Raw genomic sequence first — 110,749 nt, 5'->3', positions numbered from 1 at the left:
GACGCCGCCGCCGACCTGCGCCTCTCGGCCGCCATGGCGCAGGCCGCCGCCCAGCGGCTCCTCGACCTGGGCGTCGAGGCCAGCCGCGTGGGCATGGCCGGGCGCGGCTCCACCAGCCCCCGCCTCCCCAGCTTCACCGCCCGCGGCCGCGCCGCCAACCGCCGCGTCGAGGTGGTTGCGCCACGCTGACCGACGCTTGACATCCCACCCGCCGGTGGCGTGTCTGGAGCGACCCCGACCCCGACCCCGACCCCGTGCCCGCCGACCCGCCACCCACCTCGCCGCTCTTCGCCCTGCCGGATCCGGCGGGGCTGGGGCCGCTGACGCACCTGGCGGTGGTGGCGCTGGCGATCCTCACCATCCTGGGGCTGGCGGTGGGCGACGTGCTCACCGGCACCGAGGCCAGCTTCACGCTGCTCTACCTGGCCCCCATCGCCTTCGCGACCTGGTTCGTGGGGCTGCGCACCGGCATCGCGCTCTCGCTGGTGGCGGCCGTGGCCTCCACCGCCGCCGACCTGGTGGTCCGCCAGGGCGTGCCCAGCCCGGGCGCGCTGCTGGCCTGGAACCTGGTGGTCCAGCTGGGCGTCTACCTGGCGCTGGTGCTGCTGCTGGCCGGCTTCCGGGCCCGCCTGGAGGTGGAGCAGCAGCTGGCCCGCACCGACCCGCTCACCGAGGTGGCCAACCGGCGCGCCTTCATCGAGGCGGCCGAGCTCGAGCTGGAGCGGGCCCGCCGCAGCGCCCGCCCGCTCACCCTGGCGTACCTGGACTGCGACGGCTTCAAGCGCATCAACGACCAGCTGGGACACGCCGAGGGCGACGCCCTGCTGGTGGCGGTGGCCCAGACCCTGCGCGGCTCGACCCGCGCGGTGGACGCGGTGGCGCGCCTGGGCGGCGACGAGTTCGGCCTGCTGCTGCCCGAGACCGACGGCCCCACCGCCCAGGCGCTGCTGGGGCGCCTGCGCACCGCGCTGCAGGCCGTCATGGACCAGAACGGCTGGCCGGTCGGGTTCTCCACCGGGGCCGCCACCTACCTCGAGCCGGCCGGGTCGGTGGACGAGATGATGGCGCGCGCCGACGAGCTCATGTACGAAGCCAAGCGGACCGCCGCTGGCTCGATGCGGTTCGAGGTGATCGGCGGTCCACCACAGGCTCCGGTGGGGCCGGCCCTCACCCCCTCCCCTGGCCCATATGGCGGCGCCTGATGCGCTTCTTCGCGACCTGCTCCCGCGGCACCGACGGCGCGCTGCGCGCCGAGCTGGCCGCCCTGAAGCTGCCCGCCGTCCGGGGGGGGCGCGGCGGCGTCCACTTCGAGGGGCAGCTGCACCACGGGGCCAAGGCCTGCCTGCACACCCGCACCGGCATGCGGGTGCTGCTGGAGCTGGCCACCTTCCCGGTGACCGGCCCCGAGGACCTGTACGAGGGCGCGCGCACGGTGGACTGGTCGCTCTGGCTCACCGAGAAGACCACCCTAGCGGTGGAGACCACCGGCTCCACCGAGGGGCTGACCCACTCCGGCTTCGCCGCGCTCAAGGTCAAGGACGCGGTGGTGGACGTGCTGCGCGAGAAGCTGGGCGCCCGGCCGGACGTGGACACCAAGGACCCGGACGTCCCCATCGTGCTGCACCTCGAGCCCGGGCAGGCCACCCTGTCGCTGGACCTGGCCGGCGCGCCGCTGCACAAGCGCGGCTGGCGCACCACCACCACGGTGGCGCCGCTCAAGGAGACGCTGGCCGCGGCGGTGCTGCTGCTGGGCCGCATCGAGCCCGACGAGCCCTTCGTGGACCCGCTGTGCGGCTCGGGCACCCTGCCCATCGAGCAGGCGCTGCGGGCCCGCCACATCGCCCCCGGGCTGGACCGGGCCTTCGCCTTCCAGCGCTGGCCCTGCTACCGCAGCGAGCTGCAGTCGCGCTGGGACAAGCTGAAGGCCCAGGCCCGCGCCGAGGTGCTGCCGACGGCGCCGGCGCCCATCCTGGCGGTGGACCTGCACCCCAAGGCCATCGACGCCTGCCGGCGCAACGCCCACCTGGCCGGCGTCTCGGCCGACCTGATCATCGAGCAGGGCGACGCGCGCGACCTGGCCCCCCGCTTCGCCCCCGGCATGCTCTGCATGAACCCGCCCTACGGCGAGCGGCTCATGGACGAGGAGGGCGCCAGCGGCGACCGCGCCGCGGCCCGCACCAAGGAGCGCAAGCTGGAGGGCTTCTACCGCGGGCTGGCCGAGATGCTGGAGCGGCACGAGGGCTGGAGCGCGGTGCTGCTGTCGGGCAACCCCATCCTGCAGAAGGTGATGGGCCGGAAGCCCGAGATCGACCACCGGCTCTGGAACGGCCCGCTCGAGATCCACCTGCTGCGCTACCGGCTGTGAGGGCCGGCCGGGCGGCCGCTCAGCCCGCTCAGCCCTGCCCCGGCGGCGGGGTCGGCCTCGCCTCCGCCAGCCGCTCGGCGCAGTCGCCGCACAGCCCGTGGGTGAACTGGGTCTCGGCCCGCTCCTGCAGGTAGCGGTCGATGGGCTGCCAGTGCTGCTGCTCGTCCTTGATCCGCTTGCACCAGGCGCAGATGGGCAGGAGGCCAGAGAGGCTGTGGCCCAGCCGGCGCTGCATCTCCTCGTACCCCGCCACCAGCTCGGCCACCTCGCGGGGGGCCTGGCGCCCCACCGGCAGGGGCTCGGGCCGCGCGCCGTCCAGGAAGGCCCCCACCGCCGCCTGCAGCCTGGTGAGGGGCCGCGTCAGCCGGCCGGCCAGGACCACCGCCAGCGCCAGCGCCGCCACCAGCCCGGCGGCCAGCGTGACGGTCATGGTCAGCACGAACCGGTCGGTGGCGCGCCGCACGTCGGCCACCCGCTGGCGGGCCACCACGTGCCACCCGCGGCCGGTGGTGGTCACCGCGATGCGCGACGGCACGCCGCGCTCCAGGTACTCGGCCACCCCCTGGGCGGCCCCCTGGAGGGCGAGGCCGAGCGGCCCGCCGGCCACCGCGTCGAGCGGCCGCTGCCCCGAGCCCGGCGTGGCGAACGCCACCCGGTCGGCCGGATCGAGCACGATCACGTCCACCGGGCTCACGGTGGCCACCTCGCCGGACAGCGGGAAGCCACGCAGGTCGAGCGAGCCCTCCACGATGCCCACCCGGCGCCCGCCGATGGTGACGGGGGCGCTGATGGCCACGATGGGGTCGCTGCCGAAGCCGCGCCCCTCGAAGACCTCGGAGACGTAGGGCTGGCCGGTCTCCATGGCGTGGCGGAAGTAGGGCCGATCGTCGAGCGGGCGCGGCGAGACCCGCAGCTGCCAGCGCTCGGTCTCGTTCATGGGGTGCCCGGCCAGCATCAGGCCGGCCTGGTCCGCCGCCAGCATGGTGATGAACCCGGGGTAGAGGGCGTGGAACCCGGCCACCAGCGGCTGGGCCGTGGCGGTCTCCAGGTGGCCGGTCGACTCGACCGCCAGGGCGAGGCTGCGCACCGCCGAGACGTGCGCCGCCAGGTAGGCCTCCACCTGGACGGCCGCGCTGGCGCTGATGGTGGTCAGGCCGCGGACCGACCCGAGCTCTTCCCGGGCGGCCAGGAGCCGCACGCCCACCACCGCGGCCACCAGCAGCGGCAGCCCCACCGCCAGCGCCAGGGTCAGCGACAGCTGGGTGCGCAGGCTGCGCCGGCGCGGCGGCGGGCCGGAGGGCGGCGGGCCGGAGGGCGGCGGGCCGGAGGGCGGCGGCGGCGCCTCGGCCGCCTGCCCTGCAGGGGAGGTGGTCACGGGCGGACGGTGCCACGCCGGCGGGGAGCGCCACAAGGACCGACCCTGGATGACACCGGGCGGCGGCGTGAGGGCCGGCCGGATCCGGCGGCGCCGGGTGCGGGCCGGGGGCGCGCTCGCGTACACTCGCCCGCCGTGACCTCCCGCTACATCCACGGCACCGATCCCGTCGAGCAGGCCCGCCTGTCGCTGCTCAACGACCTCCTCAACGCGGCCTGCCTGGGCGCGGTGGCGCCTCGGCCGGGCGAGGCGCTGCTCGACGTGGGCGCCGGCCTCGGCCAGCTCACCCGGGCCCTGGCCCGGGCCACCGGCGGGCGCGCCGTCGGGGTGGAGCGGAGCGAGGCGCAGCGGGAGCGGGCGCTGGCCCTGGCGGCCGCGGCCGGCGAGCAGGACCTGCTGGACCTGCGGGCCGGCGACGCGCTGGCGCTGCCGCTGGCGGACGACGAGTGGGGCACCTTCGATCTCGTCCACGCCCGCTTCCTGCTGGAGCACGTCCCGGCGCCGGCGCAGGTGGTGGCGCAGATGGTCCGGGCGGCCCGCCCCGGCGGCCGCATCGTCCTGATGGACGACGACCACTCGCTGATGCGGCTGGCACCGGCGCCGGCCCGCTTCGAGGCGGTCTGGGCGGCCTTCTGCCGGAGCTACGACCGGAACGGCAACGACCCGTACGTCGGCCGGCGGCTGGTGCAGCTGCTGGCGGGCGCCGGCGCCGCGCCGCGCCGCGCCACCTGGATCCCCTACGCCGCCTGCGCCGCCGAGCCGGCCTTCGCGGGGCTGGTCGCCAACCTGGCCGGCAACCTGGCCGGCGCCCGCGACGCCATCGCGGCCGGCGGCGCGGTGTCGCTGGCCGACGTGGACGAGGTGGTGGCCGACCTGGCCCGCTTCGCCCGCCGGCCCGACGCCTCGCTGGGCTACGCCTTCCCGTGGGCCGAGGGGGTGCGCGTCACGGGGTGAGCGGCGCCCGCCCGGCCCCGGGGCGATATCGGTCCAGTCGACTGGACTGCGCCGCGGAGGGAGGGCGCCGGGTGCTGCCTCATGGAACGACCGGCGCCGCGTCGAAGTTCCCGGCGCGGTGAGCCTGGTCACCTCGGAGGGGTCGGGGTCGGGCCCGGGGTCAGGGTCGGGGTCGGGGCCGGGGTCCACTGCGCCAGCAGCTTCTTCGCCCTGGCCAGGTGCCCCTTGGGCCGCACCGCCTCCGGCAGCCCCTCGCCGTGCAGGATGGCGGCCTCGAGCGCCTGCAGCGCCTCCGGCTCCCGCCCGAGCGCCTTCAGCGCCTGGGCCTCCACGGTCATGATCCGCACCTTGCGCGGCCCCTCGGCCAGCGGCACGGCCAGCCGCGCCGCGGCCAGCGCCTCGTCGGCCAGCCCGGCCTCCAGGGCGCAGACCGCCACGTAGCTCTGCGCGAAGTACTCGCGCGGCAGCGCCGCCGCCGAGGCGCGCAGCGCCGGCAGGGCCCGCGCCGGCTCGCCGAGCGCCATCGCCGCCGAGAGCCGGCCGCCGTCGAGGGCCGAGCGGGCCAGGGGGTCCCTGGTCCTCCTCGACTGGTCCTCCACGAAGGCCAGCCACTCGCGGGCCGCCCGCCGTGCCCCCGGCTCGTCGCCCTGCGCCTGGCGCGCCTGGTGGAGCAGGCCGAACAGCCCGAGCCGGTCGTCGGCCAGCACGCCCTTCTGGCCGAGCGCCAGGCGGACCTGCGGCTCCAGCGCCCGGATGGCGGGCTCCCTGGACCCCTCCGGCTCGATCTCGAGCGCGCAGCCCAGCCCGGCGCCGGCCACCCTGGCGAAGGAGGAGCCGTGGGGCAGCCTGGGCAGGAGCTCGCCCGCCGCGCCCGCGCAGGCCTGCGGGTCGCCGGCCAGGGAGAGCGCCTGCACCAGGGCGTCGGCCGTCCGGGCCCGCTCGCTCCAGGCCGGGCCGCCGGCCGTCAGCGCCTCGGAGAAGGCCTGGGCCGCCTCGGCGTGGCGCCGCCCGGCCGCCGAGGCCGCGCCGCGCGCCGCGGCCTCGGCGGCCGCGCCGGCCTGCTCCTTGCGGAAGGTCCGCTCGGCGTCACCCAGCAGCGCCGAGAGCTCGGGCGCCGTGGCCGCGCCCATCCAGCGCAGCAGCACCTGCTCGGTGGCCGGGTCGATGACGTAGACGGTCGGCCAGGCCTCGATGGGGAACCGCTCCACGAAGGCGAAGTTGACCGGCTTCTCGGTGTCGAGGTCGAGCCAGGCGAACCGCCCGGCCAGCTTCACCAGGCGCGCGTCGGTGAAGACGCTGGCCCGCATGAAGCGACAGCTGGGTCACCAGGGGGCCCAGACGTCCACCACCAGGGGGACGTTCCGGGCGCGTGCGTCGGCCAGGGCCTTGGCGTAGTCGTCGGCCACGAAGGGGAGGCGCCCGGCGGCGGCCGCGGCCGGCAGGGCCAGGGCGAGCGCGAGGGCGGCGGCGAGGGAGCGCATGGTCCCCCTTCTAACCACGTCCGAGCGCCCGGCGCACCTCGGCGAAGGCCGCCTCGTCGAGCCACAGCTCCACCGCGCCGTCCGGCAGGAGGAGCCGCGCCGGCGTGCGCCCCACCCCGCCGCGCGGCGGCGGCGGCACCAGCCCGGTGATGGCGGCGCCCGGCACCGCCAGCGCGGCCCGCCCGGCCCGCCGCGCCGCCTCCACCCCGGCGGCGTCGAGCGGCTGGGCCAGCTGGTGCCTGAGCCGCACCGGCCTGGACAGCCAGTAGACCGCCTGCAGCGCCGCCGCCCCCCACATCGCCGCCTGGCTCTGCCACTGCACCACGTTCACCGCCAGCAGCAGCAGCGAGGCCACCAGCGCCCCCACCGCCAGCCGGTCCAGCAGCGCCTCGCCCGCGGTGGGGCGCAGCACCACCACCTCGGCCGGCGAGACGTAGAGCTGACCCTTGACGGCGCTGCGCTCCACCACCCGGCCGTCGGCGGTGGCCAGCAGCGCCAGCACCTGGCCGAGGGCCGCGGGGTCGGAGGGGGGGCGGGTGGTCATGCTGGTCTCCCGTGGGTGCCGGCCACTCAGCCGCGCCGCTTCAGCGAGAGCCCCATGGTGAAGCGGGCCACCGCCTCGTCGCCGTACTTCTCGGGCACGGTGGCGGTCACCTGCACCGGGAGCGTGACCCGCTCGCCGCTGGCGTCGGCCTGCCGCACCGCCGCGGCCACCGCGTAGCCGTCGTCGCAGGTGAAGAGGGTGTCGCCGTCGGCGCGCTTGAGGAACTCGGCCTTGAGGTCGGCGAACACCAGGCTCACCCGCTTGTGCTTCTCCCAGATGAGCCGCGCCGCCGGCAGCCCGCCGGCCAGGTCGGCCCCGGCGCAGAGCGCGCCGAAGTACATCGAGCCCACGTGGTTCCTCGAGCGCCAGCCGAAGGGGATGGTGACGGCGCACCCCTTCTCGTCGAGCCGCTGCACCCGCGGCCCGAGGAAGAGCAGCACCGGGATCTTGAGCCCCAGCAGGCGGACGGCGGCGGTCTCCTTGAGCAGCATGTGGGGTCTCCGATCGCGGGGCGGGGGCGGCGGGTGTCCTAGCCGGCCGCCGACGGCGGCGCAGGGCGGTAGTGCCGGGCCACCTGCCGGAAGGCGAGGGCGGCGGCCAGCATGAGCGTGGCGAAGAAGGCGAAGTAGGCGGCGCCGGACAGCTTGACGAACTGGACCAGGAAGGTGAGCAGGTTGCCCAGGAACACCGTGAGGAACCAGATCGACATGATGGTGGAGCGCATCGAGCGGGGCGCCTGCGTGTAGCTGAACTCCAGGCCGGTCACCGAGACCAGCACCTCGGCGGCGGTGAGGAGCAGGTACTGCGGGACCTGCCAGGCCAGGTGCGGCGGGCGGCCGGCGTCCACCAGGTACTGGACCACCGCGGCGGCCACGAAGGAGCCCACCGCCAGGAACATGCCGGCGGCCATCTTGGCGAGCGGCGCCAGCGCCACCCCGCGCCGCTGCAGCGCCGGGAAGATCCCCCAGGTGAAGAGCGGGATGAGCGCCAGCACCAGGAAGGGGTTGAGGGCCTGCAGCTGGACGGCGTCGAGCTTCACGCCCGGCAGCCCCACCGCGTCGAGCGAGCTGCCCAGCTGCCTGCCTTGCAGCACCCAGGACGAGCCGGTCTGGTCGAAGAGCGCCCAGAAGACGGTGACCGCGGCGAAGACGCCCACCACCCGGAGGACCGCCTTGGCCCCCTCCACCGCGTCGGCCGGATGCAGCGCCCGGGCCGGGTCGAGCCAGTGCTCGCCGGGGCGGGCCGTGCCGAGCCTCCGCAGCGCCGCCCCGACCACCCGGAGGAAGCCGTGCGGCTTGGGGCCGGAGGGCGGCGCCCGCACGTAGTGCCGGGTGCCGGCCCAGAAGAGCCAGGTGGCCACCGCCATGAGCGCGCCCGGGACGGCGAAGGCCACGGCCGGCCCGTAGGCCCGCAGCGTCCAGGGGATGAGCAGGTTCGCAGAGGCCGAGCCGAGGTTGATGACCCAGTAGAACCAGCCGTAGACCCGCTCCAGCAGCAGCCGCTGCTCGGGGCGGAACTGGTCGCCGACGAAGGCCGAGACGCAGGGCTTGATGCCGCCCGAGCCGCAGGCGATGAGCCCGAGCCCCACCAGCAGCCCGGTGCGCGAGTCCCACAGCGCCAGGGTGGCGTGGCCGCCCACGTAGAAGAGCGAGACCCACAGGATGACCGGGTAGCGCCCGAAGTACCGGTCGGCCAGCCAGCCGCCCACCAGCGGCGTCAGGTAGGTCAGCATCATGAACGCGTGGTACCAGGCCTTGGCCTCGTCGTCCGGGAAGAGCAGGAAGCCGGTCATGTAGACGACCAGCACGCTCCGCATGCCGTAGAACGAGAAGCGCTCGCAGGCCTCGTTCCCCACGATGTACTTGACCTGCGGTGGAGCGCGCCGGTCGGCGGTCGCGGACATGGACCCGGACTCTCGCATGGGGCGGCCGGCTTGGGGTGGGTCGAACGGTGCGCTGCCGCGACCGCCGCGCGCCCCGGCGGTAGAGTGGTGGGGCATGCCCGAACCCCACGCCACCGCGCTGCTCCTCACGGCCGCGGGGCTGCTGGTCGCCACCGGGGTGCTGGTGAGCCGGACCTCCGGCCGGCTCGGGGTGCCGGCCGCCCTGCTCTTCCTGGCGGTCGGCATGCTGGCCGGCTCGGAGGGGCTGGGCCGCATCACCTTCGAGGACTACGCCCTCACCTTCCGGCTGGGCACGGTGGCGCTGGTCCTGATCCTCTTCGACGGCGGCCTCAACACCCCGTGGTCGAGCGTGCGGCGGGCCTTCGCCCCGGCGGCGGCGCTGGCCACCGCGGGCGTGCTCGGCACCGCGGCGCTGGCCGCCCTGGGCGCCTGGTGGCTCGGCCTGCCGCCGCCGCTGGCGCTGCTCTTCGGGGCGGTGGTCTCGTCCACCGACGCCGCCTCGGTCTTCTCGGTGCTGCGCGGCGGCGGGGTGGAGCTCAGGCGGCGGGTCGGCACGGTGCTGGAGCTGGAGTCCGGGCTCAACGACCCGATGGCGGTGATCCTCACGCTGGCCTTCACCGCCCTCTCGGTGGGCGGCCAGGCGCCCGGCTGGCGCCTCGGGCTGGAGGCGCTGCTGCAGCTGGCGGTCGGCCTGGGCGGCGGCGTGGGGCTGGGGTACCTGGGCCGCTGGCTGCTGGTGCGGGCCCGCCTCTCGGCGGCGGGCCTCTACCCGGTGCTGACGCTGGCGCTGGCGCTGGTGGCCTTCGGGCTCCCCTCGCTGCTGTGGGGCTCCGGCTTCCTGGCGGTCTACGCCGCCGCGGTGGTGATGGGGAACGGACCGCTCCCCTACCTGACCGGGCTGCGCCGCGTGCACGACGCCCTGGCCTGGTTCAGCCAGGTGGCCATGTTCCTCCTGCTGGGCCTGCTGGCCTTCCCCAGCCGCCTGGCGGCGCAGTGGTCCACCGGGGTGGAGCTGGCGCTGCTGCTGGTCTTCGTGGCCCGGCCGCTGGTGGTGGCCGCCTGCCTGGCCCCCTTCGGCTTCGCCTGGCGCGAGGTGCTCTTCATCGGCTGGGTCGGCCTGCGCGGCGCGGTGCCCATCATCCTGGCCACCTTCCCGGTGCTGGCCGGGGTGCCCGGCGCCACCGGCGTCTTCGACCTGGTCTTCTTCGTGGTGCTGGTCTCCACCGCGCTGCAGGGCTCCACCGCCGGCTGGCTGGCCACCCGCCTCGGCCTGGAGCGGGCCGGCCCGCCCGCGCCGCGGGCCACCCTGGAGATCGTCTCCACCCGCGACCTCTCGGGCCAGGTGCTGACCTACTTCGTGGAGGCGGCCAGCGCGGTGGCCGGCAGCCGCATCGCCGACCTGCCCTTCCCGGAGAACGCCGCCGTCATGCTGGTGCTGCGCGGGCGCCAGCTGGTGGCGGCGCGGGGGCGCACCGTGCTCCAGCCCGGCGACCACGTCTACGTCTTCGCCGCGCCGGAGGACGTGCCGCTGGTGCGGCTCCTCTTCGGGCGCGAGGAGGAGCGGTGAGGCGTGGGTCGGGCTAGGCGCCGCCCTTGAGCGCCGCCAGCGCCAGCAGCACCCAGCCCACGATGAAGGCCACGCCGCCGAAGGGGGTCACGATCCCCAGCCAGCGCACCCCGGTCACCGCCAGCAGGTAGAGCGAGCCGCTGAAGAGGACGGTGCCGAGCAGCAGGAGCCAGCCGCCCGCGGCGGCGCGCCCGCCCAGGTGCGGGGCCGCCAGCGCCGCCGCCAGCATGCCCAGGGCGTGGAAGAGCTGGTAGCGGGCCCCGGTCTCGAAGACGGCCAGCAGGTCGGGGCCGAGCCGGGCCTTGAGGCCGTGCGCGGCGAAGGCGCCCGCGCCCACGCCCAGGGCGGCGGAGAGGGCGCCGGCGGCGAAGAGGAGTCGATCCATGGGGTGGCCAAGGTAGCGCCGCGGCGGGCGACGCGCACGCCGAAGATTGCTATCGTGCCCCGCCATGCCCGCCCCCGACGTCGCCCTGCGCGCCGAGCTGCTCGAGCGGACCCAGTGGGCCCACGAGTTCTCCTTCCTGGAGATCGAGACGCTGGCCGAGTACCTCCAGTCCCGCCAGGTGAAGAAGGGGCTGCTGGTCTTCCGCGAGGGCGACCGCGACGGCACGCTCTTCGTCATCGCCGAGGGCAAGGTCGGCATCATCAAGTCCGGGGCCAAGAAGCAGGACCACCCCATCGCCACCATCGGCATGGGCCACACCCTGGGGGAGATGGCGCTCATCGACGGCCAGCCGCGCTCGGCCGGCGCGGTGGCGGTGGAGGACCTGATCCTGCTGGCCATCTCCCGGGCCGACCTCGACCGGCTCTCCAACGAGCACCCCCGCCTGGCGGTGAAGCTGGTGCTGAAGGTGGCCAAGCTCCTGTCGCAGCGGCTCCGCCAGACCACCAGCAACCTGGCCGACCGCCTGGGCTGACTGGACCCCGGCGGGACCCCGCCGGCCGCCCCGCCCCGCCCCGCCCCGACCTGGCCGTGCGCCGCGCCGGTCGCCGCCGCAAGGTTCCCGCATGTCCGACCCCACCCCGCTGGTCGAGCGGCGCTGCCAGGCCTGCCGGGGCGGCCTGCCCCGCCTCTCCCCCGAAGCCCTGGCCCTCGGCCTCCGGCAGCTGCCGGGCTGGAGCGTGGGCCAGCAGGGCACCCGGCTGGCGCGCACCTTCACCTTCCGTGACTTCGCCGCGGCCATGTCCTTCGTGGTGGCGCTGGCGGCGGTGGCCGAGCGTGAGGATCACCACCCGGACTTCGCGGTCCACTGGAACACGGTGGAGGTGACCCTCTGGACCCACGACGCCGGCGGCCTCACCGAGAACGACCTGGTGCTGGCGGCGCTGGTGAGCGCGCGCCCGGAGGCCCAGGCCGCCCCGGCTGAATAGGGCGGCGGGCCCCTCCGTCCCTCCTGCGAGAGGGAAACACCACCGGAGGACCACATGACGACCTTCAGCCGCCTCATCGCCGCCGCCACCCTGATCAGCGCCACCACCTTCGCCCCGTCGCTGGCCGCCGCCGACGGGCGGCAGGACGGATCCAGCCGCCGCGACCAGGCCGGCCAGCGGTTCGAGGACCGCGACCAGCGCCGCGACGACGACCGCGTCGACGACCGCCGCGACGACCGCCGCGACGGCCGGCCGGTGGCGGCCCACGTGCACGACCGCAGCTGCGGCCACGACCCCCGCCTGCTCCCGCCCGCCCCGGCGCCCGCCTGGGACACCCGCGACGACCTGCGCTGGAACGGGCGCAGCTGGGTGCAGGCCGGCTGGAGCCGGCGCGACGCCCGGGAGCGGGTCGCCCAGGCCCGCTTCGTCCGGGTGGAGCTGCGCCAGCTCGACCAGGAGCGCGCCGCCTACCACGCCCGCTTCGCCTTCCACCCGCGCAAGCTGGCCCGCTTCGACGCCCGCTACTTCGACCGCCGCGCCTCCCTGGAGCGCCGCCTGCAGACCCTGACCTGGTACGCCTCGCGGTAGCGGCGCCTCGCCGCGGCAGCCACGGTCCGCAGTTCCGCCGCCCCGCCCGCGGCGCCGGCCGCTCCGGACGCGCCGGCGCCCACGGCGGGGCGGCTCCGTCTCGGCGCCGGGCGGGTCGGTCCGGGCCACGCCGGGCCGCCGCCCCCGGCCGGTCAGGGCGCGGGCGCCGGCGAGAGGCGCACCACCCGCCCCGGCAGCACCGCCGCGTAGACGTCGCCGTCCGGCCCCACCCGCAGCGACACCGGGGCGCCGCCGGAGATCCGGTGCACCTCGCGCCGCGAGCCCGCCACCACCCCGGTGCGGGCCGCGTCCACGTCCAGCGTCCAGAGCCGGCCGTTGGCGTTGTCGGCGAAGAGGTAGCGGCCCCGCCAGGGCGCGGGCCAGCGCGGGCCAGGCAGGAAGACGCCCCCGGTGATGGAGGTGCAGTCGCCGTCCACGCCGCCGGCGGCCGCCCCGTGGCGGCAGGTGTAGGCCGGCTCGACGCAGTCCCCGGCGTCCGGCGTGGTCTCGCGGCACTTCGAGCGGGGCCAGCCCGCCGCCCCCTCGCGCCAGGGCCAGCCGTGGTGGCGCCCGGCCTCGACCAGCGTGACCTCCTCGTAGGTCACCTCCCCCACGTCGCCCACCCAGAGCCGCCCGCCGTCCGGGTCGAAGGCCAGGCGCCACGGGTTGCGGAACCCCCAGGCGTAGATCTCGCGGCGCGGCGCGGCCAGCCCGGCCGGCGCGTCGCCGCAGCCGGCCCCGCAGGCGGTGGCGGCGGCCACCGAGGCCAGCGGGTTGCCGGCCGGGACGGCGCCGTCGAGCGCCACCCGCAGGATCTTGCCGTTGGCGTTGCCGAGGCAGGTCGCGAAGTGGTTGGTGGGCGTGGCCGGCGGCTCGGGTGGGCGGCCGCTGTTGCAGCCGGTGTCCCCCACCCCGACGTAGAGCAGGCCGTCCGGCCCGACGGCCAGGCCGCCGCCATCGTGGTTGGCGGGCCCGCGCAGGCCGGAGAGCAGCACCGCGCGGGCGGCCAGGTCGAGCGTCCCCGCGGCGGTGAGCGGCACCGAGACCACCCGGTGGCGGTCGAGGTCGGTACCGCCGTCGGCGTCGGCCAGCGAGAGGTAGAAGACCAGGCGCCGGGTGGTCTCGAAGGCCGGGTCCACCACCACGCCGAGCAGCCCCTTCTCGCTGCGCGCGTCCACCCGGAAGGTGCCGGCCGTGGTGAGCGCGCCGTCGGCGCCGCGCAGCCGCACGGCGCCGGTCTTCTCCACCAGCACCAGCCGGCCGTCGGGCAGGAAGGCGAGGTCGGTGACGGGGCCGAGCCCGGTGACGAGGTCGGTGGCGACCACCGCGGTGCCGGGGGGCGGAGGGGGGGCGGCGTCGGCGCCGGGGCCGCAGCCGAGCAGGAGGAGGGCCAGGCCCAGCGGGCGGTGGAGGCGCATCGGACGGATCTCCCGGCCCCGCCGCGCCGCGGCCAGCGCCGGACGGGGCGGGCCCCGGCGGAGCCGCGCCGTCCAGGCCCTCGCGGCGCCGGGACGCTGGCGGCCCCCCCGCTCCAGGGTTAGAAGGGGCGCGTGGCTCGCCCGCTCTCCTTCCTGCTCTTCTTCGCCGTGGCGCTCGCCGTCCTGGGCGGCATGCACGGCTACCTGTGGCTCCGGCTGGTGCGCGACACCGGGCTGCCCGAGCCCTGGCGCCGCCTCGCCACCTGGGCGCTGGTGCTGGCGGCGCTGCTGGTGCCGGCCGGCATGTTCGCGGCGCGGCTGGCCGGGCAGCACATCAGCAGGGTCCTCCCGCTGGCCGCCTTCGTCTGGATGGGGCTCTCCTTCCTGATCTTCGCCGCCCTGCTGGTGGCCGACGCCGGGCGGCTGCTGGCCTGGGGCGCCACCCAGCTGGGCGACTGGGTGCGGAACGCGCCGGACGCGCCGCCGGATCCGGCCCGGCGCCAGCTGCTGGCCCGGGCGGTGGCGGGCGGGGCGCTGGTGGCGGCGGGCGCCGCCGGGGCGGCCTCCCTGCGCAGCGCCGCCGGCCCGGCGGTGATCGAGGAGGTGCCGGTGCGGCTGGCCCGGCTGCCACGAGCGCTCTCCGGCTTCACCCTGGCGCAGGTCACCGACCTGCACGTCGGCCCCACCATCCGCGAGCGGGAGGTGCGCCGCGTGGTGGAGCAGGTCAACGGGCTCCGGCCCGACGCGGTGGTCATCACCGGCGACCTGGTGGACGGCAGCACGCGCGAGCTCGGGCCCATCGTGGCCGAGCTGGGCCGGCTGTCGGCGCGCCACGGCGTCTACTTCGTCACCGGCAACCACGAGTACTACTCGGGCGTCGAGGCCTGGGCGGACTTCCTGGCCGGGCTGGGCGTCCGCGTGCTCCGCAACCAGCGGGTGGCCCTGGGCGACGGGGCGCCCGGCGGCGCCACCTTCGACCTGGCCGGGGTGAACGACTGGAGCGCCGGACCGGCCGGCACGCCGCACGGCATGGACCTCCCGCGGGCGCTCGCGGGGCGGGATCCGGAGCGCAGCCTGGTGCTGCTGGCGCACCAGCCGCGCGGGGTGGACGAGGCGGTGCGGCAGGGCGTGGAGCTGCAGGTCTCCGGGCACACCCACGGCGGCCAGCTCTTCCCGTGGAACTTCGCGGTGCGCGCCGCCTTCCCCTACGTGAAGGGGCTCTACCGGGCCCAGGGCGCCCCCGAGGGGCAGGTCTACGTGTCGCGCGGCACCGGCTACTGGGGGCCGCCCATGCGGCTCGGATCGCCGCCGGAGATCACCCGGCTGGTGCTGACGTCGTAGGCTGGGAGCGGGGGCGACGACATGGTGGTGGACCTGATGGGCGGCGCCGACCGGGCGCGGGCGCGAGCCTTCGTCGAGGCGCAGGGCCTGCGCTTCGAGGAGCCGCTCGACGACCTCATGGGCGCCTTCGAGGACGGGGCGCTGGTGGCCACCGGCGCGCGGACCGGCGACGTGCTGAAGCTCATCGCCCTCGATCCGGCCCACCAGGGGGCCGGCCTGCTGGGCGAGGTGGTGGGCGCGCTGGTGACGCGCGGCCTGGCCGCCGGCCACCAGGGGCTCTTCGTCTTCACCAGGCCGGAGCACGCCCAGAGCTTCGAGGCCCTCACCTTCTCGCTGCTGGCCAGCCACGCCACGGTGGCGCTGCTGGAGTACGGGCGGCGCTTCGAGGCCTGGCTGGCGGCCTGCGGCCCGCTGCGGCGCCCGCCCGCGCCGGGCGGCGCCGGCGCGGTGGTGATGAACTGCAACCCCTTCACCCTGGGCCACCAGTGGCTGGTGGAGCAGGCGGCGGCGCGGGTGGAGACGCTCTACCTCTTCGTGGTCCGGGAGGATCGCTCGGCCTTCCCGTTCGAGGTGCGCGACCGGCTGGTGCGGGCCGGGACCCGCCACCTGCCGAACGTGGTGGTGCTCGACACCTCCCGCTACGCGGTGAGCGCGCTCACCTTCCCCTCCTACTTCCTCGCCAAGGGCGCGCCGGTGGAGGCCATCCAGCTGGAGCTGGACCTGGCCCTCTTCGGGCAGCGCGTCGCCCCGGCCTTCGGGGTGACCCGCCGCTTCTTCGGCAGCGAGCCCACCTGCCCGACCACACGCGCCTACAACGGCGCCATGCTGCGCCTGCTGCCGGTCTACGGGGTCGAGCCGGTCGAGCTGCCGCGGCTGGAGGCGGGCGGCGGCCCCATCAGCGCCTCCACCGTCCGGGCGGCGCTGCTGCGCGGCGACGACGCGGCGCTGAAGGTCCTCGTACCCGGGACCACCCTGGCCTATCTTCGGTCGCCCGAGGGGCGCGCCCTGGCGGCGCGGCTCGGGCACACGCAGGGGAGCACGGGATGAACATCACGAAGAAGGCGCAGGCCGGCACCATGCAGTCGAGCGACCTGATGGTGGCGCTCGAGCCGGCCGAGGCGCTCACGGTGGAGATCGAGTCCACCGTCAAGAAGCAGTTCGAGCACCTCATCCGCCAGGTGGCGGACGGGGTGCTGGCCGCCCACGGCGTCACCGCCGGGCGGGTCCGCATCACCGACCGCGGGGCGCTCGACTACGCCATCCAGGCGCGGCTCGAGACGGCGCTGCGTCGCGCCTCGGAGGGGTAGGGCGATGGACGGCTACTGGTTCAAGCAGGTGGAGCAGGGGCGGCGCTTCGTCCTCAAGATCAAGCCGGGCGAGCCGCTGCAGCAGCGGCTGCTGGAGTTCGCCCGGGCCGTCGAGCTGCGCCACGCGGTGGTGGTCTCGGCGGTGGGGTCCATCCAGGACCTGGAGTTCCGCGGCATCAAGGCCGGCGCCCGGCTGCCCATGACCCCGGCGCGCATGCACCTGCACCTGGTGGAGGGGCCGCTCGAGCTCCTGGGGCTGACCGGAAACATCCTGCCGGACGAGCAGGGCCAGCTCGACTGCCACCTGCACGTCATGGCGGCCCGCTCCTCCGGCGACGTGCTGGGCGGGCACCTCTTCTCGGCGCGCGTCTTCGCCACCTGCGAGGTGGTGCTCTCCGAGCTCAACGCCGAGGGGCTGGAGCGCCACCTGTCGCGCACCGGCGGCGTGCCCACCGTCTTCATCGAGGAGGGCTGACCATGGGCTCCCTGCACCACCGCGAGGCCTCGCTGGGCCACCTGAAGCGGGACCCGGCCGTCGCGGGCGCCTCCCGGCTGCGCCGCTCGCTCCTCTACGTGCCGGGCAACATGCCCAGCATGCTGCAGAACATCCCCATCTTCGCCGCCGACGCGGTCATCATCGACCTCGAGGACGCCGTGCCGCTCGGCGAGAAGGACGCGGCCCGCCGCCTGGTGCGGCGCTTCCTGGAGACCTACCTCGACCGGCGCCAGGAGGTGCTGGTGCGCATCAACCCGCTCGACACCACCTGGGGCGCCCAGGACCTGGCCGAGGTGCTGCCGGCGCTGCCCGACGGCATCCGCCTGCCCAAGGCCGACACGCCCGAGATCGTGGAGCGGCTCGACACCCTGCTGACCGAGCACGAGGAGGCGCTGGGGCTGGAGGTGGGGCGCTTCCGGGTGCTGCCCTCCATCGAGAGCGCGCTCGGGGTCATCAACTGCATCGACATCGCCGCCACCTCGCCCCGCATCCTGGGGCTGGCCTTCGGAGCCGAGGACTACACCGCGTCGATGGAGATCGAGCGCTCCAAGGGCGGCGAGGAGCTCTTCAACGCCCGCTCCCGCGTGGTCTGGGCCGCCAAGGCGGCCGGGGTGCAGGCCATCGACAGCATCTTCGCCGACGTCAAGGACATGGACGGCTTCCGGCGCGAGACCGAGCTGGTCAAGGCGCTCGGCTACACCGGCAAGTCGCTGGTCAACCCGCGGCAGATCGAGGCGGTGCACGAGGTGTTCGCGCCCAAGGCCGAGGAGATCGAGTACGCCCTGGCGGTGGTCGACGCCATCCAGCGGGCCCGCCAGATGGGCACCGGCGTCATCTCGCTGGGGGGCAAGATGGTGGACGCGCCGGTGGTGAAGCGCGCCATGCGGGTGCTGCGCACGGCGCACGCCCAGGGGCTGGTGGACACGGCCCCGGACGAGGCGGTGCTGCATGGCTAGGAACGCGCTGGGCCGCGAGCTGCCGGCCACCTTCGACGGCAAGGTGGTGGTCCCCTACCGCGATCCGTGGTCGGTGCGGCCCACCGGCGACCGGGCCACCCGGGCGCTGAAGCGGGTGGACCCGGGCCAGTCGAAGGTCTGCCAGAACCTGCAGGAGGCCATCGAGCGCTGCGGCCTGCGAGACGGCATGACCATCGCCACGCACCACCACCTGCGCAACGGCGACTTCCTGCTCAACCACGTGGTCCGCATGATCGACCACATGGGGCTCAAGGACATCACCATCGCCTCGTCGTCGGTCCACCCGGTGCACGCCGAGCTGATCCCGCTCATCCGCGAGGGCGTCGTCGGCCGGCTGGAGTGCGGCGTCAACGGGCTCATCGGCGAGCTCTGCTCCAAGGGCGAGCTGCGCTGCCCCATCACGGTGCGCTCCCACGGCGGGCGGGTCCGCTCCATCGTCACCGGGCAGGTGCCCATCGACGTGGCCTTCATCGCCGCCCCCTGCTGCGACGAGTACGGCAACATGAGCGGGGCGCTCGGCCCCTCGGCCTTCGGCAGCCTGGGCTACGCCCACACCGACGCGGAGTACGCCCGCCACGTCATCGCCGTCACCGACAACCTGGTCCCCTTCCCCGCCACCCCCATCTCCATCGGCCAGGCCAGCGTGGACTGGGTGGTCAGGATGGAGCGGCTGGGCGATCCCAAGAAGATCGTCTCCACCACCACCCGCGTCACCACCGACCCGGTGGGCCTGCAGATCGCCCGCTACGCCACCCAGGTGATCGAGGCCTCCGGCTACCTGCGCGACGGCTTCGCCTTCCAGACCGGCTCGGGCGGCACCTCGCTGGCGGTGGCCGAGAACGTCCGCAACCTGATGCGGCGCCAGAAGATCAAGGGCAGCTTCGGCTGCGGCGGCATCACCGGCTACTTCGTCGACATGCTGGAGGAGGGGCTCTTCCAGGCGCTCTTCGACGTGCAGTGCTTCGACCTCAACGCCGTCGAGTCGATCCGGAGGAACCGCAACCACCTCGAGATCAGCGCCGACACCTACGCCAACCCCTTCAACTCGGGCGCCGTGGTCAACAAGCTCGACGTGGTGATCCTGGGGGCCACCGAGGTGGACGTGGACTTCAACGTCAACGCCAACACCGAGTCCAACGGCTACCTGCTGCACAACACCGGCGGCCACAGCGACACCGCCGCCGGGGCCAAGCTGGCCATCATCGTGGCCCCCTCCATGCGCGGGCGGCTCCCCATCGTGCGCGACGCCGTCACCACCATCACCACCCCGGGCGCCACGGTGGGCGCGGTGGTCACCGAGCGCGGCATCGCGGTGAACGACCGCTACCCCGAGCTGAAGGCCGAGCTCCTGCGCCGCCAGGCGCCGGTCAAGGACATCCGCCAGCTGCAGCGCGAGATCCAGGCGGTCACCGGGGCGCCCCGCCCGCTCGAGTTCGAGGACGAGGTGGTGGCGCTCATCGAGTACCGCGACGGCACCATCATCGACGCGGTCCGGCGGGTGAGGGGCTGACCGTGGCGGGCCAGGCGGGCCCCGGCGCGGCGCTGCTGGCGGCCCGCGACGCGCGGCAGGCGCTGCTGGCGGCGCACCGCCCTCCCGCCGGGGAGGTGCTGGTGGCGGTGGCGCTCAACGTCCCCGGGCCGGAGAAGGAGCCGCCGGGCGCGCTCGAGCTGCAGGCCTGGGCCCTGGCCCAGCTGGCGGGCGCCCTGCCCGGCGCGCGGCCGGTCCACTCCGGCGGCGACGCGCTCGGCCCCTTCGCCCTGCTGGCCGTGCCGGGCCAGGCCGCGGCGGTGAAGCGGGCCTGCCTCGACGTGGAGGAGCGGCGCCCGGCGGCGCGGCTGGTGGACCTGGACGTGTACGACCCCGCCGGGCGGCAGCTGGACCGGGCCGCCCTCGGCCTGGCGCCGCGCGCCTGCCTGCTGTGCCCCGCCCCGGCCGTGGAGTGCATCCGGCTGGGGCGCCACCCGCTGCCGGAGGTGCTCGACCGTGTCCGAGGCCTGCTCGGCGAGGCCTGATCCGGCCGCCGGGCTGGCGCGGCTGGCCGGCGCGCTCGAGTGGGGCCTGCGCCACGAGCTCTGGCTCACGCCCAAGCCCGGCCTGGTGGACCGCCGCGACGCCGGGTCCCACCCGGACCTGACCTTCGAGCTGATGGAGCGCTCGGTGACGCTGGTGGGCGGCTACCTGCGCGCGGTGGCGGCCTCGCTGGCGGGCGGCGAGCCGCTCGACGCGCAGGTGGCGCTCGGGCGGGCGGCCGAGGCGCGCATGCTGGCCGCCATGGGCGCCAACACCCACCGCGGCGCCATCTTCCTGGGCGGACTCACCCTGGTGGCGCGCCACCGCGCCGGGCCCAGCCAGCCCGCCCGGCCAGGCGAGCCGGGCGGGGCGCCGGGGACCGAGGAGGCGGCCCTGCGCGCCGCCATGGGCGAGGCGGCCCGCGCCCTCCAGCAGGAGCACCGGGCGCCGCGGAGCCACGGCGAGGCGGCCAGGCGCGCCTTCGGCGTGGGGGGCGTGCTCGGCGAGGCGCGGGCCGGGCTCCCCTCGGTCTTCACGGCGGCGCTGCCGGCCTGGCGCGCCGCCCGGGCGCGCGGCCGCGACCAGGAGACCGCCGCCTTCGCGGCGCTGGCGGCCCTCATGCTGGTGGTGGAGGACACCACCGCGCTCCACCGCGGCGGCGCGGCCGGCCTGGCGCGGCTGCGCCGCGACGGCCGGGAGCTCTCGCGCCGCCTCGAGGCCGGCCAGGACCACCTGGTCTTCCTGGCCGAGGCCAACGTGGCCTGGCGGGCCGCGCGGCTCACCATGGGCGGGGTGGCGGACCTCCTGGGCGTGGCGCTGGGGTTGCTGGTGGAGACCGGGGAGCTTGGGGCGCACCCCACCCGGACGCGTGCCCCCGATCCCGGCCGGCGCTAGGAAGGGGCGGTCCTCCAGGAGAACAGCCCATGCCCACCGTGAAGTCCTACGCCGCCCTCGCCGCCGGTTCCCCCCTCGTGCCCCACGACCTCTCGCGCCGCGAGCCGGGGGCGCGCGACGTGGTGCTGGACGTCCTCTTCTGCGGCGTCTGCCACTCCGACATCCACCAGGCCCGGGACGAGTGGGGCAACGGCACCTTCCCCATGGTGCCGGGCCACGAGATCGTCGGCCGGGTCACCCGGGTGGGCGCCCAGGTGACCGGCTTCAGGCCGGGCGACCTGGCCGGGGTGGGCTGCCTGGTGGACTCCTGCCGCACCTGCCCGAGCTGCCAGCGGGACCTGGAGCAGTTCTGCCAGCAGGGCGCGGCCTGGTCCTACAACTCCACCGAGATGGACCGGAAGACGCCCACCTACGGGGGCTACTCCAGGTCCTACGTCTGCGACGAGGCCTTCACCCTCAAGATCTCGCCGGCGCTCGACCTCGCCGGCGCCGCGCCGCTGCTCTGCGCCGGCATCACCACCTGGTCGCCGCTGCGCCACTGGAAGGTCGGGAAGGGCACCCGCGTCGGCGTGGTGGGGCTCGGCGGCCTCGGCCACATGGCGGTCAAGCTCGGCGCCGCGCTGGGCGCCGAGGTGACCATGCTCTCCACCTCCAAGGCCAAGGAGGCCGACGCCCGCCGCCTCGGCGCCCACGAGTTCGGCCTCACCTCCGACCGGTCCACCTTCAAGCGGCTGGCCGGGCGCTTCGACGTCATCATCGACACCATCTCGGCGCCGCACGACTACAACGCCTACCTCGGCATGGTGGCGGTGGACGGCGCCATGGTGCTGCTGGGCGTGCCGCCCGCGCCCACCCCGGTGCACGCCTTCTCGCTCATCCCGGGGCGCAAGAGCCTGGCCGGGTCGCTGGTCGGCGGCATCCGGGAGACCCAGGAGATGCTCGACTTCTGCGCCGAGCGGAAGATCGTGGCCGACGTGGAGGTCATCCCGATGGCCGGGATCAACGAGGCCTACGAGCGGATGATGAAGGGCGACGTGCGGTACCGGTTCTCCATCGACCTGGCCACGCTGTAGGGGCGCCGGCCGGGTGGCGTGGCGCGGAGCGACGCCCGGCCGCACCCGCGGGCGTGACGCCGGGCGGCGCACCCCTTCGGAGGTGATCGGCTCGAGGGGCGGCGATCCGCTTGCGGCCTCCCATCCGCCACGTCATGACGAAGGTGATGTGGACCTGGCTCGCCGGCTACGCGGTGATGACCGCCCTGCTCCTCGGGTGGCGGGTGCTCCTGGTCACCGGCGGCCGGTCGCGGGCCCGGGTGACCCGCAAGGCCGGGGCCGCCACGCTGCGGCCGCCGCGCGGGCGCAACTTCATGTTCGCCGGCCTGGCGCTGGCGCCGACCCTGGTGCTGCTGGGGGTGCTCTTCAAGATCGGGCGGGGTCGGGGCGAGGGTGACCTCGGCCTGGCGCTGGCCTTCACGCTGCTGGCCTTCGGCGGCTGGCTGGTGCTGTGGCTCATGGCCGCCGAGTTCCGCCAGCACCTCACGGTGGACGCCGCCACCATCGAGCGGGTCTTCGTGATCACCACGCTCAAGGTGAAGTGGTCGGAGGTGGAGCGGATCACCTGGAACCCGGCCTCGCACTGGTTCTTCATCGTGGCCGCCGGCGCCTGGCTCTGGGTGCCGGTGGAGTTCGACGGCATCGCCGACTTCGCCGAGCTGGCGCTGGGCAGCCTGCCGCCGGCCGTGCTGCAGCAGTCGCACGAGGTGCGCCACGAGCTGGAGGCGCTGGCCCGCATCCCGGCCCCGCCGCCCTCGCCTCGGGGCTGAGCGCGGCGGCGACCACCCCTCCCCGAGCCGGAGCCCCCCCTGGACCTGCCCCTGCGCCACCTCGCCCTCGCCGCCCTGCTCCTCGCCGCCTGGCCCGCCGCCGCGCACGTGCGGCTGGTGACGCCGGCCTCCCGCTATGGCGACGAGATGAAGTTCGGCCCCTGCGGGCGCCTCGGCGGGGCCCGCACCCTCACGCCGACCACCTTCGCTCCCGGCCAGGTGATCACGGTCACCTTCGACGAGTTCATCAACCACCCGGGGTTCTACCGCATCGCCTTCGACCCCGCGGGCCATGACGACCTGGCCCCGCCCAGCTACGACGCCGCCAGCCTGGCCTGGACCAGCCCGGCCGGCGTCCAGGTCCTGGCCGATCGGATCCCCGACGCCGCGGTCGGCCTGACCCACGGCGAGGTGGTGGTCACGCTGCCCGAGGTCGAGTGCGACGGCTGCACGCTCCAGCTCATCCAGGTGATGACCGACAAGCCGCCCTTCGACGGGGGCGACGACCTCTACTACCAGTGCGCCGACCTGGTGCTCGCCCGCACCCCCGGCGTCGACCCTCCGCCAGCGCCGGTGGCGCCCGAGCCAGCCGGAGGGTGTGCCAGCGGCGGCGGCGGCGGGGTCCTGGCCCTCCTGGGCCTCCTGGCCCTGGTCGGGGCGCACCAGGCGCGCAGGCGCGACGCCCAGCCGAGGGTCGGGTAGGTCCCGCCAGGGAGGACCGTCTCCCCTCCCCTCTCGCGCCTCGCCTGGAGCGCCTCGCCGGAGGCCGTGGTGAGGCCCTCCAGCCGCCGGCCACCTTCCGACCCTCGGAGCGGGGGCCAGGCCCGGGGTCGGGGGCCGCCCTCGACCGCCCCAGCGCCACGGACTACCCTCCGGCCGCCCCTTCGAGAGGAACGCTCCATGCGCCGTCCCGCCGTCCTGGTCCTCGCCGCCGTCCTCCTGGCCGCCCTGGGGGTCACGCTCTGGCTGGTCCGCGAGCTTCGCACCGCCGCCGACTCCAGCGACGTGGCGCTCGTCCCGCCCTCGCAGCGGCAGGCCCCGCCCGCCCTCGCGCCGGAGGGCGCCGCCGACCACCTGCCCAGCCGGGCCACCGCCACCCCGGGCGCCCCAGGGCGCGTCGAGGGCCTGGTGGCCGACCCGGCCGGCGTGCCGCTGGCCGGCGTCCGCGTGGCGCTCTCGTCGCGCGCCGACGGCGCGCTGGGGCTGCCCCCGGTGGAGGTCCGCTCCGGGTTCGACGGGCGCTACGCCTTCGACGGCGTCGAGCCCGGCCGCGCCGTGCTGCTGGCGGCGCAGGACGGCGTGGCGCTCGGCACCTCCCGCGCCGTGCAGGTGGCGGCGGGACGGCCTGCCCAGGTCGACCTGGCGCTGTCCGCGCCGGGCACGCTCTCGGGCCGCGTCTCCGACGCCAGCGGTCCCACCGTGGTGGTGGTGGTCCCGCTGCACGCCGGCCCCGGCGCCGGGCAGGTGGCGCGCGCCCCGGTGGCCCCCGATGGCGCCTACTCGCTCGCGCTGCCCGCCGGGCAGTACCGCGTGCACGCCGCCCCCGCCAGCTCCCCGCGGCTCGACCTGCGGGTGGCCCCGGCCTTCGCCGCGGTGGCGGCCGCCCGCATCACGCGGCTCGACCTGGTGGCCAGCCCGGCCACGGCCGAGGCGGGCGTGGCGGTGAAGGTGCTGGAGCCGGGGGGCGCGCCGTCCGGGGGCGCGGCGGTCACCGTCTCGCGCGCCGGCGAGGCGCGGGTGGCCTTCGCCGCCAGCACCGGCGAGGACGGCGTGCTGGTGCTGGCCAGCCAGATGGGCATGGCCGGGCAGCCGGTCACGCTGGCGGCGCGCAACGGCGGCCGCACCGGCACCTTCACCGGCTCCCTGCCGGCCAGCGGCGAGGTGGTGGTGCCGCTCGCCCCGGGGGGCGCGGTGGAGGGCCGGCTCAGCGGCGGCGGGCCGGTGGGCGCCTTCACCCTCACCGTCTCCACCGAGCCCTCGCCGGGCGGCTGGCGCATCGTCGAGGCGCAGCGCCTGGTCGGCGACCGCTTCGATCTGGGCGACCTCCCGCCCGAGGTGGTCCGCCTCGCGGTCCGCACCGAGGACGGCCGCGCCGGCCAGCTGGAGGTGCGGCTCTCGCCCGGCCAGGTGGCCCAGGCCACCGTGGTGCTGCGCCCGGTGGCTCCCACCCAGGCCCCGCCAGCCCGCTGACGGCCCGGCCCGGCCCGGTTAGGGGAAGGCGTCATGTCCCTCCCAGTCTTCGGCAAGGCCCACGAGGCCCAGGCCACCTCGCAGGGCTTCACCTGGTTCGTCTACGGCTCCTCGCTCGACCGCGCCGCGTTCGCCGAGTGGGCCAGCTCCCACGGCTACGCCGTGCCGCCCTTCACCGGGGCGGTGCCGGCCCGCCTGGCAGGCTACCGCCTGGCCTTCGACGTGGTGTCGCGCCACTGGGGCGGGGCGGTGGCCAGCCTGGCCGAGGCGCCGGGCGACTGGGTGGAGGGGCTGGCGGTGCCGCTGGCGGGCGCGGCGCGCGGCCTGGTGGAGCACAAGGAGGGGGCCGTGTCGGGCCTCTACACCGGGTTCCAGGTGTCGCTCACCCCGGTGGCCGGGGGCGCGGCGCTGCCGGCGGAGGCCTTCCGCGCCGCCGAGGGCCGCCGCCTGCCCGCCGAGGCGCCGCCGTCGGCCGCCTACCTGGACGTGATGCTCAGGGGCGCCCGGGCCAGCGGCCTCTCAGCCGAGTGGGTGGCGCGGCTGGTCCGGCTCTCGCCCCCGACCTAGCGCCCACACCGGTCGGGGCTGGCGGCCGGCCCGACCCATCGGCATCATCGCCGCGTGAGCCGGGCGCCGCGCCGACCAACCCATCCCACGCCGGCGGCGGCCCCGGTCCTCCTGGCCCTGGCGCTCGTCCTCTCGGCCCTGCCCGGCCCCGTGGCCGCCCAGGCGCCGCTGGCGCCGGCCCCCGGACCGCCCAGCGCCGTGCCCGAGCCCGAGCCGACGCCGGTGCCCGCCCCCCGCCCCGTCAGCGACGACGAGGAGGACGACCCGTCGCTCTACCAGGGCTGGGCCACTCCCGCCGAGGCGGAGCCGCCGCCGGCCCGCCAGCCCATCACCCTGCTTCTCGACCTGGGCGCGTACTACTCCAGCGCCGGCCTCTACCTGCCCCTCGGCGGCGCCGCTCCGCCTGCCGAGGGCGAGCGCGGCGAGGTGGAGATCTACGCCTCGCTCCTCTCGCGGGCGCTGGTGCCGCGCGTGCTGGTGCTGGAGGCCAGCGTCAACCCGGCGCCCTGCCTGGGCCTGCTGGCCCGCCGCTGGGACGCGGGGTACCAGGCGGCCCAGGTGAACGGCGACTTCAACCTGCTGCGGGCCCTCACCGCCGGCTTCGAGGAGCCCTTCGCCCTGTCGCTCTTCCTGGGCAACGTGGCCGACTTCTCGGTGAAGGGGCGCGGCGACGTGCGCGGCCGCGGCTACCTCGGCCTGGTGGCCTCGGGCGGCCTGGGCCACATCAAGGACAACCGGCTGGTCGACGACCAGTGGCTCGAGCTGGAGGTGAAGCTCAAGGGCGACCGGAGCTCCGAGGTGAAGCAGCTCTCCTGGAGCTTCCGGGCCGGCGTGAAGCTGCACTCCAACCAGCTGGTCACCGACCTGGCCTTCTTCGGGGTGCGGCGCAGCCGGGTGGACTACCAGGCGGAGTCGCTGCTGGTCGCCAACTCGGGCCTGGAGTACCGCTTCGACCTGGGGCTCGACGGCACGCCGCTGCGCCACTTCCTCCTGGTGGACAAGAAGTGGCCGCTCGGCAGCGGCCGGCTGGCGCTGGTCTTCGGCGTGGGCGTCCTGTGGGAGTCGGGCGCCGCCTACACCGGGGCGCTGGCCGAGCGGCGCGGCGAGGCCCTCCAGCTCCTCCTCCGCCCCAACCTGGTCTTCTAGCCTGGCCCGCCGCCGCGCCCGCCAGGGGGCGCTCAGGGGGCCAGCGCCGCCGCGATCCCCGGCAGCCGCTCGACCGCGCTGCCCTGGGCGAAGAAGCCGCGGCGGCTGCGCCAGGCCAGCTCGGCGAACGGGTTCTCCTCCGGGTTCACGTCCACCAGGGCGGCGCCGCGCCGCCAGCAGAGCTCGCCGATCTGCATGGGCAGGTTGGTGGCGCCGCTGGTGCCCACCACCAGGAGCAGGTCGGCCGCGCCGGCGGCGCGCAGCGCCGACTGCATCGAGTAGTTCTCCTCGTCGTAGCACTCGTCGAACCAGAGCACGTGCGGCCTGAGCCAGCCGCCGCAGCGCGGGCAGGTCAGGCGCGCCCGGTCGGCGAGGGAGAGCGGCGCGGTGGCGTCGCGCGGCCCCAGGTCCGGCTGGTCGAGGCGGGGCTGGCCGCACTCGCCGGCGCAGCGCACCCAGGCCGCGTCGCCGTGGATGGTGAAGACCCGCCGGGAGCCGGCGCGCCGGTGCAGCCCGTCGATGTTCTGGGTCACCAGCGTGAAGCGGTCCCCCAGCGCCGCCTCCAGCGCCACCAGCGCCCGGTGGCCGGCGTTGGGCTGGGCCTCGCGGCACAGGCCGAAGCGGTGGAGGTACCAGCGCCACACCTCGTCCGGCCGCCGGTCGAACATCTCCCGGGTCGCCATCTCCTGCGGCATGTAGTTCCGCGAGCCGACCACCCAGTAGCCCTCGCTGCCGCGGAAGGTGGGGATGCCGCTCTCGGCCGAGATGCCCGCCCCGGTGAGCGCCAGCACCCGGCCGCGCGCCGCCCGCACCTCGCCGAGGAGCTCCGCCAGCTTCGGTTCCATGGCGCGAGTATGGCCGGTCCCGGGGCCGGCGCTACCCCTGCAGGTCGCCGCGGGAGGCGGGCCGGCGGCGCCCCGTCACGGCGGCCAGCAGCGCCGTCAGCCCCAGCCCGGCGCACATGGCCAGGGCCGGGCGGAGCATCACGGTGTACTGCGGCCACTTGGTGGGCCAGACGAGCAGGAAGACCAGCCCCACCGCCGCCCAGGCCACCAGCACCGGGCGGCGCGCCAGGGCCGCCGGCGCGGAGAGGACCGCCGCCACCAGGATGAGCCGGTCCTGGAAGGCCAGCGGGAAGACCCCCGGGTGCCACTCGGCCGGCTTGGCCTGCGTCAGCCAGGCGAGCGGCTGCCACCAGGGCAGGCCGGCCTTCCGCACGTGGTCGTTCACCGCGTAGCCGAAGTGGTAGGTCACCGAGTTCCAGAGCCGGTCCACCGGGTGGACCCACAGGTACGGGTCGGCCGCCACGAAGACCGCCAGCCCGACCAGCGCGTAGGCCAGCCGCAGCCCGGGCCGCGCGCGGGTGTGGTGCACCAGGAACGGCAGGATGGTGAGCCCCGCCACCAGGCCGAAGGGGTACTTGGAGGCGGTGGCCAGGGCCAGCATCGCCGCCGAGAGCAGGAGCGGCAGCGGCGCCGGCGCCGCCACCCTGGGGAGCAGGCCGCTCGGCTCGCGGCCGCGCAGCGAGCGCTCGAAGAGGAGCACCGCCAGCAGGGCGAAGAGCCCGGCCAGGCCCTCCAGGTAGGCCTGCGCGGTGAACTTGGCGTGGTAGGTGTCGAAGGCCAGCCAGAGGCCGCCCGGCACCGACACCAGCGCGGTCAGCCCGACCTGCAGCACCCCGGCCACCGCCGAGAGCGTCCGGGTGACGAGGTAGGCGGGCCGCGCCTCCGGCGGCATGGGCTTGCCGACCTCCACCCGCTGCCAGTCGGGCTCGGGCGCGCCGCTCAGGCGCAGCACCACGCCGTACAGCACCTTCACCAGCGGCGGATGCTCGGGGTTCTGCAGCACCTCCGTCAGCTCGCCCCACCGCCCGGGCTCCAGCCGCTCGGCGTAGCGGTGGCCCAGCCGGATGTAGTCGTACTCGTCGAAGTCGGGAGGGAGGTCGCGCACCGCCCCGGCGCGGATCCAGGCCGCCGCGGCCATGACCAGCAGCACGGCCAGCAGGGCGGCGCCGGGGCGCGAGGGGCGAGGTGCGTTCATGCGGGCGGCCCTTCCACCGTCCGCCAGGCCCGGGCGGGTGATGCGGGATCCGGGGCGGCGGCCATACCCGCACGCCTAGCGCGATCCGCGCGCCAGGGCCAGCTTCCGGCCGGCGCCGAGGGTCCCCGGCGGGCCCGGACGACCCCAGGCCGGCTGGCACGCGGTCGCCGCCCCGGTTACCCTCCCGGCATGTCGAGCGCCGTCACCGAGGGGATCCGCGTCGAGGTGAAGAGCGACTACCGGGCCGACCGGTCGGAGCCGCAGCGGCGGCGCTGGCTCTTCACCTACACCGTCACCATCTCCAACCAGGGGGACGCGCCGGCGCAGCTCCAGACGCGCCACTGGATCATCCTGGACGGCAACGGCCACCGCGAGGACGTGCAGGGCGACGGCGTGGTGGGGCACCAGCCGCGGCTCGAGCCCGGGCAGGCGTTCGAGTACACCAGCTTCTGCGTGCTGCAGACCAGCCACGGCTCGATGCGCGGCAGCTACCAGATGGTGCGCGACGACGGCGCCCGGTTCGACGCGGAGATCGCGCCCTTCCCGCTGGTGGTGCCCGGGCTGGTCAACTGACCGCGGCGCCCGGCGGGCGGCGCGGCGGCCGCCTCACCAGTACTTCTCCACGTGGACCTGGCCGGGCACGGTCTTCTCGTGCAGCCGGAACCCCTCGCCCCCCAGGATGGCCTGCATCCCCTCGGTCATGGCCGGGCTGCCGCACAGGAAGACGTGGGTGTCGGCGGCGGTGGGCTTGAAGCCCCAGGCCTTCTCCAGCGCGCCGCCGGTCCAGAGCGACTGCACGTGGCCGGTGGCGCCCGCCCAGGGCGTCGGCTCCTCGGACGGCCGGCTCACGATGGGCAGGAAGGCGAACTCCGGGATGAGCCGCTGCATGGTGCGCAGCTCGGCCGAGTAGCCGATGTCCCAGCTGTGGCGGGCGCCCACCAGCACCGCCACCCGCCGCGTGCCGCCGGCCTGCAGCCGGGTCCGCAGCATCGACATGTACGGCGCCAGGCCGGTGCCGGTGGCCACCAGCACCAGGTGCTGGTCCTCCGGCACCTCGGCCAGGGTGAAGAGGCCGGTGAACCTGGGTCCGACCCAGAGCCGTGCGCCGGGCTGGAGGGCGAAGAGGCGCGGGGTCAGCTCGCCGGAGCGGACCAGCGTGACGAAGAGCTCGAGGTGGTGGCCGGGCAGCGAGGGCGAGGCGATGGAGTAGGCGCGGCGGATCAGCTTGTCCGGGTCGATGCCCGGGGCCGGTGGATCGGCCGGGTCGGAGAGCGGCGTGCGGGGCGCGCTGGCCGGCAGCCCCACCACCGCGAACTGGCCGGGCTCGAAGGCCGGCAGGTCCCACTGGTCCGGGGCGACGCGCAGCACCATGAGGCCCGAGGCCACGTCGATGCGCTGGCTGACGATGGCGTTGAGTGCTGGCTGGGCCACGGGCTTCCTCCTGGCAGGCGGTACCCCAGTCTGACCGCCGCGCTGCGTCGTCGGCCACGGTCCCGGAGAGGGCGGATCGTCACGCCGCGAGGGCGCGCCGGCGCCGTGGCACGTCGTCGCACCGTCCGGATCCGGCGGGATCCGGTGCCTGGGGGCCACGCCACCGGCCAGGGACGGGACGGCACGCCGGGCGCCGCGCAGCGTCACCTCGTCGGCGCGAACGGGGTTTCCGAAGCCCGCTCGCCCGCTCAGCCCCTGGAGAGCTCGTCGAGCAGCTCCGCCTCGGAGACCAGCTTCTTCCGGAGCAGCAGCCGGAGGAGCGCAGCCGCCAGGCGAGCCGGCCTGACGGGCGAGGCGGGGTCCTCGACGCCGGCCGCCAGGTGCTCCAGGGCGTCCAGGATGGCCACGTCCTTCGCCGAGAGCTCGCGGATGGGCACCCGCCCCTCCACCATCTCCTCCTCGGCGAGGGACTCGAGGGTGAGCGCCTCGCCCTCCTCGAGCGGCGTCGGCGTCAGCTCCTCCACCGGCTCCCCGGGCGAGAAGCCACCCCGCGGGATGGCGCCGAGGAGCGCATCGCGGGCGGCGTCGAGCGCCGCCTGGGCGGGGCGCACGCCGGCGGGTGGGACCGGGGAGGGCTGGAGGAGCGGCGCGGCGGGCTCCGGCGACGGGGCCGGGGCGGCGGGCTGCGCCGGGCGCGGGGCGGCCGGAGCGGCGCCCGGCACCACCTGGTGGAGGCCGGAGGGCGCAGGCGACGCGACGCGCGGCGCGGCGGGGGCGCCGGGCACCGTGGCGTGCTGGCCGGACGGCGCGGGGCGTGGCGCCGCGGCCGCCGGGGCGCCCGGCACCACCGGGTGGAGGCCGGAGGGCGCAGGCGGCGCGACGCGCGGCGCGGCAGGGGCGCCGGGCACCGTGGCGTGCAGGCCGGACGGCGCGGCGGGGGCGCCGCCAGGTGGCCGCGCCACGGGGACGGCGGTGGTGGGAGGGCGGCCGACCACGGGCGGCACGGCGCCGGGCGGCTGGGGCGCCGCGGCGCGGGCCGGCGCCACCGCGGGGGCGGCCGAGGGCACCGCCGGCGAGGGCGGGCGGACCGCCTGGCGCGGCGCCGCCGGCGCCGCGGAGGCGACCGGCGGCGGCGGCACGGGGCGCGCCGAGGCCCGGTGCGCCGGCTCGAGCATGGCCCGCATGTCCTCGGTGGAGCCGCCCTCGAAGGGCTCGGTCAGCGCCAGCCCCTCCCCGGTGTTCTCCAGGTCGAGCGCGATGGACGCGGGCGCCTTGTCGTCGGCGCCGTAGTGGAAGCGGATGGCCTCGGCGATCTCCCGATCGCCCCCGATGGCCACCTTGATGCGCCGCCCGGTGCGGAAGCGCAGCTCGTCGGTGACCGAGAGGTTGGTCGGGTCGGACATCGCCACGGTGAGGGTGGCCGTGTCGGCCGCCATGGGGAAGCAGTTGGTGCGCTGCGCCAGCTCGAGCGGCACCAGCTTGAGCGCCTGCGCCAGCGCGTAGGCCTCCAGGTCGGCGAGCCGCGCCACCTCGAAGCCCGACTTGCGGGCCAGCGTCTCCACCAGCACGGCCTCGGAGATCATCTTCAGGTCCAGCAGGGCCTGGCCCAGCCGGCCACCCCAGCGCCGCTGGTGGCCGAGCGCGCTCTGCAGCATGGCGTCGTCGATGACGCCGGCCTCGATCAGGAGCTCGCCGATGCGCTTCTTGGGGGACATGCCCTGCGGACGATACTGCCGGCCACCAGCCCGGTCGAGTCGCCGGCCGCCGGCCCCACCCGCCGGGGGGGGCCGGGGCTCGATATCGGCGCCCGCCGACCCACACCCTGGGTCCAGATACGGACGGAGCGTCTCCGCCGGCGGCGCGCCGGCCCGCCGCGGACGCTCAGAGGCCGGCCCCCCCGCCGCGCCCCCCCGCCCCGCCCCCCCCCCCCCCCCCCCCCCCCCCCCGGCCCCCCCCCCCCGCGGGGGGGCGCCACCCCGGCCGCGCCCCCCCCCCCCCCCCCCCGCCCCCGCCCCGGGGGGGTTTCTCCCCCCCCCCTCGCTCCGCCTCGGCCCGGGTGGCGATGGCCAGGCGGGTCAGCCCGAGCGTGCGCGCCAGGTTCATCACCCCCACCACCTTGCCGTGCGCCACGCCCTCGTCGGCCTGCACCAGCAGCACCGTGTCGGCGCTGCGGGCGTGCGCCTCGGTCAGCAGGGCGCGCAGCTCGGCCTCGTCCACCACCTTGCCGCCGCTCACCACGCGGCCGTCCGCCAGGATGGCCACCGACAGGTCGCGCGGCGCGCCGGCGTCGCCCTTGCCGGTGCGCGGCAGCGAGACCTTGAAGCCCCCCTTCTCCACCGCCTGCTCGGCGATGGCGGTGGTGGTCACCATGAAGATGATGAGCAGCACCAGGAAGATGTCGGTGAGCGGCGTGATGTTGATGTCGGCGAAGAGGCCGCCCTCGCCGTCCGCCTCCTCGCCGCTCGGCCCGCCCAGCGCCACGCTCAGCCCTCCCCGGCGCTGCTGCGGCCGGCCGGCGGCGCGGCGCGCAGGGTGGGCAGGAGCTCCTTGACCAGCTCCAGGTACTCCTCGGTGAGGAGGCGGAGCTGCAGGGTGAGCCGCTGGGTCCAGGTGTTGAGCGCGTTGAAGAGCACCACCGCCAGCACCGCCACCGCGATGCCGGCCGCGGTGGTGATGAGCGCCTCGGAGATGCCGGCCGCCACCACCGCGAAGCCACCCTGCCCGGTGGCCGCCATCTGCTGGAAGGCGGCCATGATGCCCACCACGGTGCCGAACAGGCCGACGAAGGGGGCGGTGGCGCCGATGGTGGCCAGCACCCACAGCCCGCGGCGCAGCCGGAGCACGGTGCGCTGCCGCTCCCGCTCCACCGCCGCCGCCAGCTTCTCGTAGCCCGGCTCCGGCGCGGGCCGGCCGGCCAGCGGGGTGGCGCGCGGCGCCAGCGCCACCAGCGCCGCCAGGAAGACGTCGGCCGCCGCCGAGGGGGAGCGCTCGCACTGGGCGCGGGCGTCGTCCAGATCGCCGCGGAAGAGGGCCCGGCCGACCGCGTCGGCCAGGGCGCGGGCCCGGTCGCCGAAGGCCCACAGGGCGAAGGCCCGCTCGATGGCGGCGGCCACCGCCAGCACCGAGCAGGCGGCGATGACCCAGAGCGAGACGCTGGTCTTGAGCAGGCTGGCGAGGTTCTGGTCCACGGTGGCTCCGGGCGCGGGGCGTGATCCTTCAGGGGGCGGTGGCGTCGAGGTCCACGACGCGCGCGCCGTCGGGCGGGGCGAGGCGGAAGAGGGCGGGGTCGAGGGGCGCGTTCACCTCCAGCGACTTCCAGCGCAGGGTCAGGGCGGTGCGCTGCAGCGGGGCGCGGGCCGCCAGCTGGGTCGGCAGGGCGGCCCCGCCGAGGGGCCGGTGGCCGGTGAGGTCGAGCTCCAGCGACACCGCGCCCAGGCGGCTCAGGCGCGCCCGCAGCACCGCCGCGCCGGCGCCCACGTCGAGCCGCTGGGCCTCGTCGCCGCGCTTGAGCGTCAGCCGCAGCGCCCCGTCCACCGGCGAGGCGTCCAGCGGGAGGCCGTCCAGGACGGGCGCCGACCCGCACAGCACGGTCACCAGGTCGGCCGGCGGCAGCGCCACCGGCACCAGGCGCGCCACGTTGGCGGCGCTGGCGGCGCCCCGGTAGAGGACCCGCTCGCGGGCGTCGTAGAGGAAGAGCTCGGGGCCGTCCACGGCCAGCACCGAGAGGACGTTGCCGAAGAAGTCGTGGCTCTCGACGCGCAGCCGCCCCGGCTTCTCGGCCGCCAGGAACTGGTCCACCCCGCCGCTGCCCTGCGGCCCCTCCACCACCACGCGGGCCTCGCCCTGCACCGTCTGGACGCGCGCCTGGGCGGCGCGCACCTCCGCCAGCAGCGCCGCCGGGTCGAGCGGCAGCTCCGGCGGCGGCGGGCGCAGCCGGGGCAGGCAGGCGGAGAGGAGGAGCAGCCCGAGCGCCAGGGCGGCGGCCCCGGGCGGGCGCCGGGCCGGGGTGGCGGCGCGGCCGGGTCGCGCCGGACGCCGGCCCTGGCTCACGCCTTCCCCAGCGCCTGGGTCAGGTCGGCGAGCAGGTCGTCGCGGTCCTCCAGCCCCACCGACAGCCTGAGCAGCCCGCGGTCGATGCCCTGCGCGGCCAGCTCGGCCGGCGTGGCGTTGCGGTGGGAGGAGATGACCGGGATCGACGCCAGGCTCTCCACGCCGCCCAGCGAGGAGGCGCGCGCCACGATGCGGAGCGCGTCGTGCACCCGGGCGCAGGCCTGGTAGCCGCCCTTCACCGAGAGCGAGAGGACGCCGCCGCCGCCGCGCAGCAGGCGGCGCGCCAGGGCGTGGTCCGGGTGGGAGGCCAGGAAGGGGTAGTGCACCCGCTCCACCGCGGGGTGGCGCTCCAGCGCCTCGGCCAGGGAGAGGGCGGTGGCGTTCTGCCGCTCCACCCGCACCTCCAGGGTCTTCATGCCGCGGATGAGGTCGTAGGCCACCGCCGGATCCATGTTCCCGCCGGCCGTCCGGCGCACCTCGAAGACCGGCGCCAGCACCCGCCTATTCCCCGCCACCACGCCGGCCAGGTGGTCGCAGTGGCCGTTCAGGTACTTGGTGGCGCTGTGCAGCACCAGGTCCACGCCGAGCAGCGCCGGCCGCAGGTTGATGGGGGTGGCGAAGGTGGCGTCGAGCAGCGAGAGGATGCCGCGCGCCCGGCAGGCGGCCGCCACCGCCCCCACGTCCACCACCCGCATGGTCGGGTTGGTGGGGGTCTCGAAGAGCAGCACCTTCACGTTGGAGGGGGCGGTGCGGGCCGCCTCGGCCAGCTCGGAGAGCGGGGCCTCCAGCACCTGGACGCCGAAGCGCGCGAGCAGGGTGCGGGCCAGGCGGGTGGTCTGGCCGTAGATGGTGTCGGCCACCAGCAGGGCGTCACCGGCCGAGAGGTGGCCCACCAGCGCCGCGTGGATGGCGGCCATGCCGGAGGCGAAGCAGCAGGCCAGCTCGGTCCCCTCCAGCAGCGCCACCTTCCGCTCGGCGGCCAGGACGGTGGGGTTCTCCAGCCGCGAGTAGAGCCACTTCCCCTCCGGCGCGTCGAGGTAGGCGGCGGCGTCCGCGGCCGTGTCGAAGCGGTAGGTGGTGGTCTGGTAGACCGGGGTGTTGACGGAGGGGACGCACAGCACCTGGTCCTCGCCGCCGTGCACCGCCAGGGTGCCCAGCTTGTCGCTCGCCATGTGGATCGCTCCGGCGACCGGCCCGTGGGCGCCGGCGCGTCAGGGGCTTAGAACAGGCTGGCCCGCTTGTCGAGGAGCGCCCGGGCGCGCCGCTGCGCCAGCAGGAGCTCCGGCGCGCGGTCCGGATCGGCCTGCGGCACGCCGGCCAGCACCTCGGCGAGCAGCCGGTCGAAGGCCGCCCCGTCCTGCAGCAGCACCGTCAGCGTGGCGGCCTCCGCCACGCGGCGCCAGGGCTCGTCGCCGAAGCGCGCCGCGGCCCGCTCGAAGTGGGCGCGCGCCCCGGCCGCCCCGCCGCCCGCCGCCACCGGGAGCATGGCCTGCCAGGCGCCCAGGGCGCGCAGCGGCCCGCCGCGCTCCACCTGCTCGTCGAGCGCGGCGGCGCGGGCCATGAGCGCCAGCGCGTGGTCCTTCACCGCCAGCACGGCGGCGTGGCCGGTGGCCTGCGCCACCCCCATGCGGCCGAGCGCCAGCCAGTAGAGCGGCTCGGCGCCGGCCGGCCCGATCAGGCCGACCGCCTCGGCGGGTGCGGTCCCGGAGCGGAGGGCCTCGGCGAAGGCCGGGGCGGCCAGGGCCAGGGCGCGCTCGGCGGCGCGCGAGGAGGCCTCGTGGGCCTCGCGGGCCTCGGCGGGAGCGGCGGCGGCCAGGGCCCGGAAGCCCTCGGCGCGGGCCAGGCGGAGCTCGAGGGTGGCGTCCGCCGGGCGCGCCGCGGCCGCCCGGCGGTAGGCGGCCAGCCCGGCGGCCAGCTGCGCGGGCTCGGCGCGACCCGGCCAGGCGGCGTCGCCCTCCGCCAGCGCGACGGCGGCGGGATCCGGCGCCTGCGGAGGGGTCCGCCCGGCGCCCGGCGGGGCGCAGGCGGCCAGCGCGAGCGCCGCGGCCAGGAGCAGGACCGCGCCGCGCCAGGCCCCCCGGGAGGGGAGCGCGCTGGTCGCCGGGTGGGTCCGGGACACGGCTACTTCTTCTTCCCGCCGGCCTTCTTCGTGGTGGGCCGGCTGGCCCTGGGCGGCGCCTTGGCCGGCTTCTTCGGCGGCGGCTTCCTGGTGGCCGCGGCCGGCCTGGCCGGCGCCTGGCGAGCGGCGACCTTGGCCGGTCGCGGGGGCGCCTTGGCCGGCGACCCCTTCTTCGGCGGGGCGGATGGCTTCGGCGGGGCGGCCTTCTGCGCGGCCGGCCTGGCGGGGGGGACCTTGGCCGCGGTCGGCGCCGGCCTGGCGGGCGGCGCCGGGGGCCTCGGCGGCACGGCCGGGCGGGCCTGGGGCGGCGGGACCAGCCGGAGGGCGGAGGCCTGGCCCGGCGCCTTGGGGGGCGCGGGCGGCGGGGGCGCCGCCAGGGGACGGGCCGGCTGCATGGGGCGGGGCGGGACCACCGGGCGCGGCGGCTGGGCGCGCGACAGGCGGGCCAGCCGGGCCTCCTCCTCCTCCAGCGTGGTCACCAGCGGCGGCTGGCCAGCGCGCTGCCGCGCCTCGTCCTCGGCCGAGTAGTAGAGCTGGAAGGTGGCCAGGCCACGCGTCACCAGCTCGCCGCGCTGGTTCTCGGCCCACACCTCGATGTCGATGCCGTAGGCGCCGCCCGGCTCGAAGCGCCGGTCGGAGACCCGGCCGCGCACCGTCAGCACGTCGTTGGGCCAGACGATCTTGACGAAGCGGCTCTGGAAGCGGCGCAGCCGCGCGCCCCGCACCCAGTCGGTGGCCAGCTCGCCCAGGAAGCCCATGCCCAGCATCCCGGGCGCGAAGGCGCTGGGGAAGCCGGCGGTCCTGGCGTGCGGCTCGTCGATGTAGAGCGGGTTCCAGTCCTGCGCCGCCCCGACGTAGCGCGCGACCTGCAGCCGGTCCACCGGCGGCTTCACCAGCGGCGGCAGCTCGTCGCCGACCTTGACCGCCTCGAAGTAGAGCTGGCGTGCCGTGATGGTCATCTGATCGTTACCCCCGCCGCAGGATGAAGGTGGCGCGCGCCTTGAAGACCAGTCCGCCCTTCTCGTCCCGGCCCTCGTCCTCGATCACCAGGACGTCCATGGGCCCGCTGGCCCCGGCGCGCTCCTGCACGTCCGCCACCCGGCTCTTCACGGTGAGGCGGTCGCCCGCCACGATGGGGCGCAGGTACTCGAAGGACTGGTCGCCGTGCAGCATGGAGCGGGTGCCCAGGTCGAGCGAGTGGCGGAAGCGATCGTTCCACCCGAGCGTCACCGCGAAGGTGGGCGGGGCCACCAGGCTGGCGTGGCCCGCGGCGCGGGCCGCCGCCTCGTCGAGCGCCAGCGGGTTGGGGTCGCCGAGGGCCTCGGCGAAGCGCCGGATGGCCCCCTTCTCCACCTCCACCACGGCGGGCTCGCTCTCGCGGCCGATGAGCGTCTTGTCGAGCATGTGGTTCCCCAGGCCCCTAGCGTCCGGCCGGCAGGTCGAGCACCGAGACCAGGCCGCGGCGCTCGGTCACGGCCAGCGCCGCGTGGATGACTGCGTTGACGGTGGCCGCCTCGCCCGGGATGCCCCCGGGCACCACCGCGCGCAGCGGCGGGTCGGCGTCCAGCTCCACCTCGTCGCGCGGGTGGTCCACGCCGAGGGCGAAGATCAGCTCGAGGCGCACCACCTCGCGCCCCTCGGAGAAGGCGCGCGCCACCTGCTGCATCCCGGCCACCTGGCCCACCTGGACGCCGTGGGCGGCCTCCTCGGCCAGCAGCGGCGAGAGCTCCTCCTCCACCTCGTCCACCTCGAGGCCGCAGCCGGCCGCGGCCAGCGCCGCCGACTCGGCCAGGCCGACGTGGCCCACCTCGCCCCGCTCGTCGGCCAGCTGGAAGGCGGCCTCGCTCAGGCCCACGCCCGCCTTCTTGCGCAGGGCGTCGCGGCGCGAGGCGAGGTCCACCACCCGCAGGCCGCGCACGTGGCGCACCTCGCCCATCACCTGGGCCAGGAAGGCCGGGAGCCGGTCCAGCGCGAAGCCCGGGTTCACGCCGGTGCCCACCACCGCCACGTCGTGCTTCTCGCAGAGCGCGTCGAGCGCCTCGGCGGCGGCCTCGTGGTTGAGCCACGGCCAGGCCAGCTCCTCGCAGGTGGAGACCACCGAGCAGCCCGCGCGGACCGCCTGCTGGATCTGGGGCAGCGCCTTCTCGAAGGAGGAGGTGGTCGCCATGATGGCGACGCCGCCCTTGGCCATCAGGAGCGCGGCGGCGGCGTCCGACCCGACCGAGAGCCCTTTCGCCGGCGCTCCGAGCAGGGCGTCGAGCGGGCGGCCGGCGATCCCGGCGCCGCTGTCCACCGCGCCGACCAGATCGAGGTCAGGGTGGGCGAGGACGCGGCGGGTGATGGCCCGGCCGACCTCGCCGAGCCCCAGGACCACGACAGGAATGCCACCGTCAGCCACGCGCCCTCCGGAGGGGCCTTCGAAAATGCCGATTCTTCCGGGATCTCCGAAGGTTCACGCGCCTTTATAGGTCAGGGCGGAAACCCCCATCAAGAACTCGCGGTGGGACGACCCGGCGGGACCGGAGGCCCCCCCCGGCCGATGCCAGCCGATATCGGATGGCCGTCGTAGCGGCCAACCGACCGACATGTTTGATGTTTATGCCACCTGCGGACCGCGCGTCAGCCCGGGATCAGCGCTTCCAGGTATTTTCGCGTCGCCGGGGTGGACCAGTCGATGTCGCCCACCACCAGCGCCACGATCCGACCATCCCGGTCCACGATGTAGGTCTCCGGGAACTTCACGTCCTCCGGCCGGCACGCCCCTCGACCGCCGCAGTAGTAGCCGCGGGTCACGTCGCCGGCGCCGGGCTCGAGCGCCACGACCACGTCCTTCGGCAGGCCTCGGTACGGCGGCGCCGCGAAGAACTTCGCCACCGCGTCCGGCGCCTCGTCGACCGAGACGGCCACCAGCCGGAACTTGCCCGGGTGGGCGCGCGCCAGGTCCTGGCCCAGCTTCACCATGCTGGGCATCTCCTTGGCGCAGGGCGGGCACCAGGTGGCCCAGAAGTTCACCATCACCACCTGCCCCCTGGCCGCGGCGAGCGAGAAGCGCCCGCCGTCAGCGGTGGGCAGCTCGATGGATGGGGCCAGGACCGGCACCGGCGCGGTGACCAGCTCGTTGTAGGGGATGTCAGGGGGCGGCGGCGGGCCGGCCGGCGCGGGGGCGGCGCGCGGCGCGGCGGCTGGCGTTGGCGGCGCGGAGGCGAGCCGGCGGGAGCGCTCGGTGACGTCCCAGGCCTTCCAGGCCAGGGCGGCGACGAGCGCGGCGGCGGCGAAGGCCGCCAGGGCGAGGAGCGGCCGCGGGCCGCGCCTGGAGGGGTCGGAAGGGGCCATGGCGGCGGGTATAGCGCACCTCCGGCCGGCGTGACGACCTTGCCGCCACCTGCCATCCGCGCCACACTCGGCGGCCGATGCGCGGCCTGATGGGCAGCTTCGCGGTCCTCCCGCTCCCCGACCTGCTCGACCTGCTCGGCCGGCGGCGGCTCGATGGCTCGCTCACCTGCGAGCGCGGCACGGTGCGCAAGACCCTCCACCTCAGCGCTGGCGCCGCGGTGGGCGCCGCCTCCAACGACCCGCGCGAGTACCTCGGGCAGCTCCTCATCAACTTCGGCCACCTCTCCGAGGAGCAGCTCCAGAAGGCCTTCCAGACCCAGGAGGAGACCAAGGTCCGCCTCGGCAAGGTGCTCACCATGGTCGGGCTGGTGACGGCCGAGACGGTCAAGGAGGTCCTGGCCATCAAGATCCGCGAGACCATCCTGGACGTCTTCCTGTGGGACTCGGGGCTGTTCTCCTTCGACGACGGGCAGCACCTCCCGGTGGACGAGCTGGACGCCGTGGTGCCGCTGACCGACGTCCTCCGCGAGGCCGAGTTCCGGACCACCGCCTGGAACGCCTTCCGCGGCGAGTTCCCCACCGGCGCCGCCGCGCTGGTGGTGGAGGAGGCCCGCGTGCCGAAGGCCCTGGGGGCCGACACGCTGGACGGGCGGCTGCTGGCGCTGGCCCGCGAGGGCAAGAGCATCGACGAGATCGGCCTGGCGCTGCACGCCACCGACTTCCACCTCTACCAGCGCCTCTACTCCCTGGCGCGGCAGGGGCTGCTGCGGGCGGCGCCGGCCCGACCCGGCCCGGCGGAGCTCGCCGAGGGGGAGGTGGCCGCGGCGGCCGACCTGCTGGACCAGGCCCGGGACCTGCTGGCGGACGGGCTGACCGGTGACGCCGAGCTCCTGGCGGCGCGGGCGGTGGTGATGTCGCCGGGGTCGGAGCAGGCGCGGGCGGTGCTGGCGGAGGCCGAGGCCCGGCTGCTCGATCGGCTGCGCGCCGAGCTGGTCGACGCGCCGCGGGTGCCGGTGCTGCTGGTGAAGGCCGCCGACATCGCCCAGCTCCGGCTCTCCAGCCCGGACAAGTACCTGCTGAGCCGCTGCGACGGACAGCGAACGGTCCGGCAGATCATGTTGATCGCACCGCTCAAGGAGCTGGAGGTCCTGAAGGCGCTGCGACGCTTCGCCGACGGCGAGGTGGTGCGGCTGCGCGACGCGGCGGGGTGAGGCGGCAGGCCGGGGCCGACGGCGCCCCGGCGGTGGCCAGGGCCCGACCCCGGGTCGGGCCTCAGCGCCCGCGGCGAGCCAGCCGCACCGGCCCGGCCGACCGGGCCACCTGCGCCACCTGGTCGGCGAAGTAGGCGACCAGGGCCTCGCGGGCCACCCACGGGGCTCGCACCCGCCAGAGCGGTCCGTTCACGATCACCGTGGCCACCACCACCCGCGGCTCGTCGGCCGGCGCGAAGCCGACGAACCAGCTGTGATCGCGGAAGGGGGAGCGCTCGTTGAGGGAGCCGGTCTTGCCCGCCACGGCCACGCCTCGCAGCTCGCGGGGCGGCCGGGCGAAGACCCGGGTGGCGGTGCCGCGCCGCACCGTCTCGCGCATCATGGCGGCCAGCTGCTCGGCCACGCGCTCGTCGATGACGCGGATGGGCTCGAGGGAGGGGAGCGCCTCGCCGCCCTCCACCAGCTCGACCAGCCAGGGCGGCACCAGCACCCCCTTGTTGGCCACCACCGCCCCCAGCAGCGCCGCGTGCAGCGCCGAGAGCCGGACGTCCCCGAAGCCGGCGGCGGCGCTGGCGAGGCCGAAGCGGTCGTCCGGGATGGCTGCGCGGGAGGGCTCCACCGGGGTGGCGAAGGGGATGGGCGAGTTGAAGAGGAACCGCGCGGCCTGGCCGCGCAGGCGGTCGGCGCTGAGGCCGCGGTCGGCCAGCTTGGCGAACACCACGTTGGCGGAGTGGCCGAAGGCCGCCGTCAGGGGCAGGCAGGCGCGGTCCCGGCGGGCGTCGTCGGCCAGGAGCTTGGGGGCCAGCCGGTGGCGGCCGCCGTGGTAGCAGACCGGCTCATCCGGCGAGTAGCCCTCCTCCAGCAGCGCCGCGGCCGTGACGATCTTGAAGATGGAGGCCGCCGGGGCCACCGCGCGCAGCGCCAGGCCGTCGGTCCGCTCCGGCTCCGCCCTGGAGTACTCCGCCATCGCCAGGATCCGGCCGGTGCGCGGGTCGAGGAGGACCGTGGCGGCGTAGGGCGAGTTGGAGTCGACCAGCGTCTTCTGGAGGCGCCGCTGGAGGCGCGGGTCGAAGGTGAGGAGCGCCTGCCCGCTGCCGTACGCCGCCACGTAGCGACCCGACTCCGGATCGAGCCGGCGCGGGCCGAGGACCCGGCCCGCCGGATCCTGCGCGCGCGCCAGCCCCGGCGCGGCGAGCGCCAGGGCGACCAGGAGTGCCAGCGTCGGATGGGAGGGGCGGTGCATGCGATGGGCGGAGGCGACGACCGCTGCAGTGTGCACGAAGCACCGCGTCGGATCAAAAAACGGTGTCGCACCCCGTCGCACCCGACCCAGGGTCGCTGGTCGGATCGGAGCGACCGGGCGTCGCGCCCGACCTCCAGGGTCCCCACCGGCCTGGAGATCGGCGGGGCCCGGCGCGGCCGGGGCGGCTCAGATACGCATCACCTCGAGCCGGGCCTCGTCGGCCAGCGGCGCCACGCTGAGCAGCTCGACCGCGCCGTCGGCGTCGCGCCACTCGATCTCCACCGCGGCCTCGTCCTTCCCCTTGCCGTAGCGGGCGACGATGGCGGCGGCGAGCTGGCGCTCCTCCCAGGTGGGCGTGCCGTCGACCAGGCCGACCGGCCCGGTGTGCCGGGTCGCCATGAGCCGATCGTACCCGTCGGCGTAGGTCTGCAGCGTGCCGTTCTCCACCTCCGTGCGCCCCACCATCAGCTTGGTGGTCGGCGAGAGCCGGAAGTGGCGGCCGGTGGTGAGCAGCACCACGTCGTGCTGGTCGATGGTCCGCGGCTCGCCGGCCACCTCGCGCTGCCCGAGGATGTCGAAGAACTTCTTCGAGAAGGACTCGTCGGTCAGGAAGCAGCAGCCGCCGGCCGGCTGGGGCCACTCCACCAGCCCCATCTCCCGGGCCATCGCGATCTGGCGGGTCCGGCCCCTCCCGCTGAGGTCGCCCAGCCGGGACCGGTCGAGGATCCCCTCCTGCTCCGGGATGGACGGCGGCAGGAGCCTGGCCGAGAGCGGCCGCACCAGCCTGCCCTTCAGCCCCGCCTCGCGCTCGATGACCCACAGGGTGTCGCGCCGCTGGCTCTTGGGGCGCTGCCCCAGCACCTCGCCGGTGAAGATGAAGTCGGCCCCCTCGGCCTCCATGATCTCCTTGGCCTTCCTCATCATGAAGATGCGGCAGTCGACGCACGGGTTGGCGTTGGCGCCGTACCCGTAGCGCGGCTCGAGGAGCATCTTCATGTAGGCGTCGCCCGAGATGTCGACGTACTCGATGTCCACGTCGAGGTCCGCCGCGGCCTTCAGGACCTCGTTCTCCGGCACCGTGCCGTCCTGCCGCCCGCCCTTGCGCCGCTGGGTCTCGGTGATGCAGAAGCCGGTGTAGAAGTTGATGGCCTTCACCGCCACGCCCTGGGCGCGGATCATGGCCACCGCCAGCGTCGAGTCGAGCCCGCCGGAGATCATCGCGATCGCCTTGCCCTGCTTCGCCATCAGCCCCGCCCTCGCTTGCGCACGTAGCTCTTCCAGCTCGGCCCGTCGCGGAAGGTCGCGAGGTGCTCGTGGCGCGTGGCGCGGCACCACAGGGGCATGTCGGTGGCGATGCCCGGATCGGTGGCGATCACCAGCAGCACGGCGCCCACCTCGAGCCCCCGCACCGCCGCCGCCGTCCTGACGATCGGGATGGGGCAGAGGAGCCCCGAGGTGTCGAGGGTGAGCGCGGGCGCGGGGAGCGGGGACGGCTGAAGCACGGCGCCCCCATAGCGGCTCCCCGGTGTGGGGGCAACCCGCGGGCGTCGCGGGCGCCGCCTTGCCCCCTCCGAGGGTGCAAGGGTAGTCTCCTCCCCCCGTGCGCACCCTCGCCCTCATCGCAGCGGGCGCGCTGGCCTTGGCCCTGCCCTCCCGGGCCCCCGCCCAGCTCGCCCCCTCCGGCGCCCCCTCGGGCGTCCCCACCGGCCTGGCCCTGGCGGGATCGCTCGCAGGCGGCGTGGAGGCCGGGCTCTCGACCGGCAGCGCCGGCGTGCTGGAGCTCGAGCTGCTGGCCGGCTGGGAGATCCCGTCCTCGGCCGCCCAGACCGGCCTCACCATCCGCCCCGAGCTGGCCTTCGGCCTGGGCCTCGCCCCGGACCTGCACGTGGCGCTGCGGCCTGGCGTCCGCGTCTCCGTCCCAGGCACGCCGCTCTGGCTCCGCGTCGCCGGCGACTGGGCCAACGCCCGCGGCCGGGAGCCGCACTGGCGCTGGCTCCTGCTGGGCGTCGCCTGGGAGACCCGCCTCACCAGCGTGCTCGGCCTCTCCATCGAGGCCGACACCGGCCTGCCGCTCGGCGACTCGACCGGCCTGCCGCTGCTCCTGCGCGCCGCCGCCACCTTCCGTCCCTGAGCCACCCCCCTGGCGGACGGCCCCGCGCCGCCCCGCCGCCGCGAACACGCCGTCGAAGGAGGAGTCGTCATGAAGCAGGTCAGCTGGATCCTGGCGCTGGTGGTGGGCATCGCGGTCGGCTACTTCGCACGCGGCGCGCTGGTGGGCGGCGGACAGCCGGCCCGCCCGGGCGCCGCGCTCGCCGCGGCGGGAGCGCCCGCCGCGCCCCGCCCGGCCCGCCCCCAGGAGGATCCCAAGGCCGTCTACCGGATCCCGCTGGACGACTCGCCCGTCAAGGGCCCGGCCGACGCGCTGGTCACCGTGGTGGAGTCCTCGGACTTCGAGTGCCCCTTCTGCAAGCGGGTGGGCCCCACGCTCAAGCAGCTGGAGCAGGCCTACCCGGGCAAGCTGCGCTTCGCCTTCAAGCACAACCCGCTGGCCTTCCACCAGAGCGCGCTGCCGGCGGCGCTGGCGACCGAGGAGGCGCGCGTGCAGAAGGGCGACGCCGGCTTCTGGGCCATGCACGACGCCCTCTTCGACTCGGCCCCGGCCCTCGACGCCGCGGCGCTGGAGCGGGCCGCCGCGCAGGTGGGGCTGGACCTGCCCCGCTTCCGGGCCGCGCTGGCGCAGAAGACCCATGAGCCGCGCATCCGCCGCGACCAGGCGCTGGTCACCTCGGTGGGCGCCACCGGCACCCCGGCCTTCTTCGTCAACGGCCGCAAGCTCTCGGGCGCCCAGCCCTTCGAGAGCTTCCGCGCCCTGGTGGAGGAGGAGCTCAAGAAGGCCGAGGCGCTGGTGGCCTCCGGCACGCCGGCGTCCCGCGTCTACGCCGCGCTCATCGAGAAGGGCGCCGCGGCCCCGGTGATGGTGGCCGGCGCCGCCCCGGCCCAGCCCGCCGCCGCCCCGCCCGCGCCCGCCACCGTCTACAAGAAGGTGCCGCTGCGGCCCGACGACCCGTCGCGCGGCCCGGCCGACGCCGCGCTCACGGTGGTGGTCTTCTCCGACTTCCAGTGCCCCTTCTGCTCGCGCGTCGAGCCCACCCTCAAGGAGCTGGAGCAGGCCTTCCCCGGCCAGGTCCGGGTGGTCTGGAAGCACCAGCCGCTCGGCTTCCACCCCAACGCCCGCCCGGCCGCCCTGGCCGCCGAGGCGGCCCGCGAGCAGGGCAAGTTCTGGCCCATGCACGACAAGATGTTCGCGGCGCAGCAGGAGCTCTCGCCGGCCGCCTACGAGCGCTGGGCCCGGGAGATCGGCCTCGACCTGCCCCGCTTCAAGGCCTCCGTGGCGGCCAGCCGGGGTGAGCCGCGCGTCGCCGAGGACCAGGCGCTGGCCCAGCAGGTGGGCGCCAACGGCACCCCCACCATGTTCTTCAACTGCCGCCAGGTGGTGGGCGCGCTGCCCATCGCCATGATGCGCCCGGTGGCCGAGGAGGAGCTCAAGAAGGTCGAGGCGCTCCTCGCCAAGGGGGCCAGGCGTGGCCCCGCCCTCCACGGGCTGGCCTGCGACGCCAACCTGGCCGCCGCCCCCGCCGCCCCGGCCCCGGCCGCCGCGGTCGAGGCGCCCGCCCCGGGCGCGCCGGCCAAGGTCGACCTGCGGCCCGACGACCCGGTCAAGGGCAACCCCAGGGCCCCGGTCACGGTGGTGGTCTTCTCCGACTTCCAGTGCCCCTTCTGCTCGCGCGTCGAGCCGACGCTCAAGCAGGTGGAGGCGGCCTACGGCGACAAGGTCCGCATCGCCTGGAAGCACAAGCCGCTGCCCTTCCACCCGCACGCGTTGCCGGCGGCCGAGGCGGCCGAGGCGGCCCGCGAGCAGGGCAAGTTCTGGCCCATGCACGACAAGATGTTCGCGGCGCAGCAGGAGCTCTCGCCGGCCGCCTACGAGCGCTGGGCCCGGGAGATCGGCCTCGACCTCCCCCGCTTCAAGGCCTCGCTGGCCTCGGGCCGCAACAAGGCCCGCATCCAGGAGGACGACGCGCAGGCCTCCCGGCTGGGCATCGACGGCACCCCCACCATGGTGGTGAACGGGGAGAAGGTGGTGGGGGCGGTGCCCTTCGAGAACCTGAAGCAGGTCATCGACCGCCAGCTGGCCGCGGCCAAGCGCTAGGGCTGGCCGCCCTTGAGCCAGCGCTGCCCCAGGGCGGCGGCCAGGGCCACCGGGCCGCCGGCCGGGGCGCACAGCTCCCACACGGTCACGCCGCCCAGCCCCTTGAAGGCGGCCTGGCCGACGCGGCGGAAGAGCTCGGCCACCCGGCCGTCGGGGTGGAAGCAGACCACCAGCGACTGCGCCTCGCGGCCGAACCAGAAGAAGGCCCGCAGCGGCTCCGGCACGTCCTCCGGCAGCAGCTCGACGCGCCGCACCAGCCGCTGGTCGGCCACCTCGGCCAGGAAGGCCTCCAGGGCCTCCTCCGAGAGGGCCGCCCCGCTGTTGTAGATGTCGCCGGGCCGCTCGCCCGGGGACCGCGTGGCCGCCTCCAGCGCCTCGCGCACCGGCCCGGCCAGCGCCCGCATGGCGCCCGCCAGGTCGCCGGCGCGCGCCGCCTCCAGCGCCCGGGCCTCGGCGTCGGCCCCCACCGGCAGCTGCAGCGGCTGGCCGATGAAGACGCTCCAGGCGTGCTGCAGGTGCGGGCTGAGGCGGGCGGTCCGCTCGGCCGCCAGCTCGGCGTCGGCGCGGAAGCGGGCCGGGGCGGCGCGCGCCGTGCCGCGGGCCGACTCGTTGATCTTGTCGGCGATGGCCACCCGGTTCTGCCCGAAGACCTCGTCCTCGATGGCCACCACCAGCGGGGCCGCGCCGAAGCTGATGAAGACGCCGGCCTCCAGCCCCTCGCCGCGGGCCCGCGCCAGCGCCCGCTCGCGCGCCTCCACCGCGCCGGCCTGCTGCGCCACCACCCGCGCCACCCGGGCGCGCAGCGCCGTCGCCCGCTGCGCCGACGCGGCGGTCGCCGGCCCGGCGGCGGCCGCCTCCGCCTCCAGCAGCGCCGCCTCGGCGGCCAGGCGGTCCTGCCCGGCCGCCTCCACCGCCGCGTCGTGCTCCTGGGCCATGGCCGCCAGCTGCCGCTGCACCACCTCGCCCGACACCTCGCGCCCCAGCCGCGTGGCGTAGGCGGCGAAGGCCCGCCGGATGTCCTGGGCCAGCTCCACCATGGCCTCGATGCGGCCGGAGAAGCTGATGGCGTCGCCCAGCAGGTTGTTGAGCTGCACGCCCCCGCGGTCGGCCAGGTGGCGCATCCCGCTGAAGTGCTCCTTGGCCGCCACCAGGATGGGCAGGTAGAACTCGCGCCGCAGGAACTCGGCCATGGAGGCCTGCCCCAGCAGCGCGGTGCGCCGGGTGAAGTCCTTCACGTCGGCGAAGAGGTGGGCCACCGGCCGCTCCTCGGCGGTGCGCAGCAGCGGCCCGGGGCGCGCCGAGAGGCGGTACAGCCGCCCCGCCTCGTACTCCGCGTCGGCGCCGCCCTCGGCCTCGCGGCCGGTGCGGAAGCTCAGGGCGCGCCGGGCGGGCTGGGCCAGCCGCTCCAGGGCCAGGTCGGCGCACAGCCCCAGGGCGGCCTGCGCGTAGTCGGCCCGGGCCCGCTCGCGCGCCAGCCCGAAGACCGCCGCCGGCTCGCGCGGTCGCCAGTCGCGCAGCGCCCGCGCGGCCCGCTCGAGCTGCGCCCCGGGCTCGCCCGCGGGCATGGCCTGCGCCAGCAGCCTGGAGAGGGCCTGGCGCGGCGCCACGTCGGCGGCCCCGGCCCCCAGCGCCCCGGGCGCGCAGAGCAGCTCGCGCAGCGGCGCCACCCGCGCCTCCTGCCCCTGCCCCTCGGCCAGCAGCACCGCGGCCACGACGGCATCGCGCAGCCGCGCCACCGCCACCGCCTGCTCGGCCCGCCCGGCCAGCGCCTCGTCGGCCGCCAGGGCCGCCGCCAGCTCGGCCCGCAGCGGACCCTCCTCGGCGCCGCCCAGCAGCCGCGCCACCAGGTCGTCGGCCCGCGGCACCCCGGCCAGCAGCTCCAGCCCGTAGAGCGTGGAGCCGTTGCCGGCCGCGGCCTGGCGCCCGCCCAGCAGCGCCGCCGGGGAGAGCGCCACCTCGGCCTTCAGCAGCAGCGGGTCGTCGGCGGCGCGGCCGGCGTCGCGGAAGGCGCGCGTCAGCCCGGTGCGGCCCGCCACCCAGAGCGCGGTCATGGCGGCGGCGCGCAGGTAGCGGTCGGCGGAGGTGGGCGGCAGGGCGGCGCTGACGACGCCCTCGGCGGCCGCGGTCTCGGCCGCCAGGGCCAGCGCCACGATGAGCGGGGTCTCCTCGCCGCGGGCCGCCGGCGCCTCCTCCAGCGCCCGGCGGGTCAGCTCGATCCAGAGCCCCACCAGCGAGCGGCCCTTGCCGCCCTTGCCGAGCCAGGCGCCGGCCAGCCCGCCGGGCAGCGCCGGGTGGCAGGCGAAGCACAGCCCGGCGGCGGCGCGCAGGTCGGGGCCGCCGGCCGCCGGGGCCAGGGTGGGCGGCACCACCGGCAGGGCGGCGGCGTCCTCCCGCAGCAGCAGGCGGTCGAGCTCGTCCGGCGGGACCAGCCGCTTGTGGTGGGTGGCCAGCAGGAGCGCCACCTCGGCGGCGGCGCCGCGCACGATGGCGCGGGCGTCGGCGGCCAGCTCCACCGGCACGGCCAGGTCGGCCAGCGAGGTGCCCAGCGAGAAGCGCAGCCGGCCGGGCTCGAACCGCAGGAAGGCCTGCGGGTCGTGGCGGGCGGCCGCCATCAGCGCGAGGCGGCGGGCGGCGACCGGGGAGGACACGGGCGGTCTTTACCCCACGGGGCCGGGTGCCACAATCGGACACGCCGCGCCCGGCCTGCTAGCGTCGGACCCGATGCCCCACCGCGCCGACAGCGACACCGACCTGGCGCCCGCCGCGGGCGCGCCGCCGGAGCGGCCGGCGCTCCGGGTGGTGGCCTTCGGCGTCCTCTACTTCGCCCTGTGCCGCCTGGGCGACGAGCTGACCGCCACCCAGGGCGATTTCGCCACCTTCTGGCCGGCCAGCGGCCTGCTCCTGGCGGTGCTGCTGCTGTCGCCTGGCCCGCGGTGGCGCTGGTACCTCGCCGCCGTGCTGGCCGCCGAGGTGGTGGCCGGCGCGGTCGTCGACCGGAGGCCCCACCTGGCCGTCGCCTTCGGGCTGGCCGACGTGGTGGAGGGGGTGGTGGGCGCCGCCCTGGTGCGCCGGGTGGCCGGGGGCCGGGCGCTGGTGCGCCGGCCGCTGCGCGACACGCTGGCGCTGGTGGTGCTGGGGTCGGGGCTGGGCGCCGCGCTGAGCTCCCTCCTGGGGACCGCGGCGCTCCTGCTGACCTACGGCTCGCCCAAGGTGGCCTTCGCCACCAACTGGGTGCAGTGGTGGGCCGGCAACGCCCTGGGCGTCCTGGTGCTGGCGCCCGCCATCCTGGCCTGGAACGCGCCGAGCCGGCTCTGGCTCCCCTGGACGGCGCGCCGGGTGGCCGAGGCCGCCCTGCTGGTCCTGGGCGGCGGGCTGGCGGCCTACGCGGTCTTCGGCACCGGCCACTCGCTGCACCTGGAGCGCGGCTACCTGCTCCTGCCGGTGCTGGGGTGGGCCGCCATCCGCTTCGGCCTGCGCGGGGCCTCGCTGCTGGGGGCGGCGGTGGCCTTCCTCTCGGCCTGGAGCACCGCCAGCGGCCTCGAGCTGGTCGGCCCGCCGCAGGGGCCGCTGGCCACCCGCTACGAGGTGCAGCTCCTCCTCGGCGTCAGCCTCACGGCCGCGCTGCTCTTCGCGGCGGCGCTGGAGGAGCGCGAGCGGGCCGACGCCGCCCGGCGCCAGACCGAGGCGCTGGTGGACGCCTTCCTGGTGCACAGCCCGGCCGCCCTCTTCCTCCTCGACGCCCGGCAGCGCCTCCGCGCCGCCAGCCGCTCCTTCGAGCGCATGATGGGGCGCCCCGGCCCCGACCTCCTCGGCGAGACGCCCACGCAGGCCCTGCCCGGCGCCGCGGGCCAGGCCGCCACCGCCGAGAACGACCACATCCTGGCCACCGGCGAGAGCATGCGGGGCGACCTGCGCCGGGCCGGCCGGACCCACGACGTGGTGAAGTTCCGCATCCCACGCCCGGGGCGGCAGCCGCTGGTGGGCGGCGTGGCCGTGGACGTGACCGAGCAGCGCCTGGCCACCCGCTCGCTGCGGCTGGCCCAGGTGGCGCTGGACCGGAACTTCACGGCGGTCCTCTTCATCGAGCCGAGCGGGCTCGTCACCTACGCCAACGAGGCGGCGGGCCGCCTGCTGGAGCGGACCACCGCCGAGCTGCTGGGCCACTCGCTGTGGGAGCTGGACGGCGCCTTCGAGGAGGCCGGCTGGGGCGGGGCCTGGGCCCGGCTGCGGGCGGAGGGCGCCCTGGTGCTCGACGGGCGGCTGGCGCGCCCGGACGGGCGGCGGGTGGAGGCCGAGGTCGGGCTCACCCTGGTGGCCCACGACGGGCTGGAGGTGGGCGTCTACGCCGCGCGCGACCTGACCGAGCGGCGCCGCGCCGAGACCGCCCAGCGGCTGGCCTCGGTGGGCACGCTGGCGGCCGGGATGGCCCACGAGATCAACAACCCGCTCACCTTCGTGGCCGCCAACCTGGCCTTCGCCCTCGACCGGGTGGGGCCGCTGCGCGGTGACCCGCGCGCCGAGGAGGTGGCCAGGGCCCTGGAGGACGCCGAGGAGGGGACCCGCCGGGTGGCGCGCGTGGTGCGGGACCTGAAGGCCGTCTCGCGCGTGGAGGTCGAGGAGCGCCGCCCGGTGGACGTCCTGGCCGAGGTGGAGACGGCCCTCAAGCTGGCGCAGCACGAGCTGCGCCACCGCGCCGCGCTGGTGGTGGCGCTCGGGCCGGTGCCGGCGGTGCGGGCGCCGGAGTTCCAGCTCGGCCAGGTCTTCCTCAACCTGCTGGTCAACGCCGGACAGGCGGTGGGCGACGCCGGCGCCGACCGCCACACGGTGCGCGTCACCAGCCGGACGGCGCCCGACGGCTGGGCGGTGGTGGAGGTGGCCGACGACGGCCCGGGCATCCCGGAGGCCGCGCGGGCGCGCATCTTCGAGCCCTTCTTCACCACCAAGCCGGTCGGCGCCGGCACCGGCCTGGGGCTCTCGGTGTGCCACGGCATCGTCACCGCGCTGGGCGGGCGCATCGAGGTGGAGAGCGTGGAGGGCCAGGGCGCGCGCTTCAGCGTGCACCTGCCCCCGGCCGAGGGGCTGGAGGCGCCTCCGGCAGCCGCCCCGGACCCAGGTCCTGCCCCTGCCCCTGCCCCTGCGCCCGGGCCGGCCCGCGCCCGCCTGCTGGTGATCGACGACGAGCCGCTGATCGGCTCCACCATCCGCCGGCTGCTCTCGGCCCACGAGGTGGTGGCGCTGTCCGACCCGCGCCAGGCGCTGGCCCGGCTGCAGGCCGGCGAGGCCTTCGACCTGGTGCTGTGCGACCTGATGATGCCGCAGCTCTCCGGCATGGAGCTGTGGGAGGCCCTGTCGCTGGCGCGGCCGGCGCTGGCCCGCCGGGTGGTCTTCATGACCGGCGGGGCCTTCACCGATCGGGCCCGGGAGTTCCTGGCGCAGGTCGGCCAGCCCCAGCTCGGCAAGCCCTTCCAGCCCCAGGACCTGCGCGAGGCGGTGCGCGGCTGGCTGGCCACCCCAGGCGCCCTTGCGGGGCCGGGGCCGCCCGGGTAAGAAAGGAGTCCCCATGCGCCGGACCTTCTTCAAGTCCAAGATCCACCGGGCCACGGTGACGCACGCCGACCTCGACTACGAGGGCTCGGTGTCCATCGACGAGGACCTCCTCGAGGCCGCCGGCATCTGGGAGTACGAGGCGGTCCACGTCTGGAACATCACCCGCGGGACCCGCCTGCAGACCTACGCCATCAAGGGGCAGCGCGGCAGCGGCGTCATCTGCATCAACGGGGCGGCCGCCCACCTCAACAAGCCGGGCGACCTGGTGATCCTGGCCACCTTCGCCGAGCTGGAGGAGGCGGAGGCCCAGGGCTTCAAGCCCACCGTGGTGCTGGTGGACCGGCAGAACCGGATCGTGTCGCGCGACGTGGTGGAGATCGCAGGGCCTGCACGCCGGGTGACGGCGTGACGGTGTTTCTTTGGCGCTGACGTGCGCCCCCAGCCTGACCTCCCGACCTTCCTGAAGCTCTGCCGTCCCGGCCGCGCCGTCCCGGTGCGCGTGGAGGTGGACGCCGACACCGAGACCCCGGTCTCGGCCTTCCTCAAGCTGTCCCGCGGCCAGCGCCACGCCTTCCTGCTCGAGTCGGTGGAGGGAGGGGAGCGGAGCGCCCGGTTCAGCTTCCTGGGGGCCGGCCCGCGCCGGGTGCTGCGCTGGAAGCTGGGCGACCCCTCCGATCCCATCGACGCCATCCGCGCCGCCCTGGTGGGCCACACCGCGGTGCGCGTCCCGGGCACGCCGCGCTTCTCCGGCGGCCTGGTGGGCCACGTGTCCTACGACGCGGTCCGCCTCTTCGAGCCCCGCGTGCCCATCAGCACGCCCGACGAGCTGGGCTTCCCGGACGTGCTGCTGGGCGACTACGACGAGGTGGTGGCCTTCGACAACGTCCGCCACTCGCTGCACCTCATCCAGGAGGTGCGCTGCGACTTCGGCGACGACCCGCAGGCCCTCTACCAGCGGGCGGTGGCCCGCCTGGCGGCCCGCCTCAGGGCGCTGGCCCGACCCCTGGTCGATCGGCGCGTCCGCTCCAGCGCCCGCCCCGCCGTGCTGCGGCCGCGCGTCTCCAAGCAGGCCTACCTGGCCGCGGTGGAGCGGGCCAAGGAGTACATCCGGGCCGGCGACTGCCAGCAGATCGTGCTGGCCCAGCGCTTCCAGGCCGAGGTCTCGGTGCCCCCCTTCGAGATCTACCGGGCGCTCCGCCGGGTCAACCCCTCGCCCTACCTCTTCTTCCTCAAGGACGGCGACCAGGCGCTGGTGGGCTCCTCGCCCGAGACCCTCATCAAGCTGGAGGAGGGCGAGGTGACCCTGCGCCCCATCGCCGGCACCCGCCGGCGCGGCGCCACGCCGGCGGAGGACGCGGCGCTGGAGGCTGAGCTGCGCGCCGACCCCAAGGAGAACGCCGAGCACGTCATGCTGGTGGACCTGGGGCGCAACGACGTGGGGCGCGTCTCGGCGGTGGGCTCGGTCAAGGTGACGGCCCTGAAGACGGTGGAGCGGTACTCCCACGTCATGCACCTGGTCTCGGAGGTGAAGGGGCGCCTGGCCCCTGGCCTCTCGGCGGTCGACGTCCTGCAGGCCGGCTTCCCCGCCGGCACCGTCTCCGGCTCGCCCAAGGTGCGGGCCATGCAGATCATCGACGAGCTCGAGCCCTCGCGGCGCGGCCCCTACGCCGGCGCGGTGGGCTACTTCGACCGGGGCGGCAACATGGAGCTGTGCATCGCCATCCGCACGCTCATGGCCAGCGGTCGCACCGTGTCGGTGCAGGCCGGCGGCGGCCTGGTCTACGACTCGGTGCCGGAGGCCGAGTACCAGGAGACCGTGAGCAAGTCGCGGGCGGTCTTCACCGCGGTGGCCCAGGCCGAGGCGCGGGTGCTCGACGCGGTGGCGAGGCCGCCCGCCCAGCGGCCGGCCGCCAGGGTGAAGGGCCCGTCGAAGCCGGGGTCGAAGCCGGGGTCGAAGTCGGGGTCGAAGCCGGGGTCGAAGCCGGGGTCGAAGCCGGGGTCGAAGCCGGGGTCGAAGCCGGGGTCGAAGCCGGGGTCGAAGCCGGGGTCGAAGTCGGGGTCGAAGTCGAAGCCGGGGTCGCGGTCCGGGTCCAGGTCGGGAGGCCGCTCATGAGCGCCCCTCGCGTGCTGATGATCGACAACTACGACTCCTTCACCTGGAACCTGGTCCAGTACCTGGGCGAGCTGGGCGCCGACGTGAAGGTCTTCCGCAACGACCAGATCGACGTGCCCGGCATCCGCGCCTTCGGGCCGGACGGGCTGGTGCTGTCGCCCGGCCCCTGCACCCCGGACGAGGCCGGCTGCACCCTGGCCGCCATCCGCGAGCTCTCCGGCGACCTGCCCATCCTGGGGGTGTGCCTGGGCCACCAGGCCATCGGCCAGGCCTTCGGCGGCAAGGTGATCCGCAACGCCCGCATCGTGCACGGCAAGGCCAGCCCGGTGCACCACGGGGGCGCCGGCCTCTACGCCGGCCTGCCCGCGCCCTTCCAGGCCGGCCGCTACCACTCGCTGGTGGTGGAGCGCGCCACCCTGCCGCCGCAGCTCCAGGTGACCAGCTGGACCGCCGAGGGGGAGATCATGGGCCTGCGCCACGCCACCCTCGAGGTGGAGGGCGTGCAGTTCCACCCCGAGTCGATCCTGACCGAGGCCGGCAAGCCGCTGCTGGCCAACTGGCTGGCCCGCCTGACCGGCGGGGGGCGCCCGTGATCCAGCAGGCCCTGCCGCGCCTCCTCGACGCCCAGTCCCTCTCGCGCGCCGAGATGGCCGCGGTCATGTCGGAGATCGCCGACGGCGCCGCCACCCCGGCCCAGGTGGGCGCCTTCCTGGCGGCGCTCCGGGTCAAGGGCGAGACGGTGGACGAGATCGCCGGCGCCGCCGAGGTGATGCGGGCCCGCGCCGAGCGGGTGCACGTGGCGGCCAAGGTCTTCGTGGACACCTGCGGCACCGGCGGCGACGGCCGCAACACCTTCAACATCTCCACCACCGCCGCCTTCGTGGTGGCCGGGGCCGGCGTCACCGTGGCCAAGCACGGCAACCGGGCGGTCTCCTCCCGCTCCGGCTCGGCCGACGTGCTGGCCGCGCTGGGCGTCAACGTGGACGCCCCCACCGCGGTGGTGGAGCAGGCCATCGCCGAGGTCGGCATCGGCTTCCTCTTCGCCCCGCGCCTGCACCCGGCCTTCAAGGCGGTGGCCGGCATCCGGCGCGAGCTGGGGGTGCGCACCATCTTCAACCTGCTCGGGCCGCTGGCCAACCCGGCCGGCGCTCGCCACCAGGTGGTCGGGGTCTACGAGCCGCGCTGGGTGCCCATCATCGGCGGGGTGCTGGCGGCGCTGGGGGCGGTCCACGCCTTCGTGGTGCACGGCGACGGCCTCGACGAGATCTCGGTCACCGGCATGACCCACGTGGCCGAGGTGAAGGACGGCGCGGTGGAGCGGTTCTGCGTGCTCCCCGAGGACCTGGGCCTGCCGCGCCACGCCGAGTCCGAGATCGCCGGCGGCGACGCCGACCGCAACGCCGCCATCCTGCGCGACGTGCTCTCCGGCCAGCGCGGCGCCCCGCGCGACGCGGTGCTGGCCAACGCGGCCGCCGCCCTGGTGTGCGCCGGCGCCGCCGACGACCTGCGCGCCGGCGTGCCGCTGGCGGCCGCGGCCATCGACCGCGGCGCCGCGGCCGACATGCTGCGGCGGCTGGTCGAGGCGACCCGGCCGGCATGACCACCTACCTCGACGCCATCCTGGCGCGGAAGCGGCTGGAGGTGGCGGCCCTGCAGGCGGCCACCCCCGAGCGCGAGCTGGTGGCGCGGCTGCCCGAGGCCCCACCGCCCCGCCCCCTGGCCGCCGCGCTGTCGCGCCGCGGCGGGCCCACCCGGGTGGTGGCCGAGGTGAAGCGGGCCAGCCCCTCGGCCGGCGCCATCGCGGCCGGGCTCGACGCCGTGGCGCAGGCCGCCGCCTACCAGGCGGCGGGCGCGGCGGCCATCTCGGTGCTCACCGACGGGCCGGGCTTCGGCGGGTCGCTGGCCGACCTGGTGGCGGTGCGCCGGGCCGTGGACCTCCCGGTGCTGCGCAAGGACTTCACGGTGGGCGGCTGGCAGCTCACCGAGGCCCGCGCGGCCGGCGCCGACGCCGCCCTGCTCATCGTGGCGGCGCTCGACGACGATGAGCTCAGGCGGCTGCACGACCGCTGCGGCGAGCTGGGCCTGGCGGCCCTGGTCGAGGTCCACGACGAGGCCGAGCTGGAGCGGGCGCTGCGCGCCGGGGCGGCCCTGGTGGGCGTCAACAACCGCAACCTCCACACCTTCCAGGTGGACCTGGGCACCTCGGTGCGGCTCATCCCCACCTTCCCGCCGGAGGTGCTGGCGGTGGCCGAGAGCGGCGTGCGCACGCCCGAGGACGCCCGCCGGCTCCGCGCCGCCGGGGCGCCCAACCTGCTGGTCGGCGAGGCGCTGGTGCGCGCCGCCGACCCGGGGGCGCTCCTGCGGGAGCTGTGCCGGTGAGCGGGTCACCCCTGGAGCGGGCGGCGCGCCCCCGCGTCAAGATCTGCGGCCTGACCCGGCTGGAGGACGCCCTGGCGGCGGCCCGGCTGGGCGCCCACGCCCTGGGCTTCAACTTCTGGCCGGGCTCGAGGCGCTTCATCTCCCCGGCCGCGGCCCGCGCCATCGTCCGCGCCCTGCCACCGTTCGTGGTGCCGGTGGGCGTGTTCGTGGACGCCGGCCGCGACGAGCTCCTCGCGGCGGCGGCCGTCTCCGGCGTGCAGGTGCTGCAGCTGCACGGCGACGAGCCGCCGGCGCTCTGCGCCCAGCTGCCCCTGCCGGTGCTCAAGGCCATCCGGGTGCGCGGGCCGGAGTCGCTGGCGCTGCTCGACCGCTACGCCGGCGCCGCCGCCGGCTTCCTGCTGGACGCCGACTCGGCCGGCTACGGGGGCAGCGGCGCGACCTTCGACTGGGCCCTGGCGGCCCAGGCCGCGGCGCGCTTCCCGGTGACCCTGGCCGGCGGCCTGACCCCCGCCAACGTGGCCGCCGCGGTGCGGCGGGTGCGCCCCTGGGCGGTGGACACCGCCAGCGGCGTCGAGGTCTCGCCCGGCGTGAAGGATCACGACAAGCTGGCCCGCTTCATCGGCGCGGCCGAGGAGCCGACATGAGCCCCACCCCCCTGCCCGACGCCCGCGGCCGCTTCGGCGCCTACGGCGGCCGCTTCGTGCCCGAGACCCTGGTGCCGGCCCTCGACGAGCTGGAGGCCGCCTGGCACGCCGCCCGGGCCGACCCGGCCTTCGAGGCCGAGCTCACCGAGCTCCTGGTGCGCTTCGCCGGACGCGAGACGCCGCTCGGAGAGGCGCGCCGCATGAGCGCCGAGGTGGGCGGCTGCCGCGTGCTCCTGAAGCGCGAGGACCTGTGCCACACCGGCGCCCACAAGGTGAACAACACGCTGGGCCAGGTGCTGCTGGCCAGGCGCATGGGCAAGACCCGCATCATCGCCGAGACCGGCGCCGGCCAGCACGGCGTGGCCACCGCCACCGCCGCGGCCCTCTTCGGGCTGCCCTGCGACGTGTACATGGGCGCGCTGGACGTGGAGCGCCAGGCGCTCAACGTCTTCCGCATGGAGCTCCTGGGCGCGCGGGTCATCCCGGTGCAGGCCGGGTCGAGGACGCTCAAGGACGCCATGAACGAGGCCCTGCGCGACTGGGTCACCAACGTGGGCCACACCCACTACATCATCGGCTCGGTGGCCGGGCCCCACCCCTACCCGGCCCTGGTGCGTGACTTCCAGAGCGTCATCGGCACCGAGGCCCGGGCCCAGTGCCTCGCCGTGGCGGGTCGCCTGCCCGACGCGGTGGTGGCCTGCGTGGGCGGCGGCTCCAACGCCATGGGCATCTTCTCGGGCTTCGTCGACGACCCGGCGGTGCGGCTGGTGGGCGTGGAGGCGGCCGGCCACGGGCTCGAGACCGGGCGCCACGGCGCGGCCCTGGCGCGCGGCACGCCGGGCGTGCTGCACGGCTCCAGGAGCTACGTGCTGCAGGACCCCAACGGGCAGATCATCGAGGCCCACTCCATCAGCGCCGGCCTGGACTACCCGGGCGTGGGGCCGGAGCTCTCGTACCTGAAGGACACCGGGCGGCTCACCCTGCGGCAGGCCACCGACGACCAGGCCCTGGCGGCCCTGCAGTACCTGGCCACCATGGAGGGGATCATCCCGGCGCTGGAGACCGCCCACGCGGTCCACGCGGCGCGTGACCTGGCCCGCGAGCTCGGCCCCGGGGGGCTCCTGATCGTCAACGTCTCGGGCCGCGGCGACAAGGACGTGGACACGGTGCGCAAGGCCCTGGCGGCGGGGAGCGTGGCGCCGAAGCACGCCACGGCGAAGGTGAAGGCGGGGGCGAGGTCGCAGCGCCCCTCACCCCGGCCCTCTCCCCGGAAGGGAGAGGGAAGTCCCCGACCGAGGGGGTCGAAGCCGGGATCGAAGCCGGGGTCGAAGCGCCCCTCACCCCGGCCCTCTCCCCGGAGGGGAGAGGGGGGTCCGCCACCGCGGGGGTCGAAGCCGAAGCCGGGGTCGAAGCCGGGGTCGAAGTCGGGGAGGTCCAGGTGAACCGGCTCGAGTCGACCTTCGCCCGCTGCCGCGCCGAGCGCCGCGGCGCGCTCGTCACCTACGTCATGGGTGGCGACCCGGACGTGAAGGGCTCCGCCCGCATGGCCCTGGCCTGCGTGGCCGGCGGCGCGGACCTGCTGGAGATCGGCGTCCCCTTCTCCGACCCCATCGCCGACGGCGCCACCATCCAGCAGGCGGCCGGCCGGGCCCTGGCCCACGGCACCACCCCGCGCGACTGCCTCGAGGTGGTGCGGGCCGTCCGGACGGTGAGCCAGGTGCCGGTGGCGCTGATGGGCTACCTGAACCCCATCCTCTCGGCCGACCCCGCCACCTTCTTCCCGGAGGCGGCGGCCGCCGGGGTGGACGCCCTCATCATCCCGGACCTCCTGCCAGAGGAGTCCGGCGACCTCGGCGAGCTGGCGGCCCGCCACGGCCTCGGGCTGGTCTTCCTGCTGGCCCCCACCTCCACCCCGGCGCGGGTCACGGCGGCGGTGCAGGCAGCCACCGGCTTCGTCTACTTCGTCTCGGTCACCGGCGTGACCGGCGCGCGCGCCACCCTGCCCACCGACCTCGCCGGCAAGGTGGCGGCGGTGCGGGCCGAGAGCCGGGTGCCGGTGGTCATCGGCTTCGGGGTCTCCACCCCGGAGCAGGCCCGGGCGCTGGGCGGCCTGGCCGACGGCGTGGTGGTGGGCAGCGCCATCGTCGCCAGGGTGGCAGGGCCCGGCCCGGTGACCAGGCGGGCCGCCGCGGTGAAGGCCTTCGTGGCGACGCTGGCGAGGTCGCTCCGGGCCTGAGCCCCATCCCGGGGCGTCCGGGTCACGCCGAAATAGTCCGCGCCTCCAAGGCGTAGGGTCCAGGCCGCCTGCGGAGGGCACCGCCTCGCCCGCCCACACCGAGAGGACCCCATGCGCCACCTCACCGCCCTCGCCGCCGCTGCGCTCTGCGCCTGCGCCACCACCGCCGCATCCCCCCGACCGGCCTCGCCGGCGCCCGCCGCGGCCGACGCCGGCCGCGGCGAGGTGAACCGGACGGCCCTGGCCGCCCTGCTCGCCGAGCACTGGGAGTACTTCCTGGCCCAGGCGCCGGAGTACGCCAGCATCCTGGGCGACCACCGCTACGACGACCGCTCCTCCGACGTCTCGGCCGCCGCGGTGGCGGCCGACCTGGTGAAGACCCGGGGCTTCCTGGCCCGCTTCCAGGCCCTGGACCCGGCCGGCCTCAGCGAGCAGGAGGCGCTGACCCGCACCCTCATGATCCGCGCCTTCGAGGAGGAGCTGGAGGGGGCGCGCTTCGAGGGCTGGAAGATGCCGGTCAACCAGATGGACGGCATCCACCTGATGGCGGCGCGGCTCCCCTCGATGCTGCGGTTCGGCTCCGCCCAGGACTTCGAGAGCTGGACCATCCGGCTCGGCCACCTGCCGCGGCAGCTCGACGACACCATCGCCAACATGCGGCTCGGCATGGCCGCCGGGCTCATGCCGCCCCGCTTCCTGCTGGAGAAGGTGGCGGCCCAGGCCGAGGGGATCGCGGCGCTCCAGCCCGAGGCCACCCCGTTCGCCCGCTGCCTGGAGCAGCTGCCGGCCGACCTGCCGGCCGCCGAGCAGGCCCGGCTGCGGGCCCGGCTGCTGGCCGCCGTGAAGGATGCCGTGCTGCCGGCCTACGCCCGCTTCGCCAGGTTCGTGCGGGAGGAGTACGCGCCCCGCGGGCGCACCGAGGTGGGGCTCTGGTCCCTGCCGGACGGCGCGGCCCGCTACGCCTTCCGGGCCAAGGAGTCGACCACCACCCCCCTCACCCCCGACGAGATCCACGAGCTGGGCCTGCGCGAGGTGGCCCGCATCGAGGGCGAGATGCGGGCGGTGGCGACCAAGGCCGGCTTCGCCGACCTGGCCGCCTTCCGCGCCGCCATCGCCGCCGACCCCGCGCTCCGACCCACCTCGCGCGAGCAGATCCTGGAGATCTACCGCGGGCACCTCGACGCCATGCGCCGGGAGCTGCCCCGCCTCTTCGGCCGGCTGCCCAGGGCCGACTTCACCGTGGCCGCCATCGAGGAGTTCCGCGAGAAGGAGGCGGCCGGCGCCCAGTACGTGCCGGCCTCGCCGGACGGCTCGCGCCCCGGCCGCATCGAGGTCAACACCGGCGACTTCGCCAACCGCAAGACCATCACCATGGAGTCGACCGCCTACCACGAGGCGGTGCCGGGCCATCACCTGCAGATCGCCATCCAGCAGGAGCTGGAGGCGCTGCCGCCGCAGCGCCGCTTCTGGCTGGGCTACAACGCCTACTCCGAGGGCTGGGCCCTCTACTCCGAGCGGCTCGGCCGCGAGGTGGGGCGCTTCCAGGCGGGCCCCAGCTACTACGGCCACCTGGAGGACGAGATGCTCCGCGCCATCCGGCTGGTGGTGGACACCGGGCTGCACGCCAGGCGCTGGAGCCGCGCCCAGGTGGTCCAGTTCTTCCGCGACCACTCGGCCATGGACGAGGTGGACCTGCAGGCCGAGACCGACCGCTACATCGTCTGGCCCGGGCAGGCGCTGGCCTACAAGGTGGGGCAGCTCCAGATCCTGGCGCTGCGGGAGCGGGCCACCCGTGAGCTCGGGCCGGCCTTCGACCTGCGCGGCTTCCACGACGTGGTGCTGGGCGGCGGCAGCCTGCCGCTCGACGTGCTGGAGGCGCGGGTGGCCGGCTGGATCGCCACCGAGAAGGGCAAGGCGGCGCGCGGCTGAGCCGTCGGCCCACCCGCCGCCACCCCGCCGGGCCGGGCGGCCCCGGCGGACGGGAGCCGGCCGCCTAGAGGAACTCGCAGAGGTAGGCCGCCGGGGCGGTGGCCTTCACGTCGAAGCCGCTCTTCCCCGGCACCTCGAAGCTGGTGCCGGCCGGGAAGGACCGGAAGGCCGGCTCGCCGGGCAGCCTGGCCAGGAGCTCGCCGGAGACCACCGTCATCCGCTCGGGCGCGTCGGTGCCGAAGTGGAACTCGCCCACGTCGATCACCCCGGCGGTGGCGCGGCGGCCGTTCCGCTCGAACCCGACGCTCTGGACCCTGGCCTCGAAGTAGCTGTTGTGCGTGAGCATGGCCCGGAGTCCTCGCACGGCGGCGGCGGGGTGGTCAACGGCAGGCCGGCGCGGCCCCGCCAGGCGGCCCGGCCTCGCGCCTGCGTGGCAGGCGCCACGCCCGACCGGTCAGGCGATGGCGCGGCCGACCGCGCTGGCGATGATGCGCACCTGCCGCATCAGCTCCACGAACTCCGGCGGGGTGAGCGACTGCTGCCCATCCGAGAGCGCCTGCTCCGGGCGCGGGTGGACCTCCACGATGATGGCGTCCGCCCCGGCCGCCACGCCGGCGCGCGCCATGGCGGCCACGTGGGCCCGCAGGCCGATGCCGTGGGACGGGTCCACCACCACCGGCAGGTGGGTCAGGGCCTTCAGGACCGGCACGGCGTTCAGGTCCAGGGTGTTGCGGGTGGCGGTCTCGAAGGTGCGGATGCCCCGCTCGCACAGCGCCACCTGGTAGTTGCCGTGGGCCACCACGTACTCGGCCGCCATGAGCCACTCGCGGATGGTGGCCGAGGGGCCGCGCTTCAGCAGGATGGGCTTCTTCACCGCGCCCAGCTTCTTCAGGAGCGAGAAGTTCTGCATGTTGCGCGCGCCCAGCTGCAGCACGTCGGCGTACTCCAGGCACATGGGCAGGTCGTCCGGGTCCATCACCTCGGTGACCACCTTGAGGCCGGTCTGCTCGCGCGCCTCGGCCAGCAGCTTCAGGCCCTGCTCGCCGAGCCCCTGGAACTCGTAGGGGCTGGTGCGCGGCTTGAACGCGCCGCCGCGCAGGAAGCGCGCCCCGGCCGCCTTGACCGCGTGGGCGGTCTCCAGGATCTGCTCGCGCGACTCCACCGAGCACGGGCCGGCCATGATCGCGATGGCCGGACCGCCCAGGAGCGCGCCGCCCACGTCGATGACCGTGTCCTCCGGCTTGACCTCGCGGCTCACCAGCTTGAACGGCTGCGACACGCGGATGACCTCGCCCACGCCGGGCAGCACCTCGAACGGCCCGCTCTCCAGCCCGCCCTTGTTGCCGGTGATGCCGATGGCCACCCGCTGCGCCCCGGGGATGGCGTGCGGGGTCAGCCCGAGGGCGCGGATCCGATCCACCACCGCCTCGACCTCGGCCTGGCTGGCGTGCGGCTTCATCACGATGAGCATCGGGCGGCTCCTGGGCGGGAGGCGCGGCGGCCGCCGGGGTGGGCGGGCGCGGCGGCCTGGGGCGGTGGGGTGCCGGGTATGTAGCCCGCGGCTCCACCGCCCACAAGGCAACCTGGTGACGCACGCTGGGGCCGTGGGCTGGGCTATGGTCGGGGGCGTGTCCTCCTGCGCGCCCGAGATCGCCGTGCAGCACACCCGCACCTCGCTCGAGGTGGCGGAGGCGCTCGCGCCCGGCGCGGCCGGGCGGATCCTGGCGCGCCTCCACCCCGAGGTGCGGGAGGCCCTGGACACCGCCGCCCGCAGCGACTTCCTGCCGGCCCGGGTGGACCTGGAGGTGGCCGGCGCCACCCACGCCGAGCTCGGCCTGGAGGGCGCCCGGCGGGTGGCGCGCGAGTGCCTGCGGCGCAACCTGACCGGCAGCCTGCTGGGCGGGCTGGTGCGCTCCGCCAGCTCGCTGTTCGGGCTGACGCCGCCCGGGCTGCTCCGCTGGGTGGGACGCGGCTTCGGGCACGTCTGCCGAGGCTGCGGCGAGCTCCAGGTGGCCGACACCTCCGAGGGGCTGGTGCGCATCGCCTACACCGGGGCGGCGCCGGGCCTCGACGGGCCGTCCTACCTGGAGTCGATGGCCGGGGCGCTCGAGGCCTTCCTGGACGTCTGCCAGGTGGACGGCGGCGTGGAGGTGGAGCCCAGGCCGGGGGGCGCCCACTTCCTGGTCCGCTGGGAGGCGCGGCCGGCCCGCGCCGGCTGAGGCCCGTCCCACCGGTCCGGGGCGGGGCCCCGGCGTCCGCCGGCTCCCGCCTCCCCCGGTCACGGGGCCGGCCTGGCCCTTGCGCTTCCGCCCAGGGGTCACGAGATCAGGGGTGCGGGAGGAGGTGACCATGGGGCGGCTGGGGCGGTTCCTCGACGACGCGCAGCAGACGGCCCGGGAGTGGCTCGACCTCGACGGGACCCACAACCTGGTCGAGAAGCGGACCGACCTCGACGGCCACCCCCATCCGGTGCTGCTGCTGCACGGCTTCTTCTCGACCCGGCGCACCTTCGACGTGCTGGAGGCGCGGCTGCGGCGCGACGGCTACGGCGTCTTCTCGCTCAACCTGGGCGGCCTGCGGCGCGCCTACAACACCCGCGGCATCGACGACCTGGCCGACTACGTGCGCGCCAAGGTGGAGCGGGTCTACGCGCGCTACCCGGGCCTGGGGCCGCTCACCATCGTGGGCCACTCCAAGGGCGGCCTGGTGGGCGCCTACTACGTGAAGAAGCTCGGCGGCTGGCGGCGCACCCGGGCGGTGGTGGCGCTGGGGGCGCCCTTCCACGGCACGCCGAAGGCCTGGCTGGGCCTCCCCATCGCGCTCCTGGCCCCCTCCATCCCGCAGCTGCTGCCGGGGAGCTCCTTCCTGCGCCGCTTCCACGCCGGGCGCTGGCCGCCCCAGGTGCGCCTCACCTCCCTCTGGTCGAAGCAGGACACCCTGGCCATCTGGCCCTCGCCGGTGCTGGACCCGGCCGGCAGCCCGCTGGTGCGCAACGTGGAGGTGGACTGCCGCCACCTCGACTTCCTCACCAGGAAGGGGATCTACCAGGTGCTGCGGCGCGAGCTGGAGGCCGCCGGCCAGCCGGCGCGGCCTCCCCTGGCGGTGGTGGCGGGCGGGCGGGCCGCGGCGCCGCCGGGTGCGCGGACCGTGGGGTAGACTGGCCGGGTGCGCGACCGGCGGTTCGACTGGCTGTACGAGCGGCAGAAGCAGCCGGTGAAGCAGTACATCCTGGAGCGCTTCGCCCAGGAGCTGGCCGACGAGCTGGCCGCCTGGCCGCCGGCCGACCTGGAGTGGGAGAGCGAGGCGCTGCGCGCCCGCTGGGGGCCCGGCGCCGCCGCCCCGCCGCGCCAGGCGGTGCTGCGCCTCTCCCTCGAGCTGGCCCGGCTCGACCTGGCGCGCCAGTTCGAGGCGGTGGAGCAGCTGACCCAGGCCGGCGGCGCACTGCAGGGCGACGCCGAGGCGGCCGCGGCCCACCTGCTGCTGCGCCTCCTGACCGAGCGCTGCCTGTCGCTCAAGGAGTACGCCGACGGGGCCCGCCTCACCCGCGAGGACCTGGTGGGCGCGCTCCACCTGGCCGAGCGCCGGCTCTTCCGGGTGACGGAGGGCTGAGGAGCCCGCTGGCAGGGGCGGTCGGCCGGATCGGCCCGGAGTGACCATGAGGCCAAACCTCAGTGTCGATGGATCATTTTCTATTCGACGCAGCCTTGGCCGGCCTTAGATCGAGCGCATGGACATCACCGGCACGAAGTGGCTGAGCAGGAAGACCTGGCGCCGGCTCGTCGAGCTCCACGCGACGGGCCGCATCACGCGGCGCGAGCTGGAGCGGCTGAAGGGGCTGCTGGCCCGCGTCCGCGGGCACGCCCCCACCCCCACCTCCCCCCCGGCGCGCCCGGCGCTCCGGCTGATCCGCGGCGGCGGCACCCCGGCGCCGCGCCCGTTCACCCCCGACACCCTCGAGGTGGCGTGACCATGTTCCTCAACCAGCTCAAGACCATCCTGCTGCTGGCCGCCCTCTCGGCGCTGCTGGTGGGCGCCGGCGCCGCCATCGGCCCCGGGGCCTTCTGGCTCTTCACGGCCCTGGCCCTGGGCATGAACCTGTTCTCCTACTTCTGGTCCGACAAGCTCGTGCTCCGGATGAACGGGGCCCGTGAGCTCCCGCGCGCCGAGGCGCCTCGCCTGCACGCCCTGGTCGAGGAGCTGGCCCTGCGGGCCGGCCTGCCCAAGCCGCGGGTCTTCTTCGTCGACGACCCGGCCGCCAACGCCTTCGCCACCGGGCGCAACCCGGAGCGGGCCGTGGTGGCGGTCACCCGCGGCCTGGTGGAGCTCCTCGACGAGCGCGAGCTGCGCGGCGTCCTGGCCCACGAGGTGGCCCACGTGCGGAACCGCGATATCCTGGTGGCCAGCGTGGCGGCCGGCATCGCCACCGCGGTCTCGTCGGTCGCCAACCTGCTCGCCTTCACCGGCCTCTTCGGTGGCGCGCAGGACGAGGAGGGCTCCCCGGGCGGCAACCTGCTCTTCATGCTGGTGGCCCCCATCGGCGCCACGCTGGTGCAGCTCGGCATCTCCCGCTCGCGCGAGTACCTGGCCGACGAGACGGGCGCGCGCCTCACCGGCGACCCGCTGGCCCTGGCCTCGGCCCTGGCCCGGCTGCAGCGCTCGGCCGAGGTGGTGCCCGCCCAGGCGGCGCCGGCCACCGCCAGCCTGTTCATCGTCAACCCCTTCGGCGGCGCGCTGGCCGGGCTGGCCCGGCTCTTCTCGACCCACCCGCCGGCCGAGGAGCGCATCCGCCGCCTCGAGGCGCTGGCCCGCGAGCTGGGCCAGCCGCCCCGGCTCTCGACCTCCGCCGTCCCTTCCGCCTTCGCCCGCGGCTGAGCGAGGCTCGAGCGGAGCGCCGCGCGGGATCCGGGCCCGCGCGCGCTCCCCCGGCGGCCGGCCCTCTCGCGAGGCGCCGGCCGCTGGCTTCTCGGGCGAGCGGGCGCCCCGCATCACCCCCCCTGGCCGGAGCGCCAGCGCCAGCGCCGGTGCCGACGGTCCGCGGCCCCGGGCGCCGACCCGCCCCGGACCAGCGCGCTGCCCGCCCGGGGCGGCCCCGGCCCGCGGGAGGGCGTCGTGCCTTGCCGGGTCCGCCGGACCGTGCGTCTACTCTCCCACAGGCATGGCCCCGGAGCGCCTCCGGGCGCCGGGCCTGGGGCGGGGGGCCTCGTCGGCATCCTCGCGCCAAGGACGCAGCCGCGCCAGGAGGTGCCGCATGAGCCGCCCAGAGCCAGGCACCGCCGACCGAGCGCCTGCGCCTGCCCCCACGCCGCGCCTGGACGCGGACCACCTGCGCGAGGCGCAGCGCATCGGCCACATGGGCAGCTGGGAGCTGGACCTCGTCCGGGGCGAGCTCCGCTGGTCCGACGAGCTGTTCACGCTCTTCGAGCTCGACCCCAGCCGGTTCGGCGCGTCCTACCAGGCCTTCCTGGCCCTGGTCCACCCCGAGGATCGCGACCGGGTGGACCGCGCCTACCGCACGTCCGTCGCCGACCGGGCGCCCTACGACACCATCCACCGGCTGCTCATGCCGGACGGCCGCGTCAAGCACGTCCAGGAGCGTGGCCAGACCTGGTACGACCCCGACGGTCGGCCCCTCCGCTCCATCGGTACGGCGCACGACGTGTCCTCGATCGTCGAGATGGAGCAGCAGCTCCTCATGCAGCGCGAGGCGCTGGCCCACTCCCCGGCGGCGGTGGCCTTCGCCGGCCTGGACGGCGTGCTCACCTTCGTGAACGACCGGTTCCTCGACATGTGGGGCTTCGACGGCGTCGGCGAGGTGGTCGGCCGGTCCGCCGTGGAGTTCTGGGCCAGGCCCGAGGAGGCGGCGGTGGTGCTGCAGCACGTGGCCCAGGGCGAGCGGGCCAACGCCGAGCTGCTGGCGCGCCGGCGCGACGGCCGCACCTTCCCGGCCCTGGTGCTGGCCAGCGGCGTGCGCAGCCCGTCCGGGCAGGTGGTCGCCGTGCTCGGGCAGTTCCTCGACCTGAGCGAGCAGCGCAGGCTGGAGGCGCAGGTCCGGCAGTCGCAGAAGCTGGAGGCGGTGGGGCGCCTGGCCGGCGGGGTGGCCCACGACTTCAACAACCTGCTCACCGTCATCAACGGCAACTGCGAGTTCCTGCTGGCCGAGCGGACCCTGGCGGGCCCGGTGCGGGAGGAGGTGGAGCTCATCCGCGCGGCCGGGGCCAGCGCCGCCGGCCTGACCCGGCAGCTCCTGGCGTTCAGCCGCAAGCAGGTGCTGCAGCCCGCCACGCTCGACCTCAACGAGCTGGTGGTCCGCACCGAGCGGATGCTCCGCCGCGTCATCGGCGAGGACGTCGACCTGCGGTGCCTCCTCTCCCCCGAGCCCTGGCTGGTGCGGGTCGACCCGAGCCAGCTCGAGCAGGTCATCCTCAACCTGGCGGTCAACGCCCGCGACGCGCTGCCGGGCGGCGGCCGCATCACCATCGAGACCGGCCAGGCCACGCTCGACGAGGCCTACACCCGGCGGCACGCCGACGTCCAGCCAGGGGACTACATGCTGCTGACGGTGAGCGACGACGGCGTCGGCATGGACCCCGAGACGCTCTCCAGGGTCTTCGAGCCCTTCTTCAGCACCAAGGGACCGCAGGGCACCGGCCTGGGCCTCGCCACGGTGTACGGCATCGTCCGCCAGAGCGGCGGGCACGTCGCCGCGTACAGCGAGCCGGGGCGAGGCACGACCTTCAAGGTCTACCTGCCGCGCGCGCCCGCGGCGGGCGCGGCGCCCGCGCCCGCGGACGGTGGGCCGCCCCCCGCCCCCACCCACGACGAGACCGTGCTGGTCGTGGAGGACGCCGAGGGGGTGCGGAGCCTGGTGGCGCGGACGCTCGGGGCGCAGGGCTACCGCGTGCTGCAGGCCCGCAGCGCCGAGGAGGCGCTGGCCGCCGCGGCGGGGCACGCCGGCCGCATCCACCTCCTCCTCAGCGACGTGGTCATGCCCGGCCTGGGCGGGCGGGAGCTGGCCGCCGAGCTGGCGCGGCAGCGCCCCGGCCTGGCCGTCCTCTTCATGTCCGGCTACCCGGCCAACGCCATCGCCCACCGGGGCGCGCTGGAGCCCGGCGTAAACTTCATCGCCAAGCCGTTCTCCCTCGACGCGCTGGAGCGGAAGGTGGCGGAGGTGCTGGCGCGGGCGCGCGGGCCCTGAGCGCCCTCCGCCCTACCGCTGCGGCGCCGCCGCGCTCCCCTGCGGCACCGCGCCGGCCGGGCCGCCCTCGGCCGCCCGCTCGGCCGCGCCGCGGTGGTCCTTGGCGATGAGCAGGTAGATGGCCGGCACGAAGAAGAGCGTGAAGGCGGTGCCGATGGCCATGCCGGCCACCAGCACCAGGCCGATGCTGTTGCGCGCCTCGGCGCCCGGCCCGGTCACCAGGGTGAGCGGGAAGTGGCCGCACACCGTGGCCACGCTGGTCATGAGGATGGGGCGCAGGCGCGTCACCGCCGCCTCGCGCACCGCGTCCACCTTGCTGTGCCCCGCCTCCTGCAGCGTGTTGGCGAACTCCACGATGAGGATGCCGTTCTTGGCCACCAGCCCCACCAGCGTGACCAGCCCCACCTGCGAGTAGACGTTGAGCGTGGTGGTCCACCCGTCGGTCCAGAACGGGAGGTTGGGGTTGGGCATCTTCAGGAAGGTCATGACGAGCGCGCCGAACATGGCCAGCGGCACCGAGCCCGCCAGGATGACGAACGGATCGCGGAAGCTGTTGAACTGGGCCGCCAGCACCAGGAAGATCAGCACCACCGCCAGCAGGAAGGCCGGCAGGAAGCGGTCCCCCTCGGTGCGCAGCTGGCGCGACTCGCCGGTGTAGTCGAGGGTGTAGCCCTTGGGCAGGATGGTGGCCGCCTGGTCCTCGAGGAAGCCGAGCGCCTCGTCGAGCGGCCGGATGGCCACGCCGCTGATCTTGACGGCGTTGAGCTGCTGGAAGCGGTTGAGGGCGCGCGGCGCCACCGTGTCGCGGAAGGTGGCGATGGTCCCCAGCGAGACCAGCTGCCCCCCCGGCCCGGTGACGTGCACCTCCGCCAGCTGCTCCGGGTTGAGCCGCTCCAGGCGGGTCAGCTGCGGGATGACCTTGTAGCTGCGCCCGGCCACCGAGAAGCGGTTGACGTAGTTGCCGCCCACCGCCGCCGAGAGGTCGCGCCCCACGGTGGCGAGATCCAGCCCCAGCTCGGCCACCCGGTCCCGGTCCACCTCCACCTCGGTCTCCGGCTGGTCCACCTTCAGGTCGATGAGCGGCGGGAAGGCGAACATGCCGCTCTGCGCCGCCTTCTGCTGCAGCTGCTCGGCGAAGGCCAGGATCTCGGTCGGCTCGGCGGTGGAGGCCAGCACCAGCTCCACCGGGAAGTTGCCGCCGCCCGGCAGCGCCGGCGGCAGGATGGCGAAGGTCTGCACCCCCGGGATGGCCGAGAGCCGCCGCTGCACCTCGGGCAGGACCTCGAAGGCGGTGCGCGTCCGCTGGTCCCAGGGCTTCAGGCCGTCGCCCCAGAACCCGCCGGCCGGGAAGGAGATCTGGAAGGTGAAGTTGGTCTCGGGGATCTCCAGCAGCTGCTGGTTGACGGCCTTCACCGAGGGGCCCACCTGGTCCAGGGTGGAGTTGGAGGGCGTGTTGACGATGCCGAAGATGACCCCCTGGTCCTCGGTGGGCGCCAGCTCCTTGGGCGCCATCACGAACATGGCCACCGCCAGCAGGCTCACCACGATCCAGGCGGCGTAGATGGCGCCGCGGGCGCCGAAGGAGACGTCCAGGTGGCGCGAGTAGGTGGCCTTGATGCGCTCGAAGGTGCGGTCCACCAGGCCGGCGAAGCCGCGGTGCTGGTGCTCGGCGCGCAGCAGCCCGGCCGACATGACCGGCGAGAGCGTCAGCGCCACCACCCCGGAGATGGTCACCGCGCCGGCCAGGGTCAGGGCGAACTCGCGGAAGAGCGAGCCGGTCAGGCCGCCCTGGAAGGCGATGGGGGCGTAGACCGCCGCCAGCGTGATGGTCATGGAGATGATGGGCCCCACCAGCTCGCGGGCGCCGGTGAGCGCCGCCTCCACCGGCGAGAGCCCCCGGCGCAGGTGGCGCTCGACGTTCTCCACCACCACGATGGCGTCGTCCACCACCAGGCCCACCGAGAGCACGATGGCCAGCAGGGTGAGCAGGTTCACCGTGAAGCCGAACACCTGCATGAGGAAGACCGCCCCGATGAGCGACACCGGGATGGCCACCACCGGCACCAGCACCGAGCGGAACGACCCGAGGAACAGGAAGATCACCACCACCACGATGAGCAGGGTCTCCAGCAGGGTGCGCACCACCTCGTCGAGGGCGCTCTGGATGTAGGCGGTGCCGTCGTAGGCGATGCGGGCCTCGATCTGCTCGGGCAGCTCCTTCTGCAGGCCGTCCATCTCGGCCCGCACCAGCTTGATGACGTCCAGCGAGTTGGCGTTCGGCAGGGCCCACAGGCCGATGAAGACCGCCGTCTTGCCGCTGAAGTTCACCTGGGCGTCGTAGTCCTCGGCCCCCAGGACCACCTGGGCCACGTCGCCCAGCCGCACCACCGCCCCGCCCTGCTCGCGCACCACCAGCCGCTCGAACTCGGCCGGCGAGCGCAGGTCGGTGTTGGCGGTGAGGTTGACCTGCACCAGCGAGCCCTTGGTCTGGCCCACCGCCGCCAGGTAGTTGTTGGCGGCCAGCGCCTGGCGCACCTGGGCCGGGCTGACGTTGAGGGCCGCCATCCGGTCGGCCTTGAGCCAGATGCGCATGGCGAAGGTGCGGGCCCCCAGGATGTCGGCGCGCTGCACCCCGTCCAGGGCCGAGAGGCGCGGCTGCACCACCCGCACCAGGTAGTCGGTGATCTCGTTCTGCTGGAGGAAGTCGGAGGAGAAGCTCAGGTAGGCGGCGGCGAACTGGCTGTCGGTGGACTCGATGTCGAGCACCGGCACCTGGGCCTCGGGCGGCAGGTCGCCGCGCACCTGGTCCACCTTGGAGCTGATCTCGGCCAGCGCCCGGGTGGCGTCGTGGTCCAGCTTGAGCCGGGCCCGGATGGTGGAGACGTTCTGGCGGCTCTCCGACTCGATGTAGTCGATGCCGTCGGCGGAGGCGATGACCCGCTCCAGCGGCGTGGTGATGAAGCCGCGCACCAGCTGGGCGTTGGCGCCCACGTAGGCGGTGGTGACCACCACCGCGGCGTTCTCGCTGCGCGGGTACTGGCGCACGTTGAGCGAGCGGATGGCCTGCAGGCCGGCGATGAGGATGAGCAGGTTGACGACGACGGCGATGACGGGCCGGCGGATGAAGAGGTCGGTGAACTTCATGGGGCCTCCCGGCGCGTCACTGCTCGGACGGCCGCGGCGCGAGCCGGGCGTCCGGGGCCAGATCGTTCCTCACCACCACGGCGGCGCCGTTGCGGAGCTTGAAGCCGCCGCTCGAGACCACCTGCTCGCCGGCCGCCACCCCCGAGGCCACCGCCACCAGGTCGCCGCGGCGCTCGCCCAGCCGCACGAAGCGCTGCCGCGCCACCAGCCCGCCCGCCTGGGCCGGCTTCCCGGCCGCCGCCGGCCCGGGCGGCGCCGCGCCCGGCTGGCCCGCGGCGGCGGCTGGCGCCTTGGCCGCGTCCTCGATGACGTAGACCGAGTCGCCGTAGGGGGCGAACAGGACGGCGGTGGCGGGGATCAGCAGCACCGGCCGCCGCTCGCCCGAGACCACCTCCACGTTGACGAACATGCCGGGCCGCAGCCGCCCGTCCCGGTTGGGCACGGTGGCGCGGATCCGCACGTTGCGGGTGGCCACGTCCACCTCGGGGTTGATGGTGTCGAGCTGCCCGTCCCACTGCTGGTCCGGGAAGGTGTCGGTCTTGAGCGCCACCCGCTGGCCCACCTTCAGGTCGGCCAGGGCCTGCTGCGGCAGCCAGAACTCGGCGTGGATGGGGTCGATCGACTGGAGCGAGGCGATGGGCGTGCCGGGCGCCACCACCTGGCCCACCTCCACCTGGCGGATGGCGATGCGGCCGTCGAAGGGGGCGCGGATGGTCTTCTTGGCGATGGTGGCCTTGAGCTGGGCCACCACCGCGTCGGCCTGGCGGGCCCGGGCCTGCACGGCGTCCAGCTCGGCCTGCGAGGTGGCGTCGCCCTGCCGCAGGCTGCGGGCCCGCTCCAGCCCCAGCCGCGCCAGCTCGGCGTCGGCCTCGGCGGCCTGGAGCTGGGCCTCCTCGGTGGAGGTGTCGAGCCGCACCAGCACGGCGCCGCGCCGGATGGTGAGGCCCGACTCGAAGGTGACCTCGCGGATGAGGCCCGGCAGCTCCGAGCCCAGCGTGACGGCGCGCACCGCCACCAGCGTGCCGATGGCCGGGCGGGCCGGCTGCCACGAGCTGGCCTCCACGGTGGCCGAGGTGACCGCCTCCGGGGGCATGCTGAAGCCCTCGCCGGCGGCCATCATGGTGCGGATCTGGCCGGCCTTCACGCCGACCAGCAGTCCGGCGAGGATGAGGAGGCCGGCGATGGTGCCGGCCCAGATCTTGGTCCTGGTCTTCATGGGCGCGCGCGTCCGGGTGAGAGGTCGTGTGGGGAAGAGGCCCCATGACCTAGACGGGACACGGCGCGCTGGCAAGCCAGCCGCGGCGACATTTCACGCTGGGGCGCAGCCGCGCGCCCCGCCCGGGATTCCGGCCGGGGGCGCCGGCACCCCCACGGAGCGTCCCGCTAGACCTTGGGGACCTTCTCCCAGTCGGCCAGGAACTGCTTGAGCCCCTTGTCGGTGAGCGGGTGCTGCGCCAGCTGCTCGATGACCTTGTAGGGGATGGTGGCCACGTCGGCCCCGATCCGGGCCGACTGCAGCACGTGGATGGGGTGGCGCACCGAGGCCACCAGCACCTGCGTCTTGAACTGGTAGTTGCCGTAGATCTCGACGATCTGCTCGATGAGCGCCATCCCGTCCTCGGAGACGTCGTCGAGGCGTCCCACGAAGGGCGAGACGTAGGTGGCGCCGGCCTTGGCGGCCAGCAGCGCCTGCACCGCCGAGAAGCACAGGGTGACGTTGGTCTTGATGCCCCGGCGGGTCAGCTCCTTGACCGCCTTCAGGCCCTCCACGATGAGCGGGATCTTGATGACCACGTCCTCGCCGAACCTGGCGTAGTGCTCGGCCTCCCGGAGCATCCCGGGGGCGTCCACCGAGGTCACCTCGGCGCTGATGGGGCCGGGCTTCAGCGCCACGATCTCGCGGAGCACGTCGTCGAACCTCCGGCCGGTCTTGGCCACCAGCGACGGGTTGGTGGTGACCCCGTCGCACAGGCCGAGGTCCAGCGCCTTGGTGATCTCGCCGAGGTCGGCGGAGTCGATGAAGAACTTCATGACGGGGGGCTCTCCGGGGGTGGTGGAGGCCAGGCAATAGCGCACCGCCGCGCCCTGCCGCAAGCCGACCGTGCGTGCCATACTGCGCGCCGCGATGACCACCCGCCGAGCCGTGACACGCGCCGCCACCCGGGCCGCGCGCCGCCCGCCGCAGTCCACCGGCGCCCGCCCGCGCCCGGCCGCCGCGCCCGCCCGCCCGACCCGCCCCGCCGCCCGGGCCGGCGGGGCCGCCGCGGCCCGGAAGCCCCGCGCCCCCGGCCCGGCCGGCGCCCGCGCCATGGCCGAGTACGGCCGCACCGTGCTGGCCGCCGAGGCCGCCGCCATCGGCCGGGTGGTGCTCGGCGACCCCTTCGCCCGCGCGGTGGAGTGGATCCTGGGCTGCACCGGGCGGGTGGTGGTCACCGGCATGGGCAAGCCCGGCTTCGTGGCCCAGAAGATCTCGGCCACCCTGGCCTCCACCGGCACCTCCTCCTACTTCATCCACCCGGCCGAGGCGGCCCACGGCGACCTGGGGCGGGTCTCGCGCGACGACGTGGTCATCGCCCTCTCCAACTCCGGCGAGACCGAGGAGATCCTGCGGCTGCTGCCGGCCCTGAAGAAGATCGGCGCCCGCATCGTCTCGATCACCCGGGACACGGTGAACCCGCTGGCGCGCGGCAGCCACCTCGCCATCGCCATCGGCAACGTCGAGGAGGCCTGCCCCATGGGGCTGGCCCCCACCGCCTCCACCGCCGTGCTGCTGGCGGTGGGCGACGCCCTGGCCATGACCGTGCTGGAGAACCGCGACTTCTCGCGCGAGGAGTACGCCCTCTACCACCCCGGCGGGAAGCTGGGGCGCGGCCTCATGAAGGTGCGCGAGCTGATGCGCCAGGGCGAGGCCTGCCCGGTGGTGGCCGAGTCGGCGCCGCTCTCGGCCGCGGTGGCGGTCATGACCGTCACCCCCGGGCGCCCGGGCGCCACCGGCGTGCACGACGCGGCCGGGAAGCTGGTCGGCATCTTCACCGACGGTGACCTGCGCCGCCTGGTGGAGCACGGCCAGACCGACTTCACCCGGCCCATCGCCACCGCCATGGGGCGCAACCCGCGCACCATCCGGCCCGAGGACCTGGTGGTGGACGCGGCCCGGGTGCTGCGCCAGGCCCGCATCGACCAGGTGCCGGTGGTGGACGGCGAGGGGCGCATGGTCGGCCTGCTCGACGTGCAGGACCTGCTGGCCGCCAAGATCATCTGACCCGCCGCGCCCGGAGGACCTCATGGCCCGCCCGCCCGCCCGCACCCCTGGCCGCCCGCGCGGCCCCGCCCCCACCCGCCCGGCGGCCCCCGCCCCGGCCCGGCCGGCCGGCCCCGCCTCCACCGAGGACCGCCTGGCCCTGGCCGATCAGGCCCTGCGCCACGCCCTCTGCGCCGCCGGCCGCCGGCTGTACGACCGCGACCTCATCGGCGCCGGCGAGGGCAACCTCTCGGCCCGGCGCGGCGACGGCACCTTCCTGGTCACCCCCTCCGGCGTGTCGAAGGGGGCGCTCCAGCCCGGCGACCTGCTGGTGGTGGACGGCGAGGGCGCGGTGATCTCGGGCCACGGCCGCCCCTCCACCGAGCTGGCCATGCACCTGGCGGTCTACGCGGCCCGGCCCGACGCGGCCGCCGCGGTGCACGCCCACCCCATCACCGCGGTGGCGCTCACGGTGGCCGGCGCCGGCTGGCCCGGCCACCTGGTGCCCGAGGCCGCCGTCTCGCTCGGGGAGGTGGTGGTGGCCCCGTTCGCCGTGCCGGGCACGCCCGAGGTGCCGGCCTCGCTGGCGCCGCTGCTGCCGGACCACGACGTGCTGCTGCTGGCGCGCCACGGGGCCCTGTGCCTGGGCGGCACCGTGGCCGAGGCGGTGGACCGGATGGAGACGCTGGAGCGGGTGGCGCGCATGGCGGTGCTGGCGCGCGCCCTGGGCAGCTGCCGGCCGCTGGCCGCCGAGCAGGTGGCGGCGGTGCTGCGGGCCGCGGGCCGGGCGTGAGCGGGCCTGGCGCGCCGCTGGCCAGGCTGGCCAAGCTCACGGTGCCCGGTCCCGGCGGGCCGGTGGCCCACCAGCACAGCCACGCCTGGCGGCTCGAGCCCGAGCAGCACGGCCCGGCGCGCCTGGTGGCGGCGCCCGACCGCGACCAGGTCGGGCTGCTGCTCGACCTGGCGCGCACGCTGCCGGAGCCCTTCCACGTGGTCTACGTGCTGCTGACCACCCGCACCCTGCGACCGCCCGGGCGCTACCAGGCCACCCGGCCGCTGCCGCGCGCCGCGCTGACGACCTTCCTGGCGCGCTTCCGGGACTTCCTGGAGCAGGACGGCCGCCACCACCTCTGGCTCGGCTCGGCGGTCGAGCCCTCCACCCTGGTCTACGACCAGCACCAGCTGCTCTACCTGTACGGGCGGCTGGAGGCCTACCAGCCCGTGCTGCGGGCCGCCGGCATGGACGAGGGGCCGGTGGTGCTGCCCGAAGGCCACCGGCACGAGCTGCACCCGGCCTTCGACCAGGCCGAGGCCGAGCTGTTCGCGGCCCAGGCCTGGACCTGGAACCCGCTCGAGCCCGAGGACGAGGAGGTCGAGTGAGGGGGCGCTGGCCCTACTTGGCCGGGAGCCCCGCCTTGACGTAGGCGGCCACGCCCGTGATCTCGGCGGGGGTGAGCTTGGCGCCGAAGGAGGGCATCTTGCCCTTGCCCTTGGCGATGACCTGCTCCATCTCGGCGGCGGAGAGCTTGGAGGTGAGGAAGCTCGGGGTGTTGAAGACCGCCTGGCCGCGGCCGTCGGGGCCGTGGCAGCGCGAGCACTGGGTGTGGAAGATGACCAGGCCCGACTCGCCGGCGGCGGCGAGCCCGGGGGCGGCGAGGGCGACGAGGAGGGCGAGGCGCTTCATGGCGGGCTCCTGGCGGGGGTGAGGTGCGGCGCTCGAGGCCGGTGCGGCCGCGGCCAGCCACCTAACACGCCGCGGGGCCGGGGTCATCCCCGGTCCGTGCGCCCCCCGTGAGAGGAGACGGCCGGACGGGCCGGGACATTCACCCGCGGCGGCCCGCCGCGGGGCCTCAGGCCGGGTAGCGCCCCACCGCCACCCCATCCCAGGGGGGCGCCACCGCCAGGAGCTCCGCCACGCTGCGCCCGTCGCCCGGCACCAGCAGCCCGGGCGCCAGCTCGCAGAGCGGGCCGAGCACGAAGCGGCGCGAGGCCAGGCCGGGGTGCGGCAGGGTGAGGCCGGGCAGCGCCAGGATCGCCGGGCCGCACACCAGCAGGTCCAGGTCCAGCGAGCGCGGCCCCCAGCGCACCGCCGGCCGGCGCAGCGCCTCGCGCTCGATGCGCTGCAGCTCGGCCAGCAGGGCCACGGGCGGCAGGGTGGTCTCCAGCTCCAGGACGGCGTTCAGGTAGCGCGGCTGCGGCGGCCCCAGCGGCGCGGTGTCGTGCACCCGCGAGGCCCGGGTGAGGGCCACCCGCGGCGTGGCCCTGAGCGCCCGGGCGGCCAGCGCGAGGTGGGCCCACCGGTCCCCGAGGTTGGTGCCGACGCCGACGTAGGCCCGCATGAGGGGGCGAGGTGTAGCGCGGGCGGGAGCGCGGCGCCAGCGCCCGGCGCGGGCGGGCGGGGCTCCCCGGCGGGGCTCAGGTCACCGGGTTGCGCAGGATGCCGATCCCCGGGATCTCCACCTCGACCCAGTCGCCGCGCTGCATGCGGCTGACCCCCTCCGGCGTGCCGGTGGCCACCAGGTCGCCCGGCAGCAGGGTCATGACGTGTGAGATGTAGGAGAGCAGGGCGTAGGGGTCGAAGGCCATGTCGCGGGTGTAGCCGCGCTGGGTCTCCACCCCGTTGAGCCGGCACAGCACCGTCAGGTCCACCGGGTCCAGGTTGGTCTCCACCACCGGCCCGACCGGGCAGAAGGTGTCGAACCCCTTGGCGCGGGTGAACTGCTTCTCCTCGCGCTGGACGTCGCGGGCGGTCACGTCGTTCAGGCAGGTCCACCCGAAGACCGCCGCCTTGGCCTCGGCGGGGCTGGCCCGGGTGAGCGCCCGCGCCAGCACCACGCCCAGCTCGGCCTCGTGCTGCACGTCCCTCGACTGCGGCGGGCAGACGATGGCCTCCTGGGGCCCGACCACCGCGGTGGAGGGCTTGAGGAAGATGAGCGGCTCCTTGGGCACCTCGTTGCCGAGCTCGCGGGCGTGGGCCACGTAGTTGCGCCCGACGCACACCACCTTGCTGGGGCGCACCGGCGCCAGCAGCACCACCTCGGAGAGGCGGACCGGCTTGCCCTCGGGCAGCCCGCCGGCCCACGGCTCGGCGGTGAGGGGGCGGACGGCGTCGCCCTCGACGAGCCCCCAGCGCTCGTCGATGCCGTGGCGGTAGCGGCAGGTCCTCATGGCGCCCTCACCCGCCCTTCCGGAAGCCGAGCACGTCGGCCATGTCGTAGAGGCCCGGCGCCCGGCCGCCCAGCCACAGGGCCGCGCGGACCGCGCCGCGGGCGAACTGCTCGCGGGCGGTGGCCCGGTGGGTCAGCTCCAGCCGCTCGCCCTCGCCGCAGAAGTAGACGGTGTGCTCGCCGACGATGTCGCCGCCGCGCACCGTCTGCACGCCGATCTCGCGGGCCGGCCGCTCGCCGATCATGCCGTGCCGCTCGAAGCACAGGTCCGCGGCCGCGTCGCGCCCCAGCGCCTCGACCGCCACCTCGGCCAGGCGCATGGCGGTGCCGCTCGGCGCGTCCTTCTTCTTCTTGTGGTGGAGCTCCACGATCTCCACGTCGTAGGCCTCGCCCAGCACCGCCGCGGCCTGGCGGACCAGCTCGAAGAGCACGTTCACGCCCACGCTCATGTTGGGCGAGAGCAGCACCGGCACCTTCGCCGCCGCCGCCGCCACCCGGGCCCTGGCCTCCGGCGTGAAGCCGGTGGAGCCGATGACCACCGCCACCCCGGCCGCGGCGCAGGCCTCGGCGTGGGCGGCCGAGGCCTCGAAGTGGGTGAAGTCGACGAGGCAGCCGGCGCCCGGCAGGGCGGCGGCCAGCCCCTCCACCACCGGCACGCCGGCCGGCGGCAGGCCCGCCAGCTGGGCGGCGTCCTGGCCGATGGCGGGGCCGGCGCGCTCCACCGCGCCGTGCAGGCGCAGGCCCGGGGTGGAGAGGACCAGCCGGACGATCTCGCGCCCCATGCGGCCGGCGGCGCCGGTGACCACGACGTTGATCATGTGCTTCTCCGTGGGGGCGGCGCGCGGCCCGCGGGGCCGGCGCGCGCCGTCAGGGGGGTGCTCAGGCCAGCTTCAGGCCGAACCTCGACATGGCGGCGCGGACCTTCGCCAGGCTGGCCTCCGAGACCGGCACCAGCGGCAGGCGCAGCTCCGGCCCGGCCAGCCCGAGGAGCGCCACCGCGGCCTTGACCGGCCCGGGGTTGGTCTCGACGAACATGACCCGGTTGAGCTCGGCCATGGCCACCTGCTTCGCCAGGGCGCCGGCCAGGTCGCCGGCCCGGGCCGCCACCACCAGCTCCTTCATGGCCCGGGGGGCGATGTTGGCCACCACCGAGATGACGCCGTGGCCGCCGCAGGCGATGTAGGGCAGCACGGTGAAGTCGTCGCCGGAGAGGTAGGCCAGCGCGTCCTTCCCGCACAGCTCGACCAGCTGGACCTGGCGGTCCAGGTTGGCGGTGGCCTCCTTGATGCCCACGATGGCGCCGGCCTTGACCAGGCGGGCCACGGTCTCGGGCAGGAGGTCGACCGCGGTGCGCGAGGGCACGTTGTAGGCCACCACCGGGAACCCGGTGGCCCGGGCGATGGCCTGGTAGTGCTGGAAGAGCCCCTCCTGCGTCGGCTTGTTGTAGTAGGGCGTCACCACCAGGGCGGCGTCGGCCTTGAGCTCCCTGGCCGCCTTGACCCCCTCGATGGCCTCGTGGGTGGCGTTGGAGCCGGCGCCGGCGATGACGGCGGCGCGCCCCTTCACCTGCTCCACCACCGTCTTCACCACCTCGTACCGCTCGCGGGCGGTCAGGGTGACCGCCTCGCCGGTGGTGCCGCAGGGGATGATGCCGTCGGTCCCGCCGGCGAGCTGGAACTCGACGAGGTCGCGCAGGCTCCGGTGATCCACCGCCCCGTCCTTGAACGGGGTGACGATGGCGACCATCGATCCTTCGAGGCGCATCGGGGGCTCCTGGTGAGGTGAGAAGGGTTGAGGAGAGTAGCCTATCCGCGGCGGGCTTTGAACCGGCGGGCCCCGGGCAGCGCCACCTCGCCGCGCACCAGATCGGGGTAGGTCTCCCGGGCCCTGGCCAGGAGCGCCCTGGAGCCGTCCACCAGCACCTCGGCGGCGCGCGGCCGGGAGTTGTAGTTGGAGGACATGGTGAAGCCGTAGGCCCCGGCGGTGCGGACGCACAGCAGGTCGCCCTCGGCCGGGCGGACCAGCGCGCGGTCGCGCGCCAGGAAGTCGGAGGACTCGCAGACCGGCCCGACCACGTCGCAGGTGACCCGCCGGGCGCCCCTGGGTGGGGCCACCACCGGCTCGATGGCGTGCCAGGCGTCGTAGAAGGCCGGGCGGACCAGGTCGTTCATGGCGGCGTCCACCACCACGAAGGTCTTGGCCGCGGTCTCCTTCACGTAGAGCACCCGCGTCACCAGCACGCCGGCGTTGCCCACCAGCACCCGCCCCGGCTCGAGGTGCACCTGGCCGGTCCAGCCCCGCAGCGCCCGCTTGATGGCGGCGCCGTACTGCTCGGGCGTCGGCGGGGACTCGTCCTTGTAGGTGACGCCCAGGCCCCCGCCCACGTCGAGGTGGCGCAGGTGGATGCCGGCCCGGCCCAGCTCCTCCGCCAGCCGGCGCACCCGCACCACCGCGTCCACGAAGGGGCGCAGCGAGGTGATCTGGGAGCCGATGTGGCAGGCCACGCCGCGCACGTCGAGGTGCGGGTCCTGCACCGCCAGCCGGTAGAGCCGGCCGGCCTCCTCCACCGAGACGCCGAACTTGGACTCGCGCAGGCCGGTGGCGATGTACGGGTGGGTCTCGGGGTCGACGTCCGGGTTGACGCGCAGGGCGATGGGGGCCCGCACCCGGAGGCGCCGCGCCACCGCCGCCACCCGCTGCAGCTCCGGCCCGCTCTCCACGTTGAGGGTGCCCACGCCGGCGTCGAGGGCGAAGGCCAGCTCGTCGTCGCGCTTGCCCACGCCGCTGAAGACCACGCTGCGCGGGTCGCCGCCGGCCTTGAGCACCCGGTAGAGCTCGCCGCCCGAGACGATGTCGAAGCCGGAGCCGAGCCGGGCGAAGAGCGAGAGGACCGCCAGGTTGGAGTTGGCCTTGACCGCGTAGCAGACGGTGGCGTCGAGGCCGCGCAGCGAGCGGTGCAGCACCTTCCAGTGCCGCGTCAGGGTGGCGGCCGAGTAGACGTAGAGCGGCGTGCCGTGCTCGGCGGCCAGCGCCGCGAGCGGCACCCGCTCGGCGTGCAGGGCGCCCCGCCTGGCCAGGAAGTGGTTCACCGGCGGGCCTCCTTGGCGGGCTCGAGGACGTCGGAGACCGGGGACTTCTCCGGCGCGCCGGCGGCCCGGGGCGGGGCCTTGACGCCGCAGGCGGTCAGGGCGCCCAGGGCGGCGGCCAGCAGCAGCGCCAAGGTGCGGCTCACCGCTTCACCCCGAGCAGCTTCTGCCAGCGCCGGAGCTCGGCGCGCACCGCCCTGGGCCCCGGCGCGCCGGGCAGCTCGCGGCGCCCGAGCGAGCGGCGGGCGTCGAAGCACCGCACCACGTCCCGCTCGAACTTGGGGTGGAGCCCCTTCCACTCCGCGGCGGTCAGCGCCGAGAGCGGCTTGCCGAGCCGGGCCGCCAGCTTGGCGGCGGCGCCCACCGCCTCGTGGGCGTGGCGGAAGGGCACCCCGCGGTCCACCAGGTACTCGGCCGCGTCGGTGGCCAGCGCCTCGCCGCCGCCCAGCGCCTCCTCCATCCGCTCGACGTGGAAGGTGGCGGTCTCCACCGCGCCGGCCAGGGCGTCGGTGGTCAGGCAGAGCGCCTCCGGGCCTCCCAGCAGCGGCCGCTTGTCCTCCTGCAGGTCCCGGTTGTAGCTGAGCGGCAGGTTCTTCACGATGCTGAGCAGCGTCACCAGGTCGCCGAGGGCGCGCCCGGCGCGGCCGCGGGCCAGCTCGCCCACGTCCGGGTTCTTCTTCTGCGGCATGAGCGACGAGCCGGTGGCGAAGGCGTCGTCGAGCGACATGAAGCCGAACTCGCGGGTGGTCCAGAGCACGATCTCCTCGCCCAGGCGGGAGAGGTGCACCGCCGCCAGCGCCACCGCGAAGAGCAGCTCGATGGCGCTGTCGCGGTCCGAGACCGCGTCCAGCGAGTTGCGGGTCACCCCGGTCAGGCCCAGCGCGTCCGCCACCAGCTGCCGGTCGAGCGGGAGGGTGGTGCCGGCCAGCGCCCCCGACCCGAGGGGCGAGACCGCGGCCCGGGCCTTCACCTCGGCCAGCCGGGCCCGGTCGCGCCCCAGCATCTCCAGGTAGGCGAGCAGGTGGTGCGCCAGCGAGACCGGCTGGGCGCGCTGCAGGTGGGTGTAGCCGGGCAGCAGGGTCCGCTCGTGGGCGGCGGCCTGGCCCAGCAGGGCCCGCTGCAGCCGGGCCAGCGCAGCGTCGGTGCGGTCGCAGGCGCCCACGATGAAGAGCCGCTCGTCGAGCGCCACCTGGTCGTTGCGGCTGCGGCCGGCGTGCAGGTAGCCGGCGTCGGCGCCGGTCAGCTCGCCGAGGCGCCGCTCCACGTGGGTGTGGACGTCCTCCAGGGCCGGGTCGAGGGCGATCTTCCCGGCGGCGAACTCGGCCCGCACCTGGTCGAGCGCCTTCACCAGGCGCCGGGCCACCGCCCTGGGCACGATGCCCTGGGCCGCCAGCATGGCCACGTGGGCCTGGCTGCCGCGGATGTCCTCGGCGTAGAGCGCGCCGTCGTCCTGGATGGACACCGAGAGGGCCACGAGGCGCGGATCGGCCTCGCCGGAGAGGGCCGCCCGCGAGATGGGCCTGGCCTTGATCTTCGTGCGCATAGGGGGGCAGGAGGCTAGCACGCCGCGCCGGGCCGGGGCAGGATGGGGGGGCCCGACCACCACCCCGCACCAGGAGCGACCCGATGCCGTCCGAGCTCGTCGTGACCTTCCCCGGCAACCGGCGCGTCGACACCCGCGTCGGGGCGCACGTCATCCGGACCGACCAGCCGGTGGGCAGCGACGGGGACGACACCGCGCCCTCGCCCTACGACCTCTTCCTGGCCTCCATCGGGACCTGCGCCGGCGTGTACGTGGTGGGCTTCTGCCAGAAGCGCCAGCTGCCCACCGAGCGGCTGCGCATCCGCCAGGTGAACCGGTTCGACGCCGAGAGCGGCGGCCTCTCCAGCGTGGAGCTCACCATCGAGGTGCCGCCGGACTTCCCGGAGAAGTACCGCGAGGCCCTGGTGCGGGTGGCCGACCAGTGCGCCGTGAAGCGCGACCTGCAGGCCAACCCGGCCTTCCAGGTGCGCACCGTGGTGGTGGGCGCCGCCTAGAAGCTGAGGGCCAGGCCGGTGCGGATGGCGTGGGCGCGGGTCAGGCTGCCCGCCCCGCCGAAGCCGTCGAGCGGGAAGAGCACGCCGTACTGGAGCCAGGCGGTGAAGCCGTCGTCGGTGGCGTAGGTGAGCTTGCCGTCGGCCTCGACGCCCAGGGCGGCGCTGCCCCGCGAGGTGGCGGAGGCGCTCGGGGTCGACTCCGGGTAGATGGCCTGCGAGTAGACCAGCTGGGCGTCCAGGGCCAGGCCGGAGAGGATGTCCCAGCGCAGCGTGGGCTTCAGGTACCAGGCGTCGGTGACGGCCCCCAGGATCTCCCGCCACAGGATCAGGTCCACCCGGTAGGCCGGGTTGAAGCGGAAGTTGCCGATGGTGGTGTCGCCGGCCAGGCCGTACTGCGGCCCCTCCAGCGCGCCCGCGACCGGCAGGGTCTGGTCGCCGCCGGTGCCCGCCGGACCGAGCTGGCCGGGCCGGTTGCCGAAGCCCGGGGCCTTGTCGCCGGAGGCGAAGCCGAGCTCGCCGCCCAGGGTGACCTTGTTGGGCTTCACCTGGTAGGTGGCGCGCAGCACGCCGCCGAACTGCCGCAGGTCGATGCGCGTGCCGGGCGAGGCGAGGGTGGCGGCGTAGGGCCCAGGATCGCTCAGGTTGCCGTAGAGGCCGCTGCCCTCGGCCTCCAGGTGCAGCCGGCTGGTCCGCAGGCGGAGCCAGAGCGAGGCCTGGTGACGGTACTCGCCGCGGTCGTAGAAGGCGGCGCCGTCCCAGGCCCGGGGCAGCGTCGAGTAGGTGTACATCAGGCCGTAGTTGGTGCTGCGCTCGCCGCGCTCCAGCGTGCGGCGGAGCTCGTCGTCGGTGTCGAGGCGGAGGAACTTGATGCCCCAGGTGCGGCCGTTGGTGGAGGAGTCCAGGTTGACGGGCTGGCCGGCGCCGGCCTCCACCCTGGCGTCCACGCCGGGCGTGCCGGTGCGGTCGAAGTCGAGGAAGGGGACCAGGTTGAGCTGGCCGAAGGGCGTGGAGAGCGGCAGCGTGGCGAACTGCAGGCGGTCCCTGGAGTCGCCCAGGTCGTCGTCCAGCCCGTCGGCGGCCGACGCCACCAGCCCGAGGCCGAAGGAGGAGGGCATGCGGCCGAAGGAGAGCAGGCCCACCGGGGTCTCCACCTCGCCCCAGGCGCGCTTCACGTTGACGGCCGGCCGGTCGCTGGGTGCGGCGCCGCCGTGGACCGCGCCACCCGAGGTGCCCGGCAGGTAGTTGTCGAGCAGGTCGATCTGGGCGCGGGCCCGGACGTGCTCCGAGACGTTGAGGGTGGGCTCGAGGCGGAGCCGCAGGTTGGCGGAGGTCTGGGTGCCGGGGGGCTCGGTGTCGCCGGGGAAGCCGGGCACCAGGTACTGGAGGTTGGCGTCGAGGCCCCGGCGCAGCGCCAGGTTGTCGAGCAGGTCGCCGCGGGCCCGCAGGTAGCCGTCGAGCTCGAAGAACTGGAGCCGCGGCCCCTCGGCGGCGGCGCCCAGGAACTCGGAGGCCGACTGCACCGCCTGCACCTCGGCGCGGAGCTCGTCGCGCAGCTCCTGCCGCGCCTTCTCCACCGCCTGCTTGACGAGGGTCTCGACCCGGGGGTCGACGGGCGCGTCGGCCGCCAGCGGCCCCTCGGCGCGGACGCCGGCGGCGAGGACGAGGGCCGCGGTGGCGGCGAGGAGGTGGCTGCGGGACATGGACGACCCCTTGGTGGGTGGGCGAACCGGGTCCATACACCACGGGCTCCGCGGTCGGTCAAGGACGAGCGGGCCACCCGCCGCGGCGCCGCCGGGAGGCGCGGCGGCGGGGGTGGGAGGGGGGGGGCGGGGTCCGCGGCGCGGCCCGAGGTGGGCGCCGCGGAGCGCCCGGTCGGGAAAAAGTTCCGGGGGCGGCGGCCCGCCCGGCCGCCGCCCCCGGAGAGGACGAGGAGTGACCTCGCGAGCTACTTCTCGCCCTCCAGCTCGACCTCCTTGGCCGTCAGGACCGGGTCGGCGAAGGCGGCGGTGTCACGGCCCCGGCCCTTCACCACGGTCTCGCCGGGCGTGATGGCGGCGAAGAACTCCGCCTTCGAGATGCTGGCGCCGTCCACGCCGGAGGAGGGGTCGTAGTCGTGGAAGCCGCCGGACTCGACGGCCGAGGTGGAGATGGTCTTGCCGAGGATGGTGATGGTGCCGGCGGCCTCGTCCTTGGCGGTGACCACGCCCTGGAGGATGGGCCGGTCGTCGTTGCGCGCCTCGAGGCGGGTGGCCACCAGCGAGGCGCCGTCGCGGCCCAGGAACCCGCGCAGCTCGACCAGGTCGCCGGCCGCCAGGCTGGCCAGCGCGTCGCGCTGGTCGGTCAGGGCGTCCACCTTCACGGTCACGCCGTTGACCGAGAGCGAGCCGGTGCCGTCGGCGGCCACCACCAGCGCGGTGGCCACGCCCTGGAGCTTGGAGGAGTAGCGGAAGGAGACCTTGCGAGCGGCCAGCGAGCCGTCCGCGGCGAGCACGCCCTCGGCCTCGACCTTGACGCCGGGGATGAGGTCGGCCGCCACGCCGCCGGTCCAGAGGGTGGCGTCGGTGGTGGTCACGGTGGTGCCGGCGGCCACGAACTGGGACGAGGAGCCGGAGGTGACGATGCCCTCCACCTCGACCTCGCTCTGGGCGCTGCCGAGCCGGTCCTCCAGGGAGATGGAGGCCGCCTCGATGACGTTGCCGGCCTGCACCGGCTTGAGCGAGCGGACCTCGACGAAGCCGCCGCTGGCCAGGCCAGCCGGGATGGTGGCGCCGCCGGCCAGGGTGACCGTGTAGGTGTCGGCCAGGGCGGCGTCCAGCGAGGTCTTGAGGGTGAAGCCGGTGGCGGAGAGGTCGGAGACGACCCCCTTCACCTCGAAGTCGTTGGAGGAGCCGGCCTCCTTGTCGATGCGGGTGGCGCGCAGGCCGCCCTTGTCGTCGGGGACGCCGGAGACCCGGACGCGGTCGTCCACGCCCACCGAGCCGAGCCGGTTCACGTTGTCCTCGAACTCCGTGGAGTCGTCCACGCGGACCGTCTGGCCGCCCACCGAGAGGGTGCCGTTGGAGGACTTGGCCTCCACCTTGCCCTTGACCGCGTCCTCGAACTCCACCTCGGCGGCCTCGCCGGTGCGGCCGGAGGTGCGGGCCTTCACCTTGACCACCATGCCGGTGCGGAGCTCCGACTCGGCCTTCTCGACCTTCTCGATCTTGACCGTGGCCGGCGTGGAGAGGGTGAGGCCGTTCACCACGATCTGGCCGGCGGAGCGGGCCGTGATGGTCCCCTTGAGGACCACGTTCGGGACGACCGGGGGCGGGGTGGTGGCGTCGGAGGAGGAGCCGCCGCAGGCGGCCAGGGTGGCGGCGAGGGCGACGGAGAGGGCGTGCTTCAGGGTAGTCATGGCAGGGACCTTTCGGGTGGGGCTGCCTGAGTGACACCCGGCCCCGGCGAGATGGGACACCCGCCTCCAGACCGGGAGTTCCGCCGCGCGGACCTCCGTCCGCGCGGCGGTCCCTCGCCCTGGCAGGATCCCCAGTCCGCACCGCCACTTCCACCCGGCGCGACCCCTGCCCTGGGCCCCTCGTGACCGCCCCTCCACCGCCTGGCCTGCGCTCCCCGGCCCTGGACGCGGCGGCGCGGCGCCGCCGGGATCACGCCCGGCCGGGTTGACGGCCGCACCCTTCCGCGGTGCCATGCCCGCGTGCTCGCCGCCTTCCACCCGCTCGAGGAGCGGCTCTTCCTCGCCCTGAACCGCGACTTCGGGCCGGTGGTGGACTGGGTGACGGTGACCGTGTCCGACCCCTGGTTCGGGGCGGCCACTGGCGTGGTCCTCGCCGCCGCCATCCTGTGGCGGGTGGGGCTGGCCCGCTGGCCCCTCGCCGCGGCGCTCCCGGCGGCGGTCGGGCTCTCGGACCTCGTGGGCTCCCAGGTCTGGAAGCCGCTCGTTGGCAGGACCCGCCCCTGCTACGCGCTCGCCGAGGGCACGGTCCGGTGGCTCGTCCCGGCGGCCGACTCGGGCGCGCTGCCAAGCCTGCACGCCGCCAACTTCTTCGCCATGGCGCTGGTGGCCGGGCTGGCCGACCGGCGGCTCGGGCTGGCCGCGGCGGCCCTGGCGGCCACCGTCGCGTTCGCCCGGGTCCACGGCGGGGTCCACTGGCCGACGGACGTCCTGGCCGGCGCGGCGTGGGGGCTCCTGTGCGGCGGCGTGGCGCGCGGCGCGGCGCGGTGGGCGGTGCGGCGGTGATGCCGCACCGTGGTATCTCTCCCCTCCGCGAGGTCACCACATGCGCTGGCTCAAGAACCTCTTCTCCCGCAGCGAGAGCGCCGCCACGGCCGAGGCCCCGGCCGGGCCTGCGTCGTCCATGACGTCCGGTCCGGCCCCGGGGGCGGAGCCCGTCGACTGGGTCTCCCACCAGCGGGCCAGCCAGGCGGGACCGGTGGCCATCGCCGTGGACCTCTCGCTGGCGGGCCGGGCGCCGCTCGGCGACCACCCCAGGCTGGTGCGGATCCGCTGCGCCCTGCGCGCACCGCGCGCGGACGGCCTGCCGGAGCCAGCCGAGGCCGAGGCCCTGGTCCGCGTCGAGGACCTGCTGGTGGCGGCGCTCTCGCCCGCCGGCGCGGTCTACGCCGGACGCGTCACCACCGCCGGCGTCCGGCAGCACCTCTTCTACCTGCCCGAGGCGGCGGGCGTGGAGGCCGAGCTCGGGGCCGTGCGGGACGCGCTGGCGGAGTACGACCTCGGCGCGGCAGGCGAGGACGATCCGGCGTGGGAGGCCTACCGGCTGGAGCTCTTCCCGACGCCGCGCGCCCACCGCTGGCTGCTCGACCGGCGCGCCGTCGAGGCGCTGGCCCGCCGGGGCGACCGGGGCGCGGCGCCGCGGCCGGTGGATCACCAGGCCTCCTTCCCCTCGAGCGAGGCGCGCGAGGCCTTCGTGACGGAGGCCACGGCGTCCGGCTTCGAGGTGGTGGCGCGCCGCGACGACGGGCCGCCGCCTTCGGGCTTCGCCGTGGACCTCCGCCGCGCCGATCCGCTGGCGCTGCAGCACATCCACGGGGTGGCCTGGGCCCTGGCCGAGCAGGCGACGCGCCACGGCGGCAGCTACGACGGCTGGGAGGCCGAGGCCTCGCCGACCTCGCCCTGACCGGCCGGGGCCGCGCCCTCCGGGAGCGACCCGCCCAGGGCCACCGCGGGATCACGTCCGGCCAGGTCGGCGCCGACCTCGCCCGAGCGCCAGGCGCATCACCGGCCGGGTGCGCGCCTTGCGCGCCACCTCCACGAAGCCGGCCCGCACGAAGGTGGAGGAGACGCCGGTGTAGACGAAGGCGTCGCCGAGCGAGGCCTTCGAGTCCACCGGGTACCCCTCCAGGAAGGGCGCCCCGGCGGCCCGGGCGAAGTCGGCCGCCGCCGCCAGCAGCCTGGCGGCCAGCCCCTGCCCGCGGAAGCCGCGCTTCACGAAGAAGCAGGGCGCCGACCAGACCGGCGCGTCGTCCACCGCCACCAGGTTGCGGGCCTTGCCCAGGCGCGCGTAGGCGCTCCGCGGCGCCACCGCCACCCAGCCCACCGGCTCCTCCCCGGCGTAGGCCAGCAGCCCGGGCACCGCCCCGGCCCGCACCTGCCGGCGCAGCGCGGCCCGGTTCCTCGGCCCCACCCCGGCCCGGTACTCGGCCTGGGTCTGCTTCCAGAACTGGCACCAGCAGCCGCCGCACGCGCCGTTCGCGCCGAAGAGCGCCGCGACGTCGTCCCAGCGCTCCGGCGTGGCCGGGTGGATGGTGAAGGTGATCCCGTGGTCCATGCCGAACCGGTAGCGCCGGCGCCCCGCCCGGTCGAGCGGACGGATGGGGCGCCGCCCCGGCCGCTACTTCCGGGCCTTCTCCTGGCGCGCCAGGATGCGCTCCATGTCGTCCATGATCCCGTTCATCTCGGCCATGGCGGCGTCGAACGGCTTCGAGCTGGTCATGTCCACCCCGGCCTCCCGGAGCAGGTCCATGGGGTAGCGCGAGCCACCGGCCGCCAGCATGGCCAGGTAGCCGTCGCGCACCTTCGCGCCCTTGCCGGCCTTGGCCTCGTCGCGCATCGCCTTGGCGATCGAGGTGGAGGCCACCAGGCTGGTGGCGTACTGGTAGACGTAGTAGTCGCCGTAGAAGTGCGGGATGTAGGCCCACTCCAGGCCCATCAGCTCGTCCACCTGGCAGACCCCGGCGTCGTGGCCGTAGTAGTCGCGCACCAGCTTCAGGTAGAGCTTGGAGAGCGCCTCGCCGGTGACCGGCTCGCCGCGCTCGACCTTGCGGTGGGTCTCCAGCTCGAACTCGGCGAAGGAGGTCTGGCGGAACAGGGTGGTGCGCAGGTTGTCGAGCGCGTTGCCGAGCAGCGCCAGCCGGGTCGGATCACCCTCCGGCCCCTTCTTCGCCTTCCCCAGCATGTGGTGGAGGAGCAGGTTCTCGTTCAGGGTGGAGGCCACCTCGGCGACGAAGATCGGGTAGTCGGCCGTGGGGTAGGGCTGCTTCTGGAACGCCAGCCAGGTGTGCATCGAGTGGCCCGACTCGTGCGCCAGGGTGGAGAGGTCGTCGTACTTCCCGTAGAAGTTGAGCAGCTGGTAGGGGTGCACGCCGTAGACGCCGGTCGAGTAGGCGCCGGGCCGCTTGCCGGTGCTGGGCAGGAAGTCGGTCCAGCGGCTCTCGTAGCCCTTCTTGAGGGCGGCCACGTAGCCTTGCCCCAGCGGGGCGAAGGCCTCGAGCGTGACCTGGCGGGCCTCCTCGGGCGAGAAGGTCAGGTCCACCTTGCCGACCATCGGGGTGTAGAGGTCCTGGTAGCGGAGCTGCTCCACCCCCAGCATGCGGGCGCGCAGCTTGAGGGCGCGGTGGAGGGTGGGCAGGCTGCGCCGCACGTCGCTCACCAGCTGGGTGTAGACGCTGGTGGGGATGTTGGCCTGGAAGAGCGCGTAGGAGAGCGTGTCCGGGAAGCGCCGGGCCTTGGCGCCGAAGAGGTAGGCCTTGAGCGAGGCGTCGTAGGTGGCCCCGAACGTCCGCTCGTACCCCTTGAAGGCGCCGAAGAAGCGCTCGAAGGCCAGCTCGCGATCGGCCCGCACCGGCGAGGCGCGGTGGAGGGTGTAGGCCGCCGGGTCGAGCCGCACCGCCTCGCCCGAGGAGAAGGTCACGGTGGGCCAGGGGAGGTCGGCGTCCTTGAGGATGCCGTAGACCGAGCCGCCCGCGCCGGTCAGGTTGCCGGCCTCGGCGAGCAGCTGCTCGCCGGCGGCGTCGAGGGTGTGCGGGCGGGCCCGGACCACGTCGGAGAGGAAGACGCGGTACGGGGCGAGCCGGGGCTCCTCGGCCAGGTACCGCTCCACCTTGGCGGCGTCGAAGGTCAGGAGCTCGGGCTGGATGAAGGAGGTGGCGCTCGAGAGGTCGACCGCCAGCTTCTGCGCGCCCTGCCGGAGCTCGCGCGGGCGGTTGGCGCGGGTGTCCTCGTCGGAGCGGGCCGTGGCGTAGACCCAGAGCCGGGTCAGCTCCAGCTCCAGGCTGCTCTTGAGCTGCAGCGCCGCCAGCAGCGCGGCCGGCGAGTCGCCGAGGTGGCCCTGGTGCTGGGCCAGCGAGGGGACGCGGGCGCCGAGCGCGGTGCGCGCCGCCTCCCAGGCCGCCTCGCTCGGGTAGAGCTCGTCGAGGTTCCACTTGTAGGCGTCGGCGATCTCGGACCGCTCCTTGGCCGCGGCGGCGCCTGGGGCGGCGAGCGCGAGGCAGGCGGCGGCGAGCGCGAGCGCGCGGCGGGTGGCTCCGGCTGGGCTGGTGAGGCGCAAGGGGCACTCCTCTCGGGGGCACGGGCGGGAGGCCCGGCGTGCTTCGGGGCAGGGAGGCGGCCCGACCGAGTTCGTGACGTGCGCCCTCCGGACGGGGGGGGGTCGGCGGAGGCTGGGGCGTCCGCGCCGCGGACGCGGGGCCGCGCGGCGGAACTCCCGGTCCGGTCAGTCCTCCGCGGCGTCGCCCTCGCCCGCCGCGTCGCGCCTCCCGTAGAAGACCTCCTCCAGGCAGAGCCCCTGCGGCGGCGCGGTCGGGCCGGCCAGCCGCCGGTCGCGGGCGAAGAGCAGCCGCTCCATCGAGTCGGCGGCGCGCCGGCCCAGGCCCACCTCCACCAGCGTCCCGGTGATGTTGCGCACCATGTGCTTCACGAAGGCCGACGCCTCCAGCACCAGGTCGATGCGCCCGCCCGCCGCGCCCACCAGCTCGCAGCGGCGCAGGTCGCGCACCGCGTGGGCGCAGGCGCAGTCGGAGGCCTGGAAGCAGGCGAAGTCGTGGCGGCCCGGGAGCCGCGCCGCGGCGTCCCGCATGGCGGCCACGTCCAGCGGCCGGAACAGCTGCCAGGCGAGGCGGTAGGAGAGCGGCTGCCGCGTCGGCCCGTTCTCCAGCCGGTAGCGGTAGCGCTTGCCGGAGGCGCTGCGCCGGGCGTCGAAGCCGTCTGGCTCCAGCGAGGCGGACTGCACCGCCACGTCGTCCGGCAGGAGCGCGTTCATGCCCTGCACGTAGGCCTTGAGCGGCAGCGGCGCGGCCTCCACGAAGGAGCAGACCTGCCCGAGCGCGTGGACCCCGGCGTCGGTCCGCCCGGCCGCGGTGACCCGGCGCGGCGCCCCGTGCAGGGTGGCCAGCGCCCGCTCCACCTCGCCCTGGATCGACGCCCCGTTGGGCTGGACCTGCCAGCCCACGTAGCGGGTCCCTTCGTACTCGAGCAGGAGCTTCACCACCGGCACGGCGCGCAAGGTACCACGGGCGCGCCGGGCGCCGGCGGGGCTATCCTGGCGACGACTGCTCGTCGGGCCAGACCGGCCACGACCCCAGGAGGAACCCGTGCCCCCCACCCCCTCGCTCCACGTGGTCTTCGGCGCCGGCCAGATCGGCGCGCCGCTGGCGCGACGGCTGGCCGCCGCCGGTCACCCGGTCCGCCTGGTGCACCGCACCCGCGTCCCGGCGAACCTCTCCGGTGTCCAGCTGGTCCGCGCCGAGGCCACCGACCCGGCCGCGGTGGCCGAGGCCGCCCGCGGCGCCGCGGTGCTCTACCACTGCCTCAACCCGGCCTACGCCACCGCCGCCTGGGCCGAGCAGCTGCCCCGCTTCCAGGCGGCGCTGGTGGCCGCCGCCGGCCGGGAGGGCGCCCGCCTGGTGGTGCTCGACAACCTCTACGGGCTCGGCAGGCCGCGCGGCCGGAAGCTGACCGAGGACCTGGCGCTGGCGCCCTGCTCGAGGAAGGGCGAGATCCGGGCCCGCCTCCAGCGCACGCTCGGCGAGGCCGTGGCGCGCGGCCAGGTGCGCGCCGTCACCGGCATGGCCAGCGACTTCTACGGCCCGGGCGGCGTCATGACCCAGTTCGGAGACCGGTTCTGGAAGCCGGCCCTGGCCGGCACGTCCATCGGCGGCGTGGTCGACCCGGAGACGCCGCACACCTACCACTTCGTCGAGGACGTGGCGGCCGGCCTGGCCGCCCTGGGGCAGGACCCGGAGGCCGGCGGCACCTTCATGCTGCCGTGCCACCCGGCCGAGTCCACCCGGGCGCTGGTGGAGCGCTTCGCCGCCGCCCTGGGCCGGCCCATCGCGCTGGGCCGCATCCCGCCGCTGGCGCTCAAGCTCCTGGCCCTCTTCATGCCCATCCTGCGCGAGGTGAACGAGATGGCCTACCAGTGGGAGGAGCCCTTCGAGGTGGACGACGCCCGCTTCCGCGCCCGCTTCGGCGACCTCACCACGCCGCGCGACGAGGCGGCCCGCCAGACCGTGGCCTGGGCCCAGGCGACCTTCGGCGGCGCACCCGCCGCGCGTTGACCACCCGCGCGCGACCGGGCTATACGCCTTCAACTTTCCTTGAACGCGCTTCACGGAGGCGGCACCGGCATGGCCTCGGAGCAGACCATCGTCTCGCAGCTCAGCCAGACCGCCGAGCGCGGCGTCCGCCCGGAGCGCGCCCAGGCGGCCCTGGCCGAGGTGCCGGGCCTGCCCGAGACCCTGGCGGCGCTGGAGCAGCAGCTCAGCGACGCCACCCTGGACGCCGAGGCGCGGCTGCAGGCGGCCGCCCGCCACCTGGTCTCCGCCGGCGGCAAGCGCATCCGCCCCATGGTGACCCTGCTGGCCTGCGGCGCCAACGGCGGCGCCATGAAGGCCGCCATCCCCTACGCGGTGGCGGCCGAGCTGACCCACTCCGCCACCCTGCTGCACGACGACGTCATCGACGACGGCCCGGTGCGCCGCGGCCAGCCCGCCTCGCGCGTGCTCTGGGGCAACTCGGTGTCGGTGCTCTCGGGCGACTGGCTGCTGACCCGGGCCCTGGAGATCGTGGCCCAGGCCCCGGCCGCCAGGCAGGCCCTCCTGCCGCTGCTGGCCACCATGCGCCGGCTGGTCGAGGGCGAGGTGCTGCAGCTCACCTTCCGCGGCACCTTCGCCGCCACCGAGGCCACCTACCTGCAGGTGGTGGTCGGCAAGACCGCCTCGCTGTTCGGGTGGGCCACCGCCGCCGGCGGCTGGGCGGCCGGCGCGCACGGCGCCATCCCCGACGCCCTCTCGCGCTTCGGCGAGGGCATCGGGGTCGCCTTCCAGCTGGTGGACGACGCCCTCGACTACGCCGCCGACCCGGGCCTGCTCGGCAAGCAGCTGGGCACCGACCTCCTCGAGGGCAAGGCCACCCTGCCGCTCATCCGGGCGCTGGAGGCCGAGCCGTCGCTGCGGCCCCGCCTCTCCCTGCTCATGGAGGGCCAGGCCGACGGCGTGGCGGTGGCCGGCGAGGTGCTCGAGGCGGTGAGGCGCTCCGGCGGCGTGGACGCCGCGCGCGCCCTGGCGCGCCAGCACACCGGCGTGGCCATGGCGGCGCTGCAGCTGCTGCCCGACGGCCCGCACCGCCGCGCCCTGGCCGAGGCGGCCCGCTCGCTCACCGAGCGGGCGTTCTAGGCGGCGGCCTCCCGCCAGGCCGCGAGCACGGCCCGGACCAGCGGGGCCGCCAGCCGCGCCACCTTGGCCGGCGCGGCGGTGAGCGGCCGGAGCGGCAGCCAGGCCTCCACCAGGAGGTCGCGGCGCACCTCCACGCAGAGCACCCGCGGCGCCCAGCGGGCCGCGTGCCGGTGGCCGAGCGTGCTCGGGTGCAGCGGGTAGGTGGCGCTCACCTCGGCGGTGAGGCCGTCGGCCGCGAAGGCGGCCGCCACGGCGCGGACCAGCGGCTCGGCCAGGACGCGGCCGGAGGGCTCCCGCGCGATGAGGTCCACCTCGGGTCGGAGCGGCCAGGTGGGCTCCACCTCCGGCCGGTAGGCGCGGCGCAGCGCCTCCACCACACCGTCGTCCACCTCCACGTCCACGCTGCGCGGCGCGTAGGTGTGGGCCATCAGGCCGAACCCGCCCTGGCCACAGGTCCACTGGTAGGCGGCGCTGCTCACCTCCACCCAGGCCTGGTGGCGGGCCCGCAGGAGCTCGCGGTCCCGCGGGTCTCGCACGTACGGCGGCAGGCCGGGGGTCACCCGGCCGGCGCGGAAGTCCTCCGGCGAGGCCTCCAGGACCCGGTTGCAGTCGATGAAGGTGCGCGGGATCTCGCTCGAGAGGACCAGCACCGTCCGCCGCGGGTCCGCCGCCACCAGCGCCTCGGCCAGCGCCGCCGCGTACTCGGGCGCGCCGGCGTCGGTGTTGACGTGGAAGAACTCGGCCAGGCCGTCCGGGAACGGGCCGTACAGGGCGCGCCCCAGCGCCTCGAAGTGCGCCGCCCGCGTGGCGCCGTGCGGCACCTCGACCAGGAGATCCGGCGGCGCGCCCGCCGGCGCCGCCGCGCCGCGGAAGAGCCGCGCCTCGCAGACGCCGGGCAGGGAGCGGACCGGCTCCACCGGCGCGCTCACTCGGCGAACATCCGGACGTCGGTGGCGGCCGCCATGGCCAGCCGGTGCGCCTCGGCCCACTCCGGGTGGCGCACCATGAGGTGGCCGTCGGAGAGCAGGGTCTGCTTCCAGTTGCGCCGGTGGGTGCCCGGGCGGAGGAGCCGCTCCTCCAGGGCCCAGGGCCCGGCCTGGCGGAGCCAGCCGCTGAGCCCCTCGATGCGGGTGATGCGCCCCTGCCCCTGGGCGCGCTTGAAGATGATGGCGGCGTTGTACCGGCGGGCGGTGGGCCCCTCGAAGCGGCCGAAGCAGGCCACCCGCGCCCACTCGCGGAACAGGTCCACGTCGCAGGTGTAGTTCATCTGGTCGACCAGGTGCGCCCCGCCGGGCCGGCACCCGATCTCGCCGAAGACCGCCTCGCCCTTGGGCGTGAGGAACCACTCCATGTGCGTGAACCCGTCGCCCATGCCGAGCGCCCCCAGGACCGCGCGCCCCAGCTTCACCCCGGGGGCCAGGCGCGGCTGGTACATGTCGCGCACCGTGATGACCACCGGGCTGACCCACTCCTGGCTGCGCGCCTCGAGCGGCTTCGGCAGGTAGCTCGCCACGTTCTCGAAGGCCGGCGTGCCGCCGATGCAGACGGTGTCGAAGGTGAACTCCTCGCCCTCGACGTACTCCTCGCAGCTCGCCTCCGGGATGCCGCGCATGGCGGCGATGGCCGCCTCGAGCTCACCCTGGGTCCGCACCCGGTAGGTGTCGGCGCTGCCGGCGCCGGCGATGGGCTTCAGGATCAGCGGGAAGCCGATGACCTCGGCCGCCGCGCGCACCTCGGCCTCCGAGGTGACCCGCCGCGAGCGCGGCACCCGCAGGCCGGCCGCCCGCACCCGCTCCTTCATGAGCTCCTTGTCGCGGAAGCCGCGCACCACCTCGGGGGACATCCCCGGCAGCCCCCAGCGCTCGCGCAGCCGGGCCGCCAGCTGCACCAGCACCTCCCAGTTGGCCAGCACCCGGTCCACCGCCCGGCCGCGCAGCCAGGCCGAGGCGCGCGCCATGACGTCGTCCTCGTCGAGGATGCGCGGCACCTGGAGGTAGTCGTGCAGGTGCGGGCGCACCTCGGCCGGCAGCGCCTGGCGGGGCGTGTCGCCGATCCCGTAGACCTGGGCGCCGACCTCGGCCAGCCCCCGCGTGTACTGGATCATCTCCGGAGGGAAGGACGGCGCCAGGAACACGACTCTCATGGCGGCGAAAGCTACCACCGGTCGCGCCCGGGATCCCCTCCCCTCCCGCGCCGGGGCGCCGTTTGACGGGGCGCGCCGCCCCCTGCCAAGGTGCGCGGCCATGCCCCGCAACGTGGTCTTCGTCGCGCCCTTCCCGGTCGATGCCACCATGCGCTTCGTGCGCGCCGCCTCGCGGCACCCGGACGTGCGGCTGCTGGGGATCGTCCACACCCCGCCCTCGGGCGCCGACGCCGGCGTCTACGCCGACCTGGTCCGCGTCACCGATCCGCTCTCCGGCCAGGACCTCCTCGACGCCACCCACCTGCTGCAGCAGCGCCACGGGACGATCGACCGGATCATCGGCATCCTCGAGGCCCTGATGGTGCCGATGGCGCAGGCCCGGGCGGCCTTCGGCGTCCCGGGGACCCCGCCCGGCGTGGCCGACCTGTTCCGCGACAAGGCCCGCATGAAGGCCGCCCTCACGGCCGCCGGGCTGCCGGTGGCGCGGAGCCGGCTGCTCGCCGGCGAGGCCGACGCCCGGGCCTTCGCCGAGGCCATCGGCTTCCCCATGGTGGTGAAGCCGCCGGCCGGCGCGGGCGCCAAGTCCACCTTCCGGGTGGGGTCGCTCCCCGAGCTGCTGAACGCCGTCCGGGGCATGCGGGCGAGCCCGGCCAGCCCCATCCTGGCGGAGGAGTTCCTGCGCGGGCGGGAGTTCAGCTTCGAGACCATCACGGTGGGCGGCCAGCCGCGCCTGGAGTCCATCTCCCAGTACCAGCCCACCTGCCTCGAGGTGCTCGAGAACCCCTGGATCCAGTGGACCTGCCTGCTGCCCCGCGACGTCTCTGGCCCCGAGTACGAGCCGGCCCGCCGCATGGCCCGCGGGGCCATCGCCGCCCTGGGGCTGGAGGACGGGGTGACCCACATGGAGTGGTTCCGGCGGCCCGACGGGAGCACCGTCATCGGCGAGATCGCGCAGCGGCCGCCCGGCGCCAACATCTCGCTCATGACCGGCCTGGCCCACGACGTGGACCTGTACCGGGCCTGGGTGCGGGCGGTGGTGGACGGCGCCTTCGACGGCCCCTGGGAGCGCACGTACGCGGTGGGCTGCGCCTTCCTGCGGGGCCTGGGGCGCGGACGGGTGGCCGCCGTGGACGGCGTGCACCAGGTCCACGAGGCCATCGGCCCGCTGGTGATGGAGGCCCGCCTGCCGACGGTGGGCGCGCCGAAGGGCGAGAGCTACGAGGGCGACGGCTACGTGGTGGTGCGCCACCCCCGCACCGAGGTGGTGCAGCAGGCGCTCCAGACCATCATCGAGACCGTCAAGGTGCGCTACCTCGAGTAGCCGCGCCGCGGCGGCGGCCCGGGGCGCGCCGGCTCGGGGACCGTGATCTCCTCACGGTCCGTCAGCCCGCCTCGGGCGCCAGCTGCCGGTAGAGCTCGAGGTACTCGCCGATGCGGTGGCGCCAGCCGAGCGGCAGCCGCATCCCGTTCCGCTGGAGCCGGACCCAGCGCTCGCGGTCGGCGCCCGCCCCGCTGCCCCAGCAGTCGAGCGCCCGGTTCATGGCCCAGGCCAGGCCGGCCTCGTCGAAGTGCTCGAAGACGAAGCCGGTGCCGCGGCCGCTGGCCGGGTCCCAGGGCAGGACGGTGTCGGCCAGGCCGCCGGTGCGGTGCACCACCGGCGCCGTGCCGTAGCGCAGGCTGTAGAGCTGGTTCAGGCCGCACGGCTCGTAGCGCGAGGGCATGAGGAAGAGGTCGGCGCCGGCCTCGATGAGGTGGGCCCGGTGCTCGCTGAAGGCCGGGTCGAAGGCCACCTGCCGCGGGAAGGCCCGGGCCAGGTCGGCGAAGAAGCGCTGGTAGCGGTGCTCCCCCTTGCCGAGCACCACCAGCTGGAAGGGGCGGCGGGCCAGCAGGCCGGGCAGCACCCGGGTGCACAGGTCGAAGCCCTTCTGCCAGACCAGCCGGGAGACGATGCCCACCACCGGCACCTCGCGGTGCCAGGGCAGGCCGCTGGCCTGGAGCAGGGCCGCCTTGTTGCGCTCCTTGCCCGAGAGGTCGCCCTCGTCGAAGTGGTGCGGCAGGTGCCGGTCGGTGGCCGGGTCCCACTCGGCCTCGTCGAGGCCGTTCAGGATCCCCCGCAGCACGTCGCGCCGGGCCCGCAGGTCGCCGTCGAGGCCCACCCCGTGCTCCGGGGTCTGGATCTCCCGGGCGTAGGTGGGGCTCACGGTGGTGATGGCCCCGGCGTGCAGGATGCCGGTCTGCAGGTAGCCGAGGCGGCCGGCGGCGAGCGCGTCCTGGTGCAGCAGGTCGCGGGCCGGCAGGAGCCCGGTGTCGGGCAGGACCCGGGCGTCGAAGGCGCCCTGGTGCCCCAGGTTGTGGATGGTGAGCAGCGTCCGGGTGCGGTGGAAGAGCTGGTCCCAGGCGAAGACGCTGCGCAGCAAGAGCGGCACCAGCGCGGTCTGCCAGTCGTTCACGTGGGCCACGTCCGGCGCGAACCGCATGGCCTGGCAGGCCCGCAGCGCGGCCCACTGCAGCACCGCGAAGCGCAGGTGCTCGTCGGGCCCGCTGCCGTAGATCGAGGGGCGGTCGTAGAGCCCCGGGCAGCGCACGAAGTAGACCGGCAGGTCGGTGCCGGGGAGCGGCGAGGCGTGGATGGAGACCCGGATGCGGTGGGCGCCGAGGGTGAACGCCAGCTCCGGGACCACGGTGCGGAAGGCCCGGCCGGGCGCCTCGACCCGGGCGTACATGGGCAGGAAGGGCCGGACGTCGTGGCCGAGCCCGTGGAGCAGCCTGGGCAGGGCGGCGGAGACGTCCCCGAGCCCCCCCGTCTTGGCGAAGGGGGCCAGCTCCGACGAGAGGAACAGGATCCGCACGGCCCGGCACCCTAGCAAGCGAGGCGCCGGTTCCATATAACCCCCTCCCCATGGCCCCCGACGTCGTGTTCCTCGAGCCCTCCTTCCCCGCCAACCAGCGCGAGTTCGTCCGCGCCCTCCACGCCGTCGGCGCCCGGGTCAGCGGGATCGGGGAGCGGCCGCAGGAGTCCCTGGATCCCGAGCTGCGGCACTGGCTCTTCCACTACCACCAGGTCCGCAACGTCACCGACGAGGGGCAGCTCGAGCAGGCGGTGCGCTGGATCCAGGGGCGCGTCCCGGTGGCGCGCCTCGAGGCGGTGGTCGAGGCCCACGTCATGCCGGCCGCGCGGGTGCGCGAGCGCTGCGGCATCCCCGGCACCAGCGTGCACACCACCTTCCTGTGCCGCGACAAGCCGGCCATGAAGGACGCCCTGCGGGCCGCCGGCATCCCCTGCGCCCAGTCGCTCGGCTCGGCGGACGCCGCCGAGATCCGGGACTTCGCGGCGCGGGTGGGCTACCCGCTGATCGTGAAGCCGCGCGACGGCGCCGGGGCCTCCGGCACCCACCGGGTGGACGGCCCCGCCGAGCTCGAGCAGGCGCTGGCCGCCTCCGGGGTGGGGCGCGGCGCCGGCGTGGCCGTCGAGGAGTTCATCGAGGGCCACGAGGGCTTCTACGACACCATCACCATCGACGGGCGGGTGGTGCACGAGTTCATCACCCACTACTACCCCAACGTCCTGGAGGCCATGCGGACGCGCTGGATCTCCCCGCAGTTCGTGGCCACCAACCGGGTCGACGCCACGGGCTACGCGGAGCTCAAGGCCATGGGCCGCCAGGTGGTGGAGGTGCTCGACATCGGCACCTCGGCCACCCACATGGAGTGGTTCTTCGGCCCCAAGGGGCTGAAGTTCAGCGAGATCGGCTGCCGCCCGCCCGGGGTCCGGGCCTGGGACCTGCACGCCGCCGGCAACGACCTCGACCTCTACCGCGAGTGGGCCAACGCGGTGGTGCACGGCCAGCCGGGCGCACGGGCCTCGCGCCGCTTCGCCGCCGGGATGATCGCGCTCCGGCCCGACCGCGACGGCACCATCGCCGGCTACGAGGGGCTCGACGAGATCCACCGGCGCTTCGGCCCCTGGATCCTCGACCAGCACCTGCCGCCGCCCGGCGCCCCGACCCAGCCGGTCGAGGCCGGCTTCATGGCCAACGCCTGGCTCCGCCTGCGCCACCCCGACTACGACGAGCTCCGCGGCATGCTCGACGCCGTGGGGCGGACCGTGCGGGTGAGGGCGCGCTGACCGGCGGGCGGCCCGGCCTCTGCTATCGTCGGCGCCGCCGTCCAGCCAATCCCCCATGCCCGCCGCCGTCGTCCTCCTGGGAGCCCAGCGCTTCGACCCGACCCTGGGCGAGGCCGTGGCGGAGCTCGGCGTCCGCGGCCGCATCGCGGTCGTCACCGCCGGCTGGCAGGAGCGCGAGGACGAGGACCAGGACCTGCAGGAGCACCTGCAGGGGCGCACCGTCAACCTGCGGCTCCACGCCCTCGGCGAGCAGCTCTTCCGGGAGGACCCGGAGCTCCGCAAGGCGCACCGGGAGCGGCAGCTGGCGCTGCGGGTGCGGCGCGACTTCTACCGGATCCGCCTGGAGCACGCCCTGGAGGCCGACCGGGTGGTGCGGCACCGGGCCCCGCCGCCGGACATCGCCGAGGAGCAGGCCCGGGCCTCGGCCGAGGCGGTGCGCGCCCTCGACGCCGACTTCCTGCGCAGCTGCGCCCGGCTGCGCGCCGAGTTCGAGGCCCGCTGGACCCCGGCCGATCGGCCCGCGGTGGTGCGCCACCGGCAGGCGCTGGCCGAGCTGGTGGACGGCTGCGACGCGGTGGCCATCGCCGGAGGCAACGTGGCCACGCTCCTCAACCGCGTCTCGCTCTTCGGCCTGACCCCGCTGCTGCGTCACAAGCCGGTCTTCGCCTGGTCGGGCGGCGCCATGGTGGCCAGCGAGCGGGTGGTGCTCTTCCACGACCAGCCGCCCCAGGGGCCGGGCGCCCCGGAGCTGCTCGACGAGGGGCTGGGGCTGGTGCCCGGGCTGGTGCTCTTCCCGCAGCCCGAGGAGCGGCTGGACCTGACGCGGCGCGACCGGGTGCAGAACCTGGCGCAGCGCTTCGCCCCGGCCCGCTGCCTGGCGCTGCCGGCGCGCTCGCGGGTGACCTGGCGGGACGGCGCCCTCGGCTCGGCCCACGGCGTCCTCGAGCTCCTCGGCGACGGCGGCCACCGGCCCCTCCGGCCGGGCGCGGAGGCCGCGCCGTGACCGGCCCCCGCTCCGCCGTCCAGGCGCTGCTGGCCTCCCGGCCCGACCAGGCCCGGGCCCAGGCCTTCCTGGCCGGGCGCCGCATCCCGGTGGTGGAGGGCTCCTCGGTCACCTTCCTGTGGAACGGCCAGGCCGACGGCGTGAACCTGCGCCACTGGGTCTACGGGCTGGAGTCCGCCACGGCGCTCACCCGCCTCGAGGGCACCACCCTGTGGCACCTCACCCTGGAGATCCCGGCCGGCTCGCGCGTCGAGTACAAGTTCGAGGTCTGGCGCAGCGGCGGCAGCACCTGGGTGGAGGACCCGCTCAACCCGAACCGGGCGCGCGATCCCTTCGGCCACAACTCGGTGCTGCAGGCCGAGGGCTACCAGGCGCCCGGCTGGAGCCGGCCCGACCCGCTGGCCCGCCCCGGCACGCTGGAGCCGTTGGCCTTCGACAGCCCCACCCTGGGGCGGCGCACCGGCCACCTCTACCTGCCGGCCCGCTTCCGCCGCAGCCGCCAGTACCCGCTGCTGGTGGTCCACGACGGCAGCGACTACCTGAACTACACCGGCCTGAAGACGGTCCTCGACAACCTCATCCACCGCCTGGAGATCCCGGACCTGGTGGTGGCCCTGACCGACTCGCCGGACCGGCTGCGCGAGTACGCCAACGACGCCGGCCACGCCCGCTACCTCACCGAGGAGCTGCTGCCGCACCTGGCCTCGCGCTTCCCGCTGGTGGACCGGCCGCAGGCCCGCTGCCTCATGGGCGCCAGCTTCGGGGCGGTGGGGGCCCTCTCCACCGCCTGGCGCTACCCGGGCCGGTGGGGGCGGCTGCTGCTCCAGTCCGGCTCCTTCGCCTTCACCGACATCGGCACGCACAACCGCCGCGGGCCGCTCTTCGACCAGGTGGTGGGCTTCGTCAACGAGTTCCGCGGGGAGCCGCGCGCCGTCAGCGAGCGGGTCTTCGTCTCCTGCGGCATGTACGAGTCGCTGATCTACGAGAACCGCTCGCTGGTGCCGCTGCTCGGCGCCACGGGCATGGACGTCCGCTTCGTCGAGGCGCGCGACGGCCACAACTGGGAGAACTGGCGGGATCGCCTGCGGGAGGGGCTGTCCTGGCTCTTCCCGGGCCCGCTGATGCTCGTCTACGAGTGAGGTCGACCATGGCCGAGGTGGTTCGCAAGATCGGGCTGTCCCTGGGCGCGGACCTGTGCTGGCCGCTGTGCTTCGAGGCGCTGGTGAAGCGGCTCGACCTGCGCGTGCCGCACCAGGGCGACACGCTGCGCTTCGAGGTCGAGCGGGTCACCATCGAGCCCTTCGACCTGCGCCAGCCCGTCAAGTACGACGTGGTGGTGGACCGCCTGACGCACTGGTTCCACACCAGCCGGGAGTGGATCAAGAAGGCCATCCTGGTGGACGACCTGTACGTCTTCAACAACCCCTGGAGCGTGCAGGCCAACGAGAAGCACACCTCCTACGCGGCCATGATGCGGCTCGGGATGCCCATCCCCGAGACCTGGATGCTGCCGCCCAAGAGCCACGAGCCGACCCCGGACCTGCGCCCCACCCTGCACCGCTACGCCCGGCTCTTCGACGTGGCCGCCATCGGCGACCGCCTCGGCTGGCCCTTCTACCTCAAGCCCTACGACGGCGGCGGCTGGCGCGCCGTCACCCGGGTGGCCGACGCCAAGGCCGCCTGGAAGGCCTACGAGGAGAGCGGCAAGTCGGTGATGCACGCGCAGGCCTCGGTGGAGGGCTTCGACCTGTTCGTGCGCTGCATCGGCTTCGGCCCGCAGACCCGCTGCGTCCTGTACGACCCCGGCGCGGCGCTGCACGACCGCTACACCATGCGGACCGGCTTCATGCCGGCCGCCGACACCGAGCACCTGCGCAAGCTCACCCTGACCATCAACGCCTTCTTCGGCTGGGAGTTCAACTCCTGCGAGGCGCTGCGCCGCGCCGGCACCTGGCACCCCATCGACTTCGCCAACCCCTGCCCGGACTCGCAGGTCACCTCGCTGCACTTCCACTTCCCCTGGCTGGTGAAGGCCTACCTGCGCTGGACGCTCTACTGCGCCGCCACCAAGCGCCCCATGCCCAAGAACCTGGACTGGGCCCCCTTCCTGGCCGTGGCGGCGCAGGACCTGCCCTTCTCCGAGAAGCTGGACCGCTACGCGGCCATCGCCGAGGCGCGCTTCGAGGCCGCCCGCTTCGAGGACTGGTGCGCCGCGCACCTCGGCCACCTCGACGAGGTGACCGACCAGTTCTTCACCACGCCGGAGGCCAAGGACGCGGTGCGCCAGAAGGTGACCGCCCTCTTCCCCGCCCACGAGGTCGAGCGCTTCACCGAGCTGTTCTGGGGCCGCATCCAGCAGTGGCGGCGGGAGGGCGGCCCGTGAGCTCCTTCCAGAAGGCGCGCTGGCACTCCTCGCGGCTGGGCTGCGACGTCACCCTGGCCCGCTGGGGCGACGTGGGCCAGCCGGTGCTGGTCTTCCCCACCGCCGGCGGCGACGCCGAGGAGATCGAGCGCTTCCAGCTCATCGCGGCGCTGCGGCCGCTGCTGGAGGCCCGGAAGGTCAAGATCTACTCCTGCGACAGCGTGGCCGGCGCGGCCTGGTTCAACCGGACCGGCAGCCCCGACCACCGCATGCAGCTGCAGCACGAGTTCCACCAGTACGTGAAGCACGAGGTGGTGCCCGCCATCCGCCTCGACTGCCAGGCCCCGGACGTCCCCATCTGGAGCGCCGGCGCCTCCATCGGCGCCTTCCACGCGGCCGCGGTGGTGTGCCGCTTCCCCGACCTGTTCCACCGGGCGCTGGCCATGAGCGGGACCTTCGACCTGATGCGCTTCATCGAGGTCCCCACGCCCAACCAGGCCTTCCAGGTCTCCTCGCCGCTGCTCTTCGTCCCCCACCTCGAGGGGCTCCACCTCGAGGTGCTGCGCACCCGCTTCATCCAGTTCGTCACCGGCGAGGGGCGCTTCGAGAACCTGGGCGAGAGCTTCGGGCTGGCCAACGTGCTCGGCGCCAAGGGGATCCCCAACCACGTGGACAGCTGGGGCCCGGAGTGGCACCACGACTGGATCACCTGGCGAAAGATGCTCCCCCAGTACCTCGAGCAGTGGACCCGCTAGGAGGGCGCCGCCATGGACGACACCCACGAGCACAAGCGGACCGACGGCGAGCTCTCCGGCGAGGAGCGGCGCCGCTTCATGCGCGCCGTGCTCACCGACATCCAGGCCCTGGAGCGGATGCAGGCCGAGGGGCTCTTCGAGCGGGGCGTCTCCCGCATCGGCGCGGAGCAGGAGCTGTTCCTGGTGGACCAGGCCTACCACCCGGCCCCGGGCGCGCTCGACCTGCTCCGGCGGCTCGACGACCCGCACTACACCACCGAGCTCGGCCTCTTCAACCTGGAGGCGAACGCCGACCCGCAGCCGCTCGGCGGGGCCGGGCTGCGGCAGCTCGAGGCGCAGCTGGCGCAGCTCTACGGCAAGGTGCGCGACGCCGCCGCCGCCATCGGCCAGCAGCCGGTGCTGGCCGGGATCCTGCCCACCATCACCACCAGCGACCTCGGCCTGCGCAACATGGTGCCGAACCCGCGGTACATGACGCTGAACCGGGTCATGAACGAGGCGCGCGGGCAGGACTACACCTTCTCCATCAAGGGCATCGACGAGCTGGTGGTGCGGCACGACTCGGTGATGGTGGAGGCCTGCAACGCCAGCTTCCAGGTCCACCTGCAGCTGGCCGAGCCGGAGCGCTTCGCCCACCACTACAACCTGGCGCAGGCGCTGCTGGCGCCGGTGCTGGCCTCGGGCACCAACTCCTCGGTGCTGTTCGGGCGCCGGCTCTGGGCCGAGACCCGCATCGCCCTCTTCGAGCAGGCGGTGGACATCCGCACCCCCGGCCTGCACCTGCGCGACGCGCAGGGGCGCGTCTCCTTCGGCACCCACTGGCTGTCCGGCCAGGTGGCCGACCTCTTCAAGGACAACGTCAGCCGCTTCCGGCTGCTGGTGGGCACCGATCCGGGCGAGGACTCGCTGGCCGTGCTGGCGAGCGGCCGGATCCCGGACCTGAAGGCGCTGCGGCTCCACAACGGCACCATCTACCGCTGGAACCGCCCCTGCTACGGCATCTCGGAGAACGGCAAGCCGCACCTGCGCATCGAGCTCCGGGTGCTGCCCGCCGGCCCCACCATCGCCGACGAGGTGGCCAGCGCGGCGCTCTGGCTCGGCCTGATGAGCGAGCTCGGGGCCACCCTCGACGACCTGCCGGCCAGGCTCGACGTGGGCCACGCCCGCGCCAACCTGTACGCCGCGGCCCGCGACGGCCTGGGCGCCCGCCTCACCTGGCTGGACGGCGAGGAGACGCTGGCCCAGCCGCTGCTGCTCGACCGCCTCCTGCCGCTGGCCCAGGCCGGGCTGGACCGCGCCGGCGTGGACCCGGCCGACTCGGCGCGCTACCTCGGCATCGTGGAGGCCCGGGTGCGCACGCTGCGCACCGGCGCCCGCTGGATGACCCGCTCGCTCACCGCCATGCAGGACCGCGGCGGCGCCGGCGCGCGGGCCACGGCGCTGGTGGCGGCCATGATCGCCCGCCAGAAGTCCGGCAAGGTGGTGAGCGAGTGGGAGGGCGCCCAGCTCGACGAGAACGACAGCGCCCGCACCGGCCACCACCGGGTCGGGCAGCACATGACCACCGACCTCGTCACCCTGCGCCCGGACGACCCGGTCGAGCTGGCGGCCGAGCTGATGAGCTGGCGGCGGCTCCGCCACCTGCCGGTCGAGGACGAGGCGGGGCGGCTGGTCGGGCTGGTGTCGAGGCGCGGCGTGGAGCGCCACCTCGCGGCGCTGGCCACCCACCCGCCGCCGCCCGGCGCCCCCAGCACGCCGGTGGCCGAGGTCATGAAGCGGAGCCTCATCACCGTGACGCCCGAGGCGCCGGTGCTGATGGCCCTGCACCTCATGAAGCAGAACCGCATCGGCTGCCTCCCGGTGAAGCAGGGGGAGCACCTGGTGGCCATCCTCACGGCCGAGGACCTGCTCGACCTGGCGCCCGGGGTGCTGGCGCCGGGCGCGGCCCCGCCGGCGGCGCCGTCAGAGGAGCGGTGACCGACCGGCCTGGCCGCCGGGCCGCCTGCGCCGGCGCCCGCCGCGAGGGCCCCGGCTCGACGGCCGGCCGCCCGGCCGGTCAGGGCCCTGCGGGCCCCGGCCGCTGGTACACCGGCACCAGGAACACCGCGTGGAAGTCGGGCCCGGGCAGGTCGGCCCACAGCTCCAGCTCCCAGTAGCGCGGCAGCACCTCCGACAGCGCCGTGCCGAGGACCCCCGGCCCCGGCGCGGGCAGGTCGAAGCGGATGGGCAGCCGCGCCCCGCCGCCGCCCGCCACCGCCCGGGTGGCGCTCCACCGCTCCACCCGCTCCAGGCGCCGCCCGCCGGGCGGGCCGGCGGGATCGTGCGGCCGCCCCACCGGCTCGCCCCACCGCTCCTCCAGGCAGGTGAGCCGGGCCGTGAGCCCCTCCAGCCGCGCCGTGGCCCCGTCGCGCACCAGCGTCACCTCGAGCGGCTCGCCCAGGAAGAAGGGGAGCCGCGCGAAGCGGAGCTCGGCCACGCCGTGGCGGGCGCGGCGCAGCACGGCCCGCACGCCGCGCCACAGGAGCCAGAAGCCGACGGCCAGGAAGACGCCCACCACCAGCGCCGGCAGCAGCGCCAGGCCGCCGGGCGCACCCGGCAGGATGGCCGCCCCCACCGCCGAGCCCACCCCGACCAGCAGGCCGCCGCCCAGGAGCGCCTGTCGCGCCTCGCGCCCCGACTCGTCGAGCGCCCCCTCGCGCCGCCAGGGGTGGTCGGCCAGCCAGGGCTCGGCTGGCCCCCCGCCCCACCCGGCCCGCGCCACCCGCGCGGCCAGGCGGCGCACCCGCCCCCCGCGCGGCGAGGTGAGGCGCGCCGGCGGGCGCGGCGGAAGGGCGGCCGGGTCCATCAGGCGTTCCGGAAGGCGCGCTCCGCGGCCAGCACCGCGCTGGCCACCGGCGCGTCGAAGGGCCAGGCGTCCACCACCAGCTTGCCCAGCCCCTCCGGCCGCTCCTTCCTGGGCGGCAGCACGCCCGCCTCCACCGCGGCCAGGTAGCCCGCCAGGGTGTCGTGGCAGGCGTCCAGCTGGGTCCGGCAGAGGGCGCAGCCGGGGTTGGCCTGCTCGGCCTCCACCTCGCGCAGGGCGGCCAGGAGCAGGGCGCGGGCGCGGTCGAGGCGAGGGGGCATGGGTCGAGGAGAGATACACGATCCCGGGCCAGGGCGGGGGCCCATAGACGCCCGGGCCCGCGGCCCCGCCCTTCCCTTCAACGAACGTTGAAAGGCTCGCCGCGCCGGGGTAGAGATCCGCGCGCCATGGCCTACCGCTCGCTCACCGAGTTCCTCGATCGCGCCGAGCGAGCCGGGGAACTGACCCGCTTCCAGGACCCCGTCGACCTCCGGCTCGACATGGCGGCGCTGGCCGACCGCGCCGCCAAGCAGGGCGGGCCGGTGCTGCTCTTCGAGCGCCCCTCCTCCGGCAGGTTCCCGGTGGCCATGAACCTCTTCGGGACCCGCCGGCGCACCAGCTGGGCGCTCTCCTGCGACGACTTCCAGGAGCACGCCGACGCGCTGCGCGGCCTCCTCAAGACCGCGCCCCCCAAGACCCTCTGGGACAAGCTGAAGCTCCTGCCCACCCTGGGCAAGCTCGCCACCATGGGGCCCAAGCTGGTCTCCTCGGGCGCCTGCCAGGAGGTGGTGCTGACCGGGGCGCAGGCCGACCTCTCCATCCTGCCGGTGCTCACCACCTGGCCGCACGACGGCGGCCCCTTCATCACCCTGCCGCAGGTCATCACCCGCGATCCGGAGACCGGCCTGCGCAACGTCGGCATGTACCGGCTGCAGGTGATGGGCCCGCACCGGCTGGCCATGCACTGGCAGCTGCACAAGACCGCCACCGCCCACTACCGCGAGTACCAGAAGCGCGGCGAGCGGATGCCGGTGGCCATCGCGCTGGGCGGCGATCCCGCCCTCACCTACTGCGCCTCCGCCCCGCTGCCGCCCAACATCGACGAGTACCTCTTCGCCGGCTGGCTGCGCGGCGAGGGGGTCCGCATGGTCAAGGGCGTGGCCACCGGCCTCGAGGTCCCGGCCGACGCCGACATCGTCATCGAGGGGTTCGTGGACACCTCGGCGCCGCTGGTGCGCGAGGGCCCCTTCGGCGACCACACCGGCTTCTACTCGCTGGCCGACGACTACCCGGCGCTCGACGTGGTGGCCATCACCCACCGCAGGGACGCGGTCTACCCGGCCACCGTGGTGGGGCCGCCCCCGGTGGAGGACCAGTGGCTCGGCAAGGCCACCGAGCGGCTCTTCCTGCCGCTCATCCAGCTCATCGCGCCGGAGATCGTCGACTATTGCATGCCGGTGGAGGGCGTCTTCCACAACCTCTGCCTGGTCTCCATCAAGAAGGAGCACCCGGGCCAGGGCAAGAAGGTCATCCACGGCCTGTGGGGCTCGGGCCAGATGGCCCAGACCAAGACCCTGGTGGTCTTCGACGAGGACGTCGACGTGCAGGACGTCAGCCAGGCCGCCTGGCGGGCCTTCGCCAACGTGGACGTGAAGCGCGACCTGGTCATCGCCGACGGCCCGGTCGACGTGCTCGACCACGCCGCGGTCCACTTCGCCTTCGGCGGCAAGCTGGGCGTGGACGCCACCCGCAAGTGGGTCGAGGAGGGCGGGCGCGAGTGGCCGGAGGTGTGCGTCCACCCGCCCGAGGTGGTGGCCCGCATCGACGCGCTCTACGACCGGCTGGTGCCGGGCGCGGCGCCGCTCACGCGCCCGAGGCTGGCCGCGCCGCCGGCCGCCTCCTGGAAGCCCAGGAAGGGCGGGATCCTCCAGTGAGCGGCCCCAGCCCCGGCGCCGGGCCGGGCCCCGCGGCCGCCAAGGCCGGCGCGGTGCCACTGCCCGGCGAGGGCCACGGCACGCGCGGCGCCGCGGTGCGGGCCATGTTCGACCGCATCGCGCCCCGCTACGACCTGCTCAACCGGGTCATGACGCTGAAGGTGGACCAGGCCTGGCGCCGCCGCCTGCTCGCCAGCCTGGCCCCGCGCGCCGGCGAGGCGCTGCTCGACCTGTGCGCCGGCACCATGGACGTGGCCGACCTGGCCCGGCGGGGCACCCCCGGGCTCTCGGTGGTGGGCGCCGACTTCTCCTTCCAGATGCTCCGCCGCGGCGTCGAGAAGACCGGCCTGCCGGCCAGCCAGGCCGACGCTCTGGCCCTGCCCTTCCACGCCGCCCGCTTCGACCTGGCCACCGTCACCTTCGGCATGCGCAACCTGGAGCGCTACGAGGTGGGCCTGGCCGAGCTGGCCCGGGTGCTCAAGCCGGGCGGCCGGCTCGGCGTGCTGGAGTTCTTCCGCCCGGAGTCGGCGGGCCCGCGGCTGGTGCACGGCCTCTACAACCGGCTGGCGCTGCCGGTGCTGGGGCGGGTGCTCTCCCCCGACCCCGAGGCCTACCGCTACCTGGTCGAGTCGATGGAGCGCTTCGCCTCCCGCCCCGAGTTCGAGGCGGCGGCGCGCCGCGCCGGCTTCGCGGACGTGCGCGGCCAGACCCTCTTCCCCGGCGTCTGCGGGCTGGTCACCGCGGTGCGCGCGTGAAGCTGGTGGTGGCGGTCAGCGGCGCCTCGGGCGCCCCCTACGCCAAGAAGCTGCTCGACTTCCTGGCCGAGCACGGCCCGGCCCACGGCGTCTCGACCGACCTGGTCTTCACCACCACCGGCAAGCAGGTCTGGGCGCAGGAGATCGGCGGGGCCCCCCGCTACCCCTTCACGACCTGGAGCAACCAGGACTTCACCGCCCCCTTCGCCTCCGGCTCCTCGCAGTACGACGCCATGGTGGTCATCCCCTGCTCGGCCGGCGCGCTGTCGCGCATCGCCTACGGCCTCTCGGTGGACCTGGTGGGCCGCGCCGCCGACGTCATGCTCAAGGAGCGGCGCCGGCTGGTGCTGGTGCTGCGCGAGACGCCCATCTCGCTGGTGCACGCCCGCGCCATGACCCAGGTCATCGAGGCCGGCGCCTTCGTCATGCCGGCCTCGCCGTCCTTCTACTCGGGGCCGCGCACCATCGACGAGCTGGTGGGCACGGTGGTGGCCCGGGTGCTCGACCGGGTCGGGCTGCCGAACGACCTCATGAAGCGCTGGACCGGCCTGGTGCCCCGCGCGCCCGAGCCGGTGGAGGACCCGTAAGCCCATGCCCCTCTCCCTCTTGGCCCACCGCGCCCTGGAGCGCGACGGCCTCGGCCCCATCCGCGACAAGGTGCTGGGCGGCGTCCGCCTCACCGACGAGGACGGCCTCACGCTCTTCGAGTCCACCGACCTGGCGGCGCTGGGGGCGCTGGCCAACCACGTGCGCGAGGCGCGCCACGGGCAGCTGGCCTTCTACAACCGCAACGTCCACTTGAACCCCACCAACGTGTGCGTGGCCACCTGCAAGTTCTGCTCGTTCGCCCGCCAGGACGACCAGCAGGCCTCCGAGGGCTACACCATGTCCCTCGACGAGGCGGTGGAGAAGGTGCTCTCCAAGCGCCCCCTCGGCATCACCGAGGTGCACATCGTGGCCGGCCTGCACCCCACCCTGCCGTGGGACTACTACACCTCGCTCCTGGGCCGCATCCACGCCGCCTGGCCCGAGCTGACCATCAAGGCCTTCACCGCCATCGAGTACCACTACTGGGCGGAGAAGTTCGGCAAGAGCTACGCCGAGGTGCTCTCCGAGCTGAAGGCCGCCGGCCTGGGCACCATCCCCGGCGGCGGCGCCGAGATCTTCGCCCCGCGGGTGCGCCGCAAGATCTGCGACGACAAGGCCACCGCCGAGCAGTGGCTGGAGATCCACCGCACCGCCCACGGCC

At 75.6% G+C, this 110,749-nt stretch carries 108 protein-coding genes and 1 pseudogene (2 of these 109 cut by a window edge); 61 read left to right on the top strand and 48 right to left on the bottom strand.

Annotated elements, in window-relative coordinates:
* From IPO09_03005 to IPO09_02995, 3 genes are all read left to right on the top strand, one after another.
* On the top strand, window positions 1-189 hold the 3' portion of the coding sequence (locus tag IPO09_03005; GenBank protein ID MBK9516321.1) for an OmpA family protein. Its footprint begins 900 nt before the window's first position; the window shows 189 of its 1,089 coding nt (coding positions 901-1,089); its start codon lies beyond the left edge, outside the window; it ends in the stop codon at window positions 187-189.
* A gap of 104 nt (window positions 190-293) precedes the next feature.
* Window positions 294-1,202, top strand: coding sequence for a diguanylate cyclase (locus tag IPO09_03000; protein ID MBK9516320.1), 909 nt, complete (start codon window positions 294-296; stop codon window positions 1,200-1,202).
* On the top strand, window positions 1,202-2,365 hold the full coding sequence (locus IPO09_02995) for an RNA methyltransferase (GenBank protein MBK9516319.1): 1,164 nt from the start codon (window positions 1,202-1,204) through the stop codon (window positions 2,363-2,365). The genes IPO09_03000 and IPO09_02995 overlap by 1 nt, the downstream gene beginning before the upstream one ends.
* Window positions 2,366-2,393: 28 nt before the next feature.
* On the opposite strand, the gene IPO09_02990 is transcribed toward IPO09_02995, so the two are convergent.
* Window positions 2,394-3,740, bottom strand: a complete 1,347-nt coding sequence (locus tag IPO09_02990) for a hypothetical protein (GenBank protein ID MBK9516318.1) — start codon at window positions 3,738-3,740, stop codon at window positions 2,394-2,396.
* 135 nt (window positions 3,741-3,875) lie between these two features.
* On the opposite strand from IPO09_02990, the gene IPO09_02985 reads away from it, so the two are divergent.
* On the top strand, window positions 3,876-4,694 hold the full coding sequence (locus IPO09_02985) for a methyltransferase domain-containing protein (GenBank protein MBK9516317.1): 819 nt from the start codon (window positions 3,876-3,878) through the stop codon (window positions 4,692-4,694).
* Window positions 4,695-4,822: 128 nt separating this feature from the next.
* Here IPO09_02985 and IPO09_02980 read toward each other — a convergent pair whose 3' ends face one another.
* The 5 genes from IPO09_02980 to IPO09_02960 are packed head-to-tail and all read right to left on the bottom strand — an operon-like array spanning window position 4,823 to window position 8,622.
* Window positions 4,823-6,001 (bottom strand): hypothetical protein, encoded by a 1,179-nt coding sequence (locus IPO09_02980; protein MBK9516316.1) that lies wholly within the window; start codon window positions 5,999-6,001, stop codon window positions 4,823-4,825.
* A 15-nt stretch (window positions 6,002-6,016) separates the two neighbouring features.
* Window positions 6,017-6,175, bottom strand: a complete 159-nt coding sequence (locus tag IPO09_02975) for a hypothetical protein (protein MBK9516315.1) — start codon at window positions 6,173-6,175, stop codon at window positions 6,017-6,019.
* 10 nt (window positions 6,176-6,185) lie between these two features.
* Window positions 6,186-6,719, bottom strand: coding sequence for a hypothetical protein (locus IPO09_02970; GenBank protein ID MBK9516314.1), 534 nt, complete (start codon window positions 6,717-6,719; stop codon window positions 6,186-6,188).
* Between the two features lie 26 nt (window positions 6,720-6,745).
* Window positions 6,746-7,210, bottom strand: a complete 465-nt coding sequence (locus IPO09_02965; GenBank protein ID MBK9516313.1) for a DUF4442 domain-containing protein — start codon at window positions 7,208-7,210, stop codon at window positions 6,746-6,748.
* Between the two features lie 38 nt (window positions 7,211-7,248).
* Window positions 7,249-8,622: a POT family MFS transporter gene (locus IPO09_02960; GenBank protein ID MBK9516312.1), complete on the bottom strand. Its 1,374-nt coding sequence runs from the start codon at window positions 8,620-8,622 to the stop codon at window positions 7,249-7,251.
* 94 nt (window positions 8,623-8,716) lie between these two features.
* Here IPO09_02960 and IPO09_02955 point away from each other — a divergent pair, with 94 nt between their 5' ends.
* Window positions 8,717-10,189: a potassium/proton antiporter gene (locus IPO09_02955; protein ID MBK9516311.1), complete on the top strand. Its 1,473-nt coding sequence runs from the start codon at window positions 8,717-8,719 to the stop codon at window positions 10,187-10,189.
* Between the two features lie 13 nt (window positions 10,190-10,202).
* On the opposite strand, the gene IPO09_02950 is transcribed toward IPO09_02955, so the two are convergent.
* A complete protein-coding gene (locus IPO09_02950; protein MBK9516310.1) occupies window positions 10,203-10,574 on the bottom strand; it encodes a DUF423 domain-containing protein in 372 nt (123 codons plus the stop codon).
* Between the two features lie 64 nt (window positions 10,575-10,638).
* Here IPO09_02950 and IPO09_02945 point away from each other — a divergent pair, with 64 nt between their 5' ends.
* From IPO09_02945 to IPO09_02935, 3 genes are all read left to right on the top strand, one after another.
* Window positions 10,639-11,106, top strand: coding sequence for a cyclic nucleotide-binding domain-containing protein (locus IPO09_02945; protein MBK9516309.1), 468 nt, complete (start codon window positions 10,639-10,641; stop codon window positions 11,104-11,106).
* Window positions 11,107-11,197: 91 nt separating this feature from the next.
* Window positions 11,198-11,560 carry a 4a-hydroxytetrahydrobiopterin dehydratase gene (locus IPO09_02940; protein MBK9516308.1) on the top strand — a complete coding sequence of 121 codons (363 nt, stop codon included), beginning with the start codon at window positions 11,198-11,200 and terminating at the stop codon, window positions 11,558-11,560.
* 54 nt (window positions 11,561-11,614) lie between these two features.
* Complete coding sequence (locus IPO09_02935; protein ID MBK9516307.1) at window positions 11,615-12,148, top strand: hypothetical protein; 534 nt, start codon at window positions 11,615-11,617, stop codon at window positions 12,146-12,148.
* Window positions 12,149-12,300: 152 nt separating this feature from the next.
* Here the strand turns inward: IPO09_02935 and IPO09_02930 are convergent, their stop codons facing one another.
* Window positions 12,301-13,566, bottom strand: coding sequence for a PQQ-dependent sugar dehydrogenase (locus IPO09_02930; protein MBK9516306.1), 1,266 nt, complete (start codon window positions 13,564-13,566; stop codon window positions 12,301-12,303).
* 132 nt (window positions 13,567-13,698) lie between these two features.
* Here IPO09_02930 and IPO09_02925 point away from each other — a divergent pair, with 132 nt between their 5' ends.
* The 14 genes from IPO09_02925 to IPO09_02860 all read left to right on the top strand — a co-directional run bounded on the left by IPO09_02925 (window position 13,699) and on the right by IPO09_02860 (window position 26,317).
* The gene (locus IPO09_02925; protein MBK9516305.1) at window positions 13,699-14,907 is read left to right on the top strand and encodes a metallophosphoesterase; all 1,209 of its coding nucleotides are present in this window, start codon (window positions 13,699-13,701) and stop codon (window positions 14,905-14,907) included.
* A gap of 21 nt (window positions 14,908-14,928) precedes the next feature.
* Window positions 14,929-15,954 carry a citrate lyase ligase gene (locus tag IPO09_02920; protein MBK9516304.1) on the top strand — a complete coding sequence of 342 codons (1,026 nt, stop codon included), beginning with the start codon at window positions 14,929-14,931 and terminating at the stop codon, window positions 15,952-15,954.
* Window positions 15,951-16,214, top strand: coding sequence for a citrate lyase acyl carrier protein (gene citD, locus IPO09_02915; protein MBK9516303.1), 264 nt, complete (start codon window positions 15,951-15,953; stop codon window positions 16,212-16,214). Before IPO09_02920 ends, citD begins: the two co-directional genes overlap by 4 nt.
* Window positions 16,215-16,218: 4 nt before the next feature.
* On the top strand, window positions 16,219-16,689 hold the full coding sequence (locus IPO09_02910; GenBank protein MBK9516302.1) for a DNA-binding protein: 471 nt from the start codon (window positions 16,219-16,221) through the stop codon (window positions 16,687-16,689).
* 2 nt (window positions 16,690-16,691) lie between these two features.
* The gene (locus IPO09_02905) at window positions 16,692-17,666 is read left to right on the top strand and encodes an HpcH/HpaI aldolase/citrate lyase family protein (protein MBK9516301.1); all 975 of its coding nucleotides are present in this window, start codon (window positions 16,692-16,694) and stop codon (window positions 17,664-17,666) included.
* The gene (gene citF, locus IPO09_02900) at window positions 17,659-19,197 is read left to right on the top strand and encodes a citrate lyase subunit alpha (GenBank protein MBK9516300.1); all 1,539 of its coding nucleotides are present in this window, start codon (window positions 17,659-17,661) and stop codon (window positions 19,195-19,197) included. Before IPO09_02905 ends, citF begins: the two co-directional genes overlap by 8 nt.
* 2 nt (window positions 19,198-19,199) lie before the next feature.
* Window positions 19,200-19,700 (top strand): citrate lyase holo-[acyl-carrier protein] synthase, encoded by a 501-nt coding sequence (locus IPO09_02895; protein ID MBK9516299.1) that lies wholly within the window; start codon window positions 19,200-19,202, stop codon window positions 19,698-19,700.
* A gap of 13 nt (window positions 19,701-19,713) precedes the next feature.
* Window positions 19,714-20,592 carry a triphosphoribosyl-dephospho-CoA synthase gene (locus IPO09_02890; protein ID MBK9516298.1) on the top strand — a complete coding sequence of 293 codons (879 nt, stop codon included), beginning with the start codon at window positions 19,714-19,716 and terminating at the stop codon, window positions 20,590-20,592.
* 29 nt (window positions 20,593-20,621) lie between these two features.
* On the top strand, window positions 20,622-21,665 hold the full coding sequence (locus IPO09_02885) for an NAD(P)-dependent alcohol dehydrogenase (GenBank protein ID MBK9516297.1): 1,044 nt from the start codon (window positions 20,622-20,624) through the stop codon (window positions 21,663-21,665).
* A gap of 134 nt (window positions 21,666-21,799) precedes the next feature.
* Window positions 21,800-22,414, top strand: coding sequence for a hypothetical protein (locus IPO09_02880; GenBank protein ID MBK9516296.1), 615 nt, complete (start codon window positions 21,800-21,802; stop codon window positions 22,412-22,414).
* 117 nt (window positions 22,415-22,531) lie between these two features.
* Entirely contained in the window at window positions 22,532-23,116 is a 585-nt protein-coding gene (locus tag IPO09_02875) for a lytic polysaccharide monooxygenase (protein MBK9516295.1), read from the top strand.
* 198 nt (window positions 23,117-23,314) lie between these two features.
* Window positions 23,315-24,604: a carboxypeptidase regulatory-like domain-containing protein gene (locus tag IPO09_02870; protein ID MBK9516294.1), complete on the top strand. Its 1,290-nt coding sequence runs from the start codon at window positions 23,315-23,317 to the stop codon at window positions 24,602-24,604.
* A gap of 33 nt (window positions 24,605-24,637) precedes the next feature.
* Complete coding sequence (locus tag IPO09_02865; protein ID MBK9516293.1) at window positions 24,638-25,171, top strand: gamma-glutamylcyclotransferase; 534 nt, start codon at window positions 24,638-24,640, stop codon at window positions 25,169-25,171.
* Between the two features lie 54 nt (window positions 25,172-25,225).
* Window positions 25,226-26,317, top strand: coding sequence for a hypothetical protein (locus IPO09_02860; GenBank protein MBK9516292.1), 1,092 nt, complete (start codon window positions 25,226-25,228; stop codon window positions 26,315-26,317).
* 32 nt (window positions 26,318-26,349) lie between these two features.
* On the opposite strand, the gene IPO09_02855 is transcribed toward IPO09_02860, so the two are convergent.
* Together IPO09_02855 and IPO09_02850 are read right to left on the bottom strand one after the other, a co-directional pair.
* Entirely contained in the window at window positions 26,350-27,162 is an 813-nt protein-coding gene (locus tag IPO09_02855; protein ID MBK9516291.1) for an RNA polymerase subunit sigma, read from the bottom strand.
* Between the two features lie 31 nt (window positions 27,163-27,193).
* On the bottom strand, window positions 27,194-28,357 hold the full coding sequence (locus IPO09_02850; protein MBK9516290.1) for a hypothetical protein: 1,164 nt from the start codon (window positions 28,355-28,357) through the stop codon (window positions 27,194-27,196).
* Window positions 28,358-28,546: 189 nt separating this feature from the next.
* Between IPO09_02850 and apaG the strand changes: the two genes are divergently transcribed.
* Window positions 28,547-28,930, top strand: a complete 384-nt coding sequence (gene apaG, locus IPO09_02845; GenBank protein ID MBK9516289.1) for a Co2+/Mg2+ efflux protein ApaG — start codon at window positions 28,547-28,549, stop codon at window positions 28,928-28,930.
* Between the two features lie 33 nt (window positions 28,931-28,963).
* Here apaG and IPO09_02840 read toward each other — a convergent pair whose 3' ends face one another.
* The 11 genes from IPO09_02840 to IPO09_02790 all read right to left on the bottom strand — a co-directional run bounded on the left by IPO09_02840 (window position 28,964) and on the right by IPO09_02790 (window position 39,086).
* Window positions 28,964-29,788, bottom strand: coding sequence for a ferredoxin--NADP reductase (locus IPO09_02840; protein MBK9516288.1), 825 nt, complete (start codon window positions 29,786-29,788; stop codon window positions 28,964-28,966).
* Between the two features lie 248 nt (window positions 29,789-30,036).
* Window positions 30,037-31,443: a general secretion pathway protein GspE gene (locus IPO09_02835; GenBank protein MBK9516287.1), complete on the bottom strand. Its 1,407-nt coding sequence runs from the start codon at window positions 31,441-31,443 to the stop codon at window positions 30,037-30,039.
* Between the two features lie 226 nt (window positions 31,444-31,669).
* Entirely contained in the window at window positions 31,670-32,269 is a 600-nt protein-coding gene (locus IPO09_02830; protein MBK9516286.1) for a biopolymer transporter ExbD, read from the bottom strand.
* A gap of 2 nt (window positions 32,270-32,271) precedes the next feature.
* Window positions 32,272-32,976: a MotA/TolQ/ExbB proton channel family protein gene (locus IPO09_02825; protein MBK9516285.1), complete on the bottom strand. Its 705-nt coding sequence runs from the start codon at window positions 32,974-32,976 to the stop codon at window positions 32,272-32,274.
* Between the two features lie 28 nt (window positions 32,977-33,004).
* A complete protein-coding gene (locus IPO09_02820; GenBank protein ID MBK9516284.1) occupies window positions 33,005-33,838 on the bottom strand; it encodes a DUF4292 domain-containing protein in 834 nt (277 codons plus the stop codon).
* Entirely contained in the window at window positions 33,835-35,010 is a 1,176-nt protein-coding gene (locus IPO09_02815) for an aminotransferase class I/II-fold pyridoxal phosphate-dependent enzyme (protein ID MBK9516283.1), read from the bottom strand. The genes IPO09_02820 and IPO09_02815 overlap by 4 nt, the downstream gene beginning before the upstream one ends.
* Window positions 35,011-35,057: 47 nt before the next feature.
* Complete coding sequence (locus IPO09_02810) at window positions 35,058-35,894, bottom strand: hypothetical protein (GenBank protein ID MBK9516282.1); 837 nt, start codon at window positions 35,892-35,894, stop codon at window positions 35,058-35,060.
* Window positions 35,895-35,959: 65 nt separating this feature from the next.
* Complete coding sequence (locus tag IPO09_02805) at window positions 35,960-36,916, bottom strand: MaoC family dehydratase N-terminal domain-containing protein (protein MBK9516281.1); 957 nt, start codon at window positions 36,914-36,916, stop codon at window positions 35,960-35,962.
* A gap of 7 nt (window positions 36,917-36,923) precedes the next feature.
* Window positions 36,924-37,361, bottom strand: coding sequence for a MaoC family dehydratase N-terminal domain-containing protein (locus tag IPO09_02800; protein ID MBK9516280.1), 438 nt, complete (start codon window positions 37,359-37,361; stop codon window positions 36,924-36,926).
* A 16-nt stretch (window positions 37,362-37,377) separates the two neighbouring features.
* Window positions 37,378-38,355: a dihydrodipicolinate reductase gene (locus IPO09_02795; protein MBK9516279.1), complete on the bottom strand. Its 978-nt coding sequence runs from the start codon at window positions 38,353-38,355 to the stop codon at window positions 37,378-37,380.
* Window positions 38,356-38,576: 221 nt separating this feature from the next.
* Window positions 38,577-39,086, bottom strand: coding sequence for a TlpA family protein disulfide reductase (locus tag IPO09_02790; protein MBK9516278.1), 510 nt, complete (start codon window positions 39,084-39,086; stop codon window positions 38,577-38,579).
* A gap of 293 nt (window positions 39,087-39,379) precedes the next feature.
* Between IPO09_02790 and IPO09_02785 the strand changes: the two genes are divergently transcribed.
* Entirely contained in the window at window positions 39,380-40,501 is a 1,122-nt protein-coding gene (locus IPO09_02785) for a DUF4388 domain-containing protein (GenBank protein MBK9516277.1), read from the top strand.
* Between the two features lie 61 nt (window positions 40,502-40,562).
* On the opposite strand, the gene IPO09_02780 is transcribed toward IPO09_02785, so the two are convergent.
* The 3 genes from IPO09_02780 to IPO09_02770 form a co-directional block, all read right to left on the bottom strand.
* Window positions 40,563-41,744 carry a penicillin-binding protein gene (locus tag IPO09_02780; protein ID MBK9516276.1) on the bottom strand — a complete coding sequence of 394 codons (1,182 nt, stop codon included), beginning with the start codon at window positions 41,742-41,744 and terminating at the stop codon, window positions 40,563-40,565.
* 186 nt (window positions 41,745-41,930) lie between these two features.
* Complete coding sequence (locus IPO09_02775) at window positions 41,931-42,989, bottom strand: thiamine biosynthesis protein (protein ID MBK9516275.1); 1,059 nt, start codon at window positions 42,987-42,989, stop codon at window positions 41,931-41,933.
* On the bottom strand, window positions 42,989-43,246 hold the full coding sequence (locus IPO09_02770) for a sulfurtransferase TusA family protein (GenBank protein ID MBK9516274.1): 258 nt from the start codon (window positions 43,244-43,246) through the stop codon (window positions 42,989-42,991). Before IPO09_02770 ends, IPO09_02775 begins: the two co-directional genes overlap by 1 nt.
* Before the next feature lie 98 nt (window positions 43,247-43,344).
* Between IPO09_02770 and IPO09_02765 the strand changes: the two genes are divergently transcribed.
* On the top strand, window positions 43,345-43,875 hold the full coding sequence (locus tag IPO09_02765; protein ID MBK9516273.1) for a hypothetical protein: 531 nt from the start codon (window positions 43,345-43,347) through the stop codon (window positions 43,873-43,875).
* A gap of 69 nt (window positions 43,876-43,944) precedes the next feature.
* Window positions 43,945-45,954: a thioredoxin domain-containing protein gene (locus IPO09_02760; GenBank protein MBK9516272.1), complete on the top strand. Its 2,010-nt coding sequence runs from the start codon at window positions 43,945-43,947 to the stop codon at window positions 45,952-45,954.
* Here IPO09_02760 and IPO09_02755 read toward each other — a convergent pair.
* Window positions 45,951-48,602, bottom strand: a complete 2,652-nt coding sequence (locus tag IPO09_02755) for a hypothetical protein (protein ID MBK9516271.1) — start codon at window positions 48,600-48,602, stop codon at window positions 45,951-45,953. The two genes, IPO09_02760 and IPO09_02755, sit on opposite strands and share 4 nt — an antisense overlap.
* Before the next feature lie 73 nt (window positions 48,603-48,675).
* Here IPO09_02755 and IPO09_02750 point away from each other — a divergent pair, with 73 nt between their 5' ends.
* The 10 genes and pseudogenes from IPO09_02750 (at window position 48,676) to IPO09_02705 (ending at window position 60,802) form a co-directional block, all read left to right on the top strand.
* Window positions 48,676-51,501, top strand: a complete 2,826-nt coding sequence (locus IPO09_02750) for an MASE1 domain-containing protein (GenBank protein ID MBK9516270.1) — start codon at window positions 48,676-48,678, stop codon at window positions 51,499-51,501.
* A 13-nt stretch (window positions 51,502-51,514) separates the two neighbouring features.
* Window positions 51,515-51,910, top strand: a complete 396-nt coding sequence (locus IPO09_02745) for an aspartate 1-decarboxylase (GenBank protein ID MBK9516269.1) — start codon at window positions 51,515-51,517, stop codon at window positions 51,908-51,910.
* Window positions 51,911-51,994: 84 nt separating this feature from the next.
* Window positions 51,995-53,398, top strand: a pseudogene (gene trpE, locus IPO09_02740) (anthranilate synthase component I).
* A gap of 212 nt (window positions 53,399-53,610) precedes the next feature.
* The gene (locus IPO09_02735) at window positions 53,611-54,207 is read left to right on the top strand and encodes an aminodeoxychorismate/anthranilate synthase component II (protein MBK9516268.1); all 597 of its coding nucleotides are present in this window, start codon (window positions 53,611-53,613) and stop codon (window positions 54,205-54,207) included.
* Window positions 54,204-55,214: an anthranilate phosphoribosyltransferase gene (gene trpD / locus IPO09_02730; GenBank protein MBK9516267.1), complete on the top strand. Its 1,011-nt coding sequence runs from the start codon at window positions 54,204-54,206 to the stop codon at window positions 55,212-55,214. Before IPO09_02735 ends, trpD begins: the two co-directional genes overlap by 4 nt.
* A complete protein-coding gene (trpC, locus tag IPO09_02725; GenBank protein ID MBK9516266.1) occupies window positions 55,211-55,993 on the top strand; it encodes an indole-3-glycerol phosphate synthase TrpC in 783 nt (260 codons plus the stop codon). The genes trpD and trpC overlap by 4 nt, the downstream gene beginning before the upstream one ends.
* Before the next feature lie 11 nt (window positions 55,994-56,004).
* On the top strand, window positions 56,005-56,637 hold the full coding sequence (locus IPO09_02720) for a phosphoribosylanthranilate isomerase (protein MBK9516265.1): 633 nt from the start codon (window positions 56,005-56,007) through the stop codon (window positions 56,635-56,637).
* Window positions 56,634-58,079, top strand: coding sequence for a tryptophan synthase subunit beta (gene trpB / locus IPO09_02715; protein MBK9516264.1), 1,446 nt, complete (start codon window positions 56,634-56,636; stop codon window positions 58,077-58,079). The genes IPO09_02720 and trpB overlap by 4 nt, the downstream gene beginning before the upstream one ends.
* On the top strand, window positions 58,076-58,873 hold the full coding sequence (locus IPO09_02710) for a tryptophan synthase subunit alpha (protein ID MBK9516263.1): 798 nt from the start codon (window positions 58,076-58,078) through the stop codon (window positions 58,871-58,873). The genes trpB and IPO09_02710 overlap by 4 nt, the downstream gene beginning before the upstream one ends.
* 111 nt (window positions 58,874-58,984) lie before the next feature.
* Complete coding sequence (locus IPO09_02705; protein ID MBK9516262.1) at window positions 58,985-60,802, top strand: DUF885 family protein; 1,818 nt, start codon at window positions 58,985-58,987, stop codon at window positions 60,800-60,802.
* A gap of 64 nt (window positions 60,803-60,866) precedes the next feature.
* Here IPO09_02705 and IPO09_02700 read toward each other — a convergent pair whose 3' ends face one another.
* Entirely contained in the window at window positions 60,867-61,148 is a 282-nt protein-coding gene (locus tag IPO09_02700; protein MBK9516261.1) for a pyrimidine/purine nucleoside phosphorylase, read from the bottom strand.
* Window positions 61,149-61,256: 108 nt separating this feature from the next.
* Window positions 61,257-62,273, bottom strand: a complete 1,017-nt coding sequence (aroF, locus tag IPO09_02695) for a 3-deoxy-7-phosphoheptulonate synthase (GenBank protein ID MBK9516260.1) — start codon at window positions 62,271-62,273, stop codon at window positions 61,257-61,259.
* 157 nt (window positions 62,274-62,430) lie between these two features.
* On the opposite strand from aroF, the gene IPO09_02690 reads away from it, so the two are divergent.
* The 6 genes from IPO09_02690 to IPO09_02665 all read left to right on the top strand — a co-directional run bounded on the left by IPO09_02690 (window position 62,431) and on the right by IPO09_02665 (window position 67,997).
* Window positions 62,431-63,021: a hypothetical protein gene (locus IPO09_02690; GenBank protein MBK9516259.1), complete on the top strand. Its 591-nt coding sequence runs from the start codon at window positions 62,431-62,433 to the stop codon at window positions 63,019-63,021.
* Between the two features lie 130 nt (window positions 63,022-63,151).
* Window positions 63,152-63,958, top strand: coding sequence for an alpha/beta fold hydrolase (locus IPO09_02685; protein MBK9516258.1), 807 nt, complete (start codon window positions 63,152-63,154; stop codon window positions 63,956-63,958).
* Between the two features lie 9 nt (window positions 63,959-63,967).
* The gene (locus IPO09_02680; protein ID MBK9516257.1) at window positions 63,968-64,411 is read left to right on the top strand and encodes a hypothetical protein; all 444 of its coding nucleotides are present in this window, start codon (window positions 63,968-63,970) and stop codon (window positions 64,409-64,411) included.
* A gap of 118 nt (window positions 64,412-64,529) precedes the next feature.
* Window positions 64,530-64,769, top strand: coding sequence for a hypothetical protein (locus IPO09_02675; protein MBK9516256.1), 240 nt, complete (start codon window positions 64,530-64,532; stop codon window positions 64,767-64,769).
* Window positions 64,770-64,771: 2 nt separating this feature from the next.
* The gene (locus IPO09_02670) at window positions 64,772-65,674 is read left to right on the top strand and encodes a zinc metalloprotease HtpX (protein MBK9516255.1); all 903 of its coding nucleotides are present in this window, start codon (window positions 64,772-64,774) and stop codon (window positions 65,672-65,674) included.
* A gap of 376 nt (window positions 65,675-66,050) precedes the next feature.
* On the top strand, window positions 66,051-67,997 hold the full coding sequence (locus IPO09_02665) for a PAS domain S-box protein (protein ID MBK9516254.1): 1,947 nt from the start codon (window positions 66,051-66,053) through the stop codon (window positions 67,995-67,997).
* 12 nt (window positions 67,998-68,009) lie between these two features.
* Here IPO09_02665 and IPO09_02660 read toward each other — a convergent pair whose 3' ends face one another.
* The 3 genes from IPO09_02660 to fsa form a co-directional block, all read right to left on the bottom strand.
* The gene (locus tag IPO09_02660; protein MBK9516253.1) at window positions 68,010-71,141 is read right to left on the bottom strand and encodes an efflux RND transporter permease subunit; all 3,132 of its coding nucleotides are present in this window, start codon (window positions 71,139-71,141) and stop codon (window positions 68,010-68,012) included.
* Between the two features lie 16 nt (window positions 71,142-71,157).
* On the bottom strand, window positions 71,158-72,357 hold the full coding sequence (locus IPO09_02655) for an efflux RND transporter periplasmic adaptor subunit (protein ID MBK9516252.1): 1,200 nt from the start codon (window positions 72,355-72,357) through the stop codon (window positions 71,158-71,160).
* 167 nt (window positions 72,358-72,524) lie between these two features.
* Window positions 72,525-73,172 carry a fructose-6-phosphate aldolase gene (gene fsa / locus IPO09_02650; GenBank protein MBK9516251.1) on the bottom strand — a complete coding sequence of 216 codons (648 nt, stop codon included), beginning with the start codon at window positions 73,170-73,172 and terminating at the stop codon, window positions 72,525-72,527.
* A 94-nt stretch (window positions 73,173-73,266) separates the two neighbouring features.
* On the opposite strand from fsa, the gene IPO09_02645 reads away from it, so the two are divergent.
* Genes IPO09_02645 through IPO09_02635 form a run of 3 tightly spaced genes read left to right on the top strand, consistent with a single transcriptional unit; the run spans window position 73,267 to window position 75,762 of the window.
* The gene (locus tag IPO09_02645) at window positions 73,267-74,403 is read left to right on the top strand and encodes a KpsF/GutQ family sugar-phosphate isomerase (GenBank protein ID MBK9516250.1); all 1,137 of its coding nucleotides are present in this window, start codon (window positions 73,267-73,269) and stop codon (window positions 74,401-74,403) included.
* Between the two features lie 22 nt (window positions 74,404-74,425).
* Entirely contained in the window at window positions 74,426-75,175 is a 750-nt protein-coding gene (locus IPO09_02640; GenBank protein MBK9516249.1) for a class II aldolase/adducin family protein, read from the top strand.
* On the top strand, window positions 75,172-75,762 hold the full coding sequence (locus IPO09_02635) for a hypothetical protein (GenBank protein MBK9516248.1): 591 nt from the start codon (window positions 75,172-75,174) through the stop codon (window positions 75,760-75,762). The genes IPO09_02640 and IPO09_02635 overlap by 4 nt, the downstream gene beginning before the upstream one ends.
* Before the next feature lie 13 nt (window positions 75,763-75,775).
* Here IPO09_02635 and IPO09_02630 read toward each other — a convergent pair whose 3' ends face one another.
* The 8 genes from IPO09_02630 to argH form a co-directional block, all read right to left on the bottom strand.
* Window positions 75,776-76,066 carry a cytochrome c gene (locus IPO09_02630; protein MBK9516247.1) on the bottom strand — a complete coding sequence of 97 codons (291 nt, stop codon included), beginning with the start codon at window positions 76,064-76,066 and terminating at the stop codon, window positions 75,776-75,778.
* Between the two features lie 166 nt (window positions 76,067-76,232).
* Window positions 76,233-76,721, bottom strand: a complete 489-nt coding sequence (gene folK, locus IPO09_02625; protein ID MBK9516246.1) for a 2-amino-4-hydroxy-6-hydroxymethyldihydropteridine diphosphokinase — start codon at window positions 76,719-76,721, stop codon at window positions 76,233-76,235.
* Window positions 76,722-76,797: 76 nt separating this feature from the next.
* The gene (locus IPO09_02620; protein ID MBK9516245.1) at window positions 76,798-77,550 is read right to left on the bottom strand and encodes a fumarylacetoacetate hydrolase family protein; all 753 of its coding nucleotides are present in this window, start codon (window positions 77,548-77,550) and stop codon (window positions 76,798-76,800) included.
* A 7-nt stretch (window positions 77,551-77,557) separates the two neighbouring features.
* Window positions 77,558-78,367: a 4-hydroxy-tetrahydrodipicolinate reductase gene (locus IPO09_02615; GenBank protein ID MBK9516244.1), complete on the bottom strand. Its 810-nt coding sequence runs from the start codon at window positions 78,365-78,367 to the stop codon at window positions 77,558-77,560.
* A gap of 61 nt (window positions 78,368-78,428) precedes the next feature.
* Window positions 78,429-79,313: a 4-hydroxy-tetrahydrodipicolinate synthase gene (locus tag IPO09_02610; protein MBK9516243.1), complete on the bottom strand. Its 885-nt coding sequence runs from the start codon at window positions 79,311-79,313 to the stop codon at window positions 78,429-78,431.
* 41 nt (window positions 79,314-79,354) lie between these two features.
* Window positions 79,355-80,638, bottom strand: a complete 1,284-nt coding sequence (gene lysA, locus IPO09_02605; protein MBK9516242.1) for a diaminopimelate decarboxylase — start codon at window positions 80,636-80,638, stop codon at window positions 79,355-79,357.
* Window positions 80,635-80,781 (bottom strand): hypothetical protein, encoded by a 147-nt coding sequence (locus tag IPO09_02600; GenBank protein MBK9516241.1) that lies wholly within the window; start codon window positions 80,779-80,781, stop codon window positions 80,635-80,637. Before IPO09_02600 ends, lysA begins: the two co-directional genes overlap by 4 nt.
* A complete protein-coding gene (gene argH, locus IPO09_02595; GenBank protein ID MBK9516240.1) occupies window positions 80,778-82,178 on the bottom strand; it encodes an argininosuccinate lyase in 1,401 nt (466 codons plus the stop codon). The genes IPO09_02600 and argH overlap by 4 nt, the downstream gene beginning before the upstream one ends.
* 83 nt (window positions 82,179-82,261) lie before the next feature.
* Here argH and IPO09_02590 point away from each other — a divergent pair, with 83 nt between their 5' ends.
* Complete coding sequence (locus IPO09_02590; GenBank protein MBK9516239.1) at window positions 82,262-82,672, top strand: OsmC family protein; 411 nt, start codon at window positions 82,262-82,264, stop codon at window positions 82,670-82,672.
* Here IPO09_02590 and IPO09_02585 read toward each other — a convergent pair.
* The gene (locus tag IPO09_02585) at window positions 82,669-84,372 is read right to left on the bottom strand and encodes a TIGR04551 family protein (protein ID MBK9516238.1); all 1,704 of its coding nucleotides are present in this window, start codon (window positions 84,370-84,372) and stop codon (window positions 82,669-82,671) included. The two genes, IPO09_02590 and IPO09_02585, sit on opposite strands and share 4 nt — an antisense overlap.
* Before the next feature lie 245 nt (window positions 84,373-84,617).
* Window positions 84,618-86,066 (bottom strand): hypothetical protein, encoded by a 1,449-nt coding sequence (locus tag IPO09_02580; GenBank protein ID MBK9516237.1) that lies wholly within the window; start codon window positions 86,064-86,066, stop codon window positions 84,618-84,620.
* A gap of 300 nt (window positions 86,067-86,366) precedes the next feature.
* Here IPO09_02580 and IPO09_02575 point away from each other — a divergent pair, with 300 nt between their 5' ends.
* Together IPO09_02575 and IPO09_02570 are read left to right on the top strand one after the other, a co-directional pair.
* A complete protein-coding gene (locus tag IPO09_02575; protein ID MBK9516236.1) occupies window positions 86,367-86,909 on the top strand; it encodes a phosphatase PAP2 family protein in 543 nt (180 codons plus the stop codon).
* Window positions 86,910-86,949: 40 nt separating this feature from the next.
* A complete protein-coding gene (locus IPO09_02570) occupies window positions 86,950-87,807 on the top strand; it encodes a DUF695 domain-containing protein (GenBank protein MBK9516235.1) in 858 nt (285 codons plus the stop codon).
* Window positions 87,808-87,858: 51 nt separating this feature from the next.
* On the opposite strand, the gene IPO09_02565 is transcribed toward IPO09_02570, so the two are convergent.
* The 3 genes from IPO09_02565 to truA all read right to left on the bottom strand — a co-directional run bounded on the left by IPO09_02565 (window position 87,859) and on the right by truA (window position 91,401).
* Window positions 87,859-88,458 (bottom strand): GNAT family N-acetyltransferase, encoded by a 600-nt coding sequence (locus IPO09_02565; protein ID MBK9516234.1) that lies wholly within the window; start codon window positions 88,456-88,458, stop codon window positions 87,859-87,861.
* A 63-nt stretch (window positions 88,459-88,521) separates the two neighbouring features.
* A complete protein-coding gene (gene pepF / locus IPO09_02560; GenBank protein MBK9516233.1) occupies window positions 88,522-90,456 on the bottom strand; it encodes an oligoendopeptidase F in 1,935 nt (644 codons plus the stop codon).
* 165 nt (window positions 90,457-90,621) lie between these two features.
* Entirely contained in the window at window positions 90,622-91,401 is a 780-nt protein-coding gene (gene truA / locus IPO09_02555) for a tRNA pseudouridine(38-40) synthase TruA (protein ID MBK9516232.1), read from the bottom strand.
* A 97-nt stretch (window positions 91,402-91,498) separates the two neighbouring features.
* Between truA and IPO09_02550 the strand changes: the two genes are divergently transcribed.
* Together IPO09_02550 and IPO09_02545 are read left to right on the top strand one after the other, a co-directional pair.
* A complete protein-coding gene (locus IPO09_02550) occupies window positions 91,499-92,464 on the top strand; it encodes an NAD(P)H-binding protein (protein ID MBK9516231.1) in 966 nt (321 codons plus the stop codon).
* Between the two features lie 69 nt (window positions 92,465-92,533).
* Complete coding sequence (locus IPO09_02545) at window positions 92,534-93,580, top strand: polyprenyl synthetase family protein (GenBank protein MBK9516230.1); 1,047 nt, start codon at window positions 92,534-92,536, stop codon at window positions 93,578-93,580.
* On the opposite strand, the gene IPO09_02540 is transcribed toward IPO09_02545, so the two are convergent.
* A complete protein-coding gene (locus tag IPO09_02540) occupies window positions 93,577-94,509 on the bottom strand; it encodes a hypothetical protein (GenBank protein MBK9516229.1) in 933 nt (310 codons plus the stop codon). The two genes, IPO09_02545 and IPO09_02540, sit on opposite strands and share 4 nt — an antisense overlap.
* The gene (locus IPO09_02535) at window positions 94,506-95,723 is read right to left on the bottom strand and encodes an ATP-grasp domain-containing protein (GenBank protein MBK9516228.1); all 1,218 of its coding nucleotides are present in this window, start codon (window positions 95,721-95,723) and stop codon (window positions 94,506-94,508) included. Before IPO09_02535 ends, IPO09_02540 begins: the two co-directional genes overlap by 4 nt.
* A 100-nt stretch (window positions 95,724-95,823) precedes the next feature.
* Between IPO09_02535 and IPO09_02530 the strand changes: the two genes are divergently transcribed.
* A complete protein-coding gene (locus tag IPO09_02530) occupies window positions 95,824-97,044 on the top strand; it encodes an ATP-grasp domain-containing protein (protein ID MBK9516227.1) in 1,221 nt (406 codons plus the stop codon).
* A gap of 61 nt (window positions 97,045-97,105) precedes the next feature.
* On the opposite strand, the gene IPO09_02525 is transcribed toward IPO09_02530, so the two are convergent.
* The gene (locus IPO09_02525; GenBank protein ID MBK9516226.1) at window positions 97,106-98,572 is read right to left on the bottom strand and encodes a glycogen synthase; all 1,467 of its coding nucleotides are present in this window, start codon (window positions 98,570-98,572) and stop codon (window positions 97,106-97,108) included.
* Between the two features lie 50 nt (window positions 98,573-98,622).
* Between IPO09_02525 and IPO09_02520 the strand changes: the two genes are divergently transcribed.
* Genes IPO09_02520 through IPO09_02495 form a run of 6 tightly spaced genes read left to right on the top strand, consistent with a single transcriptional unit; the run spans window position 98,623 to window position 105,946 of the window.
* A complete protein-coding gene (locus IPO09_02520) occupies window positions 98,623-99,849 on the top strand; it encodes an ATP-grasp domain-containing protein (protein ID MBK9516225.1) in 1,227 nt (408 codons plus the stop codon).
* Window positions 99,850-99,904: 55 nt separating this feature from the next.
* Window positions 99,905-100,852: a Type 1 glutamine amidotransferase-like domain-containing protein gene (locus tag IPO09_02515; GenBank protein ID MBK9516224.1), complete on the top strand. Its 948-nt coding sequence runs from the start codon at window positions 99,905-99,907 to the stop codon at window positions 100,850-100,852.
* Entirely contained in the window at window positions 100,849-101,991 is a 1,143-nt protein-coding gene (locus IPO09_02510) for an esterase family protein (protein ID MBK9516223.1), read from the top strand. The genes IPO09_02515 and IPO09_02510 overlap by 4 nt, the downstream gene beginning before the upstream one ends.
* A gap of 8 nt (window positions 101,992-101,999) precedes the next feature.
* Window positions 102,000-103,235 carry a hypothetical protein gene (locus tag IPO09_02505; protein ID MBK9516222.1) on the top strand — a complete coding sequence of 412 codons (1,236 nt, stop codon included), beginning with the start codon at window positions 102,000-102,002 and terminating at the stop codon, window positions 103,233-103,235.
* The gene (locus IPO09_02500) at window positions 103,232-103,969 is read left to right on the top strand and encodes a hypothetical protein (protein ID MBK9516221.1); all 738 of its coding nucleotides are present in this window, start codon (window positions 103,232-103,234) and stop codon (window positions 103,967-103,969) included. Before IPO09_02505 ends, IPO09_02500 begins: the two co-directional genes overlap by 4 nt.
* Before the next feature lie 12 nt (window positions 103,970-103,981).
* Window positions 103,982-105,946, top strand: a complete 1,965-nt coding sequence (locus IPO09_02495; protein ID MBK9516220.1) for a CBS domain-containing protein — start codon at window positions 103,982-103,984, stop codon at window positions 105,944-105,946.
* Window positions 105,947-106,025: 79 nt separating this feature from the next.
* Here IPO09_02495 and IPO09_02490 read toward each other — a convergent pair whose 3' ends face one another.
* Together IPO09_02490 and IPO09_02485 are read right to left on the bottom strand one after the other, a co-directional pair.
* Window positions 106,026-106,814, bottom strand: a complete 789-nt coding sequence (locus tag IPO09_02490; protein MBK9516219.1) for a hypothetical protein — start codon at window positions 106,812-106,814, stop codon at window positions 106,026-106,028.
* The gene (locus IPO09_02485) at window positions 106,814-107,092 is read right to left on the bottom strand and encodes a hypothetical protein (GenBank protein MBK9516218.1); all 279 of its coding nucleotides are present in this window, start codon (window positions 107,090-107,092) and stop codon (window positions 106,814-106,816) included. The genes IPO09_02490 and IPO09_02485 overlap by 1 nt, the downstream gene beginning before the upstream one ends.
* A gap of 126 nt (window positions 107,093-107,218) precedes the next feature.
* Here IPO09_02485 and IPO09_02480 point away from each other — a divergent pair, with 126 nt between their 5' ends.
* The 4 genes from IPO09_02480 to mqnE form a co-directional block, all read left to right on the top strand.
* Window positions 107,219-108,745, top strand: coding sequence for a menaquinone biosynthesis decarboxylase (locus tag IPO09_02480; GenBank protein MBK9516217.1), 1,527 nt, complete (start codon window positions 107,219-107,221; stop codon window positions 108,743-108,745).
* Between the two features lie 104 nt (window positions 108,746-108,849).
* Window positions 108,850-109,500, top strand: coding sequence for a ubiquinone/menaquinone biosynthesis methyltransferase (locus tag IPO09_02475; GenBank protein MBK9516216.1), 651 nt, complete (start codon window positions 108,850-108,852; stop codon window positions 109,498-109,500).
* The gene (locus tag IPO09_02470) at window positions 109,497-110,087 is read left to right on the top strand and encodes a UbiX family flavin prenyltransferase (GenBank protein MBK9516215.1); all 591 of its coding nucleotides are present in this window, start codon (window positions 109,497-109,499) and stop codon (window positions 110,085-110,087) included. Before IPO09_02475 ends, IPO09_02470 begins: the two co-directional genes overlap by 4 nt.
* Before the next feature lie 4 nt (window positions 110,088-110,091).
* Window positions 110,092-110,749 carry the 5' portion of an aminofutalosine synthase MqnE gene (gene mqnE / locus IPO09_02465; protein MBK9516214.1) on the top strand. 518 nt of this gene lie beyond the right edge of the window, so only the first 658 of its 1,176 coding nucleotides appear in the window; the start codon lies at window positions 110,092-110,094; its stop codon lies beyond the right edge, outside the window.

The sequence above is a fragment of the Anaeromyxobacter sp. genome (assembly GCA_016718565.1).
Lineage (GTDB): Bacteria > Myxococcota > Myxococcia > Myxococcales > Anaeromyxobacteraceae > JADKCZ01.
The sequence above is the reverse complement of the archived record's forward strand: the minus strand, read 5'-3'. Positions and strand labels throughout refer to the sequence as shown.

Excerpts from the sequence above, each read along its gene's own strand:
- IPO09_02995 (MBK9516319.1), top strand. The coding sequence starts at position 1,202 with ATGCGCTTCTTCGCGACCTGCTCCCGCGGCACCGACGGCGCGCTGCGC.
- IPO09_02980 (MBK9516316.1), bottom strand. The coding sequence starts at position 6,001 with ATGCGGGCCAGCGTCTTCACCGACGCGCGCCTGGTGAAGCTGGCCGGG.
- IPO09_02975 (MBK9516315.1), bottom strand. The coding sequence starts at position 6,175 with ATGCGCTCCCTCGCCGCCGCCCTCGCGCTCGCCCTGGCCCTGCCGGCC.
- IPO09_02970 (MBK9516314.1), bottom strand. The coding sequence starts at position 6,719 with ATGACCACCCGCCCCCCCTCCGACCCCGCGGCCCTCGGCCAGGTGCTG.
- IPO09_02965 (MBK9516313.1), bottom strand. The coding sequence starts at position 7,210 with ATGCTGCTCAAGGAGACCGCCGCCGTCCGCCTGCTGGGGCTCAAGATC.
- IPO09_02960 (MBK9516312.1), bottom strand. The coding sequence starts at position 8,622 with ATGTCCGCGACCGCCGACCGGCGCGCTCCACCGCAGGTCAAGTACATC.
- IPO09_02955 (MBK9516311.1), top strand. The coding sequence starts at position 8,717 with ATGCCCGAACCCCACGCCACCGCGCTGCTCCTCACGGCCGCGGGGCTG.
- IPO09_02950 (MBK9516310.1), bottom strand. The coding sequence starts at position 10,574 with ATGGATCGACTCCTCTTCGCCGCCGGCGCCCTCTCCGCCGCCCTGGGC.
- IPO09_02945 (MBK9516309.1), top strand. The coding sequence starts at position 10,639 with ATGCCCGCCCCCGACGTCGCCCTGCGCGCCGAGCTGCTCGAGCGGACC.
- IPO09_02940 (MBK9516308.1), top strand. The coding sequence starts at position 11,198 with ATGTCCGACCCCACCCCGCTGGTCGAGCGGCGCTGCCAGGCCTGCCGG.
- IPO09_02935 (MBK9516307.1), top strand. The coding sequence starts at position 11,615 with ATGACGACCTTCAGCCGCCTCATCGCCGCCGCCACCCTGATCAGCGCC.
- IPO09_02930 (MBK9516306.1), bottom strand. The coding sequence starts at position 13,566 with ATGCGCCTCCACCGCCCGCTGGGCCTGGCCCTCCTCCTGCTCGGCTGC.
- IPO09_02920 (MBK9516304.1), top strand. The coding sequence starts at position 14,929 with ATGGTGGTGGACCTGATGGGCGGCGCCGACCGGGCGCGGGCGCGAGCC.
- citD (MBK9516303.1), top strand. The coding sequence starts at position 15,951 with ATGAACATCACGAAGAAGGCGCAGGCCGGCACCATGCAGTCGAGCGAC.
- IPO09_02910 (MBK9516302.1), top strand. The coding sequence starts at position 16,219 with ATGGACGGCTACTGGTTCAAGCAGGTGGAGCAGGGGCGGCGCTTCGTC.
- IPO09_02905 (MBK9516301.1), top strand. The coding sequence starts at position 16,692 with ATGGGCTCCCTGCACCACCGCGAGGCCTCGCTGGGCCACCTGAAGCGG.
- citF (MBK9516300.1), top strand. The coding sequence starts at position 17,659 with ATGGCTAGGAACGCGCTGGGCCGCGAGCTGCCGGCCACCTTCGACGGC.
- IPO09_02885 (MBK9516297.1), top strand. The coding sequence starts at position 20,622 with ATGCCCACCGTGAAGTCCTACGCCGCCCTCGCCGCCGGTTCCCCCCTC.
- IPO09_02880 (MBK9516296.1), top strand. The coding sequence starts at position 21,800 with ATGACGAAGGTGATGTGGACCTGGCTCGCCGGCTACGCGGTGATGACC.
- IPO09_02870 (MBK9516294.1), top strand. The coding sequence starts at position 23,315 with ATGCGCCGTCCCGCCGTCCTGGTCCTCGCCGCCGTCCTCCTGGCCGCC.
- IPO09_02865 (MBK9516293.1), top strand. The coding sequence starts at position 24,638 with ATGTCCCTCCCAGTCTTCGGCAAGGCCCACGAGGCCCAGGCCACCTCG.
- IPO09_02855 (MBK9516291.1), bottom strand. The coding sequence starts at position 27,162 with ATGGAACCGAAGCTGGCGGAGCTCCTCGGCGAGGTGCGGGCGGCGCGC.
- IPO09_02850 (MBK9516290.1), bottom strand. The coding sequence starts at position 28,357 with ATGAACGCACCTCGCCCCTCGCGCCCCGGCGCCGCCCTGCTGGCCGTG.
- apaG (MBK9516289.1), top strand. The coding sequence starts at position 28,547 with ATGTCGAGCGCCGTCACCGAGGGGATCCGCGTCGAGGTGAAGAGCGAC.
- IPO09_02835 (MBK9516287.1), bottom strand. The coding sequence starts at position 31,443 with ATGCTGCAGAGCGCGCTCGGCCACCAGCGGCGCTGGGGTGGCCGGCTG.
- IPO09_02815 (MBK9516283.1), bottom strand. The coding sequence starts at position 35,010 with ATGGCGAGCGACAAGCTGGGCACCCTGGCGGTGCACGGCGGCGAGGAC.
- IPO09_02805 (MBK9516281.1), bottom strand. The coding sequence starts at position 36,916 with ATGACCATCACGGCACGCCAGCTCTACTTCGAGGCGGTCAAGGTCGGC.
- IPO09_02800 (MBK9516280.1), bottom strand. The coding sequence starts at position 37,361 with ATGCTCGACAAGACGCTCATCGGCCGCGAGAGCGAGCCCGCCGTGGTG.
- IPO09_02785 (MBK9516277.1), top strand. The coding sequence starts at position 39,380 with ATGGGCAGCTTCGCGGTCCTCCCGCTCCCCGACCTGCTCGACCTGCTC.
- IPO09_02780 (MBK9516276.1), bottom strand. The coding sequence starts at position 41,744 with ATGCACCGCCCCTCCCATCCGACGCTGGCACTCCTGGTCGCCCTGGCG.
- IPO09_02775 (MBK9516275.1), bottom strand. The coding sequence starts at position 42,989 with ATGGCGAAGCAGGGCAAGGCGATCGCGATGATCTCCGGCGGGCTCGAC.
- IPO09_02760 (MBK9516272.1), top strand. The coding sequence starts at position 43,945 with ATGAAGCAGGTCAGCTGGATCCTGGCGCTGGTGGTGGGCATCGCGGTC.
- IPO09_02750 (MBK9516270.1), top strand. The coding sequence starts at position 48,676 with ATGCCCCACCGCGCCGACAGCGACACCGACCTGGCGCCCGCCGCGGGC.
- IPO09_02745 (MBK9516269.1), top strand. The coding sequence starts at position 51,515 with ATGCGCCGGACCTTCTTCAAGTCCAAGATCCACCGGGCCACGGTGACG.
- IPO09_02735 (MBK9516268.1), top strand. The coding sequence starts at position 53,611 with ATGAGCGCCCCTCGCGTGCTGATGATCGACAACTACGACTCCTTCACC.
- trpC (MBK9516266.1), top strand. The coding sequence starts at position 55,211 with ATGACCACCTACCTCGACGCCATCCTGGCGCGGAAGCGGCTGGAGGTG.
- trpB (MBK9516264.1), top strand. The coding sequence starts at position 56,634 with ATGAGCCCCACCCCCCTGCCCGACGCCCGCGGCCGCTTCGGCGCCTAC.
- IPO09_02705 (MBK9516262.1), top strand. The coding sequence starts at position 58,985 with ATGCGCCACCTCACCGCCCTCGCCGCCGCTGCGCTCTGCGCCTGCGCC.
- IPO09_02700 (MBK9516261.1), bottom strand. The coding sequence starts at position 61,148 with ATGCTCACGCACAACAGCTACTTCGAGGCCAGGGTCCAGAGCGTCGGG.
- aroF (MBK9516260.1), bottom strand. The coding sequence starts at position 62,273 with ATGCTCATCGTGATGAAGCCGCACGCCAGCCAGGCCGAGGTCGAGGCG.
- IPO09_02685 (MBK9516258.1), top strand. The coding sequence starts at position 63,152 with ATGGGGCGGCTGGGGCGGTTCCTCGACGACGCGCAGCAGACGGCCCGG.
- IPO09_02675 (MBK9516256.1), top strand. The coding sequence starts at position 64,530 with ATGGACATCACCGGCACGAAGTGGCTGAGCAGGAAGACCTGGCGCCGG.
- IPO09_02670 (MBK9516255.1), top strand. The coding sequence starts at position 64,772 with ATGTTCCTCAACCAGCTCAAGACCATCCTGCTGCTGGCCGCCCTCTCG.
- IPO09_02665 (MBK9516254.1), top strand. The coding sequence starts at position 66,051 with ATGAGCCGCCCAGAGCCAGGCACCGCCGACCGAGCGCCTGCGCCTGCC.
- IPO09_02660 (MBK9516253.1), bottom strand. The coding sequence starts at position 71,141 with ATGAAGTTCACCGACCTCTTCATCCGCCGGCCCGTCATCGCCGTCGTC.
- IPO09_02655 (MBK9516252.1), bottom strand. The coding sequence starts at position 72,357 with ATGAAGACCAGGACCAAGATCTGGGCCGGCACCATCGCCGGCCTCCTC.
- fsa (MBK9516251.1), bottom strand. The coding sequence starts at position 73,172 with ATGAAGTTCTTCATCGACTCCGCCGACCTCGGCGAGATCACCAAGGCG.
- IPO09_02645 (MBK9516250.1), top strand. The coding sequence starts at position 73,267 with ATGACCACCCGCCGAGCCGTGACACGCGCCGCCACCCGGGCCGCGCGC.
- IPO09_02640 (MBK9516249.1), top strand. The coding sequence starts at position 74,426 with ATGGCCCGCCCGCCCGCCCGCACCCCTGGCCGCCCGCGCGGCCCCGCC.
- IPO09_02630 (MBK9516247.1), bottom strand. The coding sequence starts at position 76,066 with ATGAAGCGCCTCGCCCTCCTCGTCGCCCTCGCCGCCCCCGGGCTCGCC.
- folK (MBK9516246.1), bottom strand. The coding sequence starts at position 76,721 with ATGCGGGCCTACGTCGGCGTCGGCACCAACCTCGGGGACCGGTGGGCC.
- IPO09_02620 (MBK9516245.1), bottom strand. The coding sequence starts at position 77,550 with ATGAGGACCTGCCGCTACCGCCACGGCATCGACGAGCGCTGGGGGCTC.
- IPO09_02615 (MBK9516244.1), bottom strand. The coding sequence starts at position 78,367 with ATGATCAACGTCGTGGTCACCGGCGCCGCCGGCCGCATGGGGCGCGAG.
- IPO09_02610 (MBK9516243.1), bottom strand. The coding sequence starts at position 79,313 with ATGCGCCTCGAAGGATCGATGGTCGCCATCGTCACCCCGTTCAAGGAC.
- argH (MBK9516240.1), bottom strand. The coding sequence starts at position 82,178 with ATGCGCACGAAGATCAAGGCCAGGCCCATCTCGCGGGCGGCCCTCTCC.
- IPO09_02590 (MBK9516239.1), top strand. The coding sequence starts at position 82,262 with ATGCCGTCCGAGCTCGTCGTGACCTTCCCCGGCAACCGGCGCGTCGAC.
- IPO09_02585 (MBK9516238.1), bottom strand. The coding sequence starts at position 84,372 with ATGTCCCGCAGCCACCTCCTCGCCGCCACCGCGGCCCTCGTCCTCGCC.
- IPO09_02580 (MBK9516237.1), bottom strand. The coding sequence starts at position 86,066 with ATGACTACCCTGAAGCACGCCCTCTCCGTCGCCCTCGCCGCCACCCTG.
- IPO09_02570 (MBK9516235.1), top strand. The coding sequence starts at position 86,950 with ATGCGCTGGCTCAAGAACCTCTTCTCCCGCAGCGAGAGCGCCGCCACG.
- IPO09_02565 (MBK9516234.1), bottom strand. The coding sequence starts at position 88,458 with ATGGACCACGGGATCACCTTCACCATCCACCCGGCCACGCCGGAGCGC.
- IPO09_02545 (MBK9516230.1), top strand. The coding sequence starts at position 92,534 with ATGGCCTCGGAGCAGACCATCGTCTCGCAGCTCAGCCAGACCGCCGAG.
- IPO09_02535 (MBK9516228.1), bottom strand. The coding sequence starts at position 95,723 with ATGAGAGTCGTGTTCCTGGCGCCGTCCTTCCCTCCGGAGATGATCCAG.
- IPO09_02530 (MBK9516227.1), top strand. The coding sequence starts at position 95,824 with ATGCCCCGCAACGTGGTCTTCGTCGCGCCCTTCCCGGTCGATGCCACC.
- IPO09_02520 (MBK9516225.1), top strand. The coding sequence starts at position 98,623 with ATGGCCCCCGACGTCGTGTTCCTCGAGCCCTCCTTCCCCGCCAACCAG.
- IPO09_02515 (MBK9516224.1), top strand. The coding sequence starts at position 99,905 with ATGCCCGCCGCCGTCGTCCTCCTGGGAGCCCAGCGCTTCGACCCGACC.
- IPO09_02505 (MBK9516222.1), top strand. The coding sequence starts at position 102,000 with ATGGCCGAGGTGGTTCGCAAGATCGGGCTGTCCCTGGGCGCGGACCTG.
- IPO09_02495 (MBK9516220.1), top strand. The coding sequence starts at position 103,982 with ATGGACGACACCCACGAGCACAAGCGGACCGACGGCGAGCTCTCCGGC.
- IPO09_02490 (MBK9516219.1), bottom strand. The coding sequence starts at position 106,814 with ATGGACCCGGCCGCCCTTCCGCCGCGCCCGCCGGCGCGCCTCACCTCG.
- IPO09_02485 (MBK9516218.1), bottom strand. The coding sequence starts at position 107,092 with ATGCCCCCTCGCCTCGACCGCGCCCGCGCCCTGCTCCTGGCCGCCCTG.
- IPO09_02480 (MBK9516217.1), top strand. The coding sequence starts at position 107,219 with ATGGCCTACCGCTCGCTCACCGAGTTCCTCGATCGCGCCGAGCGAGCC.
- IPO09_02475 (MBK9516216.1), top strand. The coding sequence starts at position 108,850 with ATGTTCGACCGCATCGCGCCCCGCTACGACCTGCTCAACCGGGTCATG.